Origin of the sequence: Leisingera sp. S232, from assembly GCF_049800895.1 — a bacterium.
Taxonomy (GTDB): Bacteria; Pseudomonadota; Alphaproteobacteria; order Rhodobacterales; family Rhodobacteraceae; genus Leisingera.
Map to the genome: position 1 here is coordinate 1 of NZ_JBNAFX010000009.1, position 98803 is coordinate 98803.

A 98803-nucleotide genomic window follows, 5' to 3' on the forward strand; every position below is an offset into this window, starting at 1 on the left:
ACTAAGGCAGAACTGGATGGCCGCATCGGAGAAGGTCTCCGGTCGTCCGCGTTTGCCGCATCGCTCGGCGAACCAGGTCATGTCGCGGTCAAACCAGACCAGCAGAGAGCCGCGCTTTCGAAGTGATGCGTTATAGTTGGACCAGTTCGTTGTTCGATAGCGGGAAGAGGCAGGCTTCGGCATGCCGCCGATCTAACCTACGGGATTCGCAAAGTGAATCCTCTACGGCCTTTGTGCAACAACGCCTCTCCAACCACTGCAATGAATTGCTCGATATTCTTTAGACGGGACTTTTGCGTCTTTTCCTGCAGGTTGCCGTTCGAAACCCGGCGGTCCAAAGAGGCTTCGAAGTCAGGCAGATAGCTACGCAGTGTGACATCTGGTTTGCCGTCGCCGAAAGACTGCTCCAGCTCATGCTTTGCATTGGACACGAGTTCTGCTGCCCTCTCGGGTGTTGGAGGGTTCAAATCGAAACGTTGAAGCATTTGAAGCTGCCGCTCAGTATCGTCCTGAGATAGAGAAGTGAGCCTAATTTCGGTTTCAGCCTTCTCAAGTTCCTGAATTGCCCTTCGTGCCGTGTATGCATCCTGTGGAGGCGCCTCCTGCATGGTTTGCGGGATGACGTCGCCGACTTCAGGGCTGTAGGGAAACAGGTATCCCAAGTCGGACAGCCCGAGTTCCTTCACGGCAGTCTGAAACGCGCTGTCCGGCGAAGTCAGCTTAGCCTCCTGGACCTTCCGCAACACCTGTTGTCGCATCACTAGCTCAAGATCACAGCGCTTCTTTTCCGCCTCCCGCAGATCTGTAGTGCCTGCCGAGCGTCTGAGCTGTCTTTGGCCAACAGCCTCTCTCGCATCCTCCGGAACGGTGAGGACGACATAGTATTTCTGGCCTCGACGGCTCACCGTGGCAGGGTGCCAGTTCAACATTTTGCCTCGTGGGTAATGTCGCCTATAGTGTCAGGCGTAATGTCAGTTGTAGTCCCTTCAGAGACTTTCTGACTATATTATCAAGGAAATAAGGTCCATACCGACATGTGGAGGCGAGTACCGGAATCGAACCGGTGTACACGGATTTGCAATCCGCATGTGAGGCCTGTTTCTCAACAGTTTTTGTGTAAACGGACCCCGTTTGTTCACGACGGAAAATCAACGGCTTACAAGAAAACGGTAAACGGTTTTCGGGCTTTTGCAAGTCCCCAAAAAAGAAAAACCGTCGAGGGGGCGGCCACCCACCTCAACGGCTTTGGTATTCAATCTACACAAGACGTTTATCCGTTCGCGGCCCTCAACGCAATCGCGAGGGGTGCCTATGTCTAATATCAACCGCTTTGAATGGCTGAAGGCTGTCCTTCAAGTTAGAAACCTCAACTCAACTGCCAAGCTTGTCGCTTCAGCGTTGTCGGTCCAGTTCGCGAATGATGAAACAGGCCAGCTTAACCCCGGCCTAGCGACTCTTATGGAGTTCCTTGGCTTACCACTTTCAACGCTGAAACGAGCTATCAAGCAGTTGATCGATGCAGGGTGGTTGTCCCGAACCGAAGGGCGGGGCGCTGGCAACTGCACCAGATACAACCTGTTGGCCCCGCAAAAAATCGTCCCGTTCCGTCCAAACAGAAAGGGTCCAGAAGTGAGCCTTTCAGACCAGAAAAAGGGTTCACCCGTGGTTCAAAAAGGGCCCACTGTTGGGCCTTCCTATGAAGAACAATCAATAAAACAAAAGGCGCGGCATTCGCCGTCGCCGGACTTGCCTGCTGATAGGCAGTCCGGCGAGACGCTTCGGTTCGTTCCTGGTGGCGGAGGATACTTTGAGCGGGAATGGGATGATGCGCTCAGGCGATTTGGACTTCCTATGCTGTCGCGAGGTCTGCCCCAAGTCATTGAAAATGGACGCAAAGGGTACACGCTGCCTGATCTATTGCCTGCAAGCCATACAAACCTGGCTTTGCATCAGGAACAAATCAAAACAGTGAAGCGGCTGATGGAAGCGCACGCGCGCCAGTCAAATTTGGCAGTCGCTGCATGATCTAGGGAGGGACAATCATGATCAACGAACAAATTTCTGACTGCTCATTCTCGATTCCTGACGGCTTGAAGATCCCGGCGGCGGCCAAGTCTCATCCCCTGTTGGTGGCGGAGTTGAACTTTGGCGAGGAGGTAACGGAAAACAAATGGCTTTCTGAGCTATTGAAAGGAAAGTCTTTGGCTGAATTTGGCTGCAACTTGGGGCTCAGGGCCGCTTTTCTTGCACCGTACACTCGCCAGATTTTCTGCACTGATCCGGATGGCGTGTGCCTGCGCCTTGCTCGCGAGACCCTGCAACTCAACAAGCGTAGAAATGTCGTGGTGGTGGATCAAATCACGCAAACAGTCTCGGCAGACGCGCTGCTCTGGGACACCCGCCGCTACGGCAACGAATCTCTGCCAGAATTGACCCTGCAGACGGCACTGTTGATTGTAACCGGACCTCTTCCACGAAGCACCGCATCGAAAGTTTTGGACGCGGGCTACGAACACCTCTCCCAATACCATCGAGCAGCGGTGTTTGCCGCACCACGGGGGCAACATGGAGTTCAGTGATCTCTTTAATCTCTCAGACAACGATTATGCGGTGGATCTTCTCACCCGTGTTTTCGGTGGTGTGGTGGAGTTTGTTTCCGGAGAAGGCGGATCTTTGACAGATGGAACGCTGCTCACAGACCTGATTTCGATCTTTAACACGGCGTGCCTTTTGCTCGCCCTGATCGTCGGAAGTTATACGACTTACGTGCTTGTTTTCGATACGGCCGCCGATGGCAAAACTTTCGGCAACCAATCGGACACAAAGTACACCATTGTTCGCATTCTTGTGGGGGCAATTGCGTTTGTTCCCATCCAAGGCGGGCTAACCGTGGCGCAACTTGTTCTGATCTGGCTGAGCGTCCAGGGATCGGCTTTGGGCGACGTGGCATGGCGTAAAGCCGCAGATGGCGCGCTGCGGAATGAGCCTGTCCTCGCTGCAGGTGTGCCGCTTTCGGAAACCGACTATCTGATCAATCAACAGTTCGCGAATACGCTCTATGCGCTCACCCACGGCGAACTGTGTCAACGCCAAATGGATCGCCTCGCAGTCCTCGCACAGAGGCCAGCAGGTACAACTCAGCGCATTGTAGATTCCGACAGTTTTGGAGTTACGCGAACGGGTTTTCTGGGAATAAACTCGACAGAATACACACACCTGGAACGTCAGATCTATTACTCGGATGAGGGCGGATCTTATGGTCGCGCCGACAATCTCTGCGCCAGCGTTTCGCACCAGGTCGAATACATTGCAGCCGTAGATGGCGAAAACAGCGCCGACTTCGCAACCCGCGTTGGTTCGGGTGTTCTGCTCAATCGATACCAAGCCGCTGACGGCGCGATTACCAGCAATCTGCTGCCTGTGGCATCCCAAATCGCAAATTTGATTTTCAACGGAGAGCGCGACCGGGACGCCATCCAAACCTTGATGGATGACGCTGTCTCGAATGCTTTTGCTAACTACATGGCCGGTATCACATCTGGGGGCTTGTCGAATGCCGAATATGAGGCGCTTCATGCTGATCTGCTCGACGAGGTGGATACCCTCGGCTGGCCGTTTGCATTGAACTGGCAGCGCGGCATTACAATGGCCGCTTACACAACGACCGGAAATGCTGCCGAGCTTCAAATCTACACCAATTTCGACAATGGCATAAACGATTATTTTGGCGGGCTGCTGTCGCGAATGACGGGTTCTGTCGATGCCGCGATGTTCCAGAAGGTCAATGATGACTTCGGATTTCTGGAGCAATTCGAAGGTTTTGTGATCGAGCTGGGCACCTATAGACCTGGCGCGACAGCTACTGTAGTGAACGCTGGGAACAGCGACACCAGCGGGTGGTTCTATCGTCTCTATCAGGTTTTACTTGAAGTCTTCACGGTCACTGATGGCGGCGACACTGCGATCTATCTCGATCCGATGGCGGACGTAATCACCGTCGGCAAACAAATCTCGGCCGTTGGCGGGACAATGATTGCCGTTGGAGCTGTTGCGGATGGTGTTTCGATGTTTGGCGGGCTTGCAAAGGGTCTCGGATATGTAGCCGAATATCTGCTTTACCCGGTCGGATGGGCGCTGCTGCTGTTCGGTTTTGTATTGATTGCGATCATACCAGCGATACCGCTTGTATACTTCTTTGCTGCTGTGTTGTCCTGGCTGCTGACAGTCATTGAAGTCCTGTTTGCAGCGCCGTTGGCCGTTCTCGCATACTTCGCGCCCGCCCGAGATGGAACGCTAATCGGCCCGATGGCAGGTATAATGACCTCGATCCTTGGAGCGGCTCTGCGACCGCTGTTCATAATCGCGGGTTTTATTGCGAGCCTGATCGTCATGCGGATCGGAATGGATTTTCTGTTCCTGATGTTCTCGGGCTTCCTTGGTTTCATGACGGCGGGTGGGTCCTGGTTCACAGTGATCATTCTTGTTGGTTTGGTCTGCATGTATGTCCTGGTAACGCTCTACCTGGTCATTGTGGCATCCAGTCTGATCACAGAGCTGGGTGATCGCGTACTTTCTCTCGCCGGGATGCTCACTGAAAGAGCGAACACCATGAACCTTGAATCCAACGTGGTTGGCACAGCCGCACCCACACGGATCATCAGCAATCAAGCAGCTGCCGTGGGACGTGTGACCAAGGCCGGTGTCGGCCATAGCGCGCAGCGCCTCCTCAAAGGTCCAAAATCGAAAGGAAACCGATGATGAAAAAGACAATCATCGCAATATTGGCATTGTCGGTTCTGGCCGGATGCAAAGATGACAACCCGAGCGCTGAGGATATTGAACAAGGCTATTTGAACGGGATTGAGGCCGACAAAGCTGCCGCTCTGGCGCAATACGGTTCAATCGAAAACATGCCAGCTGGCTTGCAACTCTCGTTGAAAATGCGTGCCAGGAACGTAAAGCTGACCTCGTGCGAAGAGCATCCAACCAATGTTGGTTATCTGTGCATCTACAATTTCGACCTGCTCCGCGATGATGGCTTTGTGGTGCAGGCAGGCATCAAAGATATTCGTGGGCATGTCTTCAAAGGTGATGCCGGTTGGCTTGTCGAGGAGGTCGCGCAATGACCGCGTTTCTTGATAACCTGCTGTTCGACATGGCAACCACGTTCTTTCGCCCGTTCACCGCTCTAAAAAGGGGATGGGACGAGAGGCTGGGTCGGCGGTATCTCGGCGCGGCTTGGGCGCTCGTCCTGTTTTTGCTGGCTTGGGGTTTTCTGCTGAGTCTTGCCGTAGACGACATTCCAGGCAGCAACATTGGCACCGTATTTTATCTGGCGTCGATTGTCCTGATCCTTTGGTCCATCACTACCAGCTATGCGGCTCTATTGGTCCTGGCGATGTTCGTGATTTCGGCTCTGCGCAAGCCGAAGAGCCGATAGCTAGAAAGGGAAACTGATCATGCCCAACAAGCAGCGCACTCCGACAACCAGCCCGTTCCAGGTAAAGTGTCCCCACTGCGGGACCATCGCTAAGAGTTGGCATCACACGACAAAGTACATGCCCAAGGGCGAAACGCGCGGTGTTGCATGGTGTGAGTGTGGTCGCACTGGGGCCGACAGCGCGGGAGTGAAAGGCGTGGGCCGGGTGATCGAGGGATGAACAGCAAATTCAATCCAACTTCCGAGGACCTGGCGATTGCTCCCCGATTAGAGCGATGGGCAAAAATTCGGGATTCCAGATCCACACGTTTGCGCGGTGAAGTGACAGGGCACCCAGTTTTGGATGATCAACGGATCTTCACCTCGCCCCTTCTTGTGCTCGATCGTTGCAAACAATGGGCGCGAACGACCTCGCGTTTTTATGTCTTAGGAGAACCCGCCTACAAACAACCAACAGAGCTTGAAATTGCCCGCCGACGCCGCCAACTCCAAGACCATCGCGAACGGCTCGTCGAGGGAAAGCCCGTTCAGCTCCACACGCTCTCAGATATCCCAAACATTGCGCGTGCCGTTGCCCGTCACACAGCCGCCACGGAACTGGATGGGTGCGCTATTCTGGCCATCATGGAATCCGCGCATCCCATAGAGATGGCGGCGCTGGATGATGCTGAGGAACGGTTACTCAACCAACTTAAGGTGCAGCGCGATGGCATGCTTTTCTGACCAACAGGAATCCTGCACCACCGCCTGGCCAACCCTCCGATATTTGAGGTCTCCGGGCTGCCCAGGCTCCCCGCAAAATCCGCACCGACATCGCCCGCCACAAGGCAGGGGAGGAGTGGGTTTTGCGCCGTCCACCAGGACGGCTCGCAAGGATCGAAGATCTGCGCAGGCTGGAAGCCGGAGTGCTGGGGTTGAGGGGATGCTTCCCCCACCCGCTGTTTTGGGATTCCGCAGGAGGGCCCCAAAACGGATAGCGGGTCTCCCTTTTGGAACAAAGGGGAGATTAGGGGCGCAAAAATGACCAAAGGGAAAAGTGGTTCATTCAGAGCCAATAGTCTGACGACAAGCGATCTATCCGCAATGGAAAGCCATGAACTGCGCAATGATTTGGCGGGCCAGAAAAGGAGCGTACGAAAAGGCCCAGATGGCGAGCCGGTACCTCCCCTTTTGTATGATCCATATGGCACCGGGCTAACCAAGGGTGGACTCGTCAAGGCTCACGCAGAACACATCGACGGTGCCCGAGTTAACAAAGGTGCATCCAAGATCGCACGTCATGCCTTTCTGCAGTTCCCAACAGATCTCGATATCACTCCGGAGACTGAACAGATGATGCTCGATCAGGCCGTCGAGTTCGTAAATCAAACCCACGGTGGCCGAGCGGTTTTTCGTGGGCGACTTGATCGAGATGAGGAAGGCAGACACGGGGTCGATGTATTCTTTGCGCCGCGTTACGCCAAGACAACAAAGCGCGGCACCAAAGACTGGATCAGCCTCACCAAATTCGGAAAAGAACGGGCCGTCGAAATCTTCGGGCAAAAGCCGCTTCGGAAGAAGAACAATGAAGGGAAGTTCAAACCAGTTGAAGGCGACGACGGCAACGCGGTGATGGTCGATTGCGATAGCCAATACTATCAGGGGCGGGCGTTTCAGGATCTATGGTTCGAGCATCTGCACGACCAAGTCGGGTTGGATTGGGTGGAACGCGGGAAAAAGAAAGTGGGCCGCGATCAGGACCGGTTGGAGGTCGAGGAATTTAAGTTCCAGCGGGAACGCGAGAAGCTGGATCAGGAACGATTGGCGCAGAACCAAGACCTGGAGGAAGCGCAAAGGCAAGCTCAGGAGACATGGGAAGATGCATCCGATGCCCTGGACCAGTTGTACGCTGCAAAAAATGAGGCGGATGCTATCCGCGAAAAAGCCTACCAAGAAGGCCTGAAAGATGCTGAGCGCTCCATACAGTCAGAAATCGACCAGAGATGGGCCAAACATGGGGAACAGCGCTCGGAAGCTTTTGCAGAGGCTGAAGAACGCGCCTGGGAAAGGATCAAAGGTCGGATTGACGAGCTGGTCACTGAGAGAGCCTCCGAGCGTCTCCAGAAGGCCGAAAAGAAGGCTGAGGCCGCAATAGGTCGCCAACGGGCCCTCAAGCGTGCCCTAGACATGGTATGGGTTGTTCTGAGGCGTCTCATCGGTAGAGAAGATCTAGCAGCGGTAAAGGCAGCCCATGAAGCTGAACTTTCTAAGCCTGCAAAGGAGTTCAAACTTCGTGGGCCAGAGGGTCCTTAGCCTGAACAAACCTTTAGCGCCAGTGACTTATCACTCAGTTGCATCGGCAAACGAAAAGCATGTGCTACGTGGGGCAAAATCTATCAACCGACAGACTTTCCTATATAGGAAAAGGGGGAATGGTCACTGACAAACGGCTCAAGCCGCATACCTTGCAGAGCCCACTGTAACTCGATCGCCAGCGAAAGCACTTGGGACCATGCGACTTTCGCCTCACGAAACCGAGCGTATCCCGGTTGGCAGGTTTTACAGGAAAGCTTGGAAGTGAAGTATGCGACATCACCATGCAGAATCTGATCGGCTAAGGCCTCGGAGCCAGGGAGCTCCGAGTGGAATACGGGAAGCGTGCCAAAGGCTTCACGAATCTCAGCAGCTTCGGCGGCACCGTGGCGATGGCCGGTGATCAGACCAAGGATGTGTTCAGGACAATCAAACTGTTCACTGATACCCTGCGATGAGAAGCGCGCCTCCAGCGGCCCTGTGGCAGGCACTACAATCAGATCGGCCTTCGCAAGTGCCATCGACCGGGCATCTTCGGGATAGGCTTGTGTATCTATGAGAACGATATCAAAGCCGCGCGATGCAGCGGCAGCCAAAGCATCCTCAACGCGCTCGTCTGTCGAGCATTCGGCCAGTTCCAGTTGAGGCGGCCGTAACCGACAGGCCTCCATCGCAGTCAGCCATGTCTGTAATGTGGTAGGCTCCTGACACTTTGGGCCCCGGCAGGTCTGACTGGTGCAATCCATCACCATCACACGCTTGCCCAAAGCCAGAAACCCCGACGCCAGCGCCATAACAGCTGTTGTCCTGCCGGACCCGCCCTTGGATGCATGAATGGTGATTTTGTGCATACCGCATACCCCAACTAGTCAGTAGTATTTCGCACTTGATAAAAACGAAGCGGGCGGTCCGCAATCGTATTGCGCATATGCCCCTAGACGCCATAAGTGCTTTTCCTTCAGTCAGTTTGCATAGCGGTTTCCACCTGTATGGGTAAATGGATATGCGGCTCGTAGCTCAGGCGACAGTCGTCGAATTATAACAATATCCGCTTTGCCTTCTTATCTGCACAGAAGTATCCCATCGTACGAATTCGGTTCACGCCTTCGATGTCAACGTTTCTGCGCGTGAAGACCGGCATTATGTCGCTGCGATGCAACCGAATAGGGGTTGACTTGATGCACATAAATCTATGTGATGACGTCCAAGTTTTGACCCCGATTGCCGGTAATATGACCTATGATGAGTTCCAATCCGAACTTGAGCGTGCAGATTTGAGCGTTCGCGCTTTTGCTGAACTTATCGGTATGCGGCCAAATTCGATTTCCAATTACGCAAAGGCGGGCGAGGTACCTTCCCATCTCGCAATTATCGTAACATTGGTAGCAGAGCTCGCCAACAGAGCTGTAGACTATAAGGCTCTTATCGCCCGGTTAGAGATCTCACCAAAGCTACCACGTGGTGCTGCCTGTAATGGCGAATTTCGTGGCGACCTTCGATCAGAATCGGAACGCCAAGGCAAGTTGGATCTGTCTTGATGTTTCTAATGCAAGAGAACCTCTGTTTGGCTGGCGGTAGCCCTTTGTCTCCATTACGTGACCTGAGAACCTTTGATCTCAAGGCGCTGCTTATCGTGTTTGAAGGCCTGGATGCGGTCAAGGCGGAGGTCGCCTGTGCTTGATCTCGCCAAAACCATAACCGAATTCGGGGGAGATGAGGGGGCGTTACACTTTCTCGATGAACCAGGGCCAGATCTCCTATCTTACGCGACCCTGCTAGGGCATTCTCGTGATAAGGACGAGCTGTTGCCGGTCATTCGAGCAGTTTACGAATGGCAAGGCGCTCCCCTTATGTTTCTCGTCGACTCTCAGGAGGTTGAGGATAGTCCAGAAAAGCTTCTAGCCATTCGCCGTCTGCTCGCGATGCGTGGCGATGCGCCATATCTTGGCGTAGCCGCACCTGGCCGCCTCGAAGTGTATCGGGTCGCTCTCGATCAGAAGAAAATTCATGAAGCTCGCGTGAATGACAGGGTAATAGGCGGCCTACCGCGAGCTTTGACACTGCCCCATCTTGCGAATGAGCGCCCGGGCGCAGCTCTGGCCAATCAGCACTGGATTTCACAAGTCGTTCTGCGTCTGCTCACAGAAGCTATCAACGAACTGATCCGCTTGGACAACGTTAGCCATGAAGATGCGATTTCCCTAGTCGGGCGTGCACTATTTGCCAGATTCCTTGCCGACCGAGCTCTTCTGCCTCATGCAATGGATAAGAATGCTGCGACACTTTTTGACGACCCAAGTAGCGCCAAAACAACTTCGAACTGGCTTGACCAGACATTTAACGGTGATTTGCTTCCTTTGGGCGATAGCATTTTTGCAGCCCTTCCGGACGAAGCCTGCATTGTTCTAGGCAATATAATGCGCCGTGCGGATGGTCGTCAGCTGCATCTAGGTTGGGAAGAGCGATGGGACCGCCTAGACTTTGCGCACATCCCCGTAGGCGTTCTTAGTCAGGCGTACGAATTATATCTGCGTGAACACTCCCCAGTACGCCAACGACGCGAAGGAGGTTACTATACGCCACGTCCGATCGCCGATCTCGTCGTACGTGCAGCCTTTGCTGGGCTCCAAGATCAAAGCGGCCCAGAGAATGCGCGTGTGCTTGATCCTGCAGCTGGCGCGGGCGTTTTTCTTCTTACGGCCTTTCGGGAGCTTGTAGCTGCTAAATGGCGCAGCACAGGTGTCCGTCCAGGCACAGAAGAACTGCGCCAAATCCTATATGGTCAAATCTCTGGCTTTGACATCAATGAGGCGGCACTGCGGTTCGGCGCGCTCGGTCTTTATTTGATGTCGATCGAGCTAGACCCGGACCCGCAACCGGTAGACAAACTCCGCTTTACCAATCTGAGAGGCCACGTCCTGTATCTCCTTTCTGATCCTAGCGACGCGGCTGCGTCTGGATTAGGTAGTTTGGGGCCACTCGTTGGCCCTGAACATCACCATCGCTACGATGTCGTGATAGGAAACCCACCTTGGGCGACGAGTACCAAGCTTGCGAATTGGTCTTTCATAAACAAACTCACTTCGCAGATTGCTCAAGACCGCGGGGTCGAAGGTGCGCCAGCTTTGTTACCAAACGAAGTGCTTGACCTTCCCTTCGTCTGGCGAGCGATGGAGTGGGCAAAGCCAGAGGGGCAAATCGCATTCGCTCTACACGCCCGATTGCTTTTCCAGCAAGGGGATGGAATGCCCGGGGCGCGCGCGGCAATTTTCGACGCGCTCGAAGTCACATCCGTTATCAACGGTGCAGAATTGCGTCAGACTAAAGTTTGGCCAGAGATTACCGCACCATTCTGTCTGCTTTTTGCACGAAACCGAGTTAAGCCTCCCGAGGCTGGGTTCAGGTTCATTAGCCCTCATCGAGAAAGCTCTTTAAACGGAGCGGGTCGGATGCGCATCGATGCGCTCAACGCAGAGCCTGTCGCCGCTGAACGTCTCGGGCAAACGCCTGAGCTTTTCAAGATCCTATTTAGGGGGTCAGTAGCGGATGCGACGATCATTGAGCGGTTGCGTAGTCGGGGTCACCCGACATTTGAGGCTTTGTGGAAAGCTGAAGTGGGGGAAGGTAATCGGGGACGTTTGGCTGGCGCTGGAAGTGGTTATCAGACACTGAAAAACAGTAGTAGGGTACGAAAGAATGGAGATGGCAAGCCAGGTGTTGACGCCGCCTATTTGCATGGCTTTCCGGATCTAACAGTAGCAGCGTTGGCAAGTGTTTTGGTTGATGCTGGGTCGCTTCTAGATTTTCGACATGAGCGAATTCATGATCCAAGAAGGGCTGAGATATTTAAAGGCCCATTGATGCTTCTCCATCAATCCCCTCCTGCAGGTCAGGAGCGTATCACTACAGCGGTTTGTGAAACCGACATTGCTTATAACGAGTCCTTTTATGGTTATAGCCCCGGCCAACACCCGCAGGGTGGGCTTTTGGTGCGCTATCTGGCGCTCATTCTTGGCAGCCGTTTCGCACTGTGGTGGGCACTCATGACAAGTGGGAAATTCGGTGTGGAGCGCGAGGTTGTAGAAAAGGCTTCGCTTGAGCAGATACCGATTCCACCTCTAAATTCACTCGACAAAGAGCAATTGAATTCCATTGAAGGTATTTTTGCATCTCTCGAGAATGGCACCAAAGCATGGGAAGATGTCGATCAATGGGTTACGTCTCTCTACGGGCTTTCTGAGCGTGATCTTCAGACAATTGAAGATACCCTAACATTCAATCTTCCTTATGCAGACAATAAGGCTGGGGCCGAAGCGCCGCCATCTCCCCAGGCGCGTTCGATGTTCTGCGAGGTGCTCGCAAATGAGCTCAGCCCTTGGGCAAAGCGCTTCGGCACAATAGTTAGCGTTAGAGCAGTAAGTGTTAGTCCGCTTTCACCTTGGTACTGCATTGAGATTTTGACAGATACAGATTTTGATCACCCCTATGAAGGTTCTAGTGATTTGATTGCAATCTTGCAGGCGGCTGATGCTCTCGCCGCAACTGAAACAGAGCTTCGCCTCGCGCCTAACCATCTCCTTCACGCGCGCCTTGCGCAATCTCGATACTGGACCAAGACAAGAGCACGACTTCTCGCAAAACAAATCGTTTGGAGCCATTTAGACCTCCTTAAGTCTCGGAAGTCGGCTTGAGTACCTCTGTGTCAAACGCCAGTTTCGATCAGGTTGCAGCGCTCGTCAGCGGGGTCAAGTTGCCACTAGAGCCAATCGGCGAGGAATTCCTTGATATCGTTGTGGAAGGGCTCACTAGCGCGTTTGAGGATGCTCGTGCTGCAGCGCCTACCACTGTTGCCAACGAAAGCGAAGCGGCGGTTACGGCCCTTTTGGAGACTCACCTCAATCGAAAAATTGATGAAGACCCATTTTGGGGAACGCTGGTGGCTAGCGTCGGGCGCGGTACAGAAAGTGTCAATTTTGACGGTACGAAGCTAGAAAAACGCCCAGACCTCTCCATCACCTTTTCAGAACGTAGTCGGCGTTTCCCGCTGATTGTCGAAGCAAAAATCGTTGATCATCAATCTGGTAAGACCTCAAAGCTCTACTGCGACAATGGTATTGAGCGGTTTTTGAACGGTGACTACGCATGGGGATGCCAAGAGGCATTCATGCTAGCCTACGTAAGAGATACTTCGTCTCAATTGAGTACTTTGCAGGCTCGTCTATTGCCGACAAATAATTCTGTTGAACTACCGTATGCCACGCTCGAGGGCCCGTCGAAACGCTGTACTGGTGGCGGAGAATTGGCCATCACGCGCCATTCGCGCGCTTTCAACTATCCGTGTCAGCCTGCACCAGATCACAAACCTGGCGATATCCACTTATGGCACCTATGGTTGAGTTGACCGAGGGAAACCTAGGCGATTCTACTTCATAGTTAGGGATATTGCGATGACAGAAATAGAAAAGGACGACCAGCGCCTAATTACAATTCAAGATACAATCTGGGAGAGAATTACCTCGGACCCCGTCTATGAAAGCTATTCCGAGGTGGCTGCCGGTCAAACCGTAAAGACCAAGCCTCAACAGCGGGTAATGCGATACGATAACCTTACCATCAGCGGCATGCTAGAGGTTGTCTTTAATGGCAATATGTCCTCGGATGATTACAACCTGATTATTGTCGACAACGACCTAGTCATCCGGGACGGTGGTTCGATTGTGACTAATCAAAACCTAGCAATCCGTGCACGACGGTTCAAATCTGAGCAGGGTGAGATCACAGTTGGGGCTGAAGGTGTGCCAGAGCCTGGAGAGAGCTTCTACAAGCGCGCGCTTGATGGTCGAAACGGTCCCAACCCTGGCCGAAAGGGCCATAAGGGGGATGATGCTTCGCTCAAGTATTCTGCGCGTGAAGGTGGTGAAGGAGTTAAAGGTGATAGCGGCACTGATGGTATGGATGGGGAAAACGGTGGAGATGGACGACACGGATTGCACTCAGGAAACTTGAGTATTGTTGTCGACAAGTTTCACCCTGATACAGAGTTGCAGATAACAGCCTATGGTGGTCGGGGTGGTGACGGAGGTCGCGGCCAGGATGGCGGGCACGGTGGGTCTGGAAACAAAGGTGGAATGGGCGGTGATGGTGGAGATTCAAACCTACCTCGTGGCGCAGCAAGGGGTGGTAAGGCTGGAGAGGGTGGCGATGCCGGAAAAGGTGGTGATGCCGGTCGTGGTGGGCGACCTGGTAACGGCGGTGACGGAGGGGAAATCAGTATCGCCTACCGCACCAAAGGGTCACGCCCATTCTTGGTAACAGCCTTTAATCGCGGCGGCGCAGCTGGCAATCCTGGGCAGCACGGTGCGCCCGGCATTCCGGGAACACCTGGAGAGCCCGGGGAGCGAGGTTTTGGTGGTAAGGGGCGCTACGGACATAGTGATGGCGAAAGAGGTGAGCCAAACAGGCGTGGCCTATCTAAAGCCAAAGGTGCCAGTTATGAAACGCCAATTGGCCCAGGTGAACCCGGAGAAAACGGCAATCCAAATGTGGGTGCTAAATACAAGAAGGATCCAGCAATTTGGCCCTTTGCAACTGTACTGAGTGAAGAGGAACTGCAGGAGGTGTTTGATGCTTACCTTTAAGAGCGGGGTTCTGAGTGCGTATTCCGACAAGGCTTTTGGCACGGATTTTGACTTCCGCTATGTCAATACCTCAGCCATCCCCAACATATGGGAGATTGGGGATTCAGATGGGTACGTTCAGTATGACAGCAAAAACACCCTCAACATCCAATCAAACCATGAGTTTGTGGGGCTTGTGGTTCCACGCATTCCAACGTCCAATAATCCAGAAAGTGATTTCATTTGGATCAGAAAACCTGCTCCAGAGTACAAGGTCACATTATTTTTGGTGAAAGGCCACAATGAGCCAACTTTTGTTTACTCATGCCTGAGCCGGGACGTTTCATCACAGGTGGCAGACAGTCGAGTGATTGAAGTCGCGGGAGAGCGCCATATTCCAGTGGAAATCAACCTGCACTCCCAGACATCACAGTACATTGGGCTTCAGGGCGGTTCCGGTGAGACTTGGCTCCTAAGGGGCTCAATGGCGGCGTTTCCGATCGACGACGAAGACTGGTGAAGCGACGCCTGGAGAACTCCGGGCGTCACACAAAGGCAGTGCGACACCGTCGCAACTGCAAGCCTAGAGGTCGAGGCAGACATCTCGATCGAACAGTTGGTAGATAACTTTGATGCCCATCTGCGGCTCACAGAGCATTTGACAGTTCCTTTTTCTGATAAAAGGGGGGCGACGGTTTGCTTTGGTACCTGCTACGAAGTTAAAAAGGATGACCGGCTTGTTTGACGATGGCAAATAAACGCTGCCGTCAAGTTCGCCGTTCCTCACGTCAGACCATTTCCGATTGTTGGTCCCAATACGCCTCTGCCTCTTCCCAATGGCCAACGTCGTCTAGGATCTCCAAGGCAGCCTTCTCTATGTTCTTACATGATGTTCGTCGCGATTTTGGCCAATGAGCGACAGTGCGCGGAACCAATGAAAGCACCTTGCCAATATCTATATTTGGACACTCGTCGCGACACGCTGCGATCAGTTTGGCCGTCAGCTCTGCAATTTCTAGGCGGGTACTTATCGGGACCGGATCAGGGTTCAAATTGAATATGTCGTGCATTTCAATTTCCCCGTCGGCCAGTATCTTCTCCAATACATCGCCACCAACCGCTCTCCGACCGTTTTCGTAGTTCACCAAAGCACGTCTTGAGATTCCGAGAAAATTTGCAAAATCGGTCTGGTTCAGCTTCCGCTGCTTCCGGCACCTGATGAGACCTTCCGAAACGCAAATATGTTTACGGTTTGCCCGACGCTGTTTTGCGTCCTTTCTTCGAAGATACTCCGCATACTCCGCAGCCTCTCTTCTTCGTTGCTCATTCCGCTTTCGAGTTTGCCTTTTCCTCTCAGCTATACCTTGTGCCCTGAACTGGGCTTTGAAGTCGCGATCCATTGAAAAAGTCTCACCTGTAATTGCGCACGTTTGTGCTCAAATAGAGCTTAACTTCAACAGCGGGTATTTTACCACTGGAACCGCACAAAAACTTGTAGAAACTTGCGGTTAGGCGCAGTTTGGAGGATGCAACTTTGATTGCAATCGATGATATGGCAACACCTGAAGAGTGGTGTAAAAGACTGCAGAAATCCGGTGCTTCTGTTTCTGCACGAGCTCTTCGAAGTCTAGCTCGTGAGCATGGGCAGTTTTACTCACTTGGCCGAGCTATGATGCTCACCTCCAGTCACATCGAGGCGCTCATGTGCATTGAAGCCTCATCCTCTGCAAGTCAGCCAAGAGGCTAGTTTTTCCGTGTCGAGCAGCTCTCAAGATATAAGGCTAGTATCATCTGACGATCTTGCAGCCGCGCTTGGATTTGCTTCTCCGAACGATGCATTCCGCAACTTTTGCCGGTCTCTGGACATCATCCCGTTGAGGCGGAACCCTAATTTTTTTGATCCCAAACTCGTCCGTCTAAGATTGGATCAAGCACAGGGACTGCAAAGCGTAGATGAGATGCAAAGTGATAAAGTTGATCTTGTTGCGCAACGGAGGGCAAGACGTGCCGCGCAGTAGCTTGCCAAAGGGTGTGCATCGTGTTCGTCGCGATACCGTGGAAGGCGTGAAATTTCATTTTTATGCATGGCGTGGCGGAGGCCCGAAATTCTGGGAGTCATCCGTTAAGGAACCTCGCGAACCTGAGTTCCTTATAGCTTTTGCCGAAAAGGCTAAGTCCAGGTTTGCCGACGAATACATGACGCCCGAGATGGTGGACGGTTTTCTCGATAGCACTGCAATGCCGAAGGGCGAACGCACACAAGCGGATTATCGAAAATGGGCTCTGCGCTTTGCAGAGGAGTTCGCTGATGATCCCGCGAAACTTTGGGAAAACCCAAAGTCTAGGGGTGAGCTCAACGAGTGGAGGGCGAAGTGGAAAGACTCGCCAAAGCAGCATGACTACGCCGGCACAGTCGCGGTGCGCATCCTCAATTGGGCGCGGGATGAAGGAAAGATTGCGGCGCACTTCTGCGACCGCCTCCACCGAATCTATACAGTAGACCGGGCAGAGATCGTTTGGACGGACGCCGACCAACGGTATTTCAAAGAAGTAGCACCGCCCTGGGTGCAGCGCGTGATGACGCTTGCATGCGAAACCGGGCTTAGGCCTGCAGATCTTGTGCGATTGACGCGAGGCAACCTTGAAAGCTTCGATGGAATCGATCGTTTTCGGGTTCGCACGCAAAAGAGGGGGCGTGTGGCACATATTCCTGTGACGCCTGAACTTCGGCAACTGATCGATGAAACACCGGCGGATCAGCTTGTTCTGCTGGTAAATGATCGGAACAAACCGCTCAAGTCCACGTCTGCAAGCCGAGCCATCGCACGCTACCGGGATCGCATTACCGACAAGCTGAGCGATCCGACGCTTAGGCTCCAGGATACTCGCGGAACGGCTGCAACGCGACTCTTGCGTGCAGGCCTGGGCCTTAACCAAATCGCCAATCACATGGGCTGGTCGCTTCGCTATGCAGCCGCTGTGATCGAGCATTACGCAGCCGTATCGCCTGCTGAGAGCGCGGAAGTCCTCGACTTACTGCAGCGCGAGAAGCGGCGCCGCGAGGGCAAAACTGTAAACGCTATTGTAAACGCCCCGGATGGGGCAAAGAGAGGAGAGAGCTAAGTGCTTGGAAATAAATGGAGGCGAGTACCGGAATCGAACCGGTGTACACGGATTTGCAATCCGCTGCGTCACCACTCCGCCAACTCGCCATCCGTGGTGTAGGGCGTGATTAATCACATGCCCGGCGCTGGTGCAAGAGGCCAATTGCGTCCGCCAGCGCCAAAAATGCATTTCTTTCCGGAAGGCCGGAAACTTATGCGGCGTTGTTACTGTTAGCTGCTGTGGAGAGGATGGCATTGGCGATAAGTGCCGGGATGCCGGGCAGGGCGCCGGTCACCGGCAATATGGTGCCGGCAAAGTCAGCGGCCTCCAGAGCTTCAGGCAGATCCTGTTTCACATGGTCGCCAGCCTGGGCAAAGAAAGGCAGGCAGAGGGACCGTGCGGGCAGGGCTGCGGCAGAAGCGGCTATCCTGGGCGCTTGTTCCACATAGCCCAGCGACACTCTGCAGCCCGGCAGGCGTTGGATGAGACTGGCAGCAAAGGCCTCGGTGGCTTCTGCAGCTCGGGGGCCGCGGGCAGAGCCATGGGCGGCTAGCAGAAGATGGGTTTCCTGCAGGGGCTGGCGGTTGGTTGCAGCTGCTTGGCGCACGGCCTCAGCGGCCAGATCTGGAAGGTGTTCGTCCAGACCGAATGGTTGAGCCAGGCGGTAGGAAAAGCCTTGCAGGCGGCCCGGCAGAACGTTGCTTGTGAAGTAGCCTTGCGACATGAAAAATGGGTAGACCACGGCACCGTCTTCCATCGTGGTCTCGAGCCGACCCGGTGCGGCGAGGGTTGCTGAGCGGACCTCCCAGCCGGGCAGATGCGCAGCAACTGCGGCGGCTGTAGACGCCAGGTCCGCCTCTGCCGGACCCGGGGCAGAAGGCTGTCCGTGAGAGATGATGACAGCGGCATTCGGTTTCTTCTGCAAGGGTGACTTCCGGGTGCTGAAGGGGCGGTTGAGGTTCGGGGTAGCGTCTGTATCTGGCGGGTTTATCGATGCCGGTGCAAGGGGAAAGGCGAATTTTTTACCGCCCCAAAGATAAACGAAAACAAGGTGGTTGACCTTGCCCGGCGCTTCACCTAAATCAGCGCTTGTCCTGAGCGGGTATGGTGAAATGGTATCATAAGAGCCTTCCAAGCTTAAGGTGCGGGTTCGATTCCCGCTACCCGCTCCAGACTTCTCCAACCTCCGTCAATATTCCCGCGCAAAGCAGCTGTTCGCTATTTTCAAAGGCCATTTGAAACTGCTGAACGCTTGACGCGCCGGTCCAGCGGGGCCATGAACCTTGGCGTACATGCGGGGTGTGCTCCGCCAGGCCAAAGTGCAGAAGGATCCGGAATGGCGCGGAATAATGCGGCTCCGAATGCGGAGCAGGAGCGGGAGAAATCCCGCAAAATTGGCGTGCTGTCGGCTTTGTGGCCCTTCATGCGTCCGTACCGCTTGCTGATGCTGGCTGCGACCTGCGCGTTGGTGCTGACTGCGGCGCTGTCACTGACCCTGCCTTTGGCAGTACGCAGAGTTGTGGACAACTTCCGGATTTCGGATTCCGAGCTGCTGAACCTCTATTTCAGTGCCGCGCTGGTTATTGCGGCGCTGCTGGCCGCTGGCACCGGGGTGCGGTATGCGCTGGTGACGCGGCTTGGCGAACGGGTGGTGGCAGATATCCGCAAGGCGGTGTTTGACCGGGTCATCGGCATGAGCCCGGAGTTCTATGAGCGTGTCATGACTGGCGAGGTTCTGAGCCGGATCACCACTGATACCACGCTGATCCAGTCGGTTCTGGGCTCGTCGGTGTCAATTGCGCTGCGCAACCTACTGATTTTCCTAGGCGGCATGGTTCTGATGCTACTGACTTCGGCAAAGCTGACAATGATGGTGCTGCTGATTGTGCCGGCAGTGATTGTACCGATTCTGGTGCTGGGCCGCCGCCTGCGCGCCATTAGCAAGGAGAACCAGGATTGGATCGCGGCATCCTCTGGAAATGCAGGCGAAGCACTGGGGGCCGTTCAGACAGTGCAGGCCTTTACCCATGAAAGCGTTAGCCGCCTGAAGTTTTCAGATCTGACCGAAACAGCCTATGAGGTCTCGCGTCGCCGTATTCAGACCCGCGCCTTTCTGACGGTTATCGTGATTTTCCTGGTATTCTCGGGGGTCGTTGGCGTTTTGTGGATGGGGGCCAACGACGTGCGCGCCGGAGTAATGTCGGAGGGCACGCTGATCCAGTTTGTGATCTATGCCGTCCTGGTGGCGGGATCGGTCGCGGCCCTGTCTGAGATCTGGAGCGAGTTGCAGCGGGCTGCTGGTGCTACTGAGCGGCTGGTTGAACTTCTGAATGCAGAGGATACGGTTCTGGACCCGGCTGCGGCGCAGGTGCTGGCCGCTCCGGTCAAAGGGGAGATTGCGTTTGAGAATGTGTCCTTCCGCTATCCGTCGCGGCCGGATGTCTCGGCGCTGGATGAGGTGTCACTGACGGTGAAACCGGGGGAGACGGTCGCCTTTGTCGGTCCTTCGGGCGCTGGCAAAACCACCATTATTCAGATGCTGCAACGGTTCTACGATCCCAATCAGGGCGCCGTGAAGCTGGACGGCGTGGCGCTGCCCCGGCTGCAGCGCGATGAGTTCCGGCGCCATATCGCGCTGGTGCCGCAGGACCCGGTAATCTTTGCGGCTTCGGCGCGGGAAAACATTCGCTTTGGTCGGCCGGAAGCCTCAGACGCTGAGGTTGTGGCCGCGGCTGAGGCCGCTGCCGCGCATGATTTCATTTCCAAACTGCCGGATGGTTATGACAGCTTTGTTGGAGAGCGAGGGGTGATGCTGTCGGGCGGGCAGAAGCAGCGGATTGCCATTGCCCGAGCAATCCTGCGCGATGCGCCTGTATTGCTGCTGGACGAGGCGACCTCCGCCCTGGATGCGGAAAGCGAACGGCTGGTGCAGGCCGCCGTGGATGAGCTGAGTCAGGGCCGGACCACTTTGATCGTGGCGCATCGTTTGGCGACGGTAAAGAAGGCTGACCGTATCGTGGTGATGGACCAGGGCCGGATCGTGGCCATGGGCACCCACGATGAGCTGGTGGCGCAGGGCGGGCTGTATGCGCGTCTGGCCAAACTGCAGTTCACCGAAGGTCTGGCGGCAGAGTAAGCAGAGGACATTGCGGCATGGTGGGCGCCCCGGATGCTTTCCGGGGCGTTTTTGTTGAAATCCGCCGTAGGCAGGGAATTGGCGCCACGTCACGTTCCTATCTGCCTTGGCGTGATCCTTTCAGGCGCTTGCGCAATCGCGCGTATGCAATAGTCTGACCGAAATCAGAACACACCCTGATATACCGGGGGAACGGGGAGGAAACTTATGGAGTATTCCGGAATCGCGGATAGAAACGCGCTTCACAATGAGATGCCTTGGGAAGACCGGGATCTTCCGGCCACGCTGTACGGGCTGCTGTCACGCACTGCCGACAAATACCCGCACAGCAAGGCGGTCAGTTATCAGATTTTCTCGGGCCCGACCGACAAGGCGGAAACCCTGACCTGGAGCACGCTGAAGGATCAGGTGAGCCAGGCTGCCAATATGTTCCGGTCTCTGGGCGTGGGCGAACAGGATGTGGTCGCCTATGTGCTGCCCAATTGCCATGAGACGCTGGTGACAATGCTGGGCGGTGCCGTTGCGGGGATTGTGAACCCCATCAACCCGCTGTTGGAGCCGGAACAGATCGCTTCGATCCTGCGCGAGACCAAAGCCAAGGTGGTGGTGACCCTGCGGCCTTTTCCAAAGACCGATGTGGCGCAGAAAGTGGCAGAGGCCGTGCGCCATGCGCCGGGGGTGAACACGGTGCTGGAAGTGGATCTGAACCGCTACCTGACACCGCCAAAGTCCTGGATCGTGCCGCTGATCCGGCCCAAGCTGGACAGCCGTCCAAATCACGCCGACTACCTAAGCTTTACCAAGGAACTTGCCAAACATCCCAAGACGCTGGCCTTTGCGGACAGCGACGACGACCGGGTGGCCTGCTATTTCCACACCGGCGGCACCACTGGCATGCCCAAGGTCGCCCAGCACAAATATTCCGGCCTGGTCTATAACGGCTGGATTGGCAGCACGCTGCTGTTCACCGAAGAAGATAACATCATGTGCCCGCTGCCGCTGTTCCATGTCTTTGCGGTGCACGTCATCATGATGGCGGCGATTGCATCCGGTGCACATGTAGTGTTTCCGACACCGCAGGGCTACCGGGGGGAAGGCGTCTTTGACAACTTCTGGAAGCTGGTGGAACGCTGGAAGATCACCTTTATCATCACCGTTCCCACTGCAGTTTCTGCATTGATGCAGCGCGAAGTGAACGCAGATATTTCCTCGGTCAAAACTGCATTTTCAGGGTCGGCGCCAATGCCGATGGAACTGTTCAAGCGGTTTGAAAACGCCTCTGGCGTGGCAATTGTTGAGGGATACGGTTTAACAGAGGCAACCTGTCTTGTGTCCTGCAATCCTCCGGGCGGCGAGAAGAAAGTCGGCTCGGTCGGTATTCCCTTTCCGTACACAGATGTGCGCATCGTTAAGCAGACCAACGATGGCGCGATAGAATGCGGTGTGGATGAAGTGGGGGAGATCTGCATTGCGAACCCTGGCGTGTATGCAGGCAATACCTATACCGAAGCCGACAAAAACGCGGACCTGTATTATCAGGACGCACATCTGCGCACGGGCGACCTGGGACGGATCGATGAGGATGGCTACCTTTGGATTACTGGCCGGGCCAAGGATCTGATTATCCGCGGTGGCCACAATATAGACCCGGCAGAGATCGAAGAGGCGCTGCTGGGCCATGAGGCGGTGGCTTTTGCCGGGGCAATCGGCCAGCCTGACGCCCATTCTGGTGAACTGCCCTGCGCCTTTGTCGAACTGGTTGCCGGGGTATCAGTCAGTGAAGATGAACTGCTGGAATACTGCAAGGTGCATGTACATGAACGGGCAGCGATCCCCAAACATATGACCATTCTGGATGAACTGCCGAAAACTGCGGTGGGCAAGGTCTTCAAACCGGATCTGCGCAAACACGCGATCGCCCGTGTCTACAATGGCGCGCTGGAACAGGCTGGGCTGGCTGCGCGTGTTGCCACTGTGATCGACGATAAAAAGCGCGGGCTTGTGGCGCAGGTTGCCGCTAACGGCAGCACAGACGCTGACATAAACGGGGTCTTGAACAGTTTCACCCGCCCGTGGGAACATGCCGCAGCCTCATAACCCGGCGGCACAGTGTGGAATAATGAACGCCTTTCGCCGCGCTGTTTCTTTCAGGCATTCCCTTTGCAGGAAACTCTGCCTAGGCTCACTTGAAAACCGGGCGCGCAGGGAGGCTCGCAGATGGACTATGAACGGCTGATCGACGAGGAAACCTGGGATTTCATCCAGAAGACCGGGGAGCTGTTTCCCGACGATGCCGTCGACATGAGCATTGAGGAGCAGCGCCGCATTTACGATGCAATGGCGCGCGAGTTCCGGGTGCCGCGGCCGGACGTGGTGTCGGTCGAAGAAGTGTCTGCAAACGGGGTGCCGGTGCGGGTTTATACAGCCGGCGATCCGACCCGGACGGTGCTGTTCTGCCACGGCGGCGGGTTTGTCGTCGGAGGGCTGGACAGCCACGACGATGTCTGTGCCGAAATCTGCGCCCAGACCGGTTACCGTGTGGTGGCAGTGGACTACAGGCTGGCGCCGGAGCACAGGCATCCGGCGGCTTTTGAGGACGCCTGGGTAGCGCTGGGCTGGGTTGAAGCCGGGTACGGCAAAGGCGTCGTTCTGATGGGCGACAGCGCCGGTGCCAACATTTGTGCTGCGGTGGCACATCATGCGCGCGGACGCTGCGAGACCATTCTGGGCCAAGTGCTGATTTATGGTGCGTTCGGCGGTGACGTGAACCAGGGCTCTTATCTGGAACACGCGCAGGCGCCGATGCTGACCCGCGAGGACGTGCTCTATTACATGGATATCCGCACCAGTGGGGAAGTGCCCAAGGATGATCCGCTGTTTGCGCCGCTGGCTGACAGCGATTTCTCCGGCTTGCCACCGACGCTGCTGGTGACGGCGGATTGCGACCCTGTGCGGGATGATTCACGCGATTACCGCGACCGCATTGTGGCAGCAGGCGGCAAGGCGCATTGGATCAATGAACCGGGGCTGATCCACGGCTATCTGCGCGCGCGCCACAGCGTGGGCCGGGCGCGTGACAGTTTCGAGCGGATATCGGTTGCAACCGAAGCGCTGGGGCAGGGGATCTGGCCCTACGATGAGTAGCATCGAGTAGCGCCGAGTAGCACTGTCTAGCCGGCAATATCCCGGCACTGCTCCTGAAACAGAGATGTGTCCAGCCAACCGCCGCTGGTGATCTGCCAGTCGGAGCCGGAGGTGGTGACATAGGTCCAGTTGCCCACTGGAATGTGGGCATATTTCACATAGTCGCCCGGATCTATCTGCCCAACCAGCGGCGCATCGGAGCTGTGGCCTGCCCGCAGCCCGATAACTGGCCCCAGCCAGCCCAGACAGGCGCTTTCGAACTCATCCCGGATGGGCAGGTTCCGCAGCTGATAGCGGAGAAACAGATCATCCAGATCCAGACGGGTTTGCTTGTTATTCACCCGGCAGCCAAAGCGGGCTTCCATCTGCTTCACTTTGGAAACCAGGCGCTGGTCCTGCGGTGGCAGGGCGACGGACTTGCCAGTGCAATCACCGTTGTCGAACACGGCCTGTCCCAGTGGTGAACCGAAGCAATATCCGGCCCGGTCAATCACTGCATTCCGGGTGAACCACAGATCGTGGCAGGCGTCGCCTGCCAGGGCCGGAGCGGCGAGCAGGGAAAACAGGGCAACAAGGGACTTCATGGCAATGTCCTGACATATGAAAGCGGCAGCTGCGAACCATCCTAGCACACAACTGCCGAATTCAGATCATTTCAGGAACGGTTCTGCCTTCATGGTCTCAGCAATCGGTGCGCCCAGCCGACTGAGGATGGTGGGCGCCAGCTGGCGCTGGTCGATCACCTCGCCATGGTCCGGTCCGACGGCCTCGCCAAAATAATAGAGCGCCGTTTCCTGCTGCAATGAGCCCCGGCCGCCGTGATGGCCGCGCTCGTCCTGGCCGTGGTCGGCAGTGACAATCACTTCATAGCCCAGATCACGCCAGCGGGTGATAAAGGGGGCCAGCATCTCATCCATGACGAAACAGGCGTGGTCCATTTCCTGGCAGTCGTGAAAGAACCGGTGGCCCATGCTGTCCAGGGTGCAGGCGTGCAGCATCCCATAGTCGAGCCCGAACCGCAGGCAGAGGTTGGTCAGGGTGGCAAAGAGATCGACATCCGATGGCGTCATCTGGTTGTCCTTGCCATAGCCCGTCATGGTGTGGAAACGGCCATGGTTGATGGTCTTGCTCTCGGGTTCGTCATATTCGATGTCGCGCACGTAGTCGAAGGGATGCCGGTTGAAGAAAGAAGACCAGTAGCTGTGCGCCACAGCACCGGTCACCCCGCCGGCTTCGCGGACCTGGCTGAACACATCTTTTTCCTTCAGGCGGAACACATTGGCGTTGCCGGTACAGCCGTGAATGGCTGGGGCCACGCCCGTGTGGATCGAGGCATAGCAGCTGGCCGAAATCGACGGCAGCACCGCGCGCAGTTTCCAAACGCGGGCATCTCCGCTGTCGACCCAGCCTTCAAGGTTGCCGAACAGGCGGCGGAAATTGCGCCAGGGCACGCCGTCCAGAATGATGAGCAGGAGTTTCTTGTCCATTCGCCGAATCCCTTTGCCTTGCGATGGCTTCGGTGGTTCATCTTCGGGTCCATTTCTTGAATTGCCATTCAAAAATCGACGGATGGGCCGGAAATTGACGTTTTCAGGCTAACGTTGCGGATTTGCGTGGGGCGGGCCGAACAGTGCGGGTCACAAGGCGGTCGCGAGCACGTAACAGCCCGCCGCAATCAGCAGGATCCCCGTAGCAGAGGTGTAGAACCTGGGAAAAGGAACGGTTTTCTCTGCCAGCACAAACAACGCCAGCCCGGCAATCCAGTACAGATTCATGATGCCGCCAGCAAACAGCAGCAGCATCAGGGCCCAGCAACAGCCCAGGCAATATGTGCCGTGGTGGGCGCCCATCAGTAAAGCACCAGCCAGTCCAGAGCGGTTATATGCCGTCAGAAATTGAACCGGCAAACGGCAGTTGGAGAGGCAAGCATGCTTGTAGGGGGTAAACTGATAGGCGCCCGCCGCCAGCAGCAATGCACCGCCAAGGGTGCGGCTGCTGAGCGACATCATGGGGCCGTTTGAAAGGCCCGTTGTTTCAAGCCACCACTGCAGAAAGGTGGTAAGCGCAGCGTAGGAAGCCCAGGCGATCAAGTAACCGCTCAGGAACAGCAGACTGAGCAGCGGGGCGCTGCTGGCATGGGAACCGGACTTCTTGATAGCCGTGAACAGCAGCAGCACAGGGGCCGCGCTGGGGGTCATCATGGCGATCATCATGACCCACCACATCAGAAAGATCAGCACGGCATAGCCAAGGGTCCAAACCGGAATTTCATCCATCACCATCGGTTCGCCAATCGGGCGGGCCATCCGGGTCATCTCAATCGCGGTCATATTCATTCCGGCGCCAAAGAGCGTGTAGAGCCCGCTGAGCAGCACGATCAAGGCCACAGCGACAAGCACCACCGCCTGATCATTGCGGGCCAGGCGCTCAGCTGATCCAGTTATGTGGCGCAGGGGAGGCACGGCGGATCAGGCCGCGCGCTCGACGCCTTGGCCCGTCAGGTGCAACGCGGCAACATGGGCGTGGGTGCCGCTGTTCTTTTCCAGGCTGATGGCTGCGTTGCGGGTCTGTGTCGAGCCGGCCGCCATGGCGGCTTCGGCAAATTCGAACCCTTTTGGCAGGGCAAGCGTGACAAAGTGCGGATCGCCCGAAACGATGTTGGGAATAGGATGTACTTTGGTTTCCGCAAATTCGCCGATCCGTGCCATTCCGGTTCCGGTTTCCGGATCGTACTCCAGAGATATGTCTGCGGTCAGTGTTTCATGCTTGGTCGGGCTCATCAGACTGAAGACATAGAACATGGTCGCAAATTCATCGGTGTCTTCACCGGTCATGATCGCCTCAAGGGCTGCCCGCTGTTCCGGCGTCGCATGTTGGTCGATGATCATCTGCATTTGGCCGTCACCCTCATGCACCGGGCCGGGCCACTTATAGAGCACCGCCGCGTAAAGCCCGTCTAGTTTGACGTTGCCGTAATGCCCCTTGTCGATGCGGTAGGTCAGGACAGCTTCGCAAGTGCCGTCCGTGGGTAATTGGGAAAATTGGCATGGGCATCCGGGATTGCAGTTGCAGTTCCCGATTTCCTGACCGTGAATTGCCCAGTCCTTCATGAGACGTCCTCCCCTTTTACAGCAGTCGCAAAAATACTGCCCGGTAATTCGGGTTGGCTTGCCTCACCTTAGCCACGCTCAGAGTTTTTATGTTATTTGCAGCACATCTCGCCGCAGTTCCCCGGCTCCGTTATCCTATCACAAAAACGTGATATTTAACAAAGAAAAAGCCTCCACTGAAAATCAGCAGAGGCTTTGCATCTTTGCGCAGATTTAGTTGCCGGCGCTTTCCATTTTACGGTGTGCGATCACCTCTTCCAGCCAGCCCAGTTTCATCTCCGGGACGGAGCTGAGCAGCAGATCGGTGTAATCGTCAAACGGCGGGTTTAGCACCTTGGACTTTCCGCCGTAGCGCTGCACCTTGCCCTGGTACATCACTGCGATGTTGTCCGAGATTGCGCGCACCGTTGCCAGATCGTGGGTGATGAACAGATAGGCCACATTCTCGATCTTTTGCAGATCCAGAAGCAGCTTCAGGATGCCGTCCGCCACCAGCGGATCGAGTGCCGAGGTGACCTCGTCGCAGATGATCATCTTTGGCTTGGCTGCCAACGAGCGGGCGATGCAAACACGTTGCTTCTGGCCGCCGGACAGCTCTGCCGGGTAGCGGTCCATGAACTTCTCGCCCAGCTCAATCTCATCCAAGAGTTCGACGATCCGCTTCTTCTTCTCGGCACCGCGCATGCCAAAGTAGAACTCCAGCGGGCGGCCGATGATGGTGCCGACGGTCTGGCGCGGGTTCATCGCCACGTCCGCCATCTGATAGATCATCTGCAGCTCGCGCAGGTCCTCGCGGGAGCGGCCATTGAGGTCCGATGACAGCTTGCGGCCGGCAAACTCAATCTCGCCCTCGCGCGGCGGCAGCAGGCCGGTGATCACGCGGGCGAGGGTGGATTTGCCCGAACCGGACTCACCCACCACTGCCAGGGTCTGGCCGGGGTAGAGATCCACGTTCACGTTGTGCAGCACGTCGAACTGGGTGCCCTTGTAGCGCGCGGTGATGTTGCGCACGCTCAGCACGGGCTCCTCGGTGGGTGCCTTTTCTTCGTGTTCGATGGAGCGAACCGAGACCAGCGCCTTGGTGTACTCCTCCTGCGGATCATTGATGATCTGGTCAACATTGCCGTATTCGACGGTGTTGCCCATCTTCAGCACCATGATGTCGTCGCTCACCTGTGCCACAACCGCCAGGTCGTGGGTGATGTAGAGCGCGGCCACGCCGGTGTCGCGGATTGCTTCCTTGATCGCCATCAGAACGTCGATCTGGGTGGTCACGTCGAGCGCGGTCGTCGGCTCGTCAAAGACCACCAGGTCAGGCTCCGGGCACAGCGCCAGTGCAGTCATGCAGCGCTGCAGCTGGCCACCCGACACCTGGTGCGGGTAGCGGTCGCCGATGTTGTCCGGATCCGGCAGGCCCAGCTTGGCAAACAACACCCGGGCACGAGCTTCGGCCTCCTTGCGGGAGAACTTCTGTTGCTCCACCGCGGCCTCGACCACCTGGTCCATGATCTTTTTGGCCGGGTTGAAGGAGGCAGCTGCCGATTGCGACACATAGGTCACCTCGGCGCCGCGCAGTTTGCGGATGTCCTTGTGGCTGCCCTTCAGGATATCACGGCCGTTGATCCAGACTTCGCCGCCAGTGATCTTCACGCCGCCGCGGCCATAGGCCATGGATGCCAGACCGATGGTGGATTTGCCGGCACCGGATTCACCGATCAGGCCCAAAACCTTGCCGGGCGCGAGGTCAAAGCTGACCCCGTGCACGATATCAATGTCGCGGGGACGTTCGCCCGGCGGATAGACGGTCGCGCCAATTTTCAGGTCGCGGACTTTCAACAGAGTATCGCTCATCCGCGGCCTCCTTTCAGCGATGTGGTCCGGTTCAGCACCCAGTCAGCCACCAGGTTAACCGAGATCGCCAGAGTGGCGATGGCAAAAGCGGGGATCAGGGCCGCAGGAATGCCGTAGACGATGCCTTCCTTGTTCTCCTTCACGATGCCGCCCCAGTCGGCTTCAGGCGGCTGTACGCCCAGGCCCAGGAAGGACAGAGTGGAGACAAACAGAACCGCAAAGATGAAGCGCAGGCCCATCTCCGCGATCAGCGGCGACAATGCGTTGGGCAGGATCTCGCGGAAGATGATCCAGGCCGTTTTCTCGCCGCGCAGACGGGCGGCCTCGACATAGTCCATGACCTCGATGTCGACTGCAACAGCACGGGCCAGACGGTAGACGCGGGTGGCGTCGAGCAGGCCCATCACCAGGATCAGCATCGGAATGGTAACCGGCGCAACCGACAGCACCACCAAGGCAAAGATCAGAGTCGGGATCGACATGACCAGGTCGACAAAGCGCGACAGCGCCTGATCGACCCAACCGCCTGTCACGGCTGCAAAGAACCCGAGGACGGAACCCAAAGTGAAGGACAGGACGGTCGCAGCTGTTGCGATGAAGATAGTGGTGCGCCCGCCATAGATCATCCGGCTGAGAAGATCGCGGCCGATGTTGTCGGTGCCCAGCAGATAGTCTGCACTGGAGGGCTCCCATACATCGCCGACAACTTCGCCGACGCCGTAGGGGGCCAATAGGGGCGCAAAGATTGCACCAAGGAAGTAGAGGGCGGTAAAGAACAGCCCGATGAGTGCGGAAATGGGGATATTCTTCATTTCGGATGCCTCAGGCGCGGGTTGCTCAGGATGGCGACGATATCGGCGAACATGTTGAGGGCGATATAGACGGCGGCAAAGATCAGGCCGCAGGCCTGCACAACAGGCACGTCACGCTTGGACACATGGTCGACCAGATACTGGCCCATGCCGGGATAGACAAACACCACTTCGATCACCACAACGCCGACCACCAGATAGGCCAGGTTGATCATCACGACGTTGACGATGGGGGCAATCGCGTTCGGGAAGGCGTGTCGGTAGATCACCTGAAAGGCATTCAGGCCTTTCAGTTCCGCGGTTTCGATATAGGCCGATTGCATCACGTTAAGGATGGCTGCGCGGGTCATGCGCATCATATGCGCCAGCACCACCAGCGTCAGCACCGCAACCGGCAGCGCGATGGAATGCAGCTTTTCTAACAGGCTCATACTGTCGTTGATCATGGCAACCGACGGCGCCCAGCGCATTTTCACGGCGATGAAGTACATCAGCACATAACCGATGAGGAATTCTGGGATTGAGATCGAGGCCAGTGTGACGGCCGAGATCAGCTTGTCCGGCCAGCGGTCCTTGAAACGGACGGCAAGCAGGCCCAGGAAAATCGCCAGCGGAACCGCAACCACGGCAGCCCAGAAGGCGAGGAACAAGGTATTCCCGATACGGCTACTGAGAGCCTGGGCAATGTCCTGGCCGCTGGTCAGCGCGGTGCCAAGATCGCCCTGCATGGCGCCGAAGAGCCATGCAAAATAGCGTTGTACAGGAGGATCGTTCACACCTAGCTCAGCGCGCAGGTTGGCCAGTGCCTCCGGTGTTGCCGACTGACCCAGGATCGACTGTGCGACGTCGCCGGGCAGAACGATGGTGCCCGCGAAGATCACCACTGAGATCAGTAGCAAAAGAAGGAGGCTCAGCGAAATGCGCTGAGCCAGGAGTTTTACGATCGGTGACATATTAGGCTTTGACCCACATCTTGCTGGCGGCATAGCCATTCATCAGAACCTGGCCCGGGATGCCCTCGACAAAGCCCTCGACGTTGTCGGTGGTTGCCTCAACAAAGTCGTTGAACATCGGGCAGATCAGGCCGCCTTCGTCCCGCAGGATGGTCGACATGTCGGCATACATCTGTGTCCGCTTGGCAACGTCCAACTCGCCGCGCGCCGCCACCAGCATCTGGTCGAACTGCTCATTGTTGAAACGGGTGTCGTTCCAGTCGGCGGTCGACAGGTATGCAGTGGTGAACATCTGGTCCTGGGTCGGACGGCCGCCCCAGTAGCTGGTGCAGAACGGCTTGGCGTTCCAGACTTCCGACCAGTAGCCATCGTTCGGCTCACGCTTGACATCCAGCTGGATGCCGGCGCTGGACAGCGACTGCTGGAACAGGGCAGAGGCATCCGGTGCGCCTGGGAAGGAGTTGTCCGAAGTGCGCAGCAGGATGGAGCCGTCGTGGCCGGCCTTCTTCAGGTGGTGCATCGCCTTGTCCGGGTCGAACTGGCGCTGTTCCAGTTCTGTGTACATCGGATAAGAGGCGTTGATCGGAGTGTCGTTACCAACGGTGCCATAGCCGTTCAGGATCTTGTCGACCATCTCCTGGCGGTTGATGCCGTACTTCAGCGCCATGCGCACATCGTTGTTGTCGAAGGGCGCGGTGTTGCAATGCATGATGAACACGTAATGGCCGGCCGCGGAGGTTGAATGCACGGTAATGTTCGGCGCACGTTCGACCAGCTTTGCGGTACGCGGGGGCACCCGGTCGATCACGTCCACCTGACCGGACTGCAATGCCGCGACGCGGGCAGTGTCGTCGTTGATGACGATGATTTCCACCGTGTCCGCGTTGCCCAGATCGCCCCAGTAATTCGGGTTCTTCTCGGCCACAAAGCGCACGCCCATGTCAGCGGATTTCATGATGTAGGGGCCGGTGCCGATTGCGGCTGCCGGATCGTCGTTGCCGCCGTTCGGCTGGATGATCAGGTGGTAGTCCGCCAGCAGGTAGGGAAGGTCGGCGTTCGGGCTGTCCAGTTCGAAGACAACGCTGTCACCGTCGGCGCGCACGTCCTTGATGCCGCGCATAATGCCCAGAGCGCCGGACTTGGTGTCTTCGCCGCTGTGGCGTTCCATGGTCTTGACCACGTCCTCGGACGTGACGTTCTGGCCGTTCGAGTAAGTCACACCGGAACGCAGCTTGAAGGTCCAGGTCTTGGCGTCGGCAGAGGCTTCATAGCTTTCGGCCAGCTTGCCCTCGATGCCGCCGTCGTCGGACAGCTCAACCAGGGGTTCACCCCACAGGCGGGTGACCATCAAGCCGACGGTGTTGGTGACCAGTGCCGGGTCCAGGCTGTCGGTGGTCGAGCCGCCCTGCAGGCCGAGACGGATGGTGCCGCCTTTCTGCGGGCCTGCCGCCTTGGCGGCGGTGGACAGCAGCAGGTTTGCGGATACAGCGGTAAAGCCCAATGCGGCGGCCTTGCCCAGGAAGTCACGGCGCGACAGTTTGCCTGCCGCGGCTTGGCTGGCCAGATACTGCATATGACGGTTCATGGAGTTCTCCCGAAAGTTTGCGGTGCTCAGGCACCTGTTTTTTTGATTGGCGATTTCAGATTTGCGTATTTGCCTGTCACTCGCAAGCGTTATTAGCTCAACACCAGGGAAGCCGCCGGTACAGGTAAAACAGCAAGTGTCGCCTTTTTGGGCAAAGGTGCCGTTTTTGAGATTTAGATGCCTTGCAAAACAGAAAATCTGTTGGAAAGCGACAAGAAATTTCCCTGCGGTGGTTTTGTGATTTTTTTGTGAATCTGACCAGCTGGTCCGGCTGGAGGGGGCGGGAAGGGACAGAATCGATGCTTTCCGGTCAAAAAACGTCGCTTTCACGGCCTCGCAGGCCTTCGTATTGTTCCCGACGCGCGGAAGGTGTTAGGCCCACCTGCGCGCCAGGCGGATGACCCGTTTCAGGCCTGTTCTGTGTCCACCCAGACGGTCACCGGGCCGTCATTCAGCAGCCGGACTTTCATGTCTGCGCCGAACTGTCCTTTTGCAGTTTTCAAACCAATTTCCGTCAGGCGGGCCGCAAAATATTCATACAGCCGCTCACCTTCAGCCGGTGCTGCAGCGGTGGAGAACCCGGGGCGGTTGCCGCTGCGGGTGTCGGCCGCCAGGGTGAATTGGCTGACCACCAGCACGCTGCCGCCGGTATCCAGCACAGAGCGGTTCATCTTTCCCGCCTCGTCCTTGAAGATCCGCAACTTGGAGATCTTGGCAGCCAGCTGCTGGGCCTGGGCTTCGCCATCGCCGGCCATGGCGCAGATCAGCACCAGCAGCCCGTGCCCGATTTCACCGATGACCTTGTCGTCAACTGTGACCGACGCCTCACTGACCCGTTGTATGAGTGCCCGCATGTCTGCTTTCCTTGTCAGAATTGATCTGCCTGCCCCTGCAGCGGGCAGTCCTGGAGCAGGTCTATCTCTTTTGCTGCGCACAGGCGAGATCGCCGCCCGAAATCATCCTGCGCAAGCCCGAAAGTTGCGCGGGATCAAGGCGGGGCTGCCCGGCCAGAGGTACAATCAAGGGGCAACAAGAAAGGAGGCTGAAAATGGTGGAAAAGACCGAACATGGCGGCTTCTGGCCGTCGCTGTATGACCCGTTCCGCAGCTTCGGTGCGCGGCTTGCCGACTGGCTTACGCCAGCAACTGAGGCGTCTTCGGGCGAGGCGGCGTATGACGTCGCAATGGAGCTTCCGGGGGTGACTCTGGAGGATGTGGAGCTGACTGTGGACAACGGCGTGCTGACAATCCGAGGCGAGAAGAAGACGCAGTCCGAAAAGACAGGCGACACCTGGTACTTTAGCGAGCGCCAATATGGCGCGTTTCGCCGGTCCTTCAGGCTGCCGGAGGACGCTGACGGACAGGCGGCTTCTGCGCGGATGGCGGACGGGGTGCTCCACATCGCGGTGCCGAAAAAGGCGCTGGAGCAGCCAAAAACTGCGCGCAGGATTGTAATCAGCAAGAACTGAAGGAGAGACCAGCCAAGGGTTTCGGTTCAGAAAACCGGGCAAAGGAACCGGCTGGTTCAGGACGGGGGCAGGTGTGCGCCCGTCCGCTTTGCAAGATGTCACTTCTGGCTGGCGAGCAGGGCGATCCCGGCGCCGACCAGAAGGGCCAGCAGCACCGCAAAAGCAATCTTCCAGGCGGAGTAGGGCCGCTCGCCCTGCACTCTGCCGGATTGGCCGTTGACCACAAAACGGTAGGTCTGGCCGCGGTATTTGTAAGCGGCGAGCCACACCGGCAACAGGATATGTTTGAAGGTCACATCGGACACCTGGGTATTGATGTCTGCAATCCGCTGCCGATCGCCGCCAATGTCAAATCGGACATCGCGCTCAATCGCCCGGTCCATTTTCTGTCCTGCCTCGGCAAAGCCAGCCTCAATATCCACGGTATAGGCTTCTGCCCGGAAACCGGCCAGATATTGCGGCTGATAGGGTTCCAGCTGGGCAAGGTCCCAGGGTTCGAGCGCCTCCGTATAGCTCTTGGGCAAGCTTTTTGAGGCCAGAACCAGCACATCATCAAAGAACCGCTGCACCCGGCCTGAAACGGGTGTCCAACGCACCTTTGCGACCTGCCGGGTCTTGGTTTTGCCGTCCTGCTGGAAGGTCTCGGTCACATAATAGATGGTGCCGCGCTGGCCGGTATATGCGCTGCGTGTTTGGGCGTCATAGGTCCAGTAAGGCACATAGATGCCTTGCATCCGACGCCCCTTGCGGGCGTATTCCTTCAGGCCATTCGGGGCAAACCACAGGCTGCCCAGCCAATCTGTCATTGCCTTGTGGGCCGCACGCTCCTCTACCGCAAAGGGCAGCACGCCTTTGGGCTTGATGTGACGGTTCGCGCCGGTGCCGGTGACCACCGGTGTGGCGCAGAACGGGCATTCCCTGGCGTGTGTGTCAGGGTCGAATGCCACCTGAGCGGCACAATTGGGGCAGCTGGAGACACGGGTGATCTCGATCTCTGCTTCCGGAAGCTGTTCTGCCGCCGCGGTGCGGAAATCCAGTTCTTGCAGCGCAGCGCCCTTCCATGGGCCGCTGCGGATGCTGTCTGTATGGCCACAATGTCCGCAGGTCAGCGTACTGTTTGCCGGGTCATAGGTGTAATCGGCGCCGCATTGCTCGCAGGGGAAACGGTGTGTTTCTTCAGCGGGGGCGGGCACTGTTTCAGCGGGCGGCGGCGGGGGCATCGTCACGGGAAAGCTACCTGTTGGGCAGTGTCAGTCTTGGCGGGGCGGGGCAGCAGCTGGCTGTCTGCAAGCGGAGCTATCCGGCTGGCGATGGCGGCGGCGGGGGAGGCGGCGGCAGGATGGTAAACAGCTGTGCCAGCTCCATCACCTCGCCTGCGCGCTTCCAGCCGTCCTGGCCTGGTGTCCAGACATGGGTTTCGCGGGTCAGCGCGCCTTCTTGCGCCATACGGCCCATCCGCGCCTTGGAAAACGGGCCGGAGGTTTGTCCATCCTCCGCGATATGCCAGACATGCTCCACCGGCGGTGGCGGCGGTGCCGCGGGCGCTGCCCGTTGCGGCGCAGCGGGTTCGGGCCGTGCGCCCCATGGCCCGGCCGGCTGACCCGCTGCCTGAGAGGGCGCGCCACCCTGCAGCGTTTGGCCCATCTGCTGGGCCATTGCCAGGCCCATCCCCATCCCCATTCCGGCCCCCATGCCGCTGTTCGGGGTTTGTGCTGCGGCGGTCATCGCTTCGGCGGCGGAAAACTGGGTGTAGCGGCCAAGGTCGCCCAGCACGCCCATCTGGGTGCGCTTGTCCATGGCCTCCTCCACCGCGGGGGGCAGCGAAATATTCTCGATGTACAGCTCCGGCATGGACAGCCCGTATTCCGCCAGGGTGCCGGAAATCTCGGCCGCCACCAGCTTGCCCAGGTCGGCGGTATTGGCGGCCATGTCGAGCACAGGGATACCGGATCCAGCAAGGACGCGAGAGAATTCCTGCACAATGATGTTGCGGATCTGATAAGAGATCTCGTCCATGGTGAATTCACCATCGGTGCCGACGATCTCGGTCAGGAAGCGGGCCGGGTCGGCCACTTTGATGGTGTATGTCCCATAGGCACGCAGCCGCACCGGGCCGAATTCGGGGTCACGGCAGATGATCGGGTTCTTGGTGCCCCATTTCAGATCGCTGAAACGGGTGGTGTCGACAAAATACACCTCCGATTTGAACGGTGACTGAAAGGCGTGGTCCCAATGCTGCAGCGTGGTCATCACCGGCATATTGTTGGTTTCAAGCATGTAGAGACCCGGCGTAAACACATCCGCCAGCTGGCCCTCATGCACAAACACTGCTGCCTGGCCTTCGCGCACTGTCAGCTTGGCGCCGTATTTGATTTCATGGCCCTCGCGTTCAAACCGCCAGACCATAGTGTCATGGGTGTCATCCACCCAGTGGATCACATCAATGAATTCGCCCTTGAGAAAATCAAAAATTCCCATGTCTCAGGTCCTCTTCTAATTCCGGCCTACAAGTCCCGGCCCATCGCCTCACGGGCGAGAATACGGATGATGGGGCGGGCTTCCTCAGCGCTCATCCCAACTTTCAGTCTTGGATCATACAGCATCTGCAGCAGTTTTTCGTCAAAGCTGGTAAGCAGTGCAAATTCGTCGTCGTCGTTAAAGATCGAAGGCCGCGCCCGCGGGCTGTCGTTTCGCAGGCCCAGCCCTTGCGCCACTTCCTCATGCAGGCAGCTTTTGCGCACCAGATCGGGATGTTCGGCTCGGATCAGCGCAACACCGCGGGTGTAGGACAGCGGATCGCCTTGCGGGCCACCTGCCACGACAAGGCAGTAATAGCTGCGCGGCGGTGCTGCCAGCAGTGACAGATCACGAGGACTGATCGCAGGCAGCAGTTCACGCACCCGTTCGGCAACAAAGGCGCTGTCGTCGAGGCTGGCAAAGATCACATGGAAATTGGCGCGCCCGCTGACAGAGCTGATGGTATGGCCGGTTATCCGCGCCAGGCGCGCGGCGTATTCGGCCAGTCGGTCCCGGTCTTGGTTTCGCTGGCTGGGCTGTACAGAGGGGCCGAATTCTGCAGCGATCCGCACCGGACCGGTCCAGCGGCCCAGGCCGCCTGAGAGGTCTGCTCCGCCGTATTCGTCATAAAACGCCAGTGTTTCAAAACTCTTTGCCAGATCGTCTGCATCATAGGGCGTGTCCGGTCCTCCGCCATCGGTGCGCAGCAGGCCACGGGTCAGAAGATCGCGCTCCAAGGTGTTGTAATAATAGGCCAGCTGGGCACTGTCCGCAGAAGGCGTGTAGATAGCTGGCACAGGGGCAGCAGGCCGGGCCTGCGGCACCAGGGATTCTGCCTGGTCAAACGGCAGGCAGGCTGTAAGCGCAGCCAGCCCGGCAAAGGCCGCTGCGCTTTTCCGCATGATCCGGACAGCCTGCATCCTTGCCGCCATTCTCAGGTCGGCACCGCGGTGCCGGCCGTATCGCCAACTCCGTCGCGGCGGGCCTTGGCAGCGGCCAGCGTGTCGCGAAGGTCTGCCTCCATTTTCAACAGGTCTGCTTCTGCAGCTGCGCGTTTGGCCTTGCCCTCATCCGCGATTTTGAGACTGTCCTGAATGGTGCCGATCAAATCTGCATTGGCCTGTTTCACAGCTTCGATATCAAAGACGCCGCGCTCCATCTCCGTGCGGATCATCTCATTTGATTGCCGCAGGTTGGCCGCATTGGAAGTCAACAGCTCATTGGTCAGGTCATTGGCGTCGCGCACCGCTGCGGCGGCCTGAGCCGAACGCTGGATTGTCAGCGCCTGAGCCAGCTGGGTTTCCCACAGCGGCACGGTGTTCACCAGCGTCGAGTTGATCTTGGTGACCAGCGATTTGTCATTTTCCTGCACCAAGCGGATCGACGGCAGCGACTGCATGGTGACCTGGCGGGTCAGCTTCAGATCATGCACCCGGCGCTCCAGATCGTCGCGGGCGGCGCGCAGATCGCGCAGCTCCTGCGCCTTCATCACCTGATCGCCTTCGGGTGCGGCCTGCACCTCGGCTTCCTTGGCCGGGATGGCGGTGCCGTCCAGCTCTGCAAGCTTGGCCTCGCCCGCGGCGATATAGAGCGCCAGCTCATCGTAGAACTGCAGTGTTTTTTCATAGAGAAGGTCAAGAGACTTGATGTCCTTCAGCAGTGTGTGTTCATGCCCCAGAAGGTCATCGGTGACCTTGTCGATCTGCCCTTGAACGGTTTCATAGCGTGCAGAGAATTTCACAAATGGCGTGGCCTTGCCCAAGAGCCGTTCCCAGAAGGTTGGCTTGCGGCGAATATCGAGTTCCGAGACAGAGAAACCGCGGATCGTGGTTACGATATTGCGCAGAGAATCACCTGCAGGGCCCACGTCCTTGTTGCGCACATCAGCAAGCATGGCCTGGCTGATCGTCTGCAGTTCTGACTGCGCGGCAGAGCCGAAATGGATGATTGAATTGGTGTCCGCCATGTCGATCTGGTCCATCCGCTGCCGGATCGCCTCGCCGGTGGGTGCATCGGCCTGTTCTAGCGGCTGCACGTCTGCCACGGGTTCGGGCAGTTCGATTGCGGTGACTTCAGTTACCAGTGCTTCGGCTTCTGCTGCCTTTTGTTGAATGGCTTCAGACATGAACGGCTCCCCTTTATCAGTTGCGGTCCAATTGGACCCCTTCACGCTGCAAACGTTCACGCAGCACGTCAATTTCCACAGTCAGATCGGTGCGGTCTTCCACCAGCAGCTTGCGGGTGCGGGCGACAAAATTCTGTTCCAGATCGTCAAGCAGCGCCAGGTAGTCGGCGCGGGCCTGGGCGTCCTGGCTGCGGGCATAGATGTCGGCGAATTTCACCGTCGCATCGCGGGCGCCCTGCAGATAGACAGTCAGATATTTGCGCGCGGCGGTCAGGTCGCGCGGGTCTTCCTCGACCGTGCGAAACAGCTCACGGGCCACGGACTGAAACTGCTCCACCCGTGCGTCGACACCGCGATCACGGGCGCGCAAGGCGGCATCCTTCATCGCAGAAAGGTTTTGCTCCGCCTCATCTACGGCACGGGCCACACGCGACTGCTGAAACTGGTCAACACCTTCTGTGCCCTTGTCGCGCAACGGGTCGATGCCGAAAGCCGTAAGATGGAGACCTGCGGTTGCGGCGCCATAAATGGTGGCGATCAGGATGCCGGGCTCAGCCTTCCAGGCGGCGAGGGCAGCGCCGCCGCCGACCAGCAGGGCGGCCAGGATCTTGCGGGGCAGGGCGGGTTTGCGCGCGACTTTGCGGACAGCATAGGCGGCTTCGGCCTTCAGGCCTTCGCGCAGTAGCAAGGCGCCGCCGGTCCACAGCGTTGCGCCAATCAGCCCCAGTGCCAGTCCTGCAGCGCCATCGTTCAGCGACAGTAACGTCAGAATGGCGGGCGGCAGGAACATCAGATTGGCGCGCATGCCAACCGGGTCCATCTGAGCATTTCGGAAAGAAGGCTGCGGGCCTGCATCCTGCGGCTCGCTCTTGCCGTCCGGGCTATATTTGCCGCCGTAGCGTTGTGCCATCAGGTCAGCCCCCCACGATCCAGCCGGTGCTGAGGCCCAGCATCAGGATCATCAGGGCTGCATAGGCAAGTTTCTGCACGCGAAAGACCCCCCAAATACCGCCTGCGAAGATTAACTGATTGGAAATCTAGGGGATAGCGGGCGGTGTTGCTAGGGGGAAGTCTGCGGGAAATGGCTCAGCGCCGGGGTTTCTTGCCGATCGGGCCTTTGCCGCCGCCGCGCGGGGCGGGGTGGTCGCCGCGCGGTGCGGCGGGTCTGCTGCTCGGTTTTCCCGGTTTCCCGGGTCTCGCCGGAGCCTTGCCAGCCGGCTTGCTGCCGGGCTTGCCTGCAGGCCTGCCGGCAGGTTTGCCGCCACGGGCGCGGGTTGGGCGGGCCGCCGGTTTTTCTTCTTCCGGCTCCAGCCCCAGCTGGTCGCGCACCACGCGCGAGCGCAGTTCTTCCACATCGCCCGGCTTCAGATCTCCCAGCTGGAATGGGCCGTAGGACACCCGCAGCAGACGGTTCACATTATAGCCGATATCCTCCATCGCGCGGCGAATCTCGCGGTTCTTGCCCTCGCGCAGGCCCACCGTCAGCCAGGCATTGGCCCCCTGCTGGCGGTCCAAAGCCACGGTCATTGGTTGGAACCGCTCCCCCTCAATCACCAGCCCTTTGCGCAACGGGGCAAAATCCTCGTCTTTGGGACGGCCGTTGATCCGCACCCGGTAGCGGCGCAGCCAACCGGTCGAGGGCAGCTCCAGCTTGCGCTTGATGCCGCCGTCATTGGTCAGCAGCAGCAAGCCTTCGGAATTGATGTCAAGACGGCCGACCGTCATCACCCGCGGCATGTTTTCGGGCAGCTCGTCAAAGATCGTCGTGCGCCCTTTTTCGTCGTTGTTCGAAGTAACCAGGCCGATGGGCTTGTAATACAGCCACATCCGCGGCGCCTCGGCTTCGGGCAGGGGTTTGCCATCGACGCTGATCCGATCCGTCGCAGTCACATTCAGCGCCGGGCTGTCGATCTTGTCGCCGTTCACCGATACGCGACCTTCGGCGATCATGCGCTCGGCCTCACGGCGCGAGGCAACGCCTGCGCGCGACAGAACCTTGGCGATGCGGTCGCCCTCGGGAGAGGTGCCGTCGGCAGGGGCGGCGGCGGCAGCTTTGCGGGGCTGGAGTTTCGGGCCGGGTTTGCCCTTGGGGGATGCGGGTGCTTTGCTCATATGGGTGCCATAGAGCATTCCGCCGCCTTGCGAAAGCGGGCAATCGCGGGCAGGAAGGGGCATGGCATTCAAATCGCATATGGACAAGGCGCTGGAGCAGGCGCGTGCCGCGGCAGACCGGGGCGAGGTTCCTGTGGGGGCTGTTCTGATCGCGCCGGACGGGCAGGTGGCCGCCCTGGCGGGCAACCGCACCCGCGAACTGAATGATCCCACCGCACATGCCGAAATCCTGACCATCCGCGAAGCCTGTGCCGCCCGGGGCAGCGAACGGCTCGCGGGCTTTGACCTTTATGTCACGCTGGAGCCCTGCGCCATGTGCGCCGCCGCCATTGCCGCCGCCCGCATCCGCCGAGTGTATTACGGCGCGGCCGATCCCAAGTCCGGCGGAGTGGCGCATGGGGCCTGCGTGTTCTCCCATCCACAGGCACATCATGAACCGGAGGTTTACGACGGTATCGCCGAGGCAGAAGCCGCAGCGTTGCTGAAAGACTTCTTTGCAGCTAAGCGCTGACAAGCGGTGGCTGTGAGGCTGCGGCTTTGAGGCTTGACGGGCTTTTGCGTCTTGCGGACCCTGGACCTGGCTGGCGATAAAACCTGAGGAGACAGGCATGTATTTCATTTTGCTCACATTCGCAGCGGAGAAGCACCGTTTGGCCGAATTTCTGGAGGGCCACAAAGCCTGGCTGGCGCAAGGCTTTGAGGACGGGGTGTTTCTTGCCGCCGGTTCCATAACCGATGGTGAGGGCGGGGCGATTCTGGCTGTGGGAGAAACAGAGGAGGCTCTGTTTGCCCGTGTCGCGCAGGACCCCTTTGTGTCCGGCGGCGTGGTGGAGCCGGAAATCATCGGCGTGGCGCCGACCATGATGGACCCAAGGCTTGATTTCCTGCGGAGCGTAGAATGAGCAACATCATTACCGCCGCCGATGGCCGTTCCCGGTGCGCCTGGAGCGCCTCTGCGCCGGATTTCCTGCGTTATCATGACGAGGAATGGGGCTATCCGGTGGGCGACGACATCCGCCTGTTCGAGAAGGTCTGTCTGGAAAGCTTTCAGTCCGGCCTGAGCTGGCGGACGATTCTGGACAAACGCGACAATTTCCGCGCCGCCTTTGCCGGGTTTGATTTCAACGACATGGCCAGTTTTGGCGCAGCGGATGTGGACCGGCTGTTGCAGGACAAAGGCATCATCCGCCACCGCGGCAAGATCGAGGCGGTGATCAACAATGCTGCCCGCGCGCAGGAACTGGTGGCAGAGGCGGGATCTTTAGCGGCGTTTTTCTGGAGCTTTGAGCCGAAACCGGAGGATTTGCCCGAGCCGCAGACCGCCTCCACCAGCCCGGACTCCGTGGCGCTCTCCAAGGCGCTCAAAAAACGTGGCTGGAAGTTTGTCGGCCCCACCACGGCCTTTGCCTTCATGCAGGCGATGGGGCTGATCAATGACCATGCCCTGGGCTGCATCTGCCGGAACAAGGCTGCAGCGGCTCGACTGGCCTTTACCGTGCCGCAGATGAAACCGGCGGCCTGAGAGCCGCCCGCGCCGGGCCGTCAGGCCCGGCGCCACCCCCAACGGGAGCGGATCTGCCAGGCAGATCCGGCGACGGGCGGGAGAGCCTCGTCTGGCGCCGTTTCAGATCTCGATCGCCTTCATTACTTCCGGCTCGGTCACCTGCACCCCCGGCAGCCCTTCGATCAGCTCCTTGGCATCCTGTTCCAGGATCGGGAAGCTCTTGTAGTGGCAGGGAATGACCGTCTTGAAATCGAAGTACCGCTTGGCCGCATAGGCCGCCTGTTTCATATCCATGGTGAAATGGCCGCCCGCCGACAGGATGCCCACATCGGGCTTGTAGTAATCGCCCATCCACTCCATGTCGGCCATGATCGCAGTGTCGCCGGACAGATAGACCGTCTTGCCCTCGGCCATCAGCATGTACCCGACCTCTGACCCTCCGGTGCGCAGGCCGTCCTGGGTGTTGAACGTGGAGCTGTGCGAGGCCGGCACCATTGCCACTTTCATGCCGCCCAGATCCACCGTGCCGCCTTTGTTGAAGCCAACAGTCTGCACCCCTTCAGTTTCGCCCCAATGGCCCATCAGGTCGTATTGCCCTACCACCGGCACCTCCAGTCTCTTGGCCAGCGGCAGCACGTCCACCACGTGGTCGAAATGCACATGTGTCAGCAGGATATGGGTGGCGCCGGCAATCGCGGCTTCGTGCTGATCTTCGGGCAGCACCGGGTTGCCGCTCAGCCAGGGGTCCACCAGCAGCGTCAGGTCGCCAGTTTCGATGCGGAATGATCCATGGCCCAGCCAGATGATTTTCATTGGTTTTTCCTCCTGTTAAACATTGTTTCGACCTCTGGAAGCCAAGAGCCCCGGGTGCACTCCCCAGCCCAGGCTGCCAGCTGTTCAAGTCGAACTCGGCCTGCGTCAGCTCTGCGTCTCGCAAGATGGCGTAAGTATTGCCCAAAAACGCAGGAAAGTACCCCGTCATTGTGGCGAACAGTGTAGCGGCCGACAAAGCTGTAACTGTCGTGACAGACGCGGTCCTCAGCGGCATTGAAATCGGTGGTGATGTCTGCATCTGGCCTGACGCAGGTCTGGTAGGGAAAATCATCTGCGCCGGAGCCACCCGTCAGCACATCCCGGCCACGCCCGCCGACCAGCACTATGTCCGGGTCGTCCCCCCCCGGGCACGCAGGACATCATGCCGACTGCCGCCAAAGACCTTGAATCGGTTTGCCCCTGCTCAAGTGCTGGTCGAAGTTTTTTTCGCAGGGTGTTGCGGGGTGTTTGGAAAGCGCAAGAAAAATGGACCGCACCATCGCCTGTGGAAGCTTCGCAGGCTTGCGGCGCAGGCGGCACAGCGGTAAATGCCTAGCCAACACCAGATGAGGGTTCCCATGTCGATTGACCAAAGCACCGCCGCCAAAGTGGCCAAACTGGCCCGGATCAAGGTCGAGGATGACGCTCTGCCGGCGCTGGCAGATGAGTTCAACAATATCCTTGGCTTCATCGAACAGCTGAACGAGGTGGATGTGACCGGCGTCGAGCCGATGACCTCCGTGACGCCGCAGCGTCTTAAGCGCCGGGTTGATGAAGTCACCGACGGCAGCCAGCAGCCCAAGGTTCTGGCCAATGCGCCGGATGCTCGCGAAGGCTTCTTCGCAGTGCCTAAAGTCGTGGAGTAAGAGACATGAGCGATCTGAACAAACTGGGCCTGGCTGAGGCCCGCGACGCGCTGCGCAAAGGCGACACCACTTCTGTTGAGCTGACCGAGGCCTGCCTCAAGGCAATCGATGCGGCTGATGCGCTCAACGCCTTTGTCCACAAGACGCCCGAAATCGCCCTGGAGCGTGCCAAGGCTGCAGACGAACGCATCAAGGCGGGCGATGCGCCTTCCATGTGCGGCCTGCCGATCGGCATCAAGGATCTGTTCTGCACCAAGGGGGTCGCTTCCCAGGCAGCATCCAGCATTCTCGAAGGCTTCAAACCCGAATATGAATCCACTGTCAGCCAGAAACTGGCCGATGCCGGTTCGGTCATGCTGGGCAAGCTGAATATGGATGAGTTTGCCATGGGCTCCTCCAACGAAACCTCTGCCTATGGTAATGCCGTCAGCCCCTGGCGCCGCGGCAATGACGACGCCCAGCTGACACCCGGCGGCTCTTCTGGCGGTTCCGCATCCGCTGTTGCTGCCGACCTCTGCCTGGCCGCAACAGGCACGGACACCGGCGGCTCGATCCGCCAGCCTGCCGCCTTCACCGGCACAGTTGGCATCAAGCCCACTTACGGCCGTTGCTCGCGCTGGGGCATCGTGGCCTTTGCGTCCTCGCTGGACCAGGCCGGCCCGATGACCAAATCGGTACGCGATGCTGCCATCATGCTCGAGGTCATGTGCGGCCATGATCCCAAGGATTCGACAAGCGCCGAACTGGCGGTGCCGGATTTCGAGGCGATGCTGACCGGCGACATCAAAGGCAAGAAAATCGGTATTCCGAAAGAGTACCGCATGGATGGCATGCCGGGTGAGATCGAGAAGCTCTGGTCTGACGGCGCCGAAATGCTAAAGGCTGCAGGCGCCGAGATCGTCGACATCTCGCTGCCGCACACAAAGTATGCGCTGTCTGCCTATTATGTGATTGCCCCGGCTGAGGCGTCCTCGAATCTGGCGCGCTACGATGGTGTTCGCTATGGCCATCGTGCGCTGCTGGAAGCGGGGGATGGCATCACCGAGATGTACGAAAAAACCCGCGCCGAAGGGTTTGGCTCCGAAGTGCAGCGCCGTGTCATGATCGGCACCTATGTGCTGTCCGCGGGTTTCTATGACGCCTATTACAACCGCGCCCGCCGCGTGCGCACCCTGATCAAGAAGGACTTCGAAGATGTCTTTGCAGCTGGCGTCGACGCGATCCTGACCCCGGCCACCCCATCTGCGGCTTTTGGCCTGGGCGAGATGACTGAGGCGGATCCGGTGCAGATGTATCTGAACGATGTCTTCACCGTCACCGTGAACCTGGCGGGACTGCCGGGAGTTGCGGTGCCCGCGGGCTTGGACTCCCAGGGTCTGCCGCTGGGGCTGCAGCTGATTGGCAAACCCTGGGAAGAGGGTGATCTGCTGAACACGGCCTATGCAATGGAGAATGCCGCAGGCTTTGTAGCCAAGCCGCAACAATGGTGGTAAGCATCTGCTCAAGTAATTGAGCAGAGCTGACAGGTACCCCATGCGCGCATTCGCATCCTACGCCGCCGCAGGCAGCCTTCTGGTTATGGCTGCCTGTTCCCCTCAGATCCCCGACAGCGCCGCAGGCGTTGGCATCGACGGCGATCCGTTTGCGCCACCGCCAGCCGCAGGGACCACCATCAACGGTGATCCGCTGGTGCCGCCTGCGCGGGTGTCCACCGAAACGGTGCCTTCCCAAACAGGGGGTGCACCGCGCAGCAGCTCCATCATCACTGCAGCCGGCGCCTTCAGCGCCGCCGCAGCGTCTTCCAGTGACGCGGATATTGCCCGTGAGACAGAGGCGGCGCTGGCCGCGTCCCGCACTGCTTTGGCTTCCGCGGCGCTGGATGCGAGCCCCTCCAACCCGGCGCCGCAGTTGATCGGCAACGCAGGAATTTCGGACGAAAACGACTTTCAGGCGGTGTCGTCACGCCAGTCCATCGAAAGCGATGCCGCGCGGCTGCAGCAGCAGCGGTCGCAGTACCAGCAGGTGCAGCCAACTGCGGTACCGCAAAATGCTGGCGATACGGGACCGAACATAGTGAAATACGCACTCAGCACCTCCAATCCCAAAGGGGTGCGCCTCTACACCCGTGCGGGCATCAACCTGCGGGCACGCAGCCAGCGCAACTGCGCCGAATTCGCGTCGCCAGATCAGGCGCAGATCGCCTTCCTCGAAAGCGGCGGCCCTCAGCGTGACCGCAAGGTGCTCGATCCGGATGGCGACGGCTTTGCCTGCGGCTGGGATCCGGCGCCCTACCGGCTGGCCGTCCAGAACTGATGCTGCCGGATCAGCCAGACACAATCTGGCACCCCAGCCCAAACTTCGGGCCGCGCAGAGACGGCCTGATGCCGTCTCTTATCGTTTTGCACTACACCGCCATGGAAAGCGCTCAGGCGGCACTGGAGCGGCTCTGCGATCCTGCGGCAGAGGTTTCAGCCCATTACCTGATCGGCGCAGAGGGTACCGTCTGGCAGATGGTGGCCGAAGACAGCCGCGCCTGGCACGCCGGAGCAGGCGAATGGAAAGGGCAGGCGGATATCAATTCCCGTTCCATCGGCATTGAGCTCGACAACCGGGGGTGCCACCCCTTTGGTGCTGCTCAAATGGCGGCACTTGAGGTGCTGATGCGCGGCATCATGCAGCGCTGGAACATCCCGGCTGCGGGGGTCATTGGCCATTCCTGCATGGCCCCAGGCCGCAAATCGGATCCTGGCCCGCACTTTGACTGGGGGCGGCTGGCCCGCCAGAATCTTGCGCTTGGAACCGGGCACGGCTCTGTCCCGCAGGATGTCTCTGCTGATGGTTTCCGCAAAGCTGCGTCATCCGCGGGGTTCACAGCGCCCGTGGATGACGCAACACTGCTGTCTGCTGTTCGGCTGCGGTTCCGCCCCTGGGCGTCCGGGCCACTGGAGCCTGCGGACTTTTCGCCGTTGGGCTGACAGGTGAATTTGCTTCTTTCTGGTCCGAAGTACCCCGGGGGAATTGGCCATAGGCCAAGAGGGGCAGCGCCCCTGTTGCCTGCACTATCCGCTTGACGCCGGGCGCCGTTGTTCCTAGGCCTCGCTTCGCACAGAAGGCTGGACGGCCGTCGGCGCGGGGTCAGATCCGCGCGGGAGGAAAGTCCGGACTCCATGAAGCAGCGGTGCCGGGTAACGCCCGGGCGGGGAAACCCGACGGAAAGCGCCACAGAAAACAGACCGCCGGCCTCCGGGCTGGTAAGGGTGAAACGGTGGGGTAAGAGCCCACCGCGCCCCTGGCAACAGGGGTGGCACGGCAAGCCCCACCGGGAGCAATGCCAAATAGGGTCCCCGCGCGGGCAGGTTCCGGTTCTCCGGAAAACCGCCGCTAGGTTCGCTTCAGCCGAGAGGGACCGGGTTGGCAGCTTGAGCGGCGCAGCAATGCGTCGCCTAGATGAATGGCCGTCGATCCCTGTCTTACGGGGCAGGGGGGACAGGATCCGGCTTACAGGCCTTCTGTGCATAAATCCTTCGGGGAACGGGGCGAATCCGGTTGACTTGGGGGCTGAGGCGGGTAAAAGCCGGGCTTCAGATAGGAATTTACCGAGAGGCCCCTGCCTTTTCGGACGCAGGAGAAGCACCATGGCGAAGCCGACCACCATCAAGATCCGCCTGAACTCGAGCGCGGGCACCGGCCACTTCTATGTGACCAAGAAAAATGCACGCACCATGACCGAGAAAATGGTCGTCCGCAAATACGACCCGGTTGTGCGCAAGCACGTCGAGTACAAAGAAGGCAAAATCAAGTAAGCTTTCCTTGCTGATTGATTATCGGAGACGGGTCGTGCATTGCACGGCCCGTTTCTTTTTTGAGACCACAGCCCCGGCGTGCCGGGATCAATTTTCGGAAAATGCTTCGCGGATTGCCGGCCGTGCTGGCGCCTTCTTGCCCCATTTCGAGCCTAACCTGACAGCTGTGGGTAAACAGACAGGCGGGTGAACTACTGTGAAGGTTTTTTTGTTGTCAGTTGTGCTGGCCTTGGCCGCGGCGCCAGTCTCGGGCTTTTATGAAGCCAAAGTGGCGGTTCCGCTGCTGTCGGCTGTCAGTGCTGAGCCCTTGCCAGCCGGGACCGAAGCGTCCGTTCAGAAGACGTCAGGGCGTCAGGATGTTTCTGACATGCATGTGCGTTTTGGCGGGCGCAATCTGCTGCTGAATCTGGTCAGATCAGGTCGGTCCGGGATGGCGGTTCTAAGTGTTGCAGAGACCAGCGCGGTACCGGTCCTGCCTGAAATCGCAGAGACAGAGCTGCATGGACTAATGCGCAGGACCACCGGTTGCCGAGTTGAAGGCAGCATCCGGAAGCTGGCAGGGCGGCAGGGAATTTTGGCTATCTCCGCCGCTCTGGACTGTGCCGGGGTCTGATCCTAGGCGCGCCACTCCGCCACAGTCAGCACAGGCGCCATTCCCATGCTTTGCATCAGCGCCGCAGAGGCGCTGTTGAACGGCGCATAGGTTGCCGCGATCACCGTGGCGCCTGCGGTTAGCGCACGCGCCTTCATTGCTTTTACCAGCGCCTTGCCAACGCCCATCCGGCGCCATGCTTCGGTGACTGAGATGTGGTGCAGCATGGCGCGGGTTTCCGCTGCTCGCACAGGCAGAGCGGGCCGGTCCTGCAGTTCGTAGATCAGATAGCCCAGCAGTGCGCCCTGCGGGCTTTCGGCGGCCAGTGCAGAAACGTTGTCCTGCTGCAGCCAATCCTGCAGCCAGACACTGAGTGCGCGACTTTCAGGAACAGCAGCATGGCGGCGGGGCTGATGCTCAGCGTGCAGTGCATGCAGGTCTTGCAGCAGGGGCAGCAGACGGTTTGCTTCGGCGGCCGAAACCTCAATGATTTTCATGGGGGTTTCCCTTATTATTGTTGTCGAAATAAAAAAGGGCGGATCGCTCGGATCCGCCCCTGGCTGTTTTGGATTGTGTCCTGCGATTATTCGCGGTTTCCAAGCAGCTGGAGCAGCATCATGAACATGTTGATGAAGTCCAGATAGAGGCTGAGGGCGCCCATGATCGCGGACTTAGCCAGCCACTCCTGGTCGCCTGCGTGGGCCATCTGCAGGTAGTCGTTCTTGATCCGCTGGGTGTCATAGGCGGTCAGGCCGGCAAAGATCAGCACGCCAATCACCGAGATTGCAAATGCCATGGCGGAAGACGCCAGGAAGATGTTGACGATCGATGCTACGATCAGGCCGATCAGACCCATGATCAGGAAGGAGCCCATGCCGCTGAGGTCCTTCTTGGTAGTGTAGCCCACCAGCGACAGGCCTGCAAAGGCGATGGACGTGATCAGGAACACCTGTACGATGCTGTCACCGGTGAAAACCAGGAAGATCGAGCTGATCGACAGTCCCATCACGGTAGCGAAGACATAGAACAGCAGCTGCACGCCGGCCGCTGACATGCGGTTTGCAGCGGCGCCGATGCCGAAAATGAAGGCCAGCGGCGCAAACATGATGACCCACTTCAGCGGCGAGGCATAAAGCGCATAGCCGACGCTGGTCAGGTATTTGTCGGCGCTCAGCTGGGCCACGGCATTGGCCGGGTCCGCAGTAACGGCCAGCCCGGCAATCGCCCAGGCGGCCAGGAAGGTGATGAACGTGCCTGCCGACATGGTGGCATAGACTTTGTTCATATGGGCGCGCAGGCCCGCATCAATCTGCTGGGCGCTGGCGCCTGCAGCAGAGCGGATGGTATCGAATTGTGCCATATTGAATGGTCTCCGTAATCTACTCCCTCGCTGCCGACACACGAATGGGACCGCAGGCGGCAGCTTTCCCGTCAAATATCGGGTGAAGCGGAGTTCGGTTCAAGTATTTCAGTCAAAGAAATACATGAAAAACATCCAAACGGGCTGCTTTGCAGCAGCCCGTGCCGAAGGCGGGTGATTTTGAAGGGCCGTTTTCTCAATAGCGCCAGTAATCCGGTGCCTTCCAGAACCCGCCGCGGGCCTCTGCCTCGGCCTCGGCGCGTGTTACGCCGATGTCCTCCAGGGCGCGGGCATCCAGCCTGGCCAGCTGGCGGCGCTGGCGCCAAGCCGCCATGCGCTGCCGCAAGCGGTTGGACAGGGGAAGCTGCGGTTTTGTGCTGAGACAAGAGGTAGTGCAGGTTGAGGTCACGAGGGTCATGGGCTTGGTCCTTCAGTTGGATTTGTGATGCATCCCTTCTGGGTGATCAATTGTGTTGATGAGTATGAAGTCTTGTGGCATATTTTTGAAACGAATGTTTTTGATCCAATGAATCAGGTTTTGTGATGGTAAGAAATCTCGATATCACCACGCTCCGCTCCTTTGTGGCGGTCGCGGAATATGGCGGCGTCACCCGCGCCGCCGGTTTCCTGCATCTGACCCAGTCAGCGGTCTCGATGCAGATGAAGCGGTTGGAGGAATTGTTGGGGCTGGAGCTGCTGGACCGCTCCGGACGCACCATCGCGCTGACTTCCGGGGGCGAGCAGATGCTGGGCTATGCGCGCAAGATGGTGGCGCTGAATGACGAAATGATCAGCCGGCTCACCGATCAGGCCTTTGAGGGAGAGGTGCTGCTGGGTGTGCCACATGATGTGGTGCATCCGGTTATTCCGCAGGTGCTGAAGCGCTTCAGTCTCAGCTATCCGCGGATGAACGTTAATCTCTGCACGTCCAACACCCGCGATCTTAAGACTGAGTTCGCGCGCGGCGCTTTTGATCTGATCCTGACCACCGAAACGGGGGCAGGTGAAGGCGCCGAGACGATCCACAGCATGCCGCTGCGTTGGGCCGGCGCGCCGGATGGATCGGTCTGGCGGCAGCGTCCTTTGCGGCTTGGCTTCTGCCGCAACTGCAGTTTCCGCCCGGTTGCGACGGCGGCACTGGATGAGGCGGGCATCGAATGGGAGATGGCGCTGGACAGCGATTCTGACCGCACGGTCGAGGCAACAATCAGCGCTGACCTTGCCGTCGGCGTGCTGATGGAGGGCACCCAGCCGCCCTATCAGGAGCTGATCGGTCCGGGCTGCGGCCTGCCGGAACTTCCGATGCAGCACATCAACCTCTATGGCGCGGAACGCGTGCACGCGCCCTACGTCGAGGAACTGGCAGAGTTCATCCGGCAGGGCTTTCAGGGGCTCTGGGCCGCGCCCTTGCGCGTTGCCGGATGAACTGGAGGCAAGCTAAGGCTCCCGCGCCCGCAGGCCGCCCTGGCTGCGCCAGAGCGACCTTGGCGGCCTTGGGCCAGGCTCAGCGCCGTTGGCGCTGAGCCTGGCCCAACTGTTGCGGTGCATTTCGCAGAAATGTGCTGTCAGCGGGCGGGAGACGCGCTGCCATCAGGGCGCCAGTGCAACCTGTCAGCTGTTGCCCATGGTAATCACCACCTTGCCGGTGGATTTGCGGCTGCGCAGAAGCTCCAGCCCTTCGGCAGCCTGCGACAGCGGCAGCGTATGGCTGATATGTGGCTTAATGCGGCCCTCGCCGTGCCAGGCAAACAGCGTTTCAAACGACTGGCGCACGGCTTCGGGACGGGCCTTCATGTAGCCGCCCAGGTAGAAGCCGATCACGGTCAGGTTTTTCACCAGCAGGTGGTTGGCCGGGATCTGTGGCACTTCGCCTCCGGCGAAGCCCACCGGCAGCAGCCGGGCGCCTGGATTGGCCGAGCGGAACGCTGCTTTCCACACGTCACCGCCAATGGCGTCATAGACTACATCCGCCCCGCCTAGCGCCTTGACTGCAACGCGCAGGTCCTCATCGGCGTCGATCAGATGATCTGCACCGGCGGCCGCTGCCACCTCCAGCTTGTCCCGGCCGCGGGCCTGCGCGATCACCGTGGCCCCCATCAGCTTGCCAATTTCCACAGCGGTCAGGCCGACGCCGCCCGCTGCACCAGTCACCAGCAGCGTTTCGCCCTGTTGCAGCCGCGCGCAATGGTCCAGTGCCATATGGCTTGTGCCATAGGCGATCTGCAGGGCAGCGGCGTGTTCAAAACGCATCGCATCGGGGATGCGGATCAGTCGGGCGGCATCAAACACACCTGCTTCTGCCAGCCCGCCGGAACCGCCAAACACGGCCACACGGTCGCCGGTTTCGAAGCCTTGGGTGCCTTCCCCAAGCGCGGTCACCACCCCTGCAGCTTCCAGTCCCAGAGTGAACGGCGGTTCGGGAGTGTCCTGATACGTCCCTTTCATCATGAGAAGGTCGGCAAAGTTCAGGCCGCAGGCCCGCAGGGAAACTGCGGCTTGGCCAGGGTCGGGGGCTGGGCATCGCGTTTCCGTCAGGGACGCCGGGCTGCCAATTTCAGAGACTTGGTAGGCCTGCATGTCTTCTCCTCACCTTTCGCGGGAAATCTGATGATTCGTCGGGCTACTCTGCTGGGGTGTACCGGTGGCTTGCACCTCGCTATTTCTGGGGAGGTACCCACTCTGCAGATAATTGGCAATAAAACATTTGAAAAAATGCTGCGTGAAATCATGCGTTTGAGGCAATAGTCTCCCTTTGGGGCGACGGCGGTATTGCAATCAACCGCAAGGGTTGTACAATTTTGTGCAGAGGTCAAAGACTGATCGCGCTGATGGGGAAATGCGTTTCCGGCAGATTTTTCAAGGCGCCGGAATGCTGAAATTGGTACTGTGGTTCGGGATTTGATCAAAATGACAGTTAGGAGAAACGCATGGCTCATCCCGTAGACGTGCATGTGGGAAAGCGCATACGCCACCGTCGGTGGCTGATTGGCATGACGCAGCAGCAGCTCGCCGAGCAAGTCGGCATCAAGTTCCAGCAGATTCAGAAATATGAAACCGGTGCGAACCGGGTCAGCGCATCCCGGCTTTGGGATATTTCTGATGCGCTGGAGGTCCCGGTGAGCTTCTTCTTCGAGGGCTTGCAGGAAGAGAGCAAGGCCCCGGCGGACAAGGCTTCCGTCCCGGAGGATCTGATGGGCGACAAGGAAGCATTGGATTTGGTGCGCTCCTATTATTCGATCCCGGAAAACCAGCGCCGCCGCCTGTTTGAATTGGCGCGGGTGCTGAGCGACGTCGCCTGAAGACAGGGACAGGGATCAGACTTTGAAACGGGTCTGACAGAAATTTGCAGCGTCGATCCCGGAAACGGCTGGGTTTGCGCTTGCAATGAAAACGTCTGGGTGGCACCCGTTTGCTATGACACAGGCAACACTCACGGACTTCGACGTAGCGAACAGGATGGCAGACGCGGCCCGCGCTGCCATCCTTCCGCATTTCAGAACCTCTTCATTGAACGCCGAAAACAAGCTTGAAGGCGGGTTTGATCCGGTTACAGTGGCCGATCGCGCCGCCGAGCAGGCGATGCGTGCGGTGCTGGCAGATTTCCGTCCCGAAGATGGCATTCTGGGCGAGGAGTTCGGACGCGTTGCGGGCCGCTCCGGCCGCACCTGGGTGCTGGACCCGATTGATGGCACCCGTGGTTTCATCAGTGGCACGCCGACCTGGGGCGTGCTGATTGCGCTGGCGGATGAAAACGGCCCGTTTCTGGGGGTGATCGACCAGCCCTACACCGGCGAACGTTTCTGTGGCAGCGCGGAAATCGCCGCAATGACTGGCCCGCTGGGGGAAATGGCGCTGAAAACCAGAAGTACCGCAGCGCTGGCTGAAGCGACCCTGTTCACCACTTTCCCCGAAGTTGGAACCCCCAAGGAACGCGCCGGTTTTGAGCGCGTTGCCGCACAGGCCAAGCTGACACGTTATGGCATGGATTGCTACGCTTATGCGCTGGTCGCAGCTGGGCAGGCGGACCTGGTGATCGAAGCAGGCCTCAATGCCTATGACATCCAGGCGCCGATTGCTGTGATCCAGGCTGCGGGTGGTATTGTGACTGATTGGGACGGCAATCCGGCCCACAATGGCGGCCGTGCCCTGGCTGCGGCCAATGCGGACATCCATGCCGCCGCGCTGGAGCTTCTGCGCCAGAGCTGAGCGCCTTGAAACCGGGCGCAGCGGCCTCTATTTTGACCGCAGGCCGGCTCTTCGCCCGTTTTCCGTCGGCCAACCACACATTCCTAGAAGCGGGCGGCCAATAGGAGTGTGTGAAGATGTCAGAATTCCTGATTAAAAATGCCGACACCATCCTGACGATGGATGACGCGCGCCAAGTGCTGCATGGCGCCGATGTACTGATCCGCGGCGGTCAAATTGCCGCCATAGGGCAGGGGCTGCAAACCAGCGGAGAGGTGGTATCCGGCCAGGGCTGTGTGGTGACGCCGGGGCTGGTCAACACCCACCACCATCTCTACCAGAACCTGACCCGTGCGGTGCCTGGCGCTCAGGACGCGCTGCTGTTCGGCTGGCTGCAGCGGCTCTACCCTGTCTGGGCCCGCTTCACCCCGCAGGAGATGTTCGTCTCTGCCCAGCTGGGGCTGGCTGAACTGGCGCTGTCGGGCTGCACCCTCAGTTCGGACCATCTGTATCTCTATCCTAACGGCGCCCGGCTGGAGGATACCATCCACGCTGCCCGTGAGGTCGGCTTGCGGTTTCACCCGACCCGTGGCGCCATGAGCATTGGCGAAAGCGCAGGCGGCCTGCCGCCGGACAGTCTGGTAGAGGAAGAACACGCCATTCTGGACGACATGATCCGGGTGGTGGACGCCTTTCATGACGCGTCCGAAGGCTCCATGTGCCGGGTTGGACTGGCGCCATGCTCTCCCTTCTCGGTCAGTCGCGGGCTGATGCGCGATGCTGCGCTGCTGGCCCGGGACAAGGGCGTGATGCTGCACACACATTTGGCTGAGAACGAAGAAGACATCGCCTATTCCTTGGCCAATTTTGGCTGCCGGCCGGGGCAATACGCGGAGGAACTGGGGTGGACCGGCGATGATGTCTGGCACGCTCACTGCGTGAAACTCGATCTGCAAGAGATTGATCTGTTTGCCAGAACCCGCACCGGGGTTGCGCATTGTCCCTGTTCCAACTGCCGACTTGGCAGCGGTATTGCACCTGTGCGTGCGATGCGCGATGCGGGCGTGCCGGTAGGGCTGGGCGTTGACGGTTCCGCCAGCAACGACATGGCCAGCCTCAGCGCCGAGGCACGGCAGGCCATGCTGTTGCAGCGGGTTGCCAACGGGGCCGACGCAATGAGCGCCTATGAGGCGCTGGAAATCGCCACCTGCGGCGGCGCCGATGTGTTGGGCCGCCCCGATTGCGGCCGGCTGGCGCCGGGAAAACGCGCCGATATTGCCATATGGGACACTCGGGGCGTGGCCTCCAGCGGCAGCTGGGACACTGCTGCACTGCTGCTGGCCGGGCCAACCCAGGTCAAGCACCTGTTTGTCGAGGGCAGGCAGATCATCCGCAGCGGCGAGCTGACCACAATAGACCTGCCACGCCTGATCGAACGCCATGGCCAGCTGGCGCAGCAGCTGATGCAGTGAAGGCCCGGTTCTTCTTCTGGCTCTAAGTATCCCCGCCGGAGGCAGGGGCGCGTCTGCGCCCCTTCTAAACCCGCCTGCCGCCGATCCATACCTCGGCAATGGCCCGGTCATCCCCCATCATGATCGTCGGAAAAACGGCTTCCCAAATGTCTTCGGCCCGCGCAGCCCGTTGGGCGATGGCCGGGGTGGAGGCCAGATCCAGAACGACCAAGTCAGCTTCCATGCCTGCGGCGGCATTGCCGATTTTATCCTCCATCCGCAGCGCGGTCGCGGATCCTTGTGTCGCCAACCACAGCAGCTGCGCCGCATGCAGAGGGGTGCCGCGCAGCTGACCGATCTCATAGGCTGCAGCCAGGGTGCGCAGCATTGAAAAACTGGATCCTCCCCCTGTGTCGGTAGCAAGCCCGATCCGCTGCCCCTCAGCCATCAGCCCGGCCATGTCGAACAAGCCGGAGCCGATAAAAGTGTTTGATGTCGGGCAATGGATCAGTGCCGCGCCATAGTCGCGCAGCCGGTGTCGCTCGCGGTCTTCCAGGTGGATGGCGTGGCCATACAGCCCTTTGGCACCGAGCAGGCCAAACTCCTCGTAGGTGTCCAGATAGTCGCGCGCCTGCGGAAACAGCGACTTCACCCACGCGATTTCATCCGTCTGTTCGCTCAGATGCGTCTGCATCAGGCATTCCGGGTGCTTGGCCCAGAGCGCGCCCATCGCCTCCAGCTGTTCCGGTGTCGAGGTTGGTGAAAACCGCGGCGATATCGCATATTCCAGCCGGTCCGTGCCGTGCCAGCGGGCAATCAGCGCTTCAGAATCGTCATAGGCCGACTGTGCGGTGTCCCGCAGCCCATCCGGCGCATTGCGATCCATGCAGGTCTTGCCACCCGCCACCCGCTGCCCGCGCGCTTGCGCCGCTGCAAACAACGCGTCCACGCTTTCGGGGTGGATGGTGCAAAAACTGCAGACTGTGGTGGTGCCATGCGCCGTCGTCAGATCCAGATAACGTGCGGCGATCTCATCGGCGTAGGCACGGTCTGCGAACCGCATTTCCTCCGGAAAACTATAGCTGTTCAGCCAGTCGATCAGCCGTTTGCCCCAGCTGGCGATAACGGCTGTCTGCGGGTAATGGACATGGGCATCGACAAAGCCGGCCATGATCAGCTTGCCGCTGTGATCCACGGTCTCCGCCTCTGGCAGCAGAGCCCGCATGTCGGCAAATGTGCCGGTCCCTGCGATCCGCCCATCCCGCACCGCCACCGCGCCCCGCAGCCGGGCGGCGTCCTCGGGGCGCTCTTCGGTGAAAGGGGAGGTGGTGAAAGCAAGAACGTGCCCCTTCAGGATGTAACCGGTGTCCATGCGCTGAACCCTTTCCTTGCAAAATGGCCTCACGCAAGATACCCGCCGAAGAGGCGCGGGTAAATTGCGGCACCGGCATTGTTTTCCGGGGACGGCGTCTTCTACTTTGTACGCAAAAGTGAAGAAAACGGGGGGCATCAGATGAGCAGCGGTGACAATATCTCCAGTGATCAGCCTCTGGAAGATGCCTATGACCTTGACCGCAAGATGGTCGCGCAGGTTCTGGAGGCCGTCGAGCAGGGGGATCAGCCATCCTTGACGGCGCTGCTGGAAGACCTGCACGCCGCGGATATTGCCGACCTTCTGGAACAGATCAGTTCCGAGGACCGTGTCAGACTGATCCGCCTCTACGACCGAGAATTCGATGGTGAAATTCTGTCGGAACTGGATGAGAGCATCCGCGAGGAGGTTATTGAGACGCTCAATCCTCTGGTGCTGGCTGATGCGGTCCGGGAGCTGGAAAGCGACGATGTTGTCGACCTTCTGGAAGACCTGGAAGTGCCGCAGCAAGAAGCCATTCTGGACGCGCTGGAGGATGCCGACCGGGTCGCGGTCGAGCATTCTCTGAGATACCCGGAAAACTCGGCCGGCCGCTTGATGCAGCGCGAGGTCGTAATGGCGCCAGAGCATTGGAACGTTGGGCAAGCCATTGATTTCATGCGCAACTCATACGAACTTCCGGATCAATTCTATCACGTTGTTCTGGTTGATCCGCGTCTGCATCCGGTGGGCAATGTCACCCTGGGCCGGATCATGGGCGCCAAGCGGGATGTGCCGCTGACCGATCTGGTCGAAGACAGCTTTCAGGTCATCCCCGCCGATCAGGACGAGGAAGACGTGGCCTATGCCTTCAACCAGTACCACCTGATCTCGGCGCCGGTGGTTGATGAAGAAGGGCGGCTGGCCGGTGTGATCACCATCGACGATGCAATGATCGTGCTGGATGAGGAACACGAGGAAGACATCCTGCGCCTGGCCGGTGTGGGCGAGGAAAGCTCTCTGGCTGACCGGGTGATCGACACCACCAAACGCCGTTTCCCCTGGCTGGCGGTGAATCTGATCACAGCGGTGCTGGCCTCGCTGGTGATTGCGCAATTCGAGGCGGCAATTTCCCAAATTGTGGCGCTGGCGGTTCTTATGCCGATTGTTGCCTCGATGGGGGGCAATGCGGGCACTCAGTCGCTGACCGTTGCCGTGCGTGCCATTGCCACCCGCGACCTGACCGGCTCCAACGTCTGGCGAGTGATCCGCCGCGAGGTGCTGGTGGGGCTGGTGAACGGGGTTATCTTTGCCATTGTCATGGGGCTGGTGGGCCTTGCATGGTTCGGCTCGCCGATACTGGGGGTGGTGATCGCTGTCGCTATGGTGGTCAATCTGGTCGTGGCGGGGCTGGCAGGGACAGTGATCCCGGTTCTACTTGAAAAAACCGGAATTGACCCGGCGCTGGCTTCGGGTGCTTTCGTGACAACTGTGACCGATGTGGTCGGCTTTTTCGCTTTCCTTGGCCTTGCTGCCGCCCTCATGCTTTAGGAGACTGCCATGACGGATCTGACTGAAATCAAGGCCGTTGCCCGCAAGGCCGCCTTTGCCCGCCGTAAGGAAGCGCATGGCCGCAACCTGCCCGGCGTTGCGGGTCATTTGGCCGAAGTGCTGGCAGGCTACCGCGGGGTGCCGCTGGCGGGATACATGCCGATCCGCACCGAAATCGATCCGCTGCCCGTGATGGCAGAGGCCGCTGCATATGGCCCTGTGGGTGTGCCGGTGATCATGGGCGAGGGGATGCCTCTCAAGTTCAGCCGCTGGCAGCCCGAAGGCGCGATGCGCGACGGGCCATTTGGCGCCCGGGTTCCAGAAGTGGATGACTTCTTTGAGCCGGAAATCGTTGTGGTGCCGCTGGTTGCCTTTGATGCCAAGGGTGGACGGCTGGGCTACGGCGGCGGTTTCTATGACCGTACTTTGGAGCTGTTGCGCGGCAAGCGTGCCACCCTGGCGATTGGGTTTGCATTTGATGCGCAGGAGGCTGAAGACCTGCCGCTGGAGCCAACAGACCAGCCGCTCGACATGATGGTGACGGAAAGCCGCATCCTGCAGTTCAGCCGTTGACGCAGCACTGGCTGGATTTGGAAAAATCCTGGCAAAACTTTTGAAAAGTTCAGCTCTGCCAATGCACCTCTTGTCCTGAGCCCGGCAACGGCGTACCACGCCGGAATGCGAATTCTGTTTCTAGGCGATGTGATGGGCCGCGCCGGGCGCCGTGCTATCACCGAAACCCTGCCGCGGCTGCGTGATGAGTGGCGGCTCGATTTTGTTGTGGTGAACGGCGAAAATGCCTCCAACGGCATGGGGCTGAGCGGCGAGCACGCCAAGCTGATGCTGGATGCGGGCGTCGATTGCCTGACGCTGGGCGATCACGCTTTCGATCAAAAGGACATGCTGCAATTCATCGAGAAAGAGCAGCGCATCATCCGGCCCCTGAATTTTGCCAAGGGCGCACCGGGGCGCGGCTTCCGCCTGTTCCAAGCGCCGGGCGGGCGCAAAGTGCTGGTGGTTCAGGTGCTGGGGCAGGTGTTCATGAAACGCGCCTTTGATGATCCTTTTGGCGCCGTGGAGGCAGTGCTGAAAGCGCACCCACGCGGCGGGCTGGCACAGGCGATCATTGTTGATGTCCATTGCGAAGCCACTTCCGAGAAGATGGCGATGGGGCATTTCTGCAATGGCCGTGCCTCGCTGGTTGTCGGCACCCATACCCATGTGCCGACAGCAGATGCGCAGATCCTTTCTGAGGGGACCGGCTATCTGACTGATGCGGGCATGTGCGGGGATTACAATTCGGTCATTGGCATGGATAAGGCCGAACCGATGCGGCGTTTCCTGACTGGCATGCCAAAGGCACGGTTCTCTCCGGCAGATGGTGAGGCAACCCTGTCCGGCGTCTTTGTCGAAACCGATGACCGCACCGGGGCGGCCAAGCAGATTCGCATGGTGCGCAACGGTGGGTTGCTGCAGGACGCAGGCGTCTGAACCAGTTCTGCCGTTCCGGCAAATTGCCAGCAGCGGGAGAAATACCCCCGGGGGAGGGTGTTTTCCGGAAAAACACCTTTTCAGTGCCTTATGACCTGCAGGCTTTCGAAGATCCTTGCTCAGCCCTGGGGTTTCAGGGACACTGCGCGATGGCGGAGCGTTGACTCCGACCTTAACAGAATGGGCAAAGTCACGGTTTATGCAGTACTTCCAGTTTGGTGACACCGGCAGCGCGATCCTGGCGCTTGTGATTGTCCTGGCCATGTTTGTGGCGTTTCTGCGAGAGACCTATCCAACCGAAGTGGTGGCGCTCACCGGTGTTGCGGCAATGCTGGCAACCGGCGTTCTGCCCTATGATGAAGCGCTGCCGGTGCTGTCCAACCCGGCGCCCTGGACCATCGCGGCGATGTTCATCATCATGGGCGCCCTGGTGCGCACAGGCGCGCTGGATGCGTTTACCCAGATCGCCAAGAAGCAGGCCGAAGTGAACCCGAAGCTCGCGGTTGCCCTTCTCATGGGCTTTGTGGTCGCCGCATCCGCCGTGGTGTCCAACACGCCAGTGGTGGTTGTGATGATCCCGGTCTTCATCCAGATCGCCCGCACGCTCGATGTTCCGGCGTCCAAGATGCTGATCCCGCTAAGCTATGCGGCGATTCTGGGCGGGACACTGACGCTGATCGGCACGTCGACCAATCTCTTGGTGGATGGTGTCGCGCGGGCACAGGGCTTGGACCCGTTCACAATTTTCGAGGTGACGCCGCTGGGCCTGATCCTGGTCGTCTATGGTATGATCTATCTGCGGTTCATCGCGCCGCGCCTGCTGCCTGCCCGTGACAGCATGGCGATGCTGCTCAGCGACAAGTCGAAGATGAAATTCTTCACCGAGGCCGTGATTCCACCTGAAAGCAACCTGATCGGGCGCGAAGTGACCGGTGTGCAGCTGTTCAAGCGTCCGGGCGTGCGGCTTATCGATGTGATCCGCGGCGACGCTTCGTTGCGCCGCAACCTGCAGGGTGTGGAGCTGCAAGTCGGTGACCGGGTGGTTCTGCGGACCCGGATGACAGAGCTTCTCAGCCTGCAGACAAACAAGGAACTGAAGCGGGTCGACCAGGTTTCGGCAGTGGAAACCGAAACGGTCGAGGTGCTGATTACCCCCGGCTGCCGCATGGTCGGCCGCAGCCTGGGCGCGATGCGCCTGCGCCGCCGCTATGGTGTTTACACGCTGGCTGTGCACCGGCGGAATCAGAATATTGGCGTGCAGCTGGATGATCTGGTGGTGCGGGTCGGCGACACGCTGCTGCTGGAGGGCGCGCCTGCGGATATCCAGCGGCTGGCGGCGGATATGGACTTGGCTGATGTGTCTCAGCCGACCCAGCGCGCCTACCGCCGCAGCCATGCGCCGATTGCGGTTGCCGCTCTGCTCGGCATCGTACTGCTGGCCGCCTTTGGCGTTGCGCCGATCCTGATGCTGTCACTGCTGATGGTTTCCCTGGTTTTTGTCACCCGCTGTATCGACGCCGATGAGGCTTTTTCCTTTGTCGAAGGGCAGCTGCTGGCTCTGATCTTTTCCATGCTGGCCATCGGTGCGGCGCTGGAAAGCTCGGGCGCCGTCAGCCTGATTGTCAACGCCATTGCCCCGGGCCTGTCGATGCTGCCGCCCTTCCTGCTGGTCTGGGCAGTCTACCTCTTGACGTCGGTGCTGACAGAGCTGGTCTCCAACAATGCCGTCGCCGTGGTGGTGACACCGATTGCCATAGGCCTGGCTCAGGCAATGGGGGTGGATCCGCGCCCGCTGGTGGTGGCGGTGATGGTGGCTGCGTCAGCGTCTTTTGCCACCCCGATCGGTTATCAGACCAATACGCTGGTGTACGGCCCCGGCGGCTATAAATTCACCGATTTCCTGCGGGTGGGCATCCCGCTGAACCTGACGGTCGGCATGGTCGCGTCGCTCATCATTCCTTTCTTCTGGCCACTCTGACAGCCGCGGCAGGCCGGGTGGTCGCCAGATTGTCTGGCAGGTTGTCGGTGGGTGGGCGGCGAGTGGGCGGCAAAATTCCGCCATGTCATGCGCCGTTTACGTGAAGTTATTAATCCAATGCCCAAATAGAACCGGGAGAGGTTTTAAGGGTGAAGAAAATGGATTTCAAAAAAGCGTTCCTGATCGCCATTCTGGCAGGTTCTTCGGCGATTGCACTGATGTCGCAAGCCTGGGCAGAGCGCGAAGTCCAGCGCCCAGCAGAAAACGCTGCTGCGGCAAAATCCCTGTAAGGGAATTTGCCAAATCTTTTTGCCAAAGTTTTCCGGCGCCCGTTGCCCTGCGCCCGCTACAAGGGCCAGAACACCAGAATGGATGGGATGGACACAGCGATGATCAGCACCTCCAAGGGCAGGCCCATGCGCCAGTAGTCGCCGAACCGGTAGCCGCCCGGACCCAGTACCAGCGTGTTGTTCTTGTGACCGATCGGCGTCAGGAAGGCGGCTGAGGCCGCGACCGCCACGGCCATCAGGAACGGATCCGGAGAAACACCCAGGGTCTCTGCCATCTGGATGCCGACAGGGGCCGCAACAATGGCGGTGGCCGTGTTGTTCAGCACATCCGACAGGGTCATGGTGACCACCATCAGAACGGTCAGCACCGCCCAGGCCGGCAAACCTGCGGTCAACCCGGTCAGGGTATTGGCAATCAGCGCCGTGCCGCCGGAACTGTCCAGCGCTGCGCCCAGCGGGATCATGGACCCCAAGAGAACCACCACCGGCCATTCCACATGGTCGTAGATTTCGGCCACTGGCAGGATCTTCAGCAGCACATAGCCAATGGCCACCAGGCCAAGCGCCACCGGCAAATAGATCAGCCCCAGCGACGCCGCCAGCACGGCGGCGGCAAACAGGCCGATGGCTGCCCAGGTCTTGTCATTGGCGGTGACAGACAGCCCGCGTTCGGCCAGCGGCAGGCAGCCCAGCCAGTCCGCCACATCGGCGCTGCGCCCGCGCGGTGACAGCAGCAGCAGGATGTCTCCCGCCTCGACTTCGGTCTGGCGGATGTGGCGGGTGATCCGGGTGCCTTGTCGGGAAATCCCCAGCAATACCGCGCTCTGGCGCCAGGCCAGTCCGATGGATTGCGCACTGCGGCCGCGGATGCGGGCGGTCTCCGGCACCACCAGCTCTGTCAGCTCCAGCCCTTCACCGGCGGCCGTCAGCTTTTCGGTCCGCGCCGCATCAGCAAATTCCAGCTTCAGCGCGCTGCGGAATTCATCCAGCGCCTCCGGTTCCGCCTCGATCACCAGCGTGTCGCCGGCACGCAGCAGGGCCGCAGCAGAACGACCGTAACGCCGCTTGCCGTCGCGAATCAGGCCCAGAATAGCGACATCCGCTTTCTCGGCTTCCTCATCCAGTTCACCCAGGCGCTTGCCGGTCAATTCGGACCCTTCGCCCACTGTCAGTTCAGCAATATAAGGGGCAAGCTGCGCCTCCGACGCCCCCGCAGCATTCTCCCGCGCCGGGATCAGGCGCCAGCCGGCCAGCGCGACAAAGGCAAGCCCCGCCAGCGCCGCAATCCCGCCGACCGGGGCGAAATCGAACATCTTGAACGGCTCGCCCAGCGTCTCGCCGCGGATGGCGGCAATGATGATGTTGGGGGGCGTGCCGATCAGCGTCGCCATGCCACCAAGAATGGTGGCAAAGGACAATGGCATCAGGCTCAGCCCCGGCGCGCGGCCCGCCTTGCGCGCGGTCTGAATATCCACCGGCATCAGCAAGGCCAGGGCCGCCACATTATTCATGAAGGCCGACAGCACAGCCCCGACGCCGCCCATCAGCGCGATATGGCCGCCAAGGCCCCGGGCGCTGTCCACCAGCGTGCGGGTGATCAGGAACACAGCCCCTGAACGCACCAGCCCGGCAGAGACGATCAGCACCAGTGCCACCACCAGCGTCGCCGGATGGCCGAACCCCGCAAACGCTTCTCCCGCAGGCACAACCCCCAGCACCACCCCCGCCATCAGCGCGGCAAATGCCACCAGATCGTAGCGGAAACGCCCCCACAAAAGCAGGGCAAACACGGCGGCAAACAACGCAAATAAAACGGCTTGATCATATGTCATGGCGCCAGCTTATCCCCGAAACCCCGAGGAACAAGGGCAAAGCGGGGCAGGGGCGCTTGAAAGCCGGCGCTTCCCAAGGCTATATGAGCGCTAATTCAGAAATTCAGCAGCAAGGATGCACCATGGCAGGCCATTCAAAATGGGCTAACATTCAGCACCGCAAAGGCCGTCAGGACGCGGCGCGGTCAAAACTGTTTTCCAAGCTGGCCAAGGAGATCACCGTGGCCGCCAAGATGGGCGACCCCGATCCCGACAAGAACCCGCGCCTGCGCCTGGCCGTGAAAGAGGCCAAGAGCCAATCCGTCCCCAAGGATGTGATCGAACGCGCAATCAAGAAGGCCATCGGCGGCGACGCCGAAAACTATGACGAAATCCGCTATGAAGGCTATGGCCCCAACGGCGTCGCGGTGATCGTCGAGACAATGACCGACAACAAGAACCGCACCGCCTCCAACGTGCGCTCCACCTTCTCCAAGAACGGCGGCAACCTGGGCGAGACCGGTTCGGTCGGCTTCATGTTCGAGCGCAAGGGCGAAGTCAGCTACCCGGCCGCCGTGGGCGACGCCGACACAGTGATGATGGCCGCCATTGAGGCCGGCGCCGAGGATGTCGAAAGCTCCGAGGACGGCCACATCATCTATTGCGCTGACACCGACCTCAACGACGTGTCGAATGCGCTGGAGGCTGAGCTGGGCGAGTCTGAGTCGACCAAGCTGGTCTGGAAACCCAGCACCACCACCGAGCTGGACCTGGAAGGCATGCAGAAGCTGATGAAACTGGTGGATGCTCTGGAAGACGATGACGACGTGCAGCGCGTCACCACCAATTTTGAAGCCTCCGACGAGGTCATGGCGCAGCTCTGATCCAGGGCCTGTGATCAACCGGAAAGGCCCGCAGCTAAGGCGGGCCTTTTCTATTTAGGCCGGTTAGGTCAAGCGGAATGATCTCCTATGCCTGCTTCGCGGACAAAGCTGACTCCACAACGAACATCTCCAACGGCAGCTTTATTGCTCCGGGGTCAAATCGCGGACAACGCGAAACCCCACCGCTGGCGCCCAGTAATCACTTGAAATTGCAACGCGTCGGGCGGGTCTAGCTAACTCTACCTGCCCGGCATACGCACCCCCCTTTATCGAACGCTTACAATCTGGGCGGTCTGCATCTACTGCCAAGTATTGACTGGACGTTTCTAAGCCGCGATGCGGTCCTTCTCCGCAGGAACTTGTGAATTCACCGGCGTTACCGGACATGTGTCGTAGTCCCCAATCATTTGCCGCATCGAAATTGTCTACCGGCAAAAGTTCCCTGGCACTTCCAAAATCATGTTTCCATACGCGTTCACCATCCACAACTTCGATGCGGTAAATCATATAATTTGCCTGTTCTAACGTCAGAGTGTCGCCTTGCGCATACCTCGTTGTTGTGCCGGCGCGTGCAGCGTATTCCCATTCCGCTTCAGTCGGAACCCTGTAGACATTTGCCCCCACCTTTTTGTTGAGCCAAGACGTGTAGTCATTCATCTCATAGTAGGTCATGCCAGTCATTGGGCTGCGTGGATGGGTTGCATGTGGTCCTTTTGGAAGGCGAAACCTGACCCGTGTATCTGGGTTTGGAACACAATCGAAGGCTTTGTCACACGAAATATACTTAGTGCGTGGGAGGTCCTTTTGGCCCTTTTCGCAGCCACCATCTTCAACGCAGGCGGCCCAATCTTCGCGCGTCACTTCGTTGCGTCCCATTGCGATTGGCAGATCGATTGTAACCTTATGGGGGGGCACTTCGTGTAGAAACGGATTGACAGAATACTGGGGGTCATCCTGTTGGACGACGTTTCCACTTGCATAATATTGTCTTAGCCCCTCTTCAGGTCGATCTGGATCGATGCCAAGGTTGGAAAAGGACTGTCTGAGCTTCAATTCGTAGTCAGATGGGTCGCGGTTCGTGCTTTTATAGGCGCGTATCTGCGCAGCATTCGCCTCTTGCACAGTTGAACCCATTTGGAACTCACCGAGCGGTAGAACTATCATCTCAGGGCAAACATCACAGTCTTGAAATACGTCGAGGGTGTTCACCCTTTCGCCGTTCGCGGTGACGTAAACTTCTTCTGCAGATGCAACGACCCCAATCATCAAAAAAGATAGCAGGCCCGATAGGCCAAGTGGATTAAACATCAATTCTTCCAAATAATCTGGTTAGGTTTCTCTAAACATATGAAAATTGGCGTGTGCTTCAAAGCCGACATTCACATTCTTTGCAGCAATCGTTGTTTTGGGCTCAAAGCGGCCAATAGCCCAGGGGCTGCTTATCAGGCATAAACGCCTGCCATGATGATCTATCCCGGCAAGGGTCTTGCTTCTTTTCGAAGTCGGCACGGGGCCGCTCCATGATGGGGGCGGAAGGAAAGGCATCCCAATCTTTCCTACGGACTGCGGCTGAAGCCGCGTTCAACCCCGCCCCGGGATTGCCTGCCCACCCGTCCCTGCACGGGACATCAATCCGCGCGTTCAGCGCGAATTCTGGCGTGCTGTATCAGGCGGTTTGTGCCCGCCAGCGGAATTCGGTTTTGTCAGTCCACATCCGGTGTAGAATGATGGCCAGGCGCCGGGCAACGGCAACAAGAGCCCTGAGCTGCCCTCTGCGCTTCGTAATCGATCGCCCCCAAGCCTTCAGTCGGGAGCTTTTGGTGTTCCGCCGCATGAGCGCGCCAGCAGCCTCCACCAGTGCCCGCCGGACATTGGCATCACCACACTTTGAAATGCCGCGTCCGTGATCAATTTCGCCGGATTGATAGCGTGCTGGCGTTAAGCCAAAGTGAGCGGGAACGGCCCGGGAGCGCCGGAAACGGGCCGCCTCGTCTACGCCAGTGCGGAATGTAAGGGCAACCAGCGAGCCGAAAGAGCGGCCAGCATGTGCTGTGCCTCGACGCATATCACAGGATAGCCTGCCGCAGCAAAGCCGCTGTAAAGCCATTGGGACAGCGGGCCAGCTTCGAGGCCAACACGCCGGTATCGGCCAGCAACTTTCTAAAGCAGTGCTGCGATTGAAGCTGGTTCACTTTCCACCTTCGCTTCTTTGATCAGTTTCCCTGCGCTATCCAGGATGCAAACGCTGGTCGAGCGAAGCGATACGTCCAAGCCAACAAACAGATCCATGACTATACCTCCTTGATGTGGTCATCAGGAGCCTGCTCGCATTTCTGCCGAACTGTCACCCTCCTCAGCGCAGCGGAGCAGCCCTAATTATCCCATCTTTTCTGTTCGGCTTCTTTCTGGAGGCAAATACCCCGGGGTGAGGCCGCAGGCCGAGGGGCAGAGCCCCTTGCGGTCAGTCCAGCTTGCGATAGCGCAGGATATTGCCGCGCGGCAGATACATCAGCACCAGCTCCAGGTGGTCGACGTAGTCGATCACATAGCAATAATCCTCCCCGGTTTCCTCCTCGCGGGCATAGAGGTACGGGCCGCCGCCTTCAAAATCGCGGCACCATTCGGAGACGGACAGGTAATCGCGCCCGGAGTAGGCCCCGTCATATGTGTTTTCCCGCTCGGCCCCCAGCACGGTGAACTGGGCGTTGGGATCGTCTTCCGCATACCAATGCCCCTGCAGCTTGCCCAAAAGCCCATCATGCTGTGTCCAGGGACGCACCGTGACATCACGCAGAACCACATCGGCAGTGCGGTCGTAGATGGCTTCCAGATCCCCTTCCACCGTGAGCGGGGTGCCAATGTCCAACGCCTCCATGACGGAGAAAACAAACTGTGGCGTCCGCCCGTCATCGCGGACAAAGAATTTGGTCCCGCCGGCGTGGAAACTGCACTCGCGGCCCCCTTCCGAGTGACATTCCTGCAGGATGACATTGTCGGTGTAAGGCTCGCCGTAGGTGCCGGGTGTGCTGCCGGATGGTGCCGCGGGCGTCTGTGTGGCAGGGGCCGGATTGCTGCCGGCTGCATTCAAGGTAAGGGTGAAATGCGTCGCCGTTTCCCCGGTATCCAGCTTGCGGAAACCTTGCGTGTCATACCCGCGCGCGCCGCAATTGCTGTCGCCATGGATCGTGAAAACCTGCGTTGTTGTGCAAAAACTGTAATCCCCGCTGGCAAATGCTTCGCCTGATGCGTTGGCGCGGTAGTAGTAATACCGCTTCTTCAGATCGCCGCTCACCAGTGTCTTGCATTCTGCGGCGGGAATGTTCCACCAGCCTTCGGATACCCATTCGCCCTCGCTGGAATAGCCGATGGCCAGGCTCAGGCTGTGTCCTGCATTGTTGCAGATTTCCAGTCCTGCCAGCGCCGGCGATGCAGCCAGCCCCAGGGCCGCGGCCAAAATATAGTGTTTCATCAAATCCCCCGGTTGATATGTGAAACGCTAGGGGGGAATGCAGAGCCGGACAAGAAAAACCCGCAGGCACCGACCTTTCCGCCTATTTGCGGAGGACACCGCCGTCCTGCAGTTCAGCCCGGCTCGGCAGCCACAGGCCAGTGTGCGCTACCGCAAAAATCCGGTCAGTGAACTCTGCCTCTACGCCTTGTTCCAGCAGGAAGGCCCGGTCCTTTTCCTGTTCCGTCTTCAGATCCACCTGCGGCAAGGCGCTGGTGAACAGCAGGGTATAGCTGTGAAAGCCAAGCTGCCCCTCCGGTGCCAATGTGCGCTTTTGCCCGGCGGCAAACATCAATGTGCAGGCAGAGGCGCACAGCCCGTTTGCGCGAGTGTCCCAACCCTGCCTGCGGATCAGCTGTGCGGCGCCGCGCGCCTCGGCAATCAATCCGCCGGGACCGGAAAGCTCAGCCTGCACGATGCCGGGGTGATCAGCCGCCAGCTGCCGCAGCCGCTGCGTCAGGCCAAAAGTGATTTCGCCGTCAAAAGTCAGTACCCGGCCATCCCCGGAAACGGACAGGCTGTAAAGCGCCTCACGCTCTTGTCGCTGCTGTTCGGCATAGGCCGGCTGTTCTTCGGCGCGGGCAATCAGAAAGGCATCCCACCACAGTGCCAACCCGCCAAGCCCTGCAAATAGCAGCAGCAAATAGCCTCCCCAGACCGGCGCCATGGCTCCGGTGCTTTGGATATGGGCATCGGCACTGTGCAGAAAGGTTCGCGCCTGCCACAACAGGAACACCCCGTCTGCGGCAATCAGCACAATGACCAGCGGCACCGGCAGCCTGATCCAGTGAGCAAGCGCCAGCCATCCCAGCAGAACAGCCGCCCGCGGCATCAGCACTCGCAGCACCAGGCTGCTGCGCAGAGAGGCCGTGCCGCGCGTCATCCTCTGGTCAACGTCATTCAAAAACCTGGCAAATCTGCTCCAGCGGTTTTTTCAGCTTGGCAACCGCTGGAACGGTGGCTTCTGCTGCCGGATGGCCAACGGCGATGATCATTGTCGGCTTTTCCGAATCCGGCCGGCCCAAGGCACCGTTCAGGAACTTCATCGGGTTCGGTGTGTGGGTCAGGCTGCACAACCCCGCCGTATGCAGCGCCGTCAGCAGCACACCGGTGGCAATGTTCACGCTTTCCGGAACATAGTAGTTCTTGTAGCGGCTGCCGTCGTCAAACTCGCCCCAGCGCTGGGCGAAGACCACGATCAGCCAGGGCGCCGTTGTCAGATGCGGCTTCTCGGCATTGGTGCCGATGGGCTCCAGCGCCTTGATCCATTCATCACTGGCACCACCTGCATAGAAACGGCGCTCTTCCGCTTCGGCCTCCTCCCGGATCTGCGCTTTCAGTGCCGGGCTGGAGATTGCGGCGAAGAACCAGGGCTGGTGATTGGCGCCCGATGGTGCGGTGCCTGCGGCGCGGATGCAGTTTTCGATAACCGCGCGCGGCACCGGCTGAGCGGTAAAGTCCCGCACTGTGTGTCGCTGTTGCATATGCGCCAGAAATTCAGCAGTTTTTTCCTGCATTTGCGCATCTGTGAATTCTGCCCGGTCAGGCAGGGGGAGCGGATCATAACTCAGGGTTTCTTTGGCGAACATGCGGAGCCTTTCCAAATAGGGTCAACGGTTTTGCGTCAAATATTGTCTCGCCGATTTCTGCACGGCGCGGGTCACTTCGGCAAGAGCCGGCGCCATGACCCGCGCCACTTGCCAGGTGAGCGGCACAGGCAGCGTGGTGTCGGGGATCAGCGGCACCAACTTGCCGCAGCGCAGGTCTGCCTCTACCATCCTGAGCGGGTTCATTCCCCATCCCAGGCCTGCAGCGGCGGCATCTATAAACGCCTGTGTCGAGGGCAGGAAATGCGCAGGCGGCGCCAGCCCCGGCGCGACGTTCCGCTCCAGCCAGTGCCTTTGGAGGTTGTCTTTGTTGTTGAAAATCAGACAGGGCGCGCGGGCTGCGGTTTCTGCTGTCACCCCGTCCGGGAACCAGCGCAGCATAAAGCCCGGACTGGCGGTTGCCGCATAATCCAGCGTGCCCAGCGGATAGGCGTCAAACCCTGTGACCGGTTTTGAACTGGCCGTGACCGCAGCAGATACTTCCCCCCGCTTCAGCCATTCGGCACTGTGGTCCTGATCATCCACCAGCAGGTCAAACAGCACGCCGTCGACGGCTGCCATCGCATCAATGAACCAGCTTGCCAGACTGTCTGCATTGACGGCGATCCGCAGCCTGACCGGCCCGTTATCCGCGTCCAGTGCCAGTTCCCGCGCCAGTTGCGCCTCCAACAGGCCGATGTCCTCTGCATGTTTGGCTATCCTGAGACCGGCCGCCGTGCCGGTGCAAGGCGATCCGCGCAGCACCAGTGCAGTGCCAATGCGGTCCTCCAGGGCCTTGATCCGCTGCGAAACAGCAGAAGAGGTCACCCGCAAGGAATGGGCGGCTGCCTCGAAGGTGCCGAATTGCAAAACAGCGCTGAGCGCGGCGAGCTGGCTGGGGTCGATCTTCATTAGAAACTCTAATCTGACTTTAGCCTCTTTAACTGGATTAATGTTCGGACGGGCGTTAGTCAAACCCCAGCTCAACGATGGAGACACAGATGCCCCCCAGCCTGATTGCCGGATTTGCCCTGGGCCTGAGCCTGATCATGGCGATTGGCGCCCAAAATGCCTTTGTTCTGCGCCAGGGGCTGCGGCGCCAGCATGTGTTCTGGATCTGCCTGACCTGTGCGGGTTCGGACGCTGTTCTGATCACCGCGGGTGTTTTTGGCTTCGGCTCTCTGGCACTGGCGCTGCCTTGGTTCGAACAGGCGATGCGCTGGGGCGGCGCAGCTTTCCTGCTGTGGTACGGCACTCGGGCTCTGCGCAGCGCGTGGCGGGGCGGAGAAACGCTGGAAGCCGCGCAGGACGGAGCAGGGGGCGCTCTGCTCCCGGTCCTGGCGACCGTGCTGGCGCTCACCTGGCTTAATCCCCATGTTTACCTCGACACTGTGGTGCTCCTGGGGTCGATTTCAGCTCAATACCCGGACCCGCTGATCTTTGCTGTCGGCGCGGTTATCGCCAGCTTTGCTTTCTTCTTCACGCTGGGCTACGGCGCAAGCCTGCTGGCACCGGTGTTTGCCCGTCCGCGGGCCTGGCAAATGCTGGATGCCCTGGTTGGTCTCACCATGTGGGCCATTGCCGCAAAACTCCTTCTGATGTGAGACCGCTGGAGTCGGATGTCACCCGCATCAAGGCCATTCAGCCGGAGCATTCTGCCCACACGGAGCAGTTATTGCTGCCTCCCGCAGAAATAATTCACATGTGAAGTCTTGCGCCGCCGCCCGAACGGGTGTTGATGTCAACCGATGAGCCAGACCGCCGCCCCCATCCCGCAAGCACAAAGCCCCTTGAAGGGCGTGTTCTGGATGGTCGTGACCGGCCTCTGTTTTGTTGCTGTGACGGCGCTTGTTAAGTCGCTGGGCACCCGCATCCCACCGGCCGAAAGCGCGTTTTTGCGCTATCTCCTCGGCCTGGTGTTTCTGATCCCGATGGCGGGCGCCCTGCGCAGGGCGCATCTGACGCCGCGGCTGTGGGCGCTGTTTGCCGGCCGCGGTGCGGTGCACACCGCCGGGGTGATCCTGTGGTTTTATGCCATGACCCAGATCCCGCTGGCAGAGGTCACGGCGATGAACTATCTGGCGCCGGTCTATGTCACTCTGGGCGCAGCACTGTTCCTGGGTGAGAAACTGGCATTCCGGCGCATCTCCGCCATCGCTGTTGCTCTCATCGGTGCGCTGATCATCCTGCGGCCCGGCTTCCGCGAGGTCTCTCCAGGCCATATCGCTATGCTGTTCACCGCAATTTCCTTTGGAGCCTCCTATCTGATCGCCAAATTCACCGTCGGCAGCAACAGCCCGGCAGTGGTGGTCGGGATGCTGTCAATTTTTGTCACCATCGGGCTGGCGCCTTTTGCTTTTGCAGTCTGGGTGACGCCGACCCTGACCGAGGTTGCAATCCTGTTCGGCGTGGCCTGCTTTGCCACCGCCGGCCATTACACAATGACCCTGGCCTTTGCCGCTGCGCCGGTTGCTGTCACCCAGCCGGTGACCTTTCTGCAGCTGCTATGGGCGACGCTCTTGGGGGCACTGGCCTTTGGCGAGCCGGCGGACATCTGGGTGATGTCGGGCGGCGGGCTGATCCTTGCGGCTGTCAGCTTCATCGCCTGGCGCGAAGCGATGATCAAACGGAAAACTCTTTCATCCTCAGCCCCCACTGCAGGGGCCTGATCAGGCGGAATTTGCACAGGTCCAAATGGGCAGCCACAATAGGCAGCGCGCAGCAAACAAGACTGTTTCACCATCCGCCGTCTTGGTGGTGGGCATTCAGGGAATGACCAGATCGACCACCCGGTGCGCTGCGGCGCGGGCGTTTTCCGGGTTCAGCACGTCTTCCGATTGCGCCGCCTGCAGCCAAACCCCGTCCATATAGCACTGCAGCGCCTGTCGCGCGGTCTCTACCTGGTCAGCCGGCAACAATGCCCGCAGCTCGGCCAGAACATGGCTGCGCACGCGCGCCCGATTGATTCGATGCAGCCGGCTGAGACGCTGTGAATACGGTGCATTTGCCCAGAACTGCATCCAGATGCTGCATTGCGGGACAGTGAAAAGCCCGTCGGCAAAGTTCGCATCCATCACTGCATAGAGCCTTTCACGCGGTGTGCGCGCAGTGGCGTAGCCTGCGCTCATGGCGCGCCGCAGCTTGGCCAAAAGATGCAGCATTGTGGCTTCCATCAGCCCTTCCTTGGAGCCGAAATAGTAGTTGATCGAGGCTGCGGATGCTCCGGCCTCCTGTGCGATTTCCGCCATGGTTACAACGCCGTAGCCGCGCTTGTGCACGGCCACGATGGTGGCTTCGATCAGCTCTTCGTTGCGGATGTCCCGGATGCGTTTCCTGCTCATGAATTAGTTGTGCTGTAAATGGGCCGTTGTTTCAACTGTTGTTAGGTTGAAATGAAAACTTGAATGAGTATTTAAAAAACTGTTTGGCGCTTCAGTCCGCTGTGGTATGCCTTCCATCCATGTCTAAGGGCGGAAACCGCCCGGAAATGGGAGGGACATATGACTGCAATCATCTCGTTCGGGATTCTGCTGGCCTTTGCGCTGGTGGTATTCTGCGTGATCAAGTGGTGGAACGTCCGCAACGTCGGCGTGACCCCGGTTCACCTTTTCACCTTCATCGCAATTCTGTTCACCTCCGGTCTGGACGTGGGGCTGATCATGTTCCCGCTGGCCTGGGACTTCCCGCTTTATGCCGATACCGCAGCAGAGCCTGCCTATGGTTTCACCAACCCGCTGGCGCTGGAATTCGGCTTCTGGGGGTTCCTGATCTGGGGCTTCTACTTCCTCACCACTTTCTATTTCTGCGTGGTGGAGCCGCGGGTGAAGTTCTTTGAAATCCCGCTGGTGAAATGGATCAACAACATCGTCATCATCGGCACCTGTGCCTTCACTGGCGCTCTGTTCCTGAACTATCTGCCCTATTACGCCACCTTCATGGGTGACGGCGAAAATGTAATCCCGGAATTCTTTGTCATTGTCTTCCTGGTGATCCTGTTTGCGGCCTTTTCCTCCACAGATATCAAATACGTCCGGATCTTGTCGGTGGGCTCCACCGCGCTGTTTCTGGCACTGATCTTCGGCATGTGGGCCTATGCCGGTATGGGGCTGGGCGAGTTCGCGGCCACAGCATCCAACATCGGCGGCTATTTCGCGAATATCCATAAATTCATCTTGCCGCTGACCGACTATCACGAATTCTACCTTTTCTGGTGGTTCGCATGGTCGATCATGATTGGCCAGTTCACTTCGCGCTTTGTCGGTGGTCTGAAGACCTGGCAGGTGCTGGCAGCACTGCTGATCTTCCCGTCGATCCCGCTGGGCCTGTGGTTCTCGGTCCTTTATTACTACCACCTGAACAGCATCGAGCTGACACTGATGATCAATGTCTCCATGCTGGTGGTGGGCATCATCTTCGTGGTCAACTCCTTTGACTCGCTGATCCGGCTTTACACCGACAACCTGAACCTGACCGCCAAGCGTTTCGGTACCTTGCCTTATGTGCTGGGCAACGCGGTTGTGCTCTTTGGCCTGACCTGGGCGTTCAAGTCCGACTGGCTGAAGATCGAGTGGATCGGCACCGCGGTGATCGGCCTCTACCTGGCATGCTTAGCCTACATCGTGCTGTTCAAGCGCAGCGAAGTGATGAGCATCGATGCCTCGCCTGAGGAAAACACGCTCGACTTCAACAAGATCAAGACAGCCCATTAAGGGCGGTCTCCCGGCTGGCCCCCAAGTTTCCCCAAATGCGGGGACCAGCCGTCAACTACCTGGCAGAGCCTTCGGGCCTGCCAGGGGCCTTTGCAAAGCATTGCCAATACTTGGGAGGTCCGCGATGAGTGCCCCGAATATCCTGATCCTGATGGTCGACCAGTTGAATGGGACATTTTTCCCGGACGGCCCCGCCGAATGGCTGCATGCTCCGAACCTGAAAAAACTGGCGGAGCGTTCCGCCCGCTTTAAAAACGCCTATACCGCGTCGCCGCTCTGTGCCCCTGGCCGCGCTTCCTTCATGTCCGGTCAGCTGCCCTCGCGCACCGGCGTCTATGACAACGCCGCCGAATTTCGCAGCGATATCCCGACCTATGCCCACCACCTGCGCCGCGCGGGCTATTACACCTGCCTCTCGGGCAAGATGCATTTTGTCGGCCCCGACCAGCTGCATGGGTTCGAGGACCGGCTGACCACCGACATCTACCCGGCTGATTTCGGCTGGACCCCGGACTACCGCAAGCCGGGTGAGCGGATCGACTGGTGGTACCACAACATGGGGTCCGTCACCGGGGCAGGGGTGGCGGAAACCTCCAACCAGATGGAATACGACGACGAGGTGGCCTACAACGCCACCGCCAAACTCTATGAGCTGTCGCGCGGGCTGGACGACCGCCCCTGGGCGCTGACCGTCAGCTTCACCCATCCGCATGACCCTTATGTAGCGCGCCGCAAATACTGGGATCTTTACGAGGATTGCGCGCAGCTGCTGCCCGAAGTTCCCGCCATGGACTACGAGGACCACGACCCGCACACCCAGCGGATCTTTGACGCCAACGACTGGCGCAGCTTTGATATCAAAGAAGAAGACATCAAACGCGCCCGCCGCGCCTATTTCGCCAATATCTCCTACCTGGATGACAAGATCGGCGAGATCCTGAATGTGCTGGAAACCACGCGGCAGGAGGCGATCATCCTGTTTGTCTCCGACCACGGCGACATGCTGGGCGAACGCGGCCAGTGGTTCAAGATGAGCTTTTATGATGGCTCCGCCCGCGTGCCGCTGATGATCTCGGCGCCGGACCTGCCCGCAGGCCTCATTGAAACCCCGGTGTCCACGCTGGATGTGACCCCGACGCTGGGCGCGTTGGCCGGTGTTGACATGGCTGAGATCGCCCCCTGGACTGACGGCCAGAGCCTGGTGCCGCTGGCCAATGGGACAGAACGCAACGAACCCGTGGCCATGGAATACGCCGCCGAAGCGTCCTACGCGCCGCTGGTGTCGCTCCGCTATGGCAGGTGGAAATACAACCGCTGCGCGCTGGACCCCGATCAGCTGTTTGATCTGCAAGCAGACCCGCACGAGCTGAACAACCTGGCAGACGATCCGGCCCATGCCGGCACGCTGAACACCTTGCGCGCCAAATCCGAGGCGCGCTGGAACCTGGAGACTTTTGATGCCGAGGTGCGCGCCAGCCAGGCCCGCCGCTGGGTCGTCTACGAGGCGCTGCGCCAGGGCGGCTATTTCCCCTGGGATTACCAGCCGCTGCAAAAGGCTTCCGAGCGCTACATGCGCAACCACATGAATCTCGACACCCTCGAGGACAGCAAACGCTTTCCCCGTGGCGAATAACCCAAAACCAAGATCCCGCCAGTTCTTCTGGCCCCAAATATCCCCGCCGGAGGCATGAAAACTATGACCCACCCCGCACAGCCCAAAGCCAGCCATTTCATCAATGGCGAATACGTCGAAGACACATCCGGCACCCAGATCCCGGTGATCTATGCGGCGACAGGTGAGCAGATCGCCACCGTCCACGCTGCGACCCCGGCAATCGTCGAACAGGCGCTTGCCAGCGCCAAGGCTGCCCAGAAAGAATGGGCGAAGATGACCGGCACCGAACGCGGCCGCATCCTGCGCCGCGCCGCCGATATCATGCGCGCGCGCAACCATGAACTCAGCGTTCTGGAAACCTATGACACCGGCAAGCCGCTGCAGGAAACCCTGGTTGCCGACGCCACTTCCGGCGCCGACGCGCTGGAATATTTCGGCGGCCTCGCAGGCTCCCTGACCGGCGAGCACATCCCGATGGGCGAGGATTGGGTCTATACAATGCGCGAGGCACTCGGCCTGTGTGTGGGCATTGGCGCCTGGAACTACCCGACCCAGATCGCCTGCTGGAAAGGCGCGCCTGCGCTGGCCTGCGGCAACTCGATGGTGTTCAAACCCTCGGAAACCACGCCGCTGTGTGCCCTGAAAGTGGCCGAGATCTTGCATGAGGCCGGCGCCCCCGCTGGCATTTACAACGTCATCCAGGGCATGGGCGAAGTGGGCGGCGCGCTGGTTACTGATCCGCGCGTGGACAAGGTCTCGCTCACTGGCTCGGTGCCGACGGGCAAAAAGGTCTATGCTGCGGCCGCGACAGGCATGAAACATGTCACCATGGAACTGGGGGGCAAGTCGCCGCTGATCATCTTTGATGACGCCGATGTGGAAAACGCCGTCGGCGGCGCCATCAACGGCAACTTCTACTCCTCCGGTCAGGTCTGCTCCAACGGCACCCGCGTGTTCGTGCAAAAGGGCATCAAGGAGAAATTCCTGGCCCGTCTGGCCGAGCGCACCGGCAATGCTGTGATCGGCGATCCCATGGATGAGGCCACCAGCTTTGGTCCCATGGTGACGGAGAGTCAGATGAACATCGTCCTGGGCTATATTGAGAAGGGCAAGGCCGAAGGCGCCCGCGTTGTCTGCGGCGGCGCGCGTGCAGATATGCCTGGCTACTACATCCAGCCCACTGTTTTCGCCGATGTGACCGATGACATGACCATCGCCCGAGAGGAAATCTTTGGCCCGGTGATGTCGGTTCTCGACTTCGACACTGAGGAAGAGGTGATCCTGCGCGCCAATGACACTGAGTTCGGCCTGTCGGCTGGCGTTTTCACCAACGATTTCAGCCGCGCGCATCGGGTGATCGGCCAGCTGGAGGCCGGCAGCTGTTTTATCAACTCCTACAACGACGCCCCCGTAGAGGCGCCGTTCGGTGGCGTGAAGGCATCGGGTGTGGGCCGCGAGAACTCGAAAGAGGCGATTAAGCATTTCAGCCAGGTGAAGTCCGTCTACGTCCGTATGGGGGATGTCGAGGCGGCGTTCTGATTGCCCTTTGGGCCGTCGCCCACCCACCCGCCCCGCCGCCCCAAAGGGCAATCAGGGCAGGGGGACAGGGATCGGAGCTGACAAACGGTGCTGCCCGCACTGACGGGCAGGCCGCAAGAAAAAGTAAGGCAGAGACGGGCAGGCGAGGCAGCACCCGGTCTCAGCAATGGAGAGACGTGATGAATGCGGATTATGTGATTGTCGGTGCAGGGTCTGCCGGCTGCGCCATGGCCTATCGGCTCAGCGAAGCCGGAAAGAAGGTATTGGTGATCGAACACGGCGGCACTGACGCCGGGCCGTTTATCCAGATGCCGGGGGCGCTCAGCTACCCGATGAATATGCCGCTGTATGACTGGGGTTATAAATCCCAGCCCGAACCGCATCTGGGCGGGCGTGAGCTGGTCTGCCCGCGTGGCAAGGTGATCGGTGGCTCCTCCTCGATCAACGGAATGGTCTATGTGCGCGGCCATGCGGGCGACTACAATCATTGGGCCGAGTCGGGCGCAGCAGGCTGGTCCTATGCCGACGTGCTGCCCTATTTCAAACGCATGGAAACCTGGAACGACCGCGGCCATGGCGGCGATGCGGACTGGCGCGGCAAGGATGGCCCGTTGCATGTGACCCGTGGTCCGCGCGACAACCCGCTGCATGATGCCTTTGTCACAGCTGGGGAACAGGCAGGCTATCCTGTGACCGCGGATTACAATGGCGAACAGCAAGAGGGCTTTGGCCCGATGGAGATGACGGTCTACAAGGGCCGCCGCTGGTCTGCCGCCAATGCCTATCTGAAACCGGCCCTGAAACGTGAAAACTGCGACCTGATCCGTGCCTTTGCCCGCAAGGTGGTAATCGAGGACGGCCGCGCCGTCGGCGTCGAGATCGAACGTGGCGGCAAGGTTGAGGTCATCCGGGCCAATATCGAGGTGATCCTGGCCGCATCCTCGCTGAACTCCCCCAAGATGCTGATGCTCTCTGGCATCGGCCCGGCCAGGCACCTGGCAGAGCACGGCATTGATGTGGTCGTCGACCGCCCCGGCGTCGGCCAGAATCTGCAGGACCATCTGGAGTTCTACTTCCAGTTCGCTTGCAAGCAGCCGATCACCCTGTTCAAATACTGGAATCTGTTCGGCAAGGGCCTTGTTGGGGCCCAGTGGCTGTTCACCAAGACTGGCCTGGGGGCGTCGAACCAGTTCGAAAGCGCCGCCTTCATCCGGTCCGACAAGGGCGTCGACTACCCGGACATCCAGTACCACTTCCTGCCGATCGCGGTCCGCTACGACGGCCAGGCCGCAGCAGAGGGGCATGGCTTCCAGGCGCATGTCGGCCCGATGCGCTCTCCCTCACGGGGCGAGGTCACGCTGGCCTCCGCCGATCCCAAGGACGCGCCGAACATCCTGTTCAACTATATGTCGACCGAACAGGACTGGATCGACTTCCGCAAATGCGTGCGCCTGACGCGGGAGATCTTTGCCCAGGACGCGATGAAACCCTTCCTCAAGCATGAGATCCAGCCGGGTGCCGACCTGCAGAGTGATGACGAGCTTGACGGCTTCCTGCGTGAGCATGTGGAAAGCGCCTATCATCCCTGCGGCACCTGCAAAATGGGCGCGGCGGATGATCCGATGGCCGTGGTCGACCCGGAATGCCGTGTCATCGGCGTTGACGGCCTGCGCGTTGCCGACAGCTCTATCTTTCCGCGCATCACCAACGGCAACCTCAATGGCCCCTCGATCATGACCGGCGAAAAAGCCTCGGACCACATTCTGGGCCGCCGCCTGCCGTCCTCGAACGCAGAGCCGTGGTTCAATCCGAACTGGCGCCAGGCGCAACGCTGATCCTGTTGCACTGCCAGAAAGCCGCCCGCCACCTCCCCTTTGTGCGGGCGGCTTACTTTTTGCCGGAAAATCAGTGCCATTTCCGCATCTTTTGATCCGCGTCAAAGTCGCCGGGTGGGGTGGGCCATAATCTGCAAGCGTCTCTAGGAAGAAGGAGCGAGCAGATGTCCAATACCCCCCACGAACTTGCCGAAGAATTTCCGGACAAGGCGGCGCTGATCAGCCAGCTGAAGCAGGCGGATGCGCATTTCACCAGACTGTCTGATGAATACCACGCGGTGAACCGTGCCGTGCATCGGGCCGAAACCAATGTGGAGCCGGTCAGCGCACAGGCCGAGACCGAAATGCGCAAACAGCGCGCCGCGCTGAAGGATGAGATCTGGGGCATCCTGTCCAAGGCGTGAGCCGGATGAAAAACCAGTGAGAGGGGCGCCAGCGGCGCCCCTTTTTCATGTCCTGCGGCCAAACAGGGATCTTTGCGCCTTTGCTCCAAAGGGATTCGCAGCGCCCCATTTGGACCCAATAGAGCAACAGTGCAGCGCAACCTGACCGACTGTTCAGATTTTGGCGCCGAAATCAGGAAAATCAGGTAAATTTAAGGCAAATTCGTCAATATTGTGACGGCATGCACTACCCTGCAGACAGCAGCTTGCATTTGTCCTCAGGCCGGAAGCTGCGGATGAGCCTGCGAAGGAGTAACCAAATGGGACAGATCTATCAGCCGGGAGGATGGCAGGAGATCGAAGGGGTGCCATCAGAAGTTTCTGATGCAGAAATCCTGGCCGCGGTCCGCAATGTGGTCAGAACGGAAACTGCTGTGCCCCCGGAGCCGGAGGAAACCTCCGCGCCAAGCCGCATTCGCAAGTGGCATCCAGCCAAAGCGGTGCAGCCCAAACAATCGTCCGAAGCAGCCGCCAAGGCTGAACGCGCCTTCATGGCTCGGTTGCTGGACCGCCTGCGCGGGTAATACGGCGCCGGCAGCTGTCTGCCGCATGTCCTCAGCTGACCTCATAAGGCAGCACGCCGCGCTGGTCGCTGTTGATCGTCAGCCGCCGTTCCAGCGGCGGAACAGAGCGTTGGTGGCAGTCCTTGCGCTCGCAGATGCGGCAGGAAATGCCGATCGGCTCATAGGCGCCGTCCTGATTTACATCCATGCCATCCGCATAGACCAGCGCATCCGCATGGCGCACCTCGCATCCCAGCGCAATCGCATAGCGGCGCACCGGTGCGCCGAACGAGCCGCCCGGCTTTGACACATCCCGCGCCAGCGAGATATAGCGCACCCCGTCCGGGGTCTCTGCGAGCTGCCGAAGGAAACGGCCCGGCGTCTCAAACGCCCGGTGCACATTCCACAACGGGCAGGCGCCACCAAACCGGGCGAACTGCAATCTTGTGGCCGAGTGCCGCTTGGTGATCGTTCCGGCCTGATCCACACGGACAAAGAAGAACGGAACCCCCTTGGCACCAGGCCGCTGCATGGTCGACAGCCGGTGCGCAATCTGTTCGATTGAGGCGCCAAAGCGGATCGCAAGCAATTCCAGGTCATGACGGCAGGTCTGCGCCGCTTCCAGAAAGCGGGTATAAGGCATGAGCGCCGCGCCCGCGAAATAGTTGGCCAGGCCGATCTTGGCGATGGCGCGGGCTTCTTCGCTCTGGAACTTTGCAAAATCCAGAGTGGCTTCCAGCAAAGTATTCTGCCGCAGCAGGGCGACTTGCAGCAGCATCTGAAACAGCTGGGTCTGCGGCGCCGAGCGGTTTGACAGATGCAGCACCTGAGCCTCGGGGTCATAGTGGCGCAGGCCTTCCATTTCGGTCTGACGCACGGCAATGGCGCCGCGCTCCAGTTCGGCGACCGCCGCCGCCCGGATGTCACTGGTGGCCGCAAACCGCTCTGCCGCATGGTCTACTGCATCAATGTAATTGTCGCAGTAGTGGAAAAAATCGCGCACCTCTTCCCAGGGGGAGGCCTGAATGCGCGCATCTTCCCGCCCCAGTGCCTCATCCAGGGATGCCAGCCGCTCATGCGTCTGCCGGTAGGCCCGGTGCAGCGCCAGAAAGGCCCGAGCCAGTGCCGGAGCATTCGACGCGGTCAGCCGCAGGTCGGCCAGCGGCGGCGTATCATCGGTAAAGACGGGATCTGCCATCGCCTCGCGCATGTCACTGACCAGCCGCTCGCTGTCGCCCGCGCTCAGCTCTGTCACATCCATCCCGAATTCCTGCGCCAGCGCCAGAACCACCGTGGTAGACACCGGGCGGTTGTTGTTCTCCATCTGGTTCAGATAAGGCAGGGAGACCCCCAGCTTGGCGGCAAAGTCCTTCTGGGTCAGTTCCAGCCGCTGCCGCATCTCACGCAGTTTGGCGCCTGCATATAACTTCTGGGTGGCCATGGGGCGTGCCTTTGCAAGTTTACTTTCTGCACACGCTAACTTTGCAAAGGTGTGGGGGCAAGCGGTCAGACCGGCACACCCTCGCAAAACACCTGCCGCCATTGCAGGATCTGCACCGATTTGCGCAGCCCGGTTGGCCAAAACGGGTCAGCATGCACCATCCGCAGAACCGCGTCCGAGGCTTCCGCCTCCACCAGCCACATACCGCCGCGTCCGGCCCGGCCTGCAGGTGCAGACAGGGGGTGCTGGCCCGCAAGCTGGCGGTTCTGCCCTATGCCGCCTATGCCGCGCATGGTGCCGCAGCTGAACTGCCCTGGCTGGGGTATAATCCGCGCATGGGATTTATGCCACAGGCCGAAGCCATCGCCAGAGCGGCGTCTTTGCCGGGCGAGGCCCTTTCCCCACTCAGCTTTAACGATGCCGAGGCGGTATACCTTGCTGTGCTGGCCGGACAGGGTAAAACCTTGCTGCCCCGGGCCATCGGCGCCGCGGACGCGCGCTTGCAGGAATTGACTTGCCCGGTGCAAGCTCCGTCGCGCGAGCTGTGGTTGCTGGTCCGCCGGGACCTGCGCGGGCTGAAGCGGGTCCGGGCTGTGGTGTCCTGGCTGGATGCGCTCTTTGCGCAGGGAGGCTGACGCTTACGCTCCGATCCGCCGCTCCCGCAGGATCACCAGCAGGATCGCAACCAGGCCCCAAAAAGCCGTTGCAAACATGATTGCCAACAGCGGCGCAGCCGTCGACCCGGGCACCAGCAGCCAACCCGCAAAGGCGCTGAGAGCAGCCCCTACGCCGATCATAATCGCACCGCTGAGACCCGAAGCCGTGCCCGCCAGATGCGGTCTTACGGAAATGGCGCCGGCGGTTGCATTGGGTATTGCCATGCCATTGCCGACGCCGACAAAGCACATGAGGCCAAAGAAGGTGAAGACACTGTCCGCACCGGCCATTGCGATCAGCAGCGATGCCAGCACGCCGCCGCCGTTGATCACACAACCCCACAGCACCATCCGATTGACACCCAACCGCGTGGAGTACCGCCCGGACACAAAGTTGCCGACAAAATAGCCGACCGCAGGGGCCGAGAACCAGACGCCCAACTCCGCTGTGCTCAGCCCGTAGACCTGCGTGCCAACAAACGGCGCGCCGCCGAGATAGGCAAAGAAAGCGCCCGAGGCGAGGCCGGAGGACAGCGAATATCCCCAGAACCGCGGCGAGCGCAGCAGCTCCGGGTATTCGCGAAACTGGGCCGCCAATGTCTTGCCGCTTTTGCGGGCGGTCTCGCCGAAGTCGCGGAAGGTGATCGCAAATGTGGCCGCGCCGACCAAAAACAGCAGCCAGAAATTTGTTTTCCAGCCCATCCACTGGTCCAGAAAGCCGCCGATTGCCGGGCCGATCATCGGCACCACGGCCATGCCCATGGTGACATAGCCGATCATGCTGGCGGCCTGATTGGTGTCATACATGTCGCGCACCGCGGCGCGGCTCAGCACCATTGTGGCTGCCACCACGGTCTGCGCGACCCGGAACAGCAGGAAAACTTCGGCGGTCGGCGCATAGATGCAGCCCAGCGTTGCCAGCAGAAACAGCGCGATGCTGCCCAGGATCACCGGCCGCCGCCCCATCTGGTCTGAAATCGGGCCGACAAATATCTGCACCACCGCATTGCCCGCAAGATACAGCGCCACCGACAGCTGCATCACCCGGTAATCGACCACATAATACTCTGCCATTCCTGCCAGCGACGGCAGATGCAGGTTCATGCCAAGCGCCGACAGGCCTGCCAGCAGGATCAGGGTGAAGATGCGCGGAGGCGTCCGCTGGCCTGAGGCCCGGGTATCATATGTGGACATACCATCTGCCTTATCGCGGCCCGCAGCCGGTGTCTATTGCACATTGCAAGAGACTTTCCTGTGCGTGACCGGGGCACAGTTGTGATTGAGGGGGTTTGCGGATTTTCAACTTTGCCAGCTGCGTATGCAAATGGTTTGCAAATTTGCGATTATGTCCTTTGGCTTTGCTGCATCGCTATATATGGTCGCCCCGAATTGGACCCGGATGACGATCCGGAAACTGACAGGGGACATGAGCCATGAAAGATATCCTTTCCGAGCTGGAAGACCGCCGCCAGGACGCGCGGCTGGGCGGCGGCCAGCGCCGCATCGACGCACAGCACGGCCGCGGCAAGCTGACGGCCCGCGAACGGATCGAACTCCTGCTGGATGAGGGCAGCTTTGAAGAGTTCGACATGTTCATCTCCCACCGCTGCACCGATTTCGGCATGGAAAACAACAGGCCCGCCGGCGACGGCGTGGTCACCGGCTGGGGCACCATCAATGGCCGCCAGGTCTATGTGTTCAGCCAGGACTTCACCGTGCTGGGCGGCTCGGTTTCCGCGACCCATGCCCAGAAGATCTGCAAGATCATGGATATGGCGGTGCAGAATGGCGCGCCAGTGATCGGCATCAACGATTCCGGCGGCGCCCGCATTCAGGAAGGCGTCGATGCTTTGGCCGGCTATGCCGAGATTTTCCAGCGCAACGTTCTGGCCTCCGGCGTGATCCCGCAGATCTCTGTCATCATGGGCCCCTGCGCGGGCGGCGCGGTCTATTCGCCTGCGATGACCGACTTCATCTTCATGGTCAAAGACACTTCCTACATGTTCGTGACCGGTCCCGACGTGGTGAAAACCGTCACCAACGAAGTTGTGACGGCCGAGGAGCTGGGCGGCGCTTCCACCCATACCAAGAAATCCTCTGTCGCCGATGGCGCCTTTGAAAACGATGTCGAAGCGCTGGCCGAGGTCCGCCGCTTGGTCGACTTCCTGCCTGCAAACAATCGCGAAAAGCCGCCGGTGCGCCCGTTCTTTGACGAGCCGGGCCGTGTCGAGACCAGCCTGGATACCCTGATCCCGGAAAACCCCAACAGCCCCTACGACATGAAGGAGCTGATCACCAAAGTCGCGGACGAAGGGGACTTCTATGAAATCCAGGAGGATTTCGCCAAAAACATCATCACCGGCTTCATCCGCCTCGAAGGCCAGACCGTGGGTGTCGTTGCCAACCAGCCGATGGTGCTGGCAGGCTGCCTTGACATCGACTCCAGCCGCAAGGCCGCCCGTTTCGTGCGCTTCTGCGACTGTTTTGAAATCCCGATCCTGACCTTTGTTGACGTGCCGGGCTTCCTGCCGGGCACCTCCCAGGAATACGGCGGCGTCATCAAACACGGCGCCAAGCTGCTGTTTGCCTATGGCGAAGCCACCGTGCCCAAGGTCACCGTGATCACCCGCAAGGCCTATGGCGGCGCCTATGACGTGATGGCCTCCAAACATCTGCGCGGCGACTTCAACTATGCCTGGCCGACCGCTGAGATCGCGGTGATGGGCGCCAAGGGTGCCACCGAAATCATCCACCGCGCTGACCTTGGCGATGCGGACAAAATCGCGGCCCACACGGCGGACTACGAAGACCGTTTCGCCAATCCCTTTGTGGCGGCGGAACGCGGCTTCATCGACGAGGTGATCATGCCCCAATCCACCCGCCGCCGAGTCAGCCGCGCCTTTGCCAGCCTGCGGGGCAAGCAGCTGAAAAACCCGTGGAAAAAACACGACAACATTCCGCTGTAACTGCGGACGTCTGAGCGGGGGCTGTCTGCCCCCGCACCCCCGAGAGTATTTTTCACCAGAAAGAAGAGGGCGCTCTGGTCTTGACCCGCAGCCGTTGGCATATCACCCGCACGGATAGTACCCTGACGCTGTCACGCCGCCTGCCTGCGCGGTTTGACGTGGCGGCGCAAACCGTGCTGCCCGGCGGCAATCCGCTGCGGCTGGCGCATCAGATCCGCCAGGATTTGTGGCGCAAGCTGCAGAACTTGCGCGGCTTTGCTCCGGCAGTGGAAATCACTGCCGAAGGGCAGGGGGTCAGAGTGCGCGCCGGCGGGCAGGTGGCGGGCCGGGTGCCTGCCAATGCTGCCGGATTGATCGCAGATGTGCTGGAAGACCCAGTCAACCGCGCTCGCTGGGCCCGCCATGCCAGCCGGGGGCAGGGCGCTGCGCTGCACAACGCCCGGGCAGATGCAAAGGAGACGCCAGGAACCGCGGCAAAAATTGACATGCAGAGCGAATCATCGGCATGATCCGCTCCAGCCGATATCAGACAGCGCGCGCCTCTGGCGCAGCGCCTGCAGCTCCGGCCGGAGGAGCCTGGTCCGCCAGGGGCCGGAGCTGCGGATATCTGGCGGCCATCCCCTTTGCTTTCTGTGTCGCCGCCGCCGCAGCAGAGCCAGTGCCTGTCCCCTCGGGCCAGCCTGTGACGCTGGCAGAGGTGCTCTTGGACGATGCCCCCGGCCAGTCCGGCGAAACCTGGGCGCGGTTCCGCTTCCTGGCGCCGCAGATTGCGCGCGCGACCGGCACGGTCGGCTATGACTTGGCGGCCCCCGACATGGACCACCTCTGCGGCGCTCTGGCGCTGCCTTATCTGGCAGAACACGGGCTGACGGCCGCGCGGGTGGTGATCTCGCTGTCGGACCGGATGGTGCCCTTTGGTGTCCAGGATCCGGAGGCAACCCAGTTTTTCGAAGCCTACCGCCCTGAGGGTGCCGCCTGTATCTGGGAGGCTTTCTGATGGTCCCACAATATCTTGCGGGCAGGGGGCGGAGTCGGCGGATTCTTGCGGCATTGCAGCCACAGCGCCGTCAATTGCCGCGATTTGCATGTGACTTGGCCGCAAACCCCGCTATCCTCGCTGCGGGCAGCCATAAGGCGGCCTTCGTATTGAGGTTGAGACACGCGGACGGCAGCGCCGCCGCTGGTTTCACATTTTTTATCAGGAGACAGAAATGTCCAAGAGCATCAAGCTTTTCGCCCTGGCAGGCCTGCTGGCCGCCGTCACTGCCTGCGCCCAGCAGGAAGAAGAATTCGTCGTGGTTGAACCGGTTTCCGAAGAACCGGTCTTCACCGGCAAATACAACTAAACACTACAGGGGTCCGGCCCTGCGGCCGGCCCTCGCCGCCTCGTGGGGTGCCGGACCGGAGGCACCGATATGCTGAAACACCGCGGGTTCCCGGGCCGTATGCCCGGCACTGATTTCCAATTCATCATCCGCCGCCCGAACCCCAGAGGGGTGACGCCGCTGACCCGGCGCGAGCGCTTCCGCGACCGCAAGAACGTCGACAAGCGTGTTGACCTCATGTTCATGCAGACGCTGTGGGAGCATTTCGGCGACCAGCCGTTTGAGCGCGGCAATCTGGATGCAGGCCGTCTCAGCTGGCTGTTCGGCCGCGAGGTGATCCCGGCGGAAGATCCCTTTGATCCCGAAAGCTATGAGGCGCTGCTGGTTATTGACGAAGCCGTTGCGCGCGCATCCTTCCCGGAGGCCTTCGACTGATGGCACCGCCCCGGACACATACCGCGTCCCAGGCCGCGCGGGTCACTGCCCGGCGCCTGATCCGGCGTCCGGGGCGCGGCAATTTCGGCGTGAATCTGCACACGCCCCTTCCAGTTCAGCAGGAATCTGCCACATTTCCGGGAGTTGTATTTCAGGGGCTTACAGTCGCGGCTGACCGGTGCATCGTAAGTCAGGCAGCGCAGCCACGCTGTTGTGCCGAGCGTCTGTTCCGGCCCCTTCGCCTGAACGGGCAGGTGCGCGCCCCCATCCGCGGCCTGCCCGTCTTTTTTCTCCTTCAGGCCTTGGCGGAAGCTTGCCGTACCCTCCCCCCGGTGCGGCAAGCCTTCGCTCAACAAAGCGCCCTTCTTGCCGCAGAGTTGCGCCAGGCTGTTGAGCCTGCAAGTTCCGCAGGGACAACGACGTCCCCGGAAGAAGGAACATGGACATGCGGGCACATTCTCTTATTGCGGCGCTTCTGCTCTGCGGCTTCGTTACGGCCTGTGGCGACACCACCGGCGAACGCATCGTTTACGGCGGCGGCGCAGGCGCGCTTGGCGCCGCGATCCTGGATGCCAACCTGGTCACCGGTGCTGCCGTCGGCGTTGCTGCAAACCTGGTCTACTGCGAGCAAAACCCCCGCAAATGCTGATGGCTGTGCCGCAGCACTGAACAGCCGCCCCGCACGGGGCGCTACTGAAATCACGCAGACGCCGTGTCCGGGACAGCCCCGGGCGCGGCGTTTTGCATTCCGGAATGCCATGGAACAAGGGCCAGAATACAAAGGGACTGCCTATGTTTGATAAGATCCTGATCGCCAACCGGGGAGAGATCGCCTGCCGGGTGATTAAAACCGCACGCAAGATGGGCATCAAGACCGTTGCCATCTATTCTGACGCCGACAAGCAGGCACTGCATGTGCAGATGGCGGACGAAGCTGTCCACATCGGCCCGCCGCCTGCCAACCAGTCCTATATCGTCATCGACAAGGTGATGGAGGCCGTCCGCGCAACCGGCGCCCAGGCGGTGCATCCGGGCTATGGTTTCCTCTCCGAGAACTCGAAATTCGCCGAGGCGCTTGAGGCCGAGGGGGTTGCCTTTGTCGGCCCGCCGGTGGGCGCCATTGAAAGCATGGGCGACAAGATCACCTCCAAGAAGATCGCGCAGGAAGCAGGGGTTTCCACCGTGCCCGGCTATATGGGGCTGATCGCCGACGCCGATGATGCGGTGAAGATCTCCAACCAGATCGGCTATCCGGTGATGATCAAAGCCTCTGCCGGTGGCGGCGGCAAGGGCATGCGGATCGCCTGGAACGACGAAGAGGCCCGCGAAGGCTTCCAGTCCTCCAAGAATGAGGCCGCAAATTCCTTTGGCGATGACCGGATCTTCATCGAAAAATTCGTGACGCAGCCGCGTCATATCGAAATCCAGGTGCTCTGCGACAAACACGGCAACGGCATCTACCTGGGCGAGCGTGAATGCTCGATCCAGCGTCGCAACCAGAAAGTGGTGGAAGAAGCCCCGTCGCCGTTCCTGGACGAGGACACCCGCAAAGCCATGGGCGAACAGGCGGTGGCGCTGGCCAAGGCCGTTGGCTATGCCTCTGCGGGCACCGTGGAATTCATTGTTGACGGTGACAAGAACTTCTACTTCCTGGAAATGAACACCCGCCTGCAGGTGGAACACCCGGTGACCGAGCTGATCACCGGCGTCGACCTGGTGGAGCAGATGATCCGGGTGGCCAACGGGGCGGAATTGCCGCTGCGCCAGGAGGATGTAAAGCTCACCGGTTGGGCAATTGAGAACCGTCTTTATGCCGAAGATCCCTATCGTAACTTCCTGCCCTCGATTGGCCGCCTGACCCGTTACCGCCCGCCGGCAGAGGTCGCTGCAGGCCCGATGTTGGAAGATGGCACCTGGCACGGCGATGCGCCTGCAGGCAGCCGTGCCGTGCGCAACGACACCGGCGTCTATGAAGGCGGCGAGATTTCCATGTATTACGACCCGATGATCGCCAAGCTCTGCACCTGGGCGCCGACCCGTGGCGAGGCGATCGAGGCGATGCGCACTGCGCTCGACAGCTTCGAGGTAGAGGGCATCGGCCACAACTTGCCGTTTGTGGCGGCGGTGATGGACCATCCGAAATTTGTCTCTGGCGACATGACCACGGCGTTCATTGCCGAGGAATACCCCGACGGTTTCGAAGGCGTCGAACTGCCCGAAGCCGACCTGCGCAAGATCGCGGCCTCCTGCGCTGCGATGCACCGGGTTGCCGAAATTCGCCGCACCCGTGTGTCGGGCCGGATGGACAACCATGAACGCAAAGTGGGCGCCGATTGGGTCGTCAATGTGCAGGGCCAGTCCTATAACGTGGTGACGGATGCCGACCGCGAAGGCGCCACCGTGCGCTTTGATGACGGTACTGAACTGCGGGTGGCCTCCGACTGGACCCCGGGCGACCAGCTGGCGTCCCTGAATGTCAGCGGCGAGACGCTGGTGCTGAAGGTCGGCAAGGTCACACAAGGCTTCCGTGTCCGCTCCCGCGGCGCCGATTTGACGGTCAAGGTGCGTACCCCGCGCCAGGCCGAACTGGCTGAGCTGATGCCAGAGAAACTGCCGCCGGACACCTCCAAGATGCTGCTCTGCCCGATGCCTGGCCTGATTGTGAAGGTCGACGTCGAAGTGGGGCAGGAGGTCCAGGAAGGCCAGGCGCTCTGCACTGTCGAGGCGATGAAGATGGAAAACATCCTGCGCGCCGAGAAGAAAGGCGTGGTGTCCAAGATCAACGCAAGCGCGGGCGACAGTCTGGCGGTCGACGACGTGATCATGGAATTCGAATAATGCAGCGTGGGGCAGGCATACATGCAGCCGGGCAGGCGGGAGATCCCGCCGCCGCTTGCATGCCTGCCCCGCTGCGCCGTGCGTCATGCACGAAATCTTCAGGATTTTTTACGATACTGGCGCGGTTTGACGACCCTAAGGTGCCGCATGATCCGTCTTTTGACCTGCCTGCTGACCGCTCTGGCGCTGCTGTCTGCCTGCGCGCTCGACAAAGAAGAGACGCTGCGCACTCAGCTCTCGGCCTGGGTCGAGCTGGGGGAGACTTTCTTTTTCCAAAGCTCGATGAGCTGCACGGCAGCCGTGTTCCACACCGTGGAAAACCCACGCATCACCTCTCTGGTGGGCCGGGCCCGCTCGCTCAACACCGGCATGAAGATGCTGGATACGGGCAAGCCGGTGATGTTTGCGGTTTCAGGCAAATCCCCGAATGCGGTGACAGAGGAAATCATGTCCCGCGATCTGCCGCAGGGGCTGGGGGTGCTGAACTCCGGGCTTGCAGGTGTCGGCTGCATGTCCGATCTGGTCAAGTCCGTCTATTATCAGGCGATACGCAATCCGGCGTCCAGCCTGGTCTTTGTGCCGGAAAGCGGCGCGATGGTGGTGCTGGACAAACAGGCGATGGCGCTGATCTACGTCCGCGGCAACGGCTGACCGGACCTGCGGGGCGGGTTTACCCGCCGCGCCGCTCCTCCACTTCGCGCAGGCGCTCGGGGAATTTATCGATGCTGCGGGACAGTTCGCGTACCGTCGAGGGATGCGGCTTGCGCAGCTTGATGCCGCCGTCCTTGCCGATCAGCACCAGCATGAAACCGCGCGGCCGCAGTTTTTTGCGCAGCGCTGACTTGGCGGCGGGGTCCGTATCGGTCAGCACCACCACATCGCGTTCGCGCAAGGCAGCGGCGCCTTCCATAAGGCGTTCCATCTGTTCGTGGAAACGCGGGTCTTCGGGACTGTCGGCAAACACCACAACCGGTCGGTGCGTCCATTGGAATTCCGCCAGCTCCACATCATACCCGGGCTGGATCAGCCCAGGCACACTGCCATCCGCCGCTGCAGCCGCCAGCGGCAGCAAACCTGCCAAAACAACGCTTAGGATTGTTCTCATGATCTCTCCTGTTGTGTTGAATATATGTGTGCCGGCGGCAAATGCGACTGTGAAATCCGCCACTTGGCGAAAAAACATTATCGTTAACGGGATAAAGAGGGGTTGCCGGCCATGATTGTTCCGTTCCCCTTGACCGGGCTGCGGCCTGCGGCCCTCCAGCAGAGGCCCCGTAACGTCATGAAAGTTATCTTGCACACAGGCGCGCACCGCTGCGCAACCACTTCGTTCCAGGAATACGTCCGCCAGAATGCGCACACCCTGGGACAACAGGGCGTCGGATTCTGGGGCCCTTACCGCACCCGCAATGGCTTGTTTCACGGCATTCAGCCCGGCCCGGCACCAGTGTCTGGCCGCAATCTGGTGCAACGTGCCAGAGGCCGGCTGCAGATCCGGATGGCCGGCTGCCAGGCAAACGGTGTGCAGCAGCTGCTGGTGAGCGAGGAAAACATGATCGGCGCGGTCCGGCAGAACCTGCGGCTTGGCGATCTGTACGGCGGTGTGGGGGAACGCATGGCCCGCTATGCGCAGGCCTTTGGCGATGTCGTCACCGATGTGGCGCTCTCGATCCGCAGCCTGGACAGCTACTGGACCTCGGCGCTGGCCTTTGCGGTGGCGCGGGGCCACAGGATGCCAACAGCCACCAGCCTTGACCGGCTGGTGCGGTCGCCGCGCAGCTGGCGTGACGTGATTACCGATATCGCCGCAGCGATGCCGGATGTGCGCCTGCAGGTGCTGCCGTTTGAAACTTTCGGCACCCGGCCAGAAGCGGCACTGACAGCGATCACCGGCATCAAGGCGCCGCGTAGCCATGCGCGGGTGCGTCTCAACGCGTCGCTCTGCCTGCAGGACCTGCGGGCCAACCTGCCATCCGCCGCCGCAGCACAGCTGCCGCAGGGCGCAGGCCGCTGGCGCCCCTTTGATAACGCGCAAGCCGCATATCTGCGCGAGGCTTATGCCGACGACATGATGTGGCTGGCAGGCGGGGCCGATGGTCTCGCTGTTCTGGCCCAAGACCCGGAAAAACAGGCGGCGGGCTTGAACCCGTCCCGTATCGAACTGACAAGAGGAAGACCTGATGACAAACAAAGACGAATGGCGGGCTCTGGCTGAGAAAGAGCTGCGCGGACGGGCTGTTGACGACCTCAACTGGCAGACGCTGGAAGACATCGAGGTCAAACCGCTCTACACCGAAGACGACGCCAAGGATCTGCCCCATATGGGCACGCTGCCGGGGTTCGGTCCCTTCACCCGCGGGGTGAAGGCCACGATGTATGCAGGCCGCCCCTGGACCATCCGCCAATATGCGGGTTTCTCTACCGCCGAAGAATCCAACGCCTTCTACCGCCGCAACCTGGCAGCGGGCCAGCAGGGTGTTTCGGTTGCTTTCGACCTCGCCACCCATCGCGGCTATGACAGCGACCACCCGCGCGTGGTCGGCGATGTCGGCAAGGCGGGCGTGGCCATCGACAGTGTCGAGGACATGAAGATCCTGTTCGACGGCATTCCGCTGGACAAGGTCTCTGTTTCGATGACCATGAACGGTGCTGTGGTCCCGGTGCTGGCCTCTTTCATCGTCGCCGGTGAGGAGCAGGGCCACGACAAATCCCTGCTTGCGGGCACCATTCAGAACGACATTCTGAAGGAGTTCATGGTCCGCAACACCTATATCTACCCGCCGAAACCCTCGATGCGGATCATCTCCGACATTATCGAATACACCTCGAACGAGATGCCCAAGTTCAACTCCATCTCGATCTCCGGCTACCATATGCAGGAGGCCGGCGCGAATCTGGTGCAGGAGCTGGCCTATACCATCGCCGACGGGCGCGAATACGTGCGCGCCGCCCTGGACGCAGGCATGGATGTGGATAAATTCGCCGGCCGGTTGTCGTTCTTCTTTGCGATCGGCATGAATTTCTTTATGGAAATCGCCAAGCTGCGCGCCGCCCGCACCCTGTGGCACCGGGTGATGACCGAATTCGGCGCCAAGTCCGAACGCTCCAAGATGCTGCGCACCCACTGCCAGACCTCGGGCGTCTCCTTGCAGGAACAGGACCCCTACAACAACGTGATCCGCACGGCGTACGAGGCGATGAGCGCGGTTCTGGGCGGCACCCAAAGCCTGCACACCAACGCGCTGGATGAAGCCATCGCGTTGCCCACCGACTTCAGCGCCCGCATCGCCCGCAACACCCAGCTGGTGCTGCAGGAGGAAACCGGCGTCACCAATGTGATCGACCCGCTGGCCGGCTCCTACTACGTTGAAAGCCTGACCAACGACCTTATTGAAAAAGCCTGGGCTCTGATCGAAGAGGTCGAGGAAATGGGCGGCATGACCAAGGCCGTCGAGAGCGGCATGCCCAAGCTGCGCATCGAAGAGTCGGCAGCGCGCCGTCAGGCGATGATCGACCGCGGCGACGAGGTTGTGGTCGGCGTCAACAAGTACCGCAAGGACAAGGAAGACCCGATCGACATCCTGGATGTGGACAACCACGCAGTGCGCGACGCCCAGATCGCCCGCCTGCAAAAGATGCGCGATACCCGCGACGAGGCTGCCTGCCAGGCCGCCCTCGATGAACTGACCCGCCGTGCCGCATCAGGCGAGGGGAACTTGCTGGAAGCTGCAGTCGAAGCCGCCCGCGCGCGGGCCTCAGTCGGAGAGATCTCCATGGCAATGGAAAAGGAATTCGGCCGCCACCGCGCGGAAGTCAAAACCCTGGCCGGCGTTTATGGCGCAGCTTATGAGGGCGACGAGGGCTTTGCCGCGATCCAGAAATCGATCGAGGATTTTGCCGAGGAAGAAGGCCGCCGCCCGCGTCTTCTGGTGGTCAAGATGGGCCAGGACGGTCACGACCGCGGCGCCAAGGTAATCGCCACCGCCTTTGCCGACATCGGCTTTGACGTCGACGTAGGCCCCTTGTTCCAGACCCCGGCAGAGGCCGCTCAGGACGCCATCGACAACGACGTCCATGTGATCGGAATCTCGTCGCAGGCGGCAGGCCACAAGACGCTGGCGCCACAGCTGGTCGACGCGCTGAAAGCCGAAGGCGCAGGCGATATCATCGTGATCTGCGGCGGCGTCATTCCGCAACAGGACTATGAGTTCCTGTATTCCAAAGGCGTCAAGGCGATCTTTGGCCCTGGCACCAACATTCCCGAGGCCGCTCAGGACATCCTGCGCCTGATCCGCGAAGCGCGCAGCTGAATAGAGCAGGGGGGCTGCCTGCCCCCCTGCCATTGGGCTTGAACCAATGGCGCCACAAGAGAGCCGGGGGGCTGTCTGCCCCGCCGCCATTGGGCTTGAACCAATGGCGCCACAAGAGAGCCGGGGGGCTGTCTGCCCCGCCGCCATTGGGCTGGAACCAATGGCGCCACAAAAAGAGCCGGGGGGCTGTCTGCCCCCCGGGCCCCCCGAGGGTATTTTTCCCAGAAAGAAGCAAGCAGAAACTGGCTTGCCCCCTGCTGCTGCGCCGCTAGTGTTTGGCCGTAAACAGGAGGGCGCGCAAATGATACTCGATCATCTGGCCGTGGCAGGCGAAACGCTGGAAGAGGCCGTAGCGCATACCGAAGAGGCCCTTGGCATCGCGCTTGGTTCTGGCGGCAACCATCCTCGTTATGGCACCCATAACCGCCTGATCGGACTGGAGGACGGGCTGTACCTCGAAACCATCGCCATTGATCCGGACGCCCAGCCGCAGGAACAGCCGCGCTGGTTTGATCTGGATCGTTTTGAAGGCCCCGCAAGGCTGAACAACTGGATCCTGCGCAGTGAGGACCTCGAAGCGGAGAAAGCCCAGCTGCCGCTCCATGCACAACGTTATGTGGCGATGCAGCGCGGGGACTTGCGCTGGCTGATGACGGTGCCCAGCGACGGGCTGCTGTCCTATGACAATATCTTCCCGGCGGTTCTGCAGTGGCAAGTGGAGCCGCCCGCCGCCAGGTTGCCGCAATCAGGCTGCCGTCTTAGCCGTCTGATCCTCAGCCACCCGCAGGCGGCAGCATTGCAGGAGGCACTGGACCGGATCATTAGCGATCCGCGCATCGCGGTGGAGCAGGGGGACCTTGCGATGATGGCGGAGTTTGTGACGCCGCATGGTGCGCGGGTGCTGCGATGATCATCCGCTCTGCAACCGCCGCAGATGCAGAGGCCATCTGTGCAATCGTCAACTGGGTGATCTGCGACACGCTGGCGACCTTCAACACTGTTGAAAAAACACCGCATCAGGTGCAAGAGCAGATTATGGCCAGCAACGGCACCTATCTGGTGGCGGAACAGGATGGGCAGATCCTTGGTCACGCGTGTTTCTTCCCGTTCCGCTCCGGTCCTGGCTACCGTTTCACCGCGGAACACAGCATTCACCTGCTGCCCGCCGCACAAAGGCAGGGGGCAGGACGCCGCTTGATGCAGGCACTCGAAGAACAGGCCAAACAGGCGCAGATCCACGTGCTGATTGCCAGCGTCAGCAGTGCCAACCCGGCTGCCATCGCCTTTCACGCGGCCCTGGGCTATGTGGAAACCGCAAGGATGCCAGAGCTTGGCTGCAAGCAGGGGCGCTGGCTCGACACTGTTTTCATGCAGAAAATCCTGACACCGGGTATTCCCGCCCCTGACAGCACGGTCAAACCCGGATAGGCTCTTTTCATGTCACTCTGGACCCGCATATCCGACGCGCTGGCCGCGCTTGCCGCAGGCGAAAGCCTGACGGATGTTTTCGACAAGCTGCGCGCACCACCCGAACGCACCGTGGCCTTTGCCATTGCGGTCATTGCCCTTGGCGCCAAAATGGCCAAGGCTGATGGCCAGGTCACCCGCGATGAAGTCACCGCCTTTCGCGAGGTGTTCCAGATCGCCCGCGACGACGAGACGGGCGCAGCGCGGGTTTTTGACATGGCGCGCACCGATGTGGCTGGATATCAGGAATACGCCCGCCGCATCCATCGCATGTTTGCCGACGATCCGACCACGCTCTGCGACCTGATGGAGGGGCTCTTTCATATCGCCATGGCTGACGGGTTCTACCACCCTGGCGAAAACGAATTCCTGGCGGAGGTGAGCCGCATCTTCGGGCAGACGCCGCAGCAGTTCCAGGCCCTGCGTGCCCGTTTCGTGCCGGATGCGCCCAAGGATCCCTATACGGTTCTGGGCGTCTCGCCGGATATGACCCGCGAGGAGATCCGCAAGCATTGGCGCCAGCTGGTGCGCGACACCCATCCGGATGCGATGATGGCCCGTGGCGTGCCGGAAGAGGCTGTGCGGCTGGCGGAAAAGCGGATGATCGACATCAACCGCGCCTGGGATGAAATCAGCGGATGCAGCGGCAATGCGGCTGGCCACTTATAACATCGAATGGTTCGCCTCTCTGTTTGACAAGGGCGACAGGCTGATGCTGGATGCCAAGCCTTCTGGCGTGCACGGGGTTGACCGCTACACGCAAGGACGGGCCATCGCTCATGTGCTGCGCCGCATTGATGCCGATGCGGTGATGGTGATCGAGGCGCCCAACACCGGCCGCAGCCAGCGCACCACCCGCGCATTGGAGGGTTTTGCCGCCGAGGCGGGCCTCAGGGCGCGCGAGGCGGTCAGCGGCTTTCCGAACGACACCCATCAGGAAATCGCATTGCTCTATGATCCGGACGTGCTGGACGCGGTGCATGATGCCCGCTCGTCTGCCGCCGCGCCGCGCTTTGACAGGGTGTTTGAGATCGACCTGGATGTTGATGAGCGGCTGGATCAGGTTGCGTTTTCCAAACCGCCGCTGGAATTGGCGGTGAAAACCAAGGGCGGCCCGGACAAAGAAAGGATGGAACTGCGGCTGATTGGCGCTCATCTGAAATCCAAGGCGCCGCATGGGGCCAAGACCAAGGCTGAGGTCACAGCCGCCGCAATTGCCAACCGCCGCAAGCAGCTGGCCCAGGCGATCTGGCTGCACCGCCGGGTTGAGGAACACGTGCAGGCAGGCGACCATGTGATCGTGATGGGCGATCTGAACGACGGCCCGGGCCTGGACCAATATGAAAAGCTTTTTGGCCAGTCCTCGGTCGAGATTGTCATGGGCGATCTGCTGAACGACCCGCATGCGCAAAGCCTGCTACGCCCGCGCGCCACATCGCTGCCCAGCACGTCCCGGTTCTATAATGCAGAAACGAAACGCTTTTTCCGTGCGCTGCTGGACTATGTGATGATCTCGCACAGCCTGATGCACCGCCAGCCGCAATGGCGCATCTGGCACCCGTTCGAGGACGGCGAATGCTACCGGGACGCAGACATGCGCCAGGCGCTGCTGAACGCTTCGGACCATTTTCCCGTGACGCTGGATATTGAGATCGATTGAGACGGGACCGCCAAAGTGCATGACTGGCTGTCCGGCTTGAACGCCGGTTTCAACCCATCCGCCCGACGCGGATGCAGCGCAGGGGCGGTTCGAGCTCATTGCCGGAAGCTGCACGAATCTCCAACGGCCAATTTGTGATGTTACAAAGCCAACTTCAAAGCAAAACCGATCAACACAAGCCCGGAACAGGCACGGAAAACATCATAACGTGCTTGTGTAAGAAAACGCTCACGAAGCTTTTCGGCCAGTTGCGCATATGTGCTGAGCGACAGGATGGACAGGCCACAATAAGTTAACACTAGAAAAGTCGATTGAGGCCAAAGTGGCCGGTTTGGGTCCAGAACTTGCGGGAAAAGTGCAAGATAGAACAACAGCGCCTTGGGGTTTGTTATGGCAAGCAGGAATGCCTCCCGAAATAGAAGCCACGGCGGCACGCGTTGGACGAGTCCCAAGCCTAGGGCGATGTGTTCACGCTTGATGATCAGTTTGAACCCCAGTCCACCCAGGTAGGCAACACCGAGCCATTGAAACACCGTCCAAAGAACTTTTGACGTCACGACGAAAGCAGTTACGCCGCCCGCACAAAGGATGCCACCCACGGCAAGGCCCAGGGCGTTACCAAAGATTGTCGGCAGGACCGGCATGAAGCCAAGCTGTAAGGCCCGTCTGAGCGTGTTCAAATTTGCCGGTCCAGGCGTCACGATGTTGGCAGCTGATATCATCGTGTATGAAAGCCATATTGCCCATGCCATGCTATTATTCCTCTGTGCAATGCACCCCAATGGGCGCTCCAAAGCAGAATATATCCCTGGTCACATTCAAAGTACTTTGCATATCGGAGGCAAAATGTTGAAAGGTGGGTCAAATCGAAAGCAGGGATCTTGCAGGCTGTCGTTATGGAAATCACCCTTGACCAACTTGACCGAATGCTTCTTCATCAACTGAGCCGCAATGCGCGGCTGAGCTGGCGCGAGCTTGCATCCTTGGCTGATGTATCTGCCCCCACTGTTCGAGATCGCATCAGGCGGCTCGAAGATGCCGGTGTGATTACAGGGTTTGGCATAGAGCTTTCACCAAAAGCACTTGGCTATAGCCTCGAAGCGATTGTTCGCTTTAGGCCTTTCCCTGGAAAGGTTCATCTGCTCGCTGAAAAGATCATTTCGTCCGATCGCATCGTTCAGTGTGACAAAGTAACCGGCGAAGACGCGTTTGTTGCAAGGATGCTTCTGAAAGACATCTCAGAACTTGATGAACTGCTGGAAGATTTCTCGCGACATGCGTCTACTCAGACGGCGGTTGTCAAGTCTAGCCCAGTCCGCATGCGGCCCCCGCCGTTGGACTGAAACTGGCGGGGGCCTGAGGATTTGGCCAGCCTAGCGATTCTGACACGAACAGCCATTGGTGCAATAGCAGCGAACGGCGGCTCCGTCCGCGCAATCGCCGCATCTTGCAACACAGCCGACTTCGCAGTGCAATGTGCATTGGCCGACGGGCAACTGCTCCAAAGGACGTTGTGCGTCTGCCGGCGTTGTTGCACAAAGGCCGTAGAGGATTCACTTTGCGAATCCCGTAGGTTAGATCGGCGGCATGCCGAAGCCTGCCTCTTCCCGCTATCGAACAACGAACTGGTCCAACTATAACGCATCACTTCGAAAGCGCGGCTCTCTGCTGGTCTGGTTTGACCGCGACATGACCTGGTTCGCCGAGCGATGCGGCAAACGCGGACGACCGGAGACCTTCTCCGATGCGGCCATCCAGTTCTGCCTTAGT

99 protein-coding genes, 2 tRNA genes, 1 other RNA gene and 1 pseudogene are annotated in these 98803 nt (G+C 59.7%); 63 read left to right on the forward strand and 40 right to left on the reverse strand.

Features of this window, described 5'->3' with window-relative positions:
• A partial coding sequence (locus ACP151_RS08180; RefSeq protein WP_424976771.1) for a transposase occupies positions 1-183 on the reverse strand: 183 nt, incomplete at its 3' end.
• Between the two features lie 14 nt (positions 184-197).
• Positions 198-929 (reverse strand): DUF6538 domain-containing protein, encoded by a 732-nt coding sequence (locus tag ACP151_RS08185; protein WP_424978397.1) that lies wholly within the window; start codon positions 927-929, stop codon positions 198-200.
• A gap of 382 nt (positions 930-1311) precedes the next feature.
• On the opposite strand from ACP151_RS08185, the gene ACP151_RS08190 reads away from it, so the two are divergent.
• From ACP151_RS08190 to ACP151_RS08220, 7 genes are all read left to right on the forward strand, one after another.
• Positions 1312-2025 (forward strand): helix-turn-helix domain-containing protein, encoded by a 714-nt coding sequence (locus ACP151_RS08190; RefSeq protein ID WP_424978399.1) that lies wholly within the window; start codon positions 1312-1314, stop codon positions 2023-2025.
• A gap of 17 nt (positions 2026-2042) precedes the next feature.
• Entirely contained in the window at positions 2043-2579 is a 537-nt protein-coding gene (locus ACP151_RS08195) for a hypothetical protein (RefSeq protein WP_424978400.1), read from the forward strand.
• Positions 2566-4758: a DotA/TraY family protein gene (locus ACP151_RS08200; protein WP_424978402.1), complete on the forward strand. Its 2193-nt coding sequence runs from the start codon at positions 2566-2568 to the stop codon at positions 4756-4758. The genes ACP151_RS08195 and ACP151_RS08200 overlap by 14 nt, the downstream gene beginning before the upstream one ends.
• Positions 4758-5126: a hypothetical protein gene (locus tag ACP151_RS08205; RefSeq protein WP_424978403.1), complete on the forward strand. Its 369-nt coding sequence runs from the start codon at positions 4758-4760 to the stop codon at positions 5124-5126. Before ACP151_RS08200 ends, ACP151_RS08205 begins: the two co-directional genes overlap by 1 nt.
• Positions 5123-5440: a hypothetical protein gene (locus ACP151_RS08210; protein ID WP_424978404.1), complete on the forward strand. Its 318-nt coding sequence runs from the start codon at positions 5123-5125 to the stop codon at positions 5438-5440. The genes ACP151_RS08205 and ACP151_RS08210 overlap by 4 nt, the downstream gene beginning before the upstream one ends.
• Before the next feature lie 216 nt (positions 5441-5656).
• Positions 5657-6163 carry a DUF6634 family protein gene (locus ACP151_RS08215; RefSeq protein WP_424978405.1) on the forward strand — a complete coding sequence of 169 codons (507 nt, stop codon included), beginning with the start codon at positions 5657-5659 and terminating at the stop codon, positions 6161-6163.
• Positions 6164-6460: 297 nt separating this feature from the next.
• Positions 6461-7732 carry a hypothetical protein gene (locus ACP151_RS08220; RefSeq protein ID WP_424978406.1) on the forward strand — a complete coding sequence of 424 codons (1272 nt, stop codon included), beginning with the start codon at positions 6461-6463 and terminating at the stop codon, positions 7730-7732.
• Positions 7733-7815: 83 nt separating this feature from the next.
• On the opposite strand, the gene ACP151_RS08225 is transcribed toward ACP151_RS08220, so the two are convergent.
• Positions 7816-8583 (reverse strand): AAA family ATPase, encoded by a 768-nt coding sequence (locus ACP151_RS08225; RefSeq protein ID WP_424978407.1) that lies wholly within the window; start codon positions 8581-8583, stop codon positions 7816-7818.
• A gap of 381 nt (positions 8584-8964) precedes the next feature.
• Here ACP151_RS08225 and ACP151_RS08230 point away from each other — a divergent pair, with 381 nt between their 5' ends.
• The 5 genes from ACP151_RS08230 to ACP151_RS08250 all read left to right on the forward strand — a co-directional run bounded on the left by ACP151_RS08230 (position 8965) and on the right by ACP151_RS08250 (position 14869).
• Positions 8965-9270, forward strand: coding sequence for a hypothetical protein (locus ACP151_RS08230; RefSeq protein ID WP_424978408.1), 306 nt, complete (start codon positions 8965-8967; stop codon positions 9268-9270).
• A gap of 135 nt (positions 9271-9405) precedes the next feature.
• Positions 9406-12423, forward strand: coding sequence for an HsdM family class I SAM-dependent methyltransferase (locus ACP151_RS08235; protein ID WP_424978409.1), 3018 nt, complete (start codon positions 9406-9408; stop codon positions 12421-12423).
• On the forward strand, positions 12420-13133 hold the full coding sequence (locus tag ACP151_RS08240) for a hypothetical protein (RefSeq protein ID WP_424978410.1): 714 nt from the start codon (positions 12420-12422) through the stop codon (positions 13131-13133). The genes ACP151_RS08235 and ACP151_RS08240 overlap by 4 nt, the downstream gene beginning before the upstream one ends.
• A gap of 46 nt (positions 13134-13179) precedes the next feature.
• The gene (locus ACP151_RS08245; protein ID WP_424978412.1) at positions 13180-14370 is read left to right on the forward strand and encodes a collagen-like triple helix repeat-containing protein; all 1191 of its coding nucleotides are present in this window, start codon (positions 13180-13182) and stop codon (positions 14368-14370) included.
• Positions 14357-14869 carry a hypothetical protein gene (locus tag ACP151_RS08250; RefSeq protein WP_424978413.1) on the forward strand — a complete coding sequence of 171 codons (513 nt, stop codon included), beginning with the start codon at positions 14357-14359 and terminating at the stop codon, positions 14867-14869. The genes ACP151_RS08245 and ACP151_RS08250 overlap by 14 nt, the downstream gene beginning before the upstream one ends.
• A gap of 268 nt (positions 14870-15137) precedes the next feature.
• Here the strand turns inward: ACP151_RS08250 and ACP151_RS08255 are convergent, their stop codons facing one another.
• Positions 15138-15749: a helix-turn-helix domain-containing protein gene (locus ACP151_RS08255; RefSeq protein ID WP_424978414.1), complete on the reverse strand. Its 612-nt coding sequence runs from the start codon at positions 15747-15749 to the stop codon at positions 15138-15140.
• A gap of 565 nt (positions 15750-16314) precedes the next feature.
• Between ACP151_RS08255 and ACP151_RS08260 the strand changes: the two genes are divergently transcribed.
• Positions 16315-17472, forward strand: coding sequence for a tyrosine-type recombinase/integrase (locus ACP151_RS08260; RefSeq protein WP_424978415.1), 1158 nt, complete (start codon positions 16315-16317; stop codon positions 17470-17472).
• Positions 17473-17487: 15 nt separating this feature from the next.
• Here ACP151_RS08260 and ACP151_RS08265 read toward each other — a convergent pair.
• Positions 17488-17561 (reverse strand) — tRNA-Cys (locus ACP151_RS08265).
• Between the two features lie 104 nt (positions 17562-17665).
• Positions 17666-18379: a CbiX/SirB N-terminal domain-containing protein gene (locus ACP151_RS08270; protein ID WP_424978416.1), complete on the reverse strand. Its 714-nt coding sequence runs from the start codon at positions 18377-18379 to the stop codon at positions 17666-17668.
• 173 nt (positions 18380-18552) lie between these two features.
• Here ACP151_RS08270 and ACP151_RS08275 point away from each other — a divergent pair.
• The 4 genes from ACP151_RS08275 to ACP151_RS08290 all read left to right on the forward strand — a co-directional run bounded on the left by ACP151_RS08275 (position 18553) and on the right by ACP151_RS08290 (position 23734).
• A tRNA-Gly gene (locus ACP151_RS08275) sits at positions 18553-18626 on the forward strand.
• Between the two features lie 164 nt (positions 18627-18790).
• Positions 18791-20590, forward strand: coding sequence for an ABC transporter transmembrane domain-containing protein (locus tag ACP151_RS08280; RefSeq protein WP_424978417.1), 1800 nt, complete (start codon positions 18791-18793; stop codon positions 20588-20590).
• Between the two features lie 207 nt (positions 20591-20797).
• On the forward strand, positions 20798-22687 hold the full coding sequence (locus ACP151_RS08285; protein ID WP_424978419.1) for an acyl-CoA synthetase: 1890 nt from the start codon (positions 20798-20800) through the stop codon (positions 22685-22687).
• A 120-nt stretch (positions 22688-22807) separates the two neighbouring features.
• On the forward strand, positions 22808-23734 hold the full coding sequence (locus ACP151_RS08290) for an alpha/beta hydrolase (protein WP_424978420.1): 927 nt from the start codon (positions 22808-22810) through the stop codon (positions 23732-23734).
• A 26-nt stretch (positions 23735-23760) separates the two neighbouring features.
• Here ACP151_RS08290 and ACP151_RS08295 read toward each other — a convergent pair whose 3' ends face one another.
• The 9 genes from ACP151_RS08295 to dtd form a co-directional block, all read right to left on the reverse strand.
• Entirely contained in the window at positions 23761-24318 is a 558-nt protein-coding gene (locus ACP151_RS08295; RefSeq protein ID WP_424978421.1) for a DUF4453 domain-containing protein, read from the reverse strand.
• A gap of 66 nt (positions 24319-24384) precedes the next feature.
• On the reverse strand, positions 24385-25221 hold the full coding sequence (locus ACP151_RS08300; RefSeq protein WP_424978422.1) for an alkaline phosphatase family protein: 837 nt from the start codon (positions 25219-25221) through the stop codon (positions 24385-24387).
• A 150-nt stretch (positions 25222-25371) separates the two neighbouring features.
• A complete protein-coding gene (locus ACP151_RS08305) occupies positions 25372-26121 on the reverse strand; it encodes a DUF2182 domain-containing protein (protein ID WP_424978423.1) in 750 nt (249 codons plus the stop codon).
• Positions 26122-26202: 81 nt separating this feature from the next.
• The gene (locus ACP151_RS08310; protein WP_424978424.1) at positions 26203-26844 is read right to left on the reverse strand and encodes a DUF1326 domain-containing protein; all 642 of its coding nucleotides are present in this window, start codon (positions 26842-26844) and stop codon (positions 26203-26205) included.
• A gap of 213 nt (positions 26845-27057) precedes the next feature.
• The gene (locus ACP151_RS08315; protein WP_424978425.1) at positions 27058-28695 is read right to left on the reverse strand and encodes an ABC transporter ATP-binding protein; all 1638 of its coding nucleotides are present in this window, start codon (positions 28693-28695) and stop codon (positions 27058-27060) included.
• Positions 28692-29507, reverse strand: coding sequence for an ABC transporter permease (locus ACP151_RS08320; RefSeq protein WP_424978426.1), 816 nt, complete (start codon positions 29505-29507; stop codon positions 28692-28694). The genes ACP151_RS08315 and ACP151_RS08320 overlap by 4 nt, the downstream gene beginning before the upstream one ends.
• Positions 29504-30460, reverse strand: a complete 957-nt coding sequence (locus ACP151_RS08325) for an ABC transporter permease (RefSeq protein ID WP_424978427.1) — start codon at positions 30458-30460, stop codon at positions 29504-29506. Before ACP151_RS08325 ends, ACP151_RS08320 begins: the two co-directional genes overlap by 4 nt.
• 1 nt (position 30461) lies before the next feature.
• Positions 30462-32045 carry an ABC transporter substrate-binding protein gene (locus ACP151_RS08330; protein WP_424978428.1) on the reverse strand — a complete coding sequence of 528 codons (1584 nt, stop codon included), beginning with the start codon at positions 32043-32045 and terminating at the stop codon, positions 30462-30464.
• A 407-nt stretch (positions 32046-32452) separates the two neighbouring features.
• A complete protein-coding gene (dtd, locus tag ACP151_RS08335; RefSeq protein ID WP_424978429.1) occupies positions 32453-32899 on the reverse strand; it encodes a D-aminoacyl-tRNA deacylase in 447 nt (148 codons plus the stop codon).
• A 194-nt stretch (positions 32900-33093) separates the two neighbouring features.
• On the opposite strand from dtd, the gene ACP151_RS08340 reads away from it, so the two are divergent.
• A complete protein-coding gene (locus ACP151_RS08340; RefSeq protein WP_424978430.1) occupies positions 33094-33513 on the forward strand; it encodes an Hsp20/alpha crystallin family protein in 420 nt (139 codons plus the stop codon).
• Positions 33514-33611: 98 nt separating this feature from the next.
• Here the strand turns inward: ACP151_RS08340 and ACP151_RS08345 are convergent, their stop codons facing one another.
• The 6 genes from ACP151_RS08345 to ACP151_RS08370 form a co-directional block, all read right to left on the reverse strand.
• Complete coding sequence (locus tag ACP151_RS08345) at positions 33612-34733, reverse strand: primosomal protein N' (replication factor Y) - superfamily II helicase (RefSeq protein ID WP_424978492.1); 1122 nt, start codon at positions 34731-34733, stop codon at positions 33612-33614.
• Positions 34734-34809: 76 nt separating this feature from the next.
• Positions 34810-35991 carry an SPFH domain-containing protein gene (locus ACP151_RS08350; protein ID WP_424978431.1) on the reverse strand — a complete coding sequence of 394 codons (1182 nt, stop codon included), beginning with the start codon at positions 35989-35991 and terminating at the stop codon, positions 34810-34812.
• 26 nt (positions 35992-36017) lie between these two features.
• Positions 36018-36932, reverse strand: a complete 915-nt coding sequence (locus ACP151_RS08355) for a DUF2927 domain-containing protein (RefSeq protein WP_424978432.1) — start codon at positions 36930-36932, stop codon at positions 36018-36020.
• A gap of 32 nt (positions 36933-36964) precedes the next feature.
• Positions 36965-38155 (reverse strand): toxic anion resistance protein, encoded by a 1191-nt coding sequence (locus tag ACP151_RS08360; RefSeq protein WP_424978433.1) that lies wholly within the window; start codon positions 38153-38155, stop codon positions 36965-36967.
• A 16-nt stretch (positions 38156-38171) separates the two neighbouring features.
• The gene (locus ACP151_RS08365; RefSeq protein WP_424978434.1) at positions 38172-39065 is read right to left on the reverse strand and encodes a 5-bromo-4-chloroindolyl phosphate hydrolysis family protein; all 894 of its coding nucleotides are present in this window, start codon (positions 39063-39065) and stop codon (positions 38172-38174) included.
• A 176-nt stretch (positions 39066-39241) separates the two neighbouring features.
• Positions 39242-40267: a pseudouridine synthase gene (locus ACP151_RS08370; protein ID WP_424978435.1), complete on the reverse strand. Its 1026-nt coding sequence runs from the start codon at positions 40265-40267 to the stop codon at positions 39242-39244.
• Positions 40268-40328: 61 nt separating this feature from the next.
• Between ACP151_RS08370 and ACP151_RS08375 the strand changes: the two genes are divergently transcribed.
• The 3 genes from ACP151_RS08375 (at position 40329) to ACP151_RS08385 (ending at position 41789) form a co-directional block, all read left to right on the forward strand.
• Positions 40329-40778, forward strand: coding sequence for a nucleoside deaminase (locus ACP151_RS08375; RefSeq protein WP_424978436.1), 450 nt, complete (start codon positions 40329-40331; stop codon positions 40776-40778).
• Positions 40779-40875: 97 nt separating this feature from the next.
• Positions 40876-41169, forward strand: a complete 294-nt coding sequence (locus tag ACP151_RS08380) for a YciI family protein (protein WP_424978437.1) — start codon at positions 40876-40878, stop codon at positions 41167-41169.
• Positions 41166-41789: a DNA-3-methyladenine glycosylase I gene (locus ACP151_RS08385; protein ID WP_424978438.1), complete on the forward strand. Its 624-nt coding sequence runs from the start codon at positions 41166-41168 to the stop codon at positions 41787-41789. The genes ACP151_RS08380 and ACP151_RS08385 overlap by 4 nt, the downstream gene beginning before the upstream one ends.
• Before the next feature lie 102 nt (positions 41790-41891).
• On the opposite strand, the gene ACP151_RS08390 is transcribed toward ACP151_RS08385, so the two are convergent.
• Positions 41892-42584 (reverse strand): metal-dependent hydrolase, encoded by a 693-nt coding sequence (locus ACP151_RS08390; protein WP_424978439.1) that lies wholly within the window; start codon positions 42582-42584, stop codon positions 41892-41894.
• A gap of 578 nt (positions 42585-43162) precedes the next feature.
• Here ACP151_RS08390 and gatC point away from each other — a divergent pair.
• From gatC to ACP151_RS08425, 7 genes are all read left to right on the forward strand, one after another.
• Positions 43163-43450 (forward strand): Asp-tRNA(Asn)/Glu-tRNA(Gln) amidotransferase subunit GatC, encoded by a 288-nt coding sequence (gatC, locus tag ACP151_RS08395; RefSeq protein WP_039133603.1) that lies wholly within the window; start codon positions 43163-43165, stop codon positions 43448-43450.
• 5 nt (positions 43451-43455) lie between these two features.
• Positions 43456-44943 carry an Asp-tRNA(Asn)/Glu-tRNA(Gln) amidotransferase subunit GatA gene (gene gatA / locus ACP151_RS08400; protein ID WP_424978440.1) on the forward strand — a complete coding sequence of 496 codons (1488 nt, stop codon included), beginning with the start codon at positions 43456-43458 and terminating at the stop codon, positions 44941-44943.
• Between the two features lie 40 nt (positions 44944-44983).
• A complete protein-coding gene (locus ACP151_RS08405; protein ID WP_424978441.1) occupies positions 44984-45763 on the forward strand; it encodes a hypothetical protein in 780 nt (259 codons plus the stop codon).
• Positions 45763-46425 (forward strand): N-acetylmuramoyl-L-alanine amidase, encoded by a 663-nt coding sequence (locus ACP151_RS08410; protein ID WP_424978442.1) that lies wholly within the window; start codon positions 45763-45765, stop codon positions 46423-46425. Before ACP151_RS08405 ends, ACP151_RS08410 begins: the two co-directional genes overlap by 1 nt.
• Positions 46426-46555: 130 nt before the next feature.
• Positions 46556-46967: RNase P RNA component class A (gene rnpB, locus ACP151_RS08415), an RNA gene on the forward strand.
• A 118-nt stretch (positions 46968-47085) separates the two neighbouring features.
• Positions 47086-47253, forward strand: a complete 168-nt coding sequence (gene rpmG / locus ACP151_RS08420) for a 50S ribosomal protein L33 (protein ID WP_008554190.1) — start codon at positions 47086-47088, stop codon at positions 47251-47253.
• 196 nt (positions 47254-47449) lie between these two features.
• Positions 47450-47866: a hypothetical protein gene (locus tag ACP151_RS08425; protein WP_424978443.1), complete on the forward strand. Its 417-nt coding sequence runs from the start codon at positions 47450-47452 to the stop codon at positions 47864-47866.
• 2 nt (positions 47867-47868) lie between these two features.
• On the opposite strand, the gene ACP151_RS08430 is transcribed toward ACP151_RS08425, so the two are convergent.
• The 3 genes from ACP151_RS08430 to ACP151_RS08440 form a co-directional block, all read right to left on the reverse strand.
• Positions 47869-48342 carry an N-acetyltransferase family protein gene (locus ACP151_RS08430; RefSeq protein WP_424978444.1) on the reverse strand — a complete coding sequence of 158 codons (474 nt, stop codon included), beginning with the start codon at positions 48340-48342 and terminating at the stop codon, positions 47869-47871.
• 86 nt (positions 48343-48428) lie between these two features.
• Entirely contained in the window at positions 48429-49205 is a 777-nt protein-coding gene (locus tag ACP151_RS08435) for a Bax inhibitor-1/YccA family protein (RefSeq protein WP_424978445.1), read from the reverse strand.
• A gap of 196 nt (positions 49206-49401) precedes the next feature.
• The gene (locus ACP151_RS08440; RefSeq protein ID WP_424978446.1) at positions 49402-49623 is read right to left on the reverse strand and encodes a DUF1127 domain-containing protein; all 222 of its coding nucleotides are present in this window, start codon (positions 49621-49623) and stop codon (positions 49402-49404) included.
• Positions 49624-49748: 125 nt separating this feature from the next.
• Here ACP151_RS08440 and ACP151_RS08445 point away from each other — a divergent pair, with 125 nt between their 5' ends.
• Positions 49749-50630 carry a LysR family transcriptional regulator gene (locus ACP151_RS08445; RefSeq protein ID WP_424978447.1) on the forward strand — a complete coding sequence of 294 codons (882 nt, stop codon included), beginning with the start codon at positions 49749-49751 and terminating at the stop codon, positions 50628-50630.
• Between the two features lie 186 nt (positions 50631-50816).
• Here ACP151_RS08445 and ACP151_RS08450 read toward each other — a convergent pair whose 3' ends face one another.
• Positions 50817-51782, reverse strand: coding sequence for an NADPH:quinone oxidoreductase family protein (locus tag ACP151_RS08450; protein WP_424978448.1), 966 nt, complete (start codon positions 51780-51782; stop codon positions 50817-50819).
• A 350-nt stretch (positions 51783-52132) separates the two neighbouring features.
• Here ACP151_RS08450 and ACP151_RS08455 point away from each other — a divergent pair, with 350 nt between their 5' ends.
• The 3 genes from ACP151_RS08455 to ACP151_RS08465 all read left to right on the forward strand — a co-directional run bounded on the left by ACP151_RS08455 (position 52133) and on the right by ACP151_RS08465 (position 54862).
• Entirely contained in the window at positions 52133-52504 is a 372-nt protein-coding gene (locus ACP151_RS08455; protein WP_424978449.1) for a helix-turn-helix domain-containing protein, read from the forward strand.
• A gap of 115 nt (positions 52505-52619) precedes the next feature.
• Positions 52620-53411, forward strand: a complete 792-nt coding sequence (gene hisN, locus ACP151_RS08460; RefSeq protein WP_424978450.1) for a histidinol-phosphatase — start codon at positions 52620-52622, stop codon at positions 53409-53411.
• A 116-nt stretch (positions 53412-53527) separates the two neighbouring features.
• On the forward strand, positions 53528-54862 hold the full coding sequence (locus ACP151_RS08465; protein ID WP_424978451.1) for an 8-oxoguanine deaminase: 1335 nt from the start codon (positions 53528-53530) through the stop codon (positions 54860-54862).
• Between the two features lie 64 nt (positions 54863-54926).
• On the opposite strand, the gene guaD is transcribed toward ACP151_RS08465, so the two are convergent.
• The gene (gene guaD, locus ACP151_RS08470; RefSeq protein ID WP_424978452.1) at positions 54927-56213 is read right to left on the reverse strand and encodes a guanine deaminase; all 1287 of its coding nucleotides are present in this window, start codon (positions 56211-56213) and stop codon (positions 54927-54929) included.
• Positions 56214-56354: 141 nt separating this feature from the next.
• Here guaD and mgtE point away from each other — a divergent pair, with 141 nt between their 5' ends.
• The 5 genes from mgtE (at position 56355) to ACP151_RS08495 (ending at position 61502) form a co-directional block, all read left to right on the forward strand.
• Positions 56355-57743, forward strand: a complete 1389-nt coding sequence (gene mgtE, locus ACP151_RS08475; RefSeq protein ID WP_424978453.1) for a magnesium transporter — start codon at positions 56355-56357, stop codon at positions 57741-57743.
• A gap of 9 nt (positions 57744-57752) precedes the next feature.
• Positions 57753-58316, forward strand: coding sequence for a 5-formyltetrahydrofolate cyclo-ligase (locus tag ACP151_RS08480; protein WP_424978454.1), 564 nt, complete (start codon positions 57753-57755; stop codon positions 58314-58316).
• 105 nt (positions 58317-58421) lie between these two features.
• Positions 58422-59234, forward strand: coding sequence for a TIGR00282 family metallophosphoesterase (locus ACP151_RS08485; protein ID WP_424978455.1), 813 nt, complete (start codon positions 58422-58424; stop codon positions 59232-59234).
• Between the two features lie 199 nt (positions 59235-59433).
• The gene (locus ACP151_RS08490) at positions 59434-61212 is read left to right on the forward strand and encodes an SLC13 family permease (protein WP_424978456.1); all 1779 of its coding nucleotides are present in this window, start codon (positions 59434-59436) and stop codon (positions 61210-61212) included.
• A 158-nt stretch (positions 61213-61370) separates the two neighbouring features.
• The gene (locus ACP151_RS08495; protein ID WP_424978457.1) at positions 61371-61502 is read left to right on the forward strand and encodes a hypothetical protein; all 132 of its coding nucleotides are present in this window, start codon (positions 61371-61373) and stop codon (positions 61500-61502) included.
• A 56-nt stretch (positions 61503-61558) separates the two neighbouring features.
• Here ACP151_RS08495 and ACP151_RS08500 read toward each other — a convergent pair whose 3' ends face one another.
• Positions 61559-63334, reverse strand: a complete 1776-nt coding sequence (locus ACP151_RS08500; protein WP_424978458.1) for an SLC13 family permease — start codon at positions 63332-63334, stop codon at positions 61559-61561.
• 122 nt (positions 63335-63456) lie between these two features.
• On the opposite strand from ACP151_RS08500, the gene ACP151_RS08505 reads away from it, so the two are divergent.
• Positions 63457-64197 (forward strand): YebC/PmpR family DNA-binding transcriptional regulator, encoded by a 741-nt coding sequence (locus ACP151_RS08505; RefSeq protein WP_424978493.1) that lies wholly within the window; start codon positions 63457-63459, stop codon positions 64195-64197.
• A gap of 141 nt (positions 64198-64338) precedes the next feature.
• Here ACP151_RS08505 and ACP151_RS08510 read toward each other — a convergent pair whose 3' ends face one another.
• The 6 genes and pseudogenes from ACP151_RS08510 to ACP151_RS08535 all read right to left on the reverse strand — a co-directional run bounded on the left by ACP151_RS08510 (position 64339) and on the right by ACP151_RS08535 (position 70203).
• Entirely contained in the window at positions 64339-65505 is a 1167-nt protein-coding gene (locus tag ACP151_RS08510; protein ID WP_424978459.1) for a formylglycine-generating enzyme family protein, read from the reverse strand.
• Between the two features lie 358 nt (positions 65506-65863).
• Positions 65864-66486 (reverse strand): annotated as a pseudogene (locus ACP151_RS08515) (transposase).
• Positions 66487-66658: 172 nt separating this feature from the next.
• Positions 66659-67666, reverse strand: coding sequence for a DUF1036 domain-containing protein (locus ACP151_RS08520; protein WP_424978460.1), 1008 nt, complete (start codon positions 67664-67666; stop codon positions 66659-66661).
• 82 nt (positions 67667-67748) lie between these two features.
• On the reverse strand, positions 67749-68588 hold the full coding sequence (locus tag ACP151_RS08525; RefSeq protein ID WP_424978461.1) for a hypothetical protein: 840 nt from the start codon (positions 68586-68588) through the stop codon (positions 67749-67751).
• 13 nt (positions 68589-68601) lie between these two features.
• A complete protein-coding gene (locus ACP151_RS08530; RefSeq protein ID WP_424978462.1) occupies positions 68602-69294 on the reverse strand; it encodes a nitroreductase family protein in 693 nt (230 codons plus the stop codon).
• A 21-nt stretch (positions 69295-69315) separates the two neighbouring features.
• Positions 69316-70203, reverse strand: a complete 888-nt coding sequence (locus ACP151_RS08535; protein WP_424978463.1) for a LysR family transcriptional regulator ArgP — start codon at positions 70201-70203, stop codon at positions 69316-69318.
• An 89-nt stretch (positions 70204-70292) separates the two neighbouring features.
• Here ACP151_RS08535 and ACP151_RS08540 point away from each other — a divergent pair, with 89 nt between their 5' ends.
• Entirely contained in the window at positions 70293-70895 is a 603-nt protein-coding gene (locus ACP151_RS08540; RefSeq protein ID WP_424978464.1) for a LysE/ArgO family amino acid transporter, read from the forward strand.
• 144 nt (positions 70896-71039) lie between these two features.
• Complete coding sequence (locus ACP151_RS08545) at positions 71040-71960, forward strand: DMT family transporter (RefSeq protein ID WP_424978465.1); 921 nt, start codon at positions 71040-71042, stop codon at positions 71958-71960.
• Between the two features lie 96 nt (positions 71961-72056).
• Here the strand turns inward: ACP151_RS08545 and betI are convergent, their stop codons facing one another.
• A complete protein-coding gene (gene betI / locus ACP151_RS08550) occupies positions 72057-72632 on the reverse strand; it encodes a choline-binding transcriptional repressor BetI (protein ID WP_424978466.1) in 576 nt (191 codons plus the stop codon).
• Between the two features lie 159 nt (positions 72633-72791).
• Between betI and ACP151_RS08555 the strand changes: the two genes are divergently transcribed.
• The 6 genes from ACP151_RS08555 (at position 72792) to ACP151_RS08580 (ending at position 79956) form a co-directional block, all read left to right on the forward strand.
• On the forward strand, positions 72792-74000 hold the full coding sequence (locus tag ACP151_RS08555) for a BCCT family transporter (RefSeq protein ID WP_424978467.1): 1209 nt from the start codon (positions 72792-72794) through the stop codon (positions 73998-74000).
• Between the two features lie 124 nt (positions 74001-74124).
• Positions 74125-75633, forward strand: coding sequence for a choline-sulfatase (gene betC, locus ACP151_RS08560; RefSeq protein WP_424978468.1), 1509 nt, complete (start codon positions 74125-74127; stop codon positions 75631-75633).
• Between the two features lie 63 nt (positions 75634-75696).
• Entirely contained in the window at positions 75697-77154 is a 1458-nt protein-coding gene (gene betB, locus ACP151_RS08565; RefSeq protein ID WP_424978494.1) for a betaine-aldehyde dehydrogenase, read from the forward strand.
• A gap of 179 nt (positions 77155-77333) precedes the next feature.
• Positions 77334-78989: a choline dehydrogenase gene (gene betA, locus ACP151_RS08570; RefSeq protein ID WP_424978469.1), complete on the forward strand. Its 1656-nt coding sequence runs from the start codon at positions 77334-77336 to the stop codon at positions 78987-78989.
• A gap of 164 nt (positions 78990-79153) precedes the next feature.
• Complete coding sequence (locus ACP151_RS08575) at positions 79154-79393, forward strand: YdcH family protein (RefSeq protein ID WP_424978470.1); 240 nt, start codon at positions 79154-79156, stop codon at positions 79391-79393.
• A 299-nt stretch (positions 79394-79692) separates the two neighbouring features.
• On the forward strand, positions 79693-79956 hold the full coding sequence (locus ACP151_RS08580) for a hypothetical protein (protein ID WP_424978471.1): 264 nt from the start codon (positions 79693-79695) through the stop codon (positions 79954-79956).
• A 31-nt stretch (positions 79957-79987) separates the two neighbouring features.
• Here the strand turns inward: ACP151_RS08580 and ACP151_RS08585 are convergent, their stop codons facing one another.
• Both ACP151_RS08585 and ACP151_RS08590 read right to left on the reverse strand, forming a co-directional pair.
• Positions 79988-81376: a helix-turn-helix domain-containing protein gene (locus tag ACP151_RS08585; RefSeq protein ID WP_424978472.1), complete on the reverse strand. Its 1389-nt coding sequence runs from the start codon at positions 81374-81376 to the stop codon at positions 79988-79990.
• A gap of 65 nt (positions 81377-81441) precedes the next feature.
• Entirely contained in the window at positions 81442-81579 is a 138-nt protein-coding gene (locus tag ACP151_RS08590) for a hypothetical protein (protein ID WP_424978473.1), read from the reverse strand.
• A gap of 39 nt (positions 81580-81618) precedes the next feature.
• Here ACP151_RS08590 and ACP151_RS08595 point away from each other — a divergent pair, with 39 nt between their 5' ends.
• Positions 81619-82011, forward strand: a complete 393-nt coding sequence (locus tag ACP151_RS08595) for a LysR substrate-binding domain-containing protein (RefSeq protein WP_424978474.1) — start codon at positions 81619-81621, stop codon at positions 82009-82011.
• Between the two features lie 3 nt (positions 82012-82014).
• Here ACP151_RS08595 and ACP151_RS08600 read toward each other — a convergent pair whose 3' ends face one another.
• Positions 82015-83226, reverse strand: a complete 1212-nt coding sequence (locus tag ACP151_RS08600; RefSeq protein ID WP_424978475.1) for a multidrug effflux MFS transporter — start codon at positions 83224-83226, stop codon at positions 82015-82017.
• A 239-nt stretch (positions 83227-83465) separates the two neighbouring features.
• On the opposite strand from ACP151_RS08600, the gene ACP151_RS08605 reads away from it, so the two are divergent.
• From ACP151_RS08605 to ACP151_RS08640, 8 genes are all read left to right on the forward strand, one after another.
• Positions 83466-84998 (forward strand): acyl-CoA carboxylase subunit beta, encoded by a 1533-nt coding sequence (locus ACP151_RS08605; protein WP_424978476.1) that lies wholly within the window; start codon positions 83466-83468, stop codon positions 84996-84998.
• 80 nt (positions 84999-85078) lie between these two features.
• On the forward strand, positions 85079-85507 hold the full coding sequence (locus ACP151_RS08610; protein WP_424978477.1) for a hypothetical protein: 429 nt from the start codon (positions 85079-85081) through the stop codon (positions 85505-85507).
• On the forward strand, positions 85504-85995 hold the full coding sequence (locus ACP151_RS08615) for a DUF6497 family protein (RefSeq protein ID WP_424978478.1): 492 nt from the start codon (positions 85504-85506) through the stop codon (positions 85993-85995). The genes ACP151_RS08610 and ACP151_RS08615 overlap by 4 nt, the downstream gene beginning before the upstream one ends.
• 214 nt (positions 85996-86209) lie before the next feature.
• Positions 86210-86344, forward strand: coding sequence for a hypothetical protein (locus ACP151_RS08620; RefSeq protein WP_302621849.1), 135 nt, complete (start codon positions 86210-86212; stop codon positions 86342-86344).
• Between the two features lie 69 nt (positions 86345-86413).
• Positions 86414-86758 carry a hypothetical protein gene (locus tag ACP151_RS08625; RefSeq protein ID WP_424978479.1) on the forward strand — a complete coding sequence of 115 codons (345 nt, stop codon included), beginning with the start codon at positions 86414-86416 and terminating at the stop codon, positions 86756-86758.
• Between the two features lie 445 nt (positions 86759-87203).
• Positions 87204-87407 carry a hypothetical protein gene (locus tag ACP151_RS08630; protein WP_424978480.1) on the forward strand — a complete coding sequence of 68 codons (204 nt, stop codon included), beginning with the start codon at positions 87204-87206 and terminating at the stop codon, positions 87405-87407.
• 143 nt (positions 87408-87550) lie between these two features.
• Positions 87551-89596, forward strand: a complete 2046-nt coding sequence (locus tag ACP151_RS08635) for an acetyl-CoA carboxylase biotin carboxylase subunit (protein ID WP_424978481.1) — start codon at positions 87551-87553, stop codon at positions 89594-89596.
• A gap of 147 nt (positions 89597-89743) precedes the next feature.
• Complete coding sequence (locus ACP151_RS08640; RefSeq protein ID WP_424978482.1) at positions 89744-90247, forward strand: hypothetical protein; 504 nt, start codon at positions 89744-89746, stop codon at positions 90245-90247.
• Between the two features lie 19 nt (positions 90248-90266).
• Here ACP151_RS08640 and ACP151_RS08645 read toward each other — a convergent pair whose 3' ends face one another.
• Positions 90267-90701 (reverse strand): DUF4174 domain-containing protein, encoded by a 435-nt coding sequence (locus ACP151_RS08645; protein ID WP_424978483.1) that lies wholly within the window; start codon positions 90699-90701, stop codon positions 90267-90269.
• Positions 90702-90878: 177 nt separating this feature from the next.
• Here ACP151_RS08645 and ACP151_RS08650 point away from each other — a divergent pair, with 177 nt between their 5' ends.
• The 6 genes from ACP151_RS08650 (at position 90879) to ACP151_RS08675 (ending at position 97033) form a co-directional block, all read left to right on the forward strand.
• Positions 90879-91811: a hypothetical protein gene (locus ACP151_RS08650; RefSeq protein ID WP_424978484.1), complete on the forward strand. Its 933-nt coding sequence runs from the start codon at positions 90879-90881 to the stop codon at positions 91809-91811.
• The gene (gene scpA, locus ACP151_RS08655) at positions 91777-93906 is read left to right on the forward strand and encodes a methylmalonyl-CoA mutase (protein WP_424978485.1); all 2130 of its coding nucleotides are present in this window, start codon (positions 91777-91779) and stop codon (positions 93904-93906) included. The genes ACP151_RS08650 and scpA overlap by 35 nt, the downstream gene beginning before the upstream one ends.
• Positions 93907-94207: 301 nt before the next feature.
• Positions 94208-94816 carry a VOC family protein gene (locus ACP151_RS08660; protein ID WP_424978486.1) on the forward strand — a complete coding sequence of 203 codons (609 nt, stop codon included), beginning with the start codon at positions 94208-94210 and terminating at the stop codon, positions 94814-94816.
• Positions 94813-95334, forward strand: coding sequence for an N-acetyltransferase family protein (locus tag ACP151_RS08665; protein WP_424978487.1), 522 nt, complete (start codon positions 94813-94815; stop codon positions 95332-95334). Before ACP151_RS08660 ends, ACP151_RS08665 begins: the two co-directional genes overlap by 4 nt.
• 9 nt (positions 95335-95343) lie before the next feature.
• Positions 95344-96042, forward strand: coding sequence for a TerB family tellurite resistance protein (locus ACP151_RS08670; protein WP_424978488.1), 699 nt, complete (start codon positions 95344-95346; stop codon positions 96040-96042).
• Positions 96023-97033 carry an endonuclease/exonuclease/phosphatase family protein gene (locus ACP151_RS08675; protein WP_424978489.1) on the forward strand — a complete coding sequence of 337 codons (1011 nt, stop codon included), beginning with the start codon at positions 96023-96025 and terminating at the stop codon, positions 97031-97033. Before ACP151_RS08670 ends, ACP151_RS08675 begins: the two co-directional genes overlap by 20 nt.
• 140 nt (positions 97034-97173) lie before the next feature.
• Here the strand turns inward: ACP151_RS08675 and ACP151_RS08680 are convergent, their stop codons facing one another.
• Complete coding sequence (locus tag ACP151_RS08680; RefSeq protein WP_424978490.1) at positions 97174-97785, reverse strand: LysE family translocator; 612 nt, start codon at positions 97783-97785, stop codon at positions 97174-97176.
• Between the two features lie 144 nt (positions 97786-97929).
• Between ACP151_RS08680 and ACP151_RS08685 the strand changes: the two genes are divergently transcribed.
• The gene (locus ACP151_RS08685) at positions 97930-98376 is read left to right on the forward strand and encodes an Lrp/AsnC family transcriptional regulator (protein WP_424978491.1); all 447 of its coding nucleotides are present in this window, start codon (positions 97930-97932) and stop codon (positions 98374-98376) included.
• 244 nt (positions 98377-98620) lie between these two features.
• The coding region (locus tag ACP151_RS08690) for a transposase (protein ID WP_424976771.1) at positions 98621-98803 on the forward strand (183 nt) is incomplete at its 3' end.

Bases quoted from the DNA above. Each gene is read 5' to 3' on its own strand.
- ACP151_RS08430 (WP_424978444.1), bottom strand. From the start codon at position 48,342: ATGAAAATCATTGAGGTTTCGGCCGCCGAAGCAAACCGTCTGCTGCCC.
- ACP151_RS08385 (WP_424978438.1), top strand. From the start codon at position 41,166: ATGAGCAACATCATTACCGCCGCCGATGGCCGTTCCCGGTGCGCCTGG.
- ACP151_RS08440 (WP_424978446.1), bottom strand. From the start codon at position 49,623: ATGACCCTCGTGACCTCAACCTGCACTACCTCTTGTCTCAGCACAAAA.
- hisN (WP_424978450.1), top strand. From the start codon at position 52,620: ATGACACAGGCAACACTCACGGACTTCGACGTAGCGAACAGGATGGCA.
- ACP151_RS08375 (WP_424978436.1), top strand. From the start codon at position 40,329: ATGGCATTCAAATCGCATATGGACAAGGCGCTGGAGCAGGCGCGTGCC.
- ACP151_RS08195 (WP_424978400.1), top strand. From the start codon at position 2,043: ATGATCAACGAACAAATTTCTGACTGCTCATTCTCGATTCCTGACGGC.
- ACP151_RS08500 (WP_424978458.1), bottom strand. From the start codon at position 63,334: ATGACATATGATCAAGCCGTTTTATTTGCGTTGTTTGCCGCCGTGTTT.
- gatC (WP_039133603.1), top strand. From the start codon at position 43,163: ATGTCGATTGACCAAAGCACCGCCGCCAAAGTGGCCAAACTGGCCCGG.
- rpmG (WP_008554190.1), top strand. From the start codon at position 47,086: ATGGCGAAGCCGACCACCATCAAGATCCGCCTGAACTCGAGCGCGGGC.
- ACP151_RS08525 (WP_424978461.1), bottom strand. From the start codon at position 68,588: ATGACGCGCGGCACGGCCTCTCTGCGCAGCAGCCTGGTGCTGCGAGTG.
- ACP151_RS08535 (WP_424978463.1), bottom strand. From the start codon at position 70,203: ATGAAGATCGACCCCAGCCAGCTCGCCGCGCTCAGCGCTGTTTTGCAA.
- ACP151_RS08405 (WP_424978441.1), top strand. From the start codon at position 44,984: ATGCGCGCATTCGCATCCTACGCCGCCGCAGGCAGCCTTCTGGTTATG.
- ACP151_RS08585 (WP_424978472.1), bottom strand. From the start codon at position 81,376: ATGGCCACCCAGAAGTTATATGCAGGCGCCAAACTGCGTGAGATGCGG.
- betB (WP_424978494.1), top strand. From the start codon at position 75,697: ATGACCCACCCCGCACAGCCCAAAGCCAGCCATTTCATCAATGGCGAA.
- ACP151_RS08455 (WP_424978449.1), top strand. From the start codon at position 52,133: ATGGCTCATCCCGTAGACGTGCATGTGGGAAAGCGCATACGCCACCGT.
- scpA (WP_424978485.1), top strand. From the start codon at position 91,777: ATGACAAACAAAGACGAATGGCGGGCTCTGGCTGAGAAAGAGCTGCGC.
- ACP151_RS08285 (WP_424978419.1), top strand. From the start codon at position 20,798: ATGGAGTATTCCGGAATCGCGGATAGAAACGCGCTTCACAATGAGATG.
- ACP151_RS08295 (WP_424978421.1), bottom strand. From the start codon at position 24,318: ATGAAGTCCCTTGTTGCCCTGTTTTCCCTGCTCGCCGCTCCGGCCCTG.
- ACP151_RS08640 (WP_424978482.1), top strand. From the start codon at position 89,744: ATGATCCGTCTTTTGACCTGCCTGCTGACCGCTCTGGCGCTGCTGTCT.
- ACP151_RS08575 (WP_424978470.1), top strand. From the start codon at position 79,154: ATGTCCAATACCCCCCACGAACTTGCCGAAGAATTTCCGGACAAGGCG.
- ACP151_RS08340 (WP_424978430.1), top strand. From the start codon at position 33,094: ATGGTGGAAAAGACCGAACATGGCGGCTTCTGGCCGTCGCTGTATGAC.
- ACP151_RS08205 (WP_424978403.1), top strand. From the start codon at position 4,758: ATGAAAAAGACAATCATCGCAATATTGGCATTGTCGGTTCTGGCCGGA.
- ACP151_RS08650 (WP_424978484.1), top strand. From the start codon at position 90,879: ATGAAAGTTATCTTGCACACAGGCGCGCACCGCTGCGCAACCACTTCG.
- ACP151_RS08665 (WP_424978487.1), top strand. From the start codon at position 94,813: ATGATCATCCGCTCTGCAACCGCCGCAGATGCAGAGGCCATCTGTGCA.
- ACP151_RS08625 (WP_424978479.1), top strand. From the start codon at position 86,414: ATGCTGAAACACCGCGGGTTCCCGGGCCGTATGCCCGGCACTGATTTC.
- ACP151_RS08310 (WP_424978424.1), bottom strand. From the start codon at position 26,844: ATGAAGGACTGGGCAATTCACGGTCAGGAAATCGGGAACTGCAACTGC.
- ACP151_RS08410 (WP_424978442.1), top strand. From the start codon at position 45,763: ATGCTGCCGGATCAGCCAGACACAATCTGGCACCCCAGCCCAAACTTC.
- ACP151_RS08330 (WP_424978428.1), bottom strand. From the start codon at position 32,045: ATGAACCGTCATATGCAGTATCTGGCCAGCCAAGCCGCGGCAGGCAAA.
- ACP151_RS08675 (WP_424978489.1), top strand. From the start codon at position 96,023: ATGCGGCTGGCCACTTATAACATCGAATGGTTCGCCTCTCTGTTTGAC.
- ACP151_RS08660 (WP_424978486.1), top strand. From the start codon at position 94,208: ATGATACTCGATCATCTGGCCGTGGCAGGCGAAACGCTGGAAGAGGCC.
- ACP151_RS08620 (WP_302621849.1), top strand. From the start codon at position 86,210: ATGTCCAAGAGCATCAAGCTTTTCGCCCTGGCAGGCCTGCTGGCCGCC.
- ACP151_RS08555 (WP_424978467.1), top strand. From the start codon at position 72,792: ATGACTGCAATCATCTCGTTCGGGATTCTGCTGGCCTTTGCGCTGGTG.
- ACP151_RS08600 (WP_424978475.1), bottom strand. From the start codon at position 83,226: ATGTCCACATATGATACCCGGGCCTCAGGCCAGCGGACGCCTCCGCGC.
- ACP151_RS08255 (WP_424978414.1), bottom strand. From the start codon at position 15,749: ATGGATCGCGACTTCAAAGCCCAGTTCAGGGCACAAGGTATAGCTGAG.
- ACP151_RS08445 (WP_424978447.1), top strand. From the start codon at position 49,749: ATGGTAAGAAATCTCGATATCACCACGCTCCGCTCCTTTGTGGCGGTC.
- ACP151_RS08480 (WP_424978454.1), top strand. From the start codon at position 57,753: ATGACGGATCTGACTGAAATCAAGGCCGTTGCCCGCAAGGCCGCCTTT.
- ACP151_RS08370 (WP_424978435.1), bottom strand. From the start codon at position 40,267: ATGAGCAAAGCACCCGCATCCCCCAAGGGCAAACCCGGCCCGAAACTC.
- ACP151_RS08485 (WP_424978455.1), top strand. From the start codon at position 58,422: ATGCGAATTCTGTTTCTAGGCGATGTGATGGGCCGCGCCGGGCGCCGT.
- ACP151_RS08290 (WP_424978420.1), top strand. From the start codon at position 22,808: ATGGACTATGAACGGCTGATCGACGAGGAAACCTGGGATTTCATCCAG.
- ACP151_RS08435 (WP_424978445.1), bottom strand. From the start codon at position 49,205: ATGGCACAATTCGATACCATCCGCTCTGCTGCAGGCGCCAGCGCCCAG.
- ACP151_RS08365 (WP_424978434.1), bottom strand. From the start codon at position 39,065: ATGGCACAACGCTACGGCGGCAAATATAGCCCGGACGGCAAGAGCGAG.
- ACP151_RS08630 (WP_424978480.1), top strand. From the start codon at position 87,204: ATGCGGGCACATTCTCTTATTGCGGCGCTTCTGCTCTGCGGCTTCGTT.
- ACP151_RS08190 (WP_424978399.1), top strand. From the start codon at position 1,312: ATGTCTAATATCAACCGCTTTGAATGGCTGAAGGCTGTCCTTCAAGTT.
- ACP151_RS08320 (WP_424978426.1), bottom strand. From the start codon at position 29,507: ATGAAGAATATCCCCATTTCCGCACTCATCGGGCTGTTCTTTACCGCC.
- ACP151_RS08220 (WP_424978406.1), top strand. From the start codon at position 6,461: ATGACCAAAGGGAAAAGTGGTTCATTCAGAGCCAATAGTCTGACGACA.
- ACP151_RS08450 (WP_424978448.1), bottom strand. From the start codon at position 51,782: ATGCAGGCCTACCAAGTCTCTGAAATTGGCAGCCCGGCGTCCCTGACG.
- ACP151_RS08185 (WP_424978397.1), bottom strand. From the start codon at position 929: ATGTTGAACTGGCACCCTGCCACGGTGAGCCGTCGAGGCCAGAAATAC.
- ACP151_RS08215 (WP_424978405.1), top strand. From the start codon at position 5,657: ATGAACAGCAAATTCAATCCAACTTCCGAGGACCTGGCGATTGCTCCC.
- ACP151_RS08325 (WP_424978427.1), bottom strand. From the start codon at position 30,460: ATGTCACCGATCGTAAAACTCCTGGCTCAGCGCATTTCGCTGAGCCTC.
- mgtE (WP_424978453.1), top strand. From the start codon at position 56,355: ATGAGCAGCGGTGACAATATCTCCAGTGATCAGCCTCTGGAAGATGCC.
- ACP151_RS08355 (WP_424978432.1), bottom strand. From the start codon at position 36,932: ATGCGGAAAAGCGCAGCGGCCTTTGCCGGGCTGGCTGCGCTTACAGCC.
- ACP151_RS08380 (WP_424978437.1), top strand. From the start codon at position 40,876: ATGTATTTCATTTTGCTCACATTCGCAGCGGAGAAGCACCGTTTGGCC.
- ACP151_RS08505 (WP_424978493.1), top strand. From the start codon at position 63,457: ATGGCAGGCCATTCAAAATGGGCTAACATTCAGCACCGCAAAGGCCGT.
- ACP151_RS08590 (WP_424978473.1), bottom strand. From the start codon at position 81,579: ATGTGGCTGGTGGAGGCGGAAGCCTCGGACGCGGTTCTGCGGATGGTG.
- ACP151_RS08230 (WP_424978408.1), top strand. From the start codon at position 8,965: ATGACCTATGATGAGTTCCAATCCGAACTTGAGCGTGCAGATTTGAGC.
- ACP151_RS08540 (WP_424978464.1), top strand. From the start codon at position 70,293: ATGCCCCCCAGCCTGATTGCCGGATTTGCCCTGGGCCTGAGCCTGATC.
- dtd (WP_424978429.1), bottom strand. From the start codon at position 32,899: ATGCGGGCACTCATACAACGGGTCAGTGAGGCGTCGGTCACAGTTGAC.
- ACP151_RS08510 (WP_424978459.1), bottom strand. From the start codon at position 65,505: ATGTTTAATCCACTTGGCCTATCGGGCCTGCTATCTTTTTTGATGATT.
- ACP151_RS08645 (WP_424978483.1), bottom strand. From the start codon at position 90,701: ATGAGAACAATCCTAAGCGTTGTTTTGGCAGGTTTGCTGCCGCTGGCG.
- ACP151_RS08350 (WP_424978431.1), bottom strand. From the start codon at position 35,991: ATGGGAATTTTTGATTTTCTCAAGGGCGAATTCATTGATGTGATCCAC.
- ACP151_RS08520 (WP_424978460.1), bottom strand. From the start codon at position 67,666: ATGAAACACTATATTTTGGCCGCGGCCCTGGGGCTGGCTGCATCGCCG.
- ACP151_RS08530 (WP_424978462.1), bottom strand. From the start codon at position 69,294: ATGTTCGCCAAAGAAACCCTGAGTTATGATCCGCTCCCCCTGCCTGAC.
- ACP151_RS08685 (WP_424978491.1), top strand. From the start codon at position 97,930: ATGGAAATCACCCTTGACCAACTTGACCGAATGCTTCTTCATCAACTG.
- ACP151_RS08390 (WP_424978439.1), bottom strand. From the start codon at position 42,584: ATGAAAATCATCTGGCTGGGCCATGGATCATTCCGCATCGAAACTGGC.
- ACP151_RS08670 (WP_424978488.1), top strand. From the start codon at position 95,344: ATGTCACTCTGGACCCGCATATCCGACGCGCTGGCCGCGCTTGCCGCA.
- ACP151_RS08315 (WP_424978425.1), bottom strand. From the start codon at position 28,695: ATGAGCGATACTCTGTTGAAAGTCCGCGACCTGAAAATTGGCGCGACC.
- ACP151_RS08250 (WP_424978413.1), top strand. From the start codon at position 14,357: ATGCTTACCTTTAAGAGCGGGGTTCTGAGTGCGTATTCCGACAAGGCT.
- ACP151_RS08615 (WP_424978478.1), top strand. From the start codon at position 85,504: ATGATCCGCTCCAGCCGATATCAGACAGCGCGCGCCTCTGGCGCAGCG.
- betC (WP_424978468.1), top strand. From the start codon at position 74,125: ATGAGTGCCCCGAATATCCTGATCCTGATGGTCGACCAGTTGAATGGG.
- ACP151_RS08300 (WP_424978422.1), bottom strand. From the start codon at position 25,221: ATGGACAAGAAACTCCTGCTCATCATTCTGGACGGCGTGCCCTGGCGC.
- ACP151_RS08345 (WP_424978492.1), bottom strand. From the start codon at position 34,733: ATGCCCCCGCCGCCGCCCGCTGAAACAGTGCCCGCCCCCGCTGAAGAA.
- guaD (WP_424978452.1), bottom strand. From the start codon at position 56,213: ATGGACACCGGTTACATCCTGAAGGGGCACGTTCTTGCTTTCACCACC.
- betA (WP_424978469.1), top strand. From the start codon at position 77,334: ATGAATGCGGATTATGTGATTGTCGGTGCAGGGTCTGCCGGCTGCGCC.
- ACP151_RS08580 (WP_424978471.1), top strand. From the start codon at position 79,693: ATGGGACAGATCTATCAGCCGGGAGGATGGCAGGAGATCGAAGGGGTG.
- ACP151_RS08200 (WP_424978402.1), top strand. From the start codon at position 2,566: ATGGAGTTCAGTGATCTCTTTAATCTCTCAGACAACGATTATGCGGTG.
- ACP151_RS08210 (WP_424978404.1), top strand. From the start codon at position 5,123: ATGACCGCGTTTCTTGATAACCTGCTGTTCGACATGGCAACCACGTTC.
- gatA (WP_424978440.1), top strand. From the start codon at position 43,456: ATGAGCGATCTGAACAAACTGGGCCTGGCTGAGGCCCGCGACGCGCTG.
- ACP151_RS08280 (WP_424978417.1), top strand. From the start codon at position 18,791: ATGGCGCGGAATAATGCGGCTCCGAATGCGGAGCAGGAGCGGGAGAAA.
- ACP151_RS08225 (WP_424978407.1), bottom strand. From the start codon at position 8,583: ATGCACAAAATCACCATTCATGCATCCAAGGGCGGGTCCGGCAGGACA.
- ACP151_RS08495 (WP_424978457.1), top strand. From the start codon at position 61,371: ATGGATTTCAAAAAAGCGTTCCTGATCGCCATTCTGGCAGGTTCTTCG.
- ACP151_RS08245 (WP_424978412.1), top strand. From the start codon at position 13,180: ATGACAGAAATAGAAAAGGACGACCAGCGCCTAATTACAATTCAAGAT.
- ACP151_RS08490 (WP_424978456.1), top strand. From the start codon at position 59,434: ATGCAGTACTTCCAGTTTGGTGACACCGGCAGCGCGATCCTGGCGCTT.
- ACP151_RS08545 (WP_424978465.1), top strand. From the start codon at position 71,040: ATGAGCCAGACCGCCGCCCCCATCCCGCAAGCACAAAGCCCCTTGAAG.
- ACP151_RS08635 (WP_424978481.1), top strand. From the start codon at position 87,551: ATGTTTGATAAGATCCTGATCGCCAACCGGGGAGAGATCGCCTGCCGG.
- ACP151_RS08465 (WP_424978451.1), top strand. From the start codon at position 53,528: ATGTCAGAATTCCTGATTAAAAATGCCGACACCATCCTGACGATGGAT.
- betI (WP_424978466.1), bottom strand. From the start codon at position 72,632: ATGAGCAGGAAACGCATCCGGGACATCCGCAACGAAGAGCTGATCGAA.
- ACP151_RS08680 (WP_424978490.1), bottom strand. From the start codon at position 97,785: ATGGCATGGGCAATATGGCTTTCATACACGATGATATCAGCTGCCAAC.
- ACP151_RS08360 (WP_424978433.1), bottom strand. From the start codon at position 38,155: ATGTCTGAAGCCATTCAACAAAAGGCAGCAGAAGCCGAAGCACTGGTA.
- ACP151_RS08605 (WP_424978476.1), top strand. From the start codon at position 83,466: ATGAAAGATATCCTTTCCGAGCTGGAAGACCGCCGCCAGGACGCGCGG.